102 protein-coding genes (2 of these 102 cut by a window edge) are annotated in these 115,343 nt (G+C 34.4%); 61 read left to right on the plus strand and 41 right to left on the minus strand.

What is annotated here, in order from left to right; translation table 11 throughout:
* The 4 genes from lysS to AC4FQ5_RS01520 all read left to right on the plus strand — a co-directional run.
* Positions 1–1,287, plus strand: the 3' portion of a protein-coding gene (gene lysS, locus AC4FQ5_RS01505; protein WP_491140734.1) for a lysine--tRNA ligase. Its footprint begins 411 nt before the window's first position; the window shows 1,287 of its 1,698 coding nt (coding positions 412–1,698); its start codon lies beyond the left edge, outside the window; it ends in the stop codon at positions 1,285–1,287.
* Positions 1,288–1,306: 19 nt separating this feature from the next.
* On the plus strand, positions 1,307–2,599 hold the full coding sequence (locus AC4FQ5_RS01510; RefSeq protein WP_491140735.1) for an AAA family ATPase: 1,293 nt from the start codon (positions 1,307–1,309) through the stop codon (positions 2,597–2,599).
* On the plus strand, positions 2,596–3,114 hold the full coding sequence (locus tag AC4FQ5_RS01515) for a hypothetical protein (protein WP_491140736.1): 519 nt from the start codon (positions 2,596–2,598) through the stop codon (positions 3,112–3,114). The genes AC4FQ5_RS01510 and AC4FQ5_RS01515 overlap by 4 nt, the downstream gene beginning before the upstream one ends.
* Before the next feature lie 145 nt (positions 3,115–3,259).
* Positions 3,260–4,039, plus strand: coding sequence for an OmpA family protein (locus tag AC4FQ5_RS01520; RefSeq protein ID WP_491140737.1), 780 nt, complete (start codon positions 3,260–3,262; stop codon positions 4,037–4,039).
* Between the two features lies 1 nt (position 4,040).
* Here AC4FQ5_RS01520 and AC4FQ5_RS01525 read toward each other — a convergent pair whose 3' ends face one another.
* Positions 4,041–5,054, minus strand: coding sequence for a cytochrome d ubiquinol oxidase subunit II (locus tag AC4FQ5_RS01525; RefSeq protein WP_491140738.1), 1,014 nt, complete (start codon positions 5,052–5,054; stop codon positions 4,041–4,043).
* Positions 5,051–6,394 (minus strand): cytochrome ubiquinol oxidase subunit I, encoded by a 1,344-nt coding sequence (locus tag AC4FQ5_RS01530; protein ID WP_491140739.1) that lies wholly within the window; start codon positions 6,392–6,394, stop codon positions 5,051–5,053. Before AC4FQ5_RS01530 ends, AC4FQ5_RS01525 begins: the two co-directional genes overlap by 4 nt.
* Positions 6,395–6,622: 228 nt before the next feature.
* Here AC4FQ5_RS01530 and gyrB point away from each other — a divergent pair, with 228 nt between their 5' ends.
* From gyrB to AC4FQ5_RS01555, 5 genes are all read left to right on the plus strand, one after another.
* Positions 6,623–8,557: a DNA topoisomerase (ATP-hydrolyzing) subunit B gene (gene gyrB / locus AC4FQ5_RS01535; protein ID WP_491140740.1), complete on the plus strand. Its 1,935-nt coding sequence runs from the start codon at positions 6,623–6,625 to the stop codon at positions 8,555–8,557.
* 147 nt (positions 8,558–8,704) lie between these two features.
* Complete coding sequence (locus AC4FQ5_RS01540) at positions 8,705–10,597, plus strand: DUF3858 domain-containing protein (RefSeq protein WP_491140741.1); 1,893 nt, start codon at positions 8,705–8,707, stop codon at positions 10,595–10,597.
* A gap of 2 nt (positions 10,598–10,599) precedes the next feature.
* Positions 10,600–12,537, plus strand: a complete 1,938-nt coding sequence (locus AC4FQ5_RS01545) for a DUF3858 domain-containing protein (RefSeq protein ID WP_491140742.1) — start codon at positions 10,600–10,602, stop codon at positions 12,535–12,537.
* Between the two features lie 79 nt (positions 12,538–12,616).
* Positions 12,617–13,444 carry a DUF3298 and DUF4163 domain-containing protein gene (locus AC4FQ5_RS01550; protein WP_491140743.1) on the plus strand — a complete coding sequence of 276 codons (828 nt, stop codon included), beginning with the start codon at positions 12,617–12,619 and terminating at the stop codon, positions 13,442–13,444.
* Between the two features lie 5 nt (positions 13,445–13,449).
* Positions 13,450–14,340 (plus strand): diacylglycerol/lipid kinase family protein, encoded by an 891-nt coding sequence (locus AC4FQ5_RS01555; RefSeq protein ID WP_491140744.1) that lies wholly within the window; start codon positions 13,450–13,452, stop codon positions 14,338–14,340.
* A gap of 280 nt (positions 14,341–14,620) precedes the next feature.
* On the opposite strand, the gene AC4FQ5_RS01560 is transcribed toward AC4FQ5_RS01555, so the two are convergent.
* A complete protein-coding gene (locus AC4FQ5_RS01560) occupies positions 14,621–15,901 on the minus strand; it encodes a dicarboxylate/amino acid:cation symporter (protein ID WP_491140745.1) in 1,281 nt (426 codons plus the stop codon).
* A 201-nt stretch (positions 15,902–16,102) separates the two neighbouring features.
* Positions 16,103–17,788, minus strand: coding sequence for a gamma-glutamyltransferase (gene ggt / locus AC4FQ5_RS01565; protein ID WP_491140746.1), 1,686 nt, complete (start codon positions 17,786–17,788; stop codon positions 16,103–16,105).
* A 157-nt stretch (positions 17,789–17,945) separates the two neighbouring features.
* Here ggt and AC4FQ5_RS01570 point away from each other — a divergent pair, with 157 nt between their 5' ends.
* Positions 17,946–18,911: an NAD-dependent epimerase/dehydratase family protein gene (locus AC4FQ5_RS01570; RefSeq protein WP_491140747.1), complete on the plus strand. Its 966-nt coding sequence runs from the start codon at positions 17,946–17,948 to the stop codon at positions 18,909–18,911.
* An 83-nt stretch (positions 18,912–18,994) separates the two neighbouring features.
* Entirely contained in the window at positions 18,995–19,747 is a 753-nt protein-coding gene (locus AC4FQ5_RS01575; RefSeq protein ID WP_491140748.1) for a polysaccharide deacetylase family protein, read from the plus strand.
* Positions 19,748–19,767: 20 nt separating this feature from the next.
* Here the strand turns inward: AC4FQ5_RS01575 and AC4FQ5_RS01580 are convergent, their stop codons facing one another.
* From AC4FQ5_RS01580 to AC4FQ5_RS01590, 3 genes are all read right to left on the minus strand, one after another.
* A complete protein-coding gene (locus AC4FQ5_RS01580; RefSeq protein WP_491140749.1) occupies positions 19,768–19,950 on the minus strand; it encodes a hypothetical protein in 183 nt (60 codons plus the stop codon).
* Between the two features lie 125 nt (positions 19,951–20,075).
* On the minus strand, positions 20,076–21,281 hold the full coding sequence (locus tag AC4FQ5_RS01585) for a metallophosphoesterase (RefSeq protein WP_491140750.1): 1,206 nt from the start codon (positions 21,279–21,281) through the stop codon (positions 20,076–20,078).
* Between the two features lie 73 nt (positions 21,282–21,354).
* On the minus strand, positions 21,355–22,422 hold the full coding sequence (locus AC4FQ5_RS01590) for a 3-oxoacyl-ACP synthase III family protein (RefSeq protein ID WP_491140751.1): 1,068 nt from the start codon (positions 22,420–22,422) through the stop codon (positions 21,355–21,357).
* 99 nt (positions 22,423–22,521) lie between these two features.
* Here AC4FQ5_RS01590 and AC4FQ5_RS01595 point away from each other — a divergent pair, with 99 nt between their 5' ends.
* The 7 genes from AC4FQ5_RS01595 to AC4FQ5_RS01625 all read left to right on the plus strand — a co-directional run bounded on the left by AC4FQ5_RS01595 (position 22,522) and on the right by AC4FQ5_RS01625 (position 27,547).
* The gene (locus tag AC4FQ5_RS01595) at positions 22,522–23,091 is read left to right on the plus strand and encodes a hypothetical protein (protein WP_491140752.1); all 570 of its coding nucleotides are present in this window, start codon (positions 22,522–22,524) and stop codon (positions 23,089–23,091) included.
* Entirely contained in the window at positions 23,088–23,819 is a 732-nt protein-coding gene (gene ubiE / locus AC4FQ5_RS01600; protein ID WP_491140753.1) for a bifunctional demethylmenaquinone methyltransferase/2-methoxy-6-polyprenyl-1,4-benzoquinol methylase UbiE, read from the plus strand. Before AC4FQ5_RS01595 ends, ubiE begins: the two co-directional genes overlap by 4 nt.
* Positions 23,820–23,822: 3 nt before the next feature.
* Positions 23,823–24,605: a type IX secretion/gliding motility protein PorT/SprT gene (gene porT, locus AC4FQ5_RS01605; RefSeq protein ID WP_491140754.1), complete on the plus strand. Its 783-nt coding sequence runs from the start codon at positions 23,823–23,825 to the stop codon at positions 24,603–24,605.
* Between the two features lie 138 nt (positions 24,606–24,743).
* Positions 24,744–25,046, plus strand: a complete 303-nt coding sequence (locus AC4FQ5_RS01610; protein WP_263001508.1) for a hypothetical protein — start codon at positions 24,744–24,746, stop codon at positions 25,044–25,046.
* The gene (locus tag AC4FQ5_RS01615) at positions 25,046–25,333 is read left to right on the plus strand and encodes a cell division protein ZapA (protein ID WP_229984527.1); all 288 of its coding nucleotides are present in this window, start codon (positions 25,046–25,048) and stop codon (positions 25,331–25,333) included. Before AC4FQ5_RS01610 ends, AC4FQ5_RS01615 begins: the two co-directional genes overlap by 1 nt.
* A 218-nt stretch (positions 25,334–25,551) precedes the next feature.
* On the plus strand, positions 25,552–27,123 hold the full coding sequence (rny, locus tag AC4FQ5_RS01620; protein WP_491140755.1) for a ribonuclease Y: 1,572 nt from the start codon (positions 25,552–25,554) through the stop codon (positions 27,121–27,123).
* Positions 27,124–27,346: 223 nt separating this feature from the next.
* Positions 27,347–27,547 carry a hypothetical protein gene (locus AC4FQ5_RS01625; RefSeq protein ID WP_491140756.1) on the plus strand — a complete coding sequence of 67 codons (201 nt, stop codon included), beginning with the start codon at positions 27,347–27,349 and terminating at the stop codon, positions 27,545–27,547.
* Between the two features lie 301 nt (positions 27,548–27,848).
* On the opposite strand, the gene AC4FQ5_RS01630 is transcribed toward AC4FQ5_RS01625, so the two are convergent.
* Together AC4FQ5_RS01630 and AC4FQ5_RS01635 are read right to left on the minus strand one after the other, a co-directional pair.
* Positions 27,849–28,721: a sugar phosphate isomerase/epimerase family protein gene (locus AC4FQ5_RS01630; RefSeq protein ID WP_491140757.1), complete on the minus strand. Its 873-nt coding sequence runs from the start codon at positions 28,719–28,721 to the stop codon at positions 27,849–27,851.
* A 9-nt stretch (positions 28,722–28,730) separates the two neighbouring features.
* Positions 28,731–29,198 carry an acyl-CoA thioesterase gene (locus tag AC4FQ5_RS01635; protein ID WP_491140758.1) on the minus strand — a complete coding sequence of 156 codons (468 nt, stop codon included), beginning with the start codon at positions 29,196–29,198 and terminating at the stop codon, positions 28,731–28,733.
* A gap of 139 nt (positions 29,199–29,337) precedes the next feature.
* Here AC4FQ5_RS01635 and AC4FQ5_RS01640 point away from each other — a divergent pair, with 139 nt between their 5' ends.
* Entirely contained in the window at positions 29,338–29,694 is a 357-nt protein-coding gene (locus AC4FQ5_RS01640; RefSeq protein WP_491140759.1) for an arsenate reductase family protein, read from the plus strand.
* A 74-nt stretch (positions 29,695–29,768) separates the two neighbouring features.
* On the opposite strand, the gene gcvT is transcribed toward AC4FQ5_RS01640, so the two are convergent.
* From gcvT to idi, 3 genes are read right to left on the minus strand one after another with little or no spacing between them, the layout of a single operon-like run.
* Positions 29,769–30,845: a glycine cleavage system aminomethyltransferase GcvT gene (gcvT, locus tag AC4FQ5_RS01645; protein ID WP_491140760.1), complete on the minus strand. Its 1,077-nt coding sequence runs from the start codon at positions 30,843–30,845 to the stop codon at positions 29,769–29,771.
* An 8-nt stretch (positions 30,846–30,853) separates the two neighbouring features.
* The gene (locus tag AC4FQ5_RS01650; RefSeq protein ID WP_491140761.1) at positions 30,854–31,330 is read right to left on the minus strand and encodes a hypothetical protein; all 477 of its coding nucleotides are present in this window, start codon (positions 31,328–31,330) and stop codon (positions 30,854–30,856) included.
* Between the two features lie 8 nt (positions 31,331–31,338).
* Positions 31,339–31,848 (minus strand): isopentenyl-diphosphate Delta-isomerase, encoded by a 510-nt coding sequence (gene idi, locus AC4FQ5_RS01655; protein ID WP_491140762.1) that lies wholly within the window; start codon positions 31,846–31,848, stop codon positions 31,339–31,341.
* Positions 31,849–32,086: 238 nt separating this feature from the next.
* On the opposite strand from idi, the gene AC4FQ5_RS01660 reads away from it, so the two are divergent.
* On the plus strand, positions 32,087–32,488 hold the full coding sequence (locus AC4FQ5_RS01660) for an LNS2 domain-containing protein (RefSeq protein ID WP_491140763.1): 402 nt from the start codon (positions 32,087–32,089) through the stop codon (positions 32,486–32,488).
* 92 nt (positions 32,489–32,580) lie between these two features.
* Positions 32,581–33,540, plus strand: coding sequence for an NAD(P)-dependent oxidoreductase (locus AC4FQ5_RS01665; protein ID WP_491140764.1), 960 nt, complete (start codon positions 32,581–32,583; stop codon positions 33,538–33,540).
* A gap of 58 nt (positions 33,541–33,598) precedes the next feature.
* On the opposite strand, the gene mscL is transcribed toward AC4FQ5_RS01665, so the two are convergent.
* Complete coding sequence (gene mscL, locus AC4FQ5_RS01670; RefSeq protein WP_491140765.1) at positions 33,599–33,988, minus strand: large conductance mechanosensitive channel protein MscL; 390 nt, start codon at positions 33,986–33,988, stop codon at positions 33,599–33,601.
* A gap of 135 nt (positions 33,989–34,123) precedes the next feature.
* Here mscL and AC4FQ5_RS01675 point away from each other — a divergent pair, with 135 nt between their 5' ends.
* Positions 34,124–35,641, plus strand: coding sequence for an NAD(P)H-hydrate dehydratase (locus tag AC4FQ5_RS01675; protein WP_491140766.1), 1,518 nt, complete (start codon positions 34,124–34,126; stop codon positions 35,639–35,641).
* A gap of 24 nt (positions 35,642–35,665) precedes the next feature.
* Here the strand turns inward: AC4FQ5_RS01675 and lgt are convergent, their stop codons facing one another.
* The 4 genes from lgt to AC4FQ5_RS01695 form a co-directional block, all read right to left on the minus strand.
* The gene (gene lgt / locus AC4FQ5_RS01680; RefSeq protein WP_491140900.1) at positions 35,666–36,535 is read right to left on the minus strand and encodes a prolipoprotein diacylglyceryl transferase; all 870 of its coding nucleotides are present in this window, start codon (positions 36,533–36,535) and stop codon (positions 35,666–35,668) included.
* A gap of 430 nt (positions 36,536–36,965) precedes the next feature.
* On the minus strand, positions 36,966–37,208 hold the full coding sequence (gene yidD, locus AC4FQ5_RS01685; protein WP_491140767.1) for a membrane protein insertion efficiency factor YidD: 243 nt from the start codon (positions 37,206–37,208) through the stop codon (positions 36,966–36,968).
* Positions 37,209–37,419: 211 nt separating this feature from the next.
* Positions 37,420–38,280: a GLPGLI family protein gene (locus AC4FQ5_RS01690; RefSeq protein ID WP_491140768.1), complete on the minus strand. Its 861-nt coding sequence runs from the start codon at positions 38,278–38,280 to the stop codon at positions 37,420–37,422.
* A gap of 67 nt (positions 38,281–38,347) precedes the next feature.
* Positions 38,348–38,653, minus strand: a complete 306-nt coding sequence (locus AC4FQ5_RS01695) for a hypothetical protein (RefSeq protein WP_491140769.1) — start codon at positions 38,651–38,653, stop codon at positions 38,348–38,350.
* 161 nt (positions 38,654–38,814) lie between these two features.
* Between AC4FQ5_RS01695 and AC4FQ5_RS01700 the strand changes: the two genes are divergently transcribed.
* Both AC4FQ5_RS01700 and AC4FQ5_RS01705 read left to right on the plus strand, forming a co-directional pair.
* Positions 38,815–39,174 (plus strand): helix-turn-helix domain-containing protein, encoded by a 360-nt coding sequence (locus AC4FQ5_RS01700; protein WP_491140770.1) that lies wholly within the window; start codon positions 38,815–38,817, stop codon positions 39,172–39,174.
* A gap of 20 nt (positions 39,175–39,194) precedes the next feature.
* Entirely contained in the window at positions 39,195–40,472 is a 1,278-nt protein-coding gene (locus AC4FQ5_RS01705; protein WP_491140771.1) for a replication-associated recombination protein A, read from the plus strand.
* A gap of 51 nt (positions 40,473–40,523) precedes the next feature.
* Here the strand turns inward: AC4FQ5_RS01705 and AC4FQ5_RS01710 are convergent, their stop codons facing one another.
* The 3 genes from AC4FQ5_RS01710 to AC4FQ5_RS01720 all read right to left on the minus strand — a co-directional run bounded on the left by AC4FQ5_RS01710 (position 40,524) and on the right by AC4FQ5_RS01720 (position 43,856).
* Positions 40,524–40,961, minus strand: coding sequence for a hypothetical protein (locus AC4FQ5_RS01710; RefSeq protein WP_491140772.1), 438 nt, complete (start codon positions 40,959–40,961; stop codon positions 40,524–40,526).
* Positions 40,962–41,149: 188 nt separating this feature from the next.
* Positions 41,150–43,360 (minus strand): DUF2339 domain-containing protein, encoded by a 2,211-nt coding sequence (locus AC4FQ5_RS01715; RefSeq protein ID WP_491140773.1) that lies wholly within the window; start codon positions 43,358–43,360, stop codon positions 41,150–41,152.
* Positions 43,361–43,442: 82 nt separating this feature from the next.
* A complete protein-coding gene (locus tag AC4FQ5_RS01720; protein ID WP_491140774.1) occupies positions 43,443–43,856 on the minus strand; it encodes an acyl-CoA thioesterase in 414 nt (137 codons plus the stop codon).
* Between the two features lie 135 nt (positions 43,857–43,991).
* Here AC4FQ5_RS01720 and dnaA point away from each other — a divergent pair, with 135 nt between their 5' ends.
* The 3 genes from dnaA (at position 43,992) to AC4FQ5_RS01735 (ending at position 46,781) form a co-directional block, all read left to right on the plus strand.
* Positions 43,992–45,446, plus strand: a complete 1,455-nt coding sequence (gene dnaA / locus AC4FQ5_RS01725; protein ID WP_050380830.1) for a chromosomal replication initiator protein DnaA — start codon at positions 43,992–43,994, stop codon at positions 45,444–45,446.
* Positions 45,447–45,561: 115 nt separating this feature from the next.
* Complete coding sequence (locus AC4FQ5_RS01730; protein ID WP_491140775.1) at positions 45,562–46,035, plus strand: low molecular weight protein-tyrosine-phosphatase; 474 nt, start codon at positions 45,562–45,564, stop codon at positions 46,033–46,035.
* A gap of 47 nt (positions 46,036–46,082) precedes the next feature.
* A complete protein-coding gene (locus tag AC4FQ5_RS01735) occupies positions 46,083–46,781 on the plus strand; it encodes an SAM-dependent methyltransferase (RefSeq protein WP_491140776.1) in 699 nt (232 codons plus the stop codon).
* 93 nt (positions 46,782–46,874) lie between these two features.
* Here AC4FQ5_RS01735 and AC4FQ5_RS01740 read toward each other — a convergent pair whose 3' ends face one another.
* The gene (locus AC4FQ5_RS01740; protein WP_491140777.1) at positions 46,875–47,252 is read right to left on the minus strand and encodes a GxxExxY protein; all 378 of its coding nucleotides are present in this window, start codon (positions 47,250–47,252) and stop codon (positions 46,875–46,877) included.
* Positions 47,253–47,352: 100 nt separating this feature from the next.
* On the opposite strand from AC4FQ5_RS01740, the gene AC4FQ5_RS01745 reads away from it, so the two are divergent.
* Positions 47,353–47,730, plus strand: coding sequence for a hypothetical protein (locus tag AC4FQ5_RS01745; RefSeq protein WP_300346913.1), 378 nt, complete (start codon positions 47,353–47,355; stop codon positions 47,728–47,730).
* A 67-nt stretch (positions 47,731–47,797) separates the two neighbouring features.
* Here AC4FQ5_RS01745 and AC4FQ5_RS01750 read toward each other — a convergent pair whose 3' ends face one another.
* The gene (locus AC4FQ5_RS01750) at positions 47,798–48,649 is read right to left on the minus strand and encodes a DUF4349 domain-containing protein (RefSeq protein WP_491140778.1); all 852 of its coding nucleotides are present in this window, start codon (positions 48,647–48,649) and stop codon (positions 47,798–47,800) included.
* A gap of 144 nt (positions 48,650–48,793) precedes the next feature.
* On the opposite strand from AC4FQ5_RS01750, the gene AC4FQ5_RS01755 reads away from it, so the two are divergent.
* Positions 48,794–49,861: a DUF2891 domain-containing protein gene (locus tag AC4FQ5_RS01755; protein WP_491140779.1), complete on the plus strand. Its 1,068-nt coding sequence runs from the start codon at positions 48,794–48,796 to the stop codon at positions 49,859–49,861.
* On the opposite strand, the gene AC4FQ5_RS01760 is transcribed toward AC4FQ5_RS01755, so the two are convergent.
* From AC4FQ5_RS01760 to AC4FQ5_RS01775, 4 genes are all read right to left on the minus strand, one after another.
* On the minus strand, positions 49,862–50,335 hold the full coding sequence (locus AC4FQ5_RS01760; RefSeq protein WP_491140780.1) for an Mpo1 family 2-hydroxy fatty acid dioxygenase: 474 nt from the start codon (positions 50,333–50,335) through the stop codon (positions 49,862–49,864).
* A 139-nt stretch (positions 50,336–50,474) separates the two neighbouring features.
* The gene (locus AC4FQ5_RS01765; RefSeq protein WP_491140781.1) at positions 50,475–51,929 is read right to left on the minus strand and encodes a sigma 54-interacting transcriptional regulator; all 1,455 of its coding nucleotides are present in this window, start codon (positions 51,927–51,929) and stop codon (positions 50,475–50,477) included.
* A 4-nt stretch (positions 51,930–51,933) separates the two neighbouring features.
* Complete coding sequence (locus AC4FQ5_RS01770; protein ID WP_491140782.1) at positions 51,934–53,076, minus strand: vWA domain-containing protein; 1,143 nt, start codon at positions 53,074–53,076, stop codon at positions 51,934–51,936.
* Between the two features lie 103 nt (positions 53,077–53,179).
* Positions 53,180–53,941 carry a hypothetical protein gene (locus AC4FQ5_RS01775; RefSeq protein ID WP_491140783.1) on the minus strand — a complete coding sequence of 254 codons (762 nt, stop codon included), beginning with the start codon at positions 53,939–53,941 and terminating at the stop codon, positions 53,180–53,182.
* Between the two features lie 159 nt (positions 53,942–54,100).
* Between AC4FQ5_RS01775 and AC4FQ5_RS01780 the strand changes: the two genes are divergently transcribed.
* Complete coding sequence (locus AC4FQ5_RS01780) at positions 54,101–54,805, plus strand: class I SAM-dependent methyltransferase (RefSeq protein ID WP_491140784.1); 705 nt, start codon at positions 54,101–54,103, stop codon at positions 54,803–54,805.
* Positions 54,806–55,015: 210 nt separating this feature from the next.
* On the opposite strand, the gene metG is transcribed toward AC4FQ5_RS01780, so the two are convergent.
* Positions 55,016–57,049, minus strand: coding sequence for a methionine--tRNA ligase (gene metG / locus AC4FQ5_RS01785; RefSeq protein WP_491140785.1), 2,034 nt, complete (start codon positions 57,047–57,049; stop codon positions 55,016–55,018).
* A gap of 336 nt (positions 57,050–57,385) precedes the next feature.
* Between metG and AC4FQ5_RS01790 the strand changes: the two genes are divergently transcribed.
* From AC4FQ5_RS01790 to pheA, 16 genes are all read left to right on the plus strand, one after another.
* The gene (locus tag AC4FQ5_RS01790; RefSeq protein ID WP_491140786.1) at positions 57,386–60,109 is read left to right on the plus strand and encodes a SusC/RagA family TonB-linked outer membrane protein; all 2,724 of its coding nucleotides are present in this window, start codon (positions 57,386–57,388) and stop codon (positions 60,107–60,109) included.
* A gap of 10 nt (positions 60,110–60,119) precedes the next feature.
* Complete coding sequence (locus tag AC4FQ5_RS01795; RefSeq protein WP_491140787.1) at positions 60,120–61,712, plus strand: RagB/SusD family nutrient uptake outer membrane protein; 1,593 nt, start codon at positions 60,120–60,122, stop codon at positions 61,710–61,712.
* 19 nt (positions 61,713–61,731) lie between these two features.
* The gene (locus tag AC4FQ5_RS01800; protein WP_491140788.1) at positions 61,732–62,838 is read left to right on the plus strand and encodes a SusE domain-containing protein; all 1,107 of its coding nucleotides are present in this window, start codon (positions 61,732–61,734) and stop codon (positions 62,836–62,838) included.
* A gap of 81 nt (positions 62,839–62,919) precedes the next feature.
* A complete protein-coding gene (locus tag AC4FQ5_RS01805) occupies positions 62,920–65,079 on the plus strand; it encodes a glycoside hydrolase family 97 protein (protein WP_491140789.1) in 2,160 nt (719 codons plus the stop codon).
* Positions 65,080–65,322: 243 nt separating this feature from the next.
* Positions 65,323–66,309 (plus strand): bile acid:sodium symporter family protein, encoded by a 987-nt coding sequence (locus AC4FQ5_RS01810; RefSeq protein WP_491140901.1) that lies wholly within the window; start codon positions 65,323–65,325, stop codon positions 66,307–66,309.
* A 104-nt stretch (positions 66,310–66,413) separates the two neighbouring features.
* Complete coding sequence (locus tag AC4FQ5_RS01815) at positions 66,414–68,267, plus strand: glycoside hydrolase family 13 protein (protein ID WP_491140790.1); 1,854 nt, start codon at positions 66,414–66,416, stop codon at positions 68,265–68,267.
* 12 nt (positions 68,268–68,279) lie between these two features.
* Positions 68,280–68,804 (plus strand): nuclear transport factor 2 family protein, encoded by a 525-nt coding sequence (locus AC4FQ5_RS01820; RefSeq protein WP_491140791.1) that lies wholly within the window; start codon positions 68,280–68,282, stop codon positions 68,802–68,804.
* Positions 68,805–68,811: 7 nt separating this feature from the next.
* Positions 68,812–70,197, plus strand: coding sequence for an MFS transporter (locus AC4FQ5_RS01825; RefSeq protein ID WP_491140792.1), 1,386 nt, complete (start codon positions 68,812–68,814; stop codon positions 70,195–70,197).
* Between the two features lie 239 nt (positions 70,198–70,436).
* Positions 70,437–71,165, plus strand: coding sequence for a pirin family protein (locus AC4FQ5_RS01830; RefSeq protein WP_491140793.1), 729 nt, complete (start codon positions 70,437–70,439; stop codon positions 71,163–71,165).
* A gap of 182 nt (positions 71,166–71,347) precedes the next feature.
* Positions 71,348–71,899 carry an NADPH-dependent FMN reductase gene (locus tag AC4FQ5_RS01835; RefSeq protein WP_491140794.1) on the plus strand — a complete coding sequence of 184 codons (552 nt, stop codon included), beginning with the start codon at positions 71,348–71,350 and terminating at the stop codon, positions 71,897–71,899.
* A gap of 251 nt (positions 71,900–72,150) precedes the next feature.
* On the plus strand, positions 72,151–73,143 hold the full coding sequence (gene purM / locus AC4FQ5_RS01840; protein WP_242801999.1) for a phosphoribosylformylglycinamidine cyclo-ligase: 993 nt from the start codon (positions 72,151–72,153) through the stop codon (positions 73,141–73,143).
* A 76-nt stretch (positions 73,144–73,219) separates the two neighbouring features.
* Entirely contained in the window at positions 73,220–73,786 is a 567-nt protein-coding gene (purN, locus tag AC4FQ5_RS01845) for a phosphoribosylglycinamide formyltransferase (RefSeq protein ID WP_491140795.1), read from the plus strand.
* Between the two features lie 415 nt (positions 73,787–74,201).
* Positions 74,202–75,716: a bifunctional phosphoribosylaminoimidazolecarboxamide formyltransferase/IMP cyclohydrolase gene (gene purH / locus AC4FQ5_RS01850; RefSeq protein WP_491140796.1), complete on the plus strand. Its 1,515-nt coding sequence runs from the start codon at positions 74,202–74,204 to the stop codon at positions 75,714–75,716.
* 84 nt (positions 75,717–75,800) lie between these two features.
* Complete coding sequence (gene purD, locus AC4FQ5_RS01855) at positions 75,801–77,039, plus strand: phosphoribosylamine--glycine ligase (protein ID WP_491140797.1); 1,239 nt, start codon at positions 75,801–75,803, stop codon at positions 77,037–77,039.
* Positions 77,040–77,199: 160 nt separating this feature from the next.
* A complete protein-coding gene (gene guaA, locus AC4FQ5_RS01860; RefSeq protein WP_491140798.1) occupies positions 77,200–78,729 on the plus strand; it encodes a glutamine-hydrolyzing GMP synthase in 1,530 nt (509 codons plus the stop codon).
* A gap of 239 nt (positions 78,730–78,968) precedes the next feature.
* A complete protein-coding gene (gene pheA, locus AC4FQ5_RS01865) occupies positions 78,969–79,805 on the plus strand; it encodes a prephenate dehydratase (RefSeq protein ID WP_491140799.1) in 837 nt (278 codons plus the stop codon).
* Positions 79,806–79,872: 67 nt separating this feature from the next.
* Here pheA and AC4FQ5_RS01870 read toward each other — a convergent pair whose 3' ends face one another.
* Entirely contained in the window at positions 79,873–80,937 is a 1,065-nt protein-coding gene (locus AC4FQ5_RS01870; RefSeq protein WP_491140800.1) for a hypothetical protein, read from the minus strand.
* 108 nt (positions 80,938–81,045) lie between these two features.
* Between AC4FQ5_RS01870 and AC4FQ5_RS01875 the strand changes: the two genes are divergently transcribed.
* Positions 81,046–82,689, plus strand: a complete 1,644-nt coding sequence (locus AC4FQ5_RS01875; RefSeq protein ID WP_491140801.1) for an ABC1 kinase family protein — start codon at positions 81,046–81,048, stop codon at positions 82,687–82,689.
* Positions 82,690–82,907: 218 nt separating this feature from the next.
* Positions 82,908–84,260 carry a DEAD/DEAH box helicase gene (locus AC4FQ5_RS01880; RefSeq protein ID WP_300346819.1) on the plus strand — a complete coding sequence of 451 codons (1,353 nt, stop codon included), beginning with the start codon at positions 82,908–82,910 and terminating at the stop codon, positions 84,258–84,260.
* A 114-nt stretch (positions 84,261–84,374) separates the two neighbouring features.
* On the opposite strand, the gene AC4FQ5_RS01885 is transcribed toward AC4FQ5_RS01880, so the two are convergent.
* The 5 genes from AC4FQ5_RS01885 to AC4FQ5_RS01905 all read right to left on the minus strand — a co-directional run bounded on the left by AC4FQ5_RS01885 (position 84,375) and on the right by AC4FQ5_RS01905 (position 88,123).
* Positions 84,375–85,031: a GDSL-type esterase/lipase family protein gene (locus AC4FQ5_RS01885; protein ID WP_491140802.1), complete on the minus strand. Its 657-nt coding sequence runs from the start codon at positions 85,029–85,031 to the stop codon at positions 84,375–84,377.
* A 68-nt stretch (positions 85,032–85,099) separates the two neighbouring features.
* Positions 85,100–85,558, minus strand: coding sequence for a lipocalin-like domain-containing protein (locus AC4FQ5_RS01890; RefSeq protein ID WP_491140803.1), 459 nt, complete (start codon positions 85,556–85,558; stop codon positions 85,100–85,102).
* A 191-nt stretch (positions 85,559–85,749) separates the two neighbouring features.
* Positions 85,750–86,913, minus strand: coding sequence for an iron-containing alcohol dehydrogenase (locus AC4FQ5_RS01895; RefSeq protein WP_491140804.1), 1,164 nt, complete (start codon positions 86,911–86,913; stop codon positions 85,750–85,752).
* A 167-nt stretch (positions 86,914–87,080) separates the two neighbouring features.
* Positions 87,081–87,362 (minus strand): hypothetical protein, encoded by a 282-nt coding sequence (locus AC4FQ5_RS01900; RefSeq protein ID WP_491140805.1) that lies wholly within the window; start codon positions 87,360–87,362, stop codon positions 87,081–87,083.
* A gap of 503 nt (positions 87,363–87,865) precedes the next feature.
* The gene (locus AC4FQ5_RS01905) at positions 87,866–88,123 is read right to left on the minus strand and encodes a hypothetical protein (RefSeq protein ID WP_491140806.1); all 258 of its coding nucleotides are present in this window, start codon (positions 88,121–88,123) and stop codon (positions 87,866–87,868) included.
* Positions 88,124–88,278: 155 nt separating this feature from the next.
* Between AC4FQ5_RS01905 and AC4FQ5_RS01910 the strand changes: the two genes are divergently transcribed.
* Positions 88,279–90,816, plus strand: a complete 2,538-nt coding sequence (locus tag AC4FQ5_RS01910) for a phosphoenolpyruvate carboxylase (RefSeq protein ID WP_491140807.1) — start codon at positions 88,279–88,281, stop codon at positions 90,814–90,816.
* Positions 90,817–90,955: 139 nt separating this feature from the next.
* On the opposite strand, the gene AC4FQ5_RS01915 is transcribed toward AC4FQ5_RS01910, so the two are convergent.
* Positions 90,956–92,560, minus strand: a complete 1,605-nt coding sequence (locus tag AC4FQ5_RS01915) for a S8/S53 family peptidase (protein ID WP_491140808.1) — start codon at positions 92,558–92,560, stop codon at positions 90,956–90,958.
* A gap of 168 nt (positions 92,561–92,728) precedes the next feature.
* On the opposite strand from AC4FQ5_RS01915, the gene AC4FQ5_RS01920 reads away from it, so the two are divergent.
* The 4 genes from AC4FQ5_RS01920 to AC4FQ5_RS01935 are packed head-to-tail and all read left to right on the plus strand — an operon-like array spanning position 92,729 to position 96,579.
* Entirely contained in the window at positions 92,729–93,853 is a 1,125-nt protein-coding gene (locus AC4FQ5_RS01920) for a DegT/DnrJ/EryC1/StrS family aminotransferase (protein ID WP_491140809.1), read from the plus strand.
* Between the two features lie 37 nt (positions 93,854–93,890).
* A complete protein-coding gene (locus tag AC4FQ5_RS01925) occupies positions 93,891–95,045 on the plus strand; it encodes a hypothetical protein (protein ID WP_491140810.1) in 1,155 nt (384 codons plus the stop codon).
* A gap of 54 nt (positions 95,046–95,099) precedes the next feature.
* Positions 95,100–96,122 (plus strand): UDP-glucose 4-epimerase GalE, encoded by a 1,023-nt coding sequence (gene galE, locus AC4FQ5_RS01930; RefSeq protein ID WP_491140811.1) that lies wholly within the window; start codon positions 95,100–95,102, stop codon positions 96,120–96,122.
* A 22-nt stretch (positions 96,123–96,144) separates the two neighbouring features.
* Complete coding sequence (locus AC4FQ5_RS01935; RefSeq protein ID WP_491140812.1) at positions 96,145–96,579, plus strand: adenylyltransferase/cytidyltransferase family protein; 435 nt, start codon at positions 96,145–96,147, stop codon at positions 96,577–96,579.
* A 53-nt stretch (positions 96,580–96,632) separates the two neighbouring features.
* Here AC4FQ5_RS01935 and AC4FQ5_RS01940 read toward each other — a convergent pair whose 3' ends face one another.
* The 5 genes from AC4FQ5_RS01940 to pnuC form a co-directional block, all read right to left on the minus strand.
* The gene (locus AC4FQ5_RS01940) at positions 96,633–99,140 is read right to left on the minus strand and encodes a TonB-dependent receptor domain-containing protein (RefSeq protein ID WP_491140813.1); all 2,508 of its coding nucleotides are present in this window, start codon (positions 99,138–99,140) and stop codon (positions 96,633–96,635) included.
* 166 nt (positions 99,141–99,306) lie between these two features.
* A complete protein-coding gene (gene mltG, locus AC4FQ5_RS01945) occupies positions 99,307–100,332 on the minus strand; it encodes an endolytic transglycosylase MltG (protein ID WP_491140814.1) in 1,026 nt (341 codons plus the stop codon).
* A gap of 34 nt (positions 100,333–100,366) precedes the next feature.
* Entirely contained in the window at positions 100,367–101,134 is a 768-nt protein-coding gene (gene dapF, locus AC4FQ5_RS01950; protein ID WP_491140815.1) for a diaminopimelate epimerase, read from the minus strand.
* A gap of 96 nt (positions 101,135–101,230) precedes the next feature.
* Entirely contained in the window at positions 101,231–101,797 is a 567-nt protein-coding gene (locus AC4FQ5_RS01955) for a hypothetical protein (RefSeq protein ID WP_491140816.1), read from the minus strand.
* Positions 101,794–102,471 (minus strand): nicotinamide riboside transporter PnuC, encoded by a 678-nt coding sequence (gene pnuC / locus AC4FQ5_RS01960; protein ID WP_491140817.1) that lies wholly within the window; start codon positions 102,469–102,471, stop codon positions 101,794–101,796. The genes AC4FQ5_RS01955 and pnuC overlap by 4 nt, the downstream gene beginning before the upstream one ends.
* A gap of 164 nt (positions 102,472–102,635) precedes the next feature.
* Here pnuC and AC4FQ5_RS01965 point away from each other — a divergent pair, with 164 nt between their 5' ends.
* The 4 genes from AC4FQ5_RS01965 to hemN all read left to right on the plus strand — a co-directional run bounded on the left by AC4FQ5_RS01965 (position 102,636) and on the right by hemN (position 107,764).
* Positions 102,636–104,156, plus strand: coding sequence for an APC family permease (locus tag AC4FQ5_RS01965; protein WP_491140818.1), 1,521 nt, complete (start codon positions 102,636–102,638; stop codon positions 104,154–104,156).
* 57 nt (positions 104,157–104,213) lie between these two features.
* Positions 104,214–105,227, plus strand: coding sequence for a WD40/YVTN/BNR-like repeat-containing protein (locus AC4FQ5_RS01970; RefSeq protein WP_491140819.1), 1,014 nt, complete (start codon positions 104,214–104,216; stop codon positions 105,225–105,227).
* Between the two features lie 108 nt (positions 105,228–105,335).
* Positions 105,336–106,232 (plus strand): sialate O-acetylesterase, encoded by an 897-nt coding sequence (locus AC4FQ5_RS01975; RefSeq protein WP_491140820.1) that lies wholly within the window; start codon positions 105,336–105,338, stop codon positions 106,230–106,232.
* A 95-nt stretch (positions 106,233–106,327) separates the two neighbouring features.
* On the plus strand, positions 106,328–107,764 hold the full coding sequence (gene hemN, locus AC4FQ5_RS01980; RefSeq protein ID WP_491140821.1) for an oxygen-independent coproporphyrinogen III oxidase: 1,437 nt from the start codon (positions 106,328–106,330) through the stop codon (positions 107,762–107,764).
* Positions 107,765–107,968: 204 nt separating this feature from the next.
* On the opposite strand, the gene AC4FQ5_RS01985 is transcribed toward hemN, so the two are convergent.
* Positions 107,969–108,349: a winged helix-turn-helix transcriptional regulator gene (locus AC4FQ5_RS01985; RefSeq protein ID WP_491140822.1), complete on the minus strand. Its 381-nt coding sequence runs from the start codon at positions 108,347–108,349 to the stop codon at positions 107,969–107,971.
* 128 nt (positions 108,350–108,477) lie between these two features.
* On the opposite strand from AC4FQ5_RS01985, the gene AC4FQ5_RS01990 reads away from it, so the two are divergent.
* Together AC4FQ5_RS01990 and AC4FQ5_RS01995 are read left to right on the plus strand one after the other, a co-directional pair.
* A complete protein-coding gene (locus AC4FQ5_RS01990) occupies positions 108,478–109,269 on the plus strand; it encodes an SDR family oxidoreductase (protein WP_491140823.1) in 792 nt (263 codons plus the stop codon).
* A gap of 20 nt (positions 109,270–109,289) precedes the next feature.
* On the plus strand, positions 109,290–109,613 hold the full coding sequence (locus AC4FQ5_RS01995; protein ID WP_491140824.1) for a nuclear transport factor 2 family protein: 324 nt from the start codon (positions 109,290–109,292) through the stop codon (positions 109,611–109,613).
* Positions 109,614–109,830: 217 nt separating this feature from the next.
* Here the strand turns inward: AC4FQ5_RS01995 and AC4FQ5_RS02000 are convergent, their stop codons facing one another.
* Positions 109,831–111,192, minus strand: coding sequence for a PQQ-dependent sugar dehydrogenase (locus AC4FQ5_RS02000; RefSeq protein ID WP_491140825.1), 1,362 nt, complete (start codon positions 111,190–111,192; stop codon positions 109,831–109,833).
* Between the two features lie 215 nt (positions 111,193–111,407).
* Between AC4FQ5_RS02000 and secD the strand changes: the two genes are divergently transcribed.
* Positions 111,408–114,317, plus strand: a complete 2,910-nt coding sequence (gene secD / locus AC4FQ5_RS02005; protein ID WP_491140826.1) for a protein translocase subunit SecD — start codon at positions 111,408–111,410, stop codon at positions 114,315–114,317.
* A gap of 127 nt (positions 114,318–114,444) precedes the next feature.
* Positions 114,445–115,343, plus strand: partial view of a TCR/Tet family MFS transporter gene (locus AC4FQ5_RS02010; protein WP_491140827.1) — the 5' portion only. Its footprint extends 319 nt past the window's final position; the window shows 899 of its 1,218 coding nt (coding positions 1–899); the start codon lies at positions 114,445–114,447; the stop codon falls past the right edge of the window.

Below are 115,343 nucleotides of genomic sequence, written 5' to 3' on the forward strand. Positions count from 1 at the left end.
CCGCTTCCACAAGCAAAAACGGATGAAAACGGAGTGGTACATGATGCTTTCAACGATCCTGAAATGAGATACAGACAGCGTTATGTAGATTTAACGGTGAATCCGCAAGTGAAAGAAATTTTCGTAAAAAGAACAAAACTGTTCAATGCAATGAGAACTTTCTTTAATGATGCAGGATATTTTGAAGTTGAAACTCCAATCTTACAGTCAATTCCCGGCGGAGCAGCTGCAAGACCGTTTATCACACATCATAATGCTTTAGATATTCCATTATATTTAAGAATTGCAAACGAATTATATCTGAAAAGACTGATTGTTGGTGGTTTTGACGGTGTTTACGAATTCTCGAAAAACTTCAGAAATGAAGGAATGGACAGAACGCACAACCCGGAATTTACCGCAATGGAAATCTATGTTGCTTACAAAGATTACAACTGGATGATGGATTTCACAGAAAAATTGTTGGAATTCTGTGCAACTTCTGTGAACGGAAATTCTGAATCTACTTTCGGTGAACATACAATCAGCTGGAAAGCCCCTTATCCAAGAGTTTCCATGACGGAGGCAATCCAAAAATATACAGGTTTCGATATTACCGGTAAAACGGAGCAGGAATTATTCGACTTTGCTAAATCTATCGGAATTGACGTTAACGAAACGATGGGTAAAGGAAAATTAATTGATGAAATTTTTGGCGAAAAATGTGAAGGAAACTTCATCCAGCCGACTTTCATTACCGATTATCCGATCGAAATGTCACCTTTAACCAAGAAACACAGAAGCAAAGAAGGTCTGACTGAACGTTTCGAATTAATGGTTTGCGGTAAAGAAATTGCAAATGCTTATTCGGAGTTAAATGACCCTATTGATCAGAGAGAACGTTTTGAAGAGCAATTGAAATTAGCTGAAAAAGGTGATGATGAAGCTACAGGATTTATTGATGAAGACTTCCTGAGAGCTTTAGAATATGGAATGCCACCAACTTCTGGTTTAGGAATCGGAATGGACAGATTGATCATGTTTTTAACAAACAATCCATCAATTCAGGAAGTATTGTTCTTCCCTCAAATGCGACCAGAAAAAACCGTTGCTCAAATTGAATTGGGAGAAGATGAAAAGATTATTCTTGATATCCTAAAATCTGGCGAACAAATCGCTTTAGCTGAAGTGAAAACTTTAAGCAAATTATCCGGTAAAAAATGGGATAAAGCTTCTAAAACTTTGACGAAAGGTAATTTGGTGAAGGTTGAGAAGATTGATGAGAATGTTTTTATGAAATTGGTGTAATTTCATTTATTTTTGTAAAATGCAACAAGCAAGATTAATTGTCAAAAATTTTGGACCATTAAAAGATGTCGAAATAATGGTAACAGATTTTTTATGTCTAATTGGAAAACAAGCTACTGGTAAAAGTACAATAGCAAAACTAATAGCAATTTTTGAAGATGAAAAATTTCTAAATAATAAAAGGTCAGATTTTTTTGATGAATTAAAAAACTACGGAATGTTTGAGTTTTTGACTGAAAAAACAGAAATCTCATATAAGAAAGGAAATTTTAAAAAGGAAATTCTAGGCTTTGATTTTTTGTTCGAACTTAAGGATAAAGGATACAAGAAAGTAAATTTGAGACAGGATGTTCTTGAAGGAATTATTAAAGAATTTAAAAATACGAAAGAAATTAATGAAAAGATAAAGGAATTATTTCATTTGTTAGGTATGGTGTACGCTTTCAAGATGAACAGAAATATTTCTGACAACTATTTATATGATATTTTTATTGATCAACTTGATAATAAAAATAACATTAAGGTTAAAGATTTCGAAGATTTTTTTGAGACATTCGATAAAGAAATAGATGAATATTTTGATGTTAGCTTTCTTCACGATTCTCAGTATATCCCATCGGAGCGAATTTTTTTACATATTATTGCTGAGAATACATTAGGATTAATTAATAATAAAGTTCAAATTCCTTCTCATTTATTAGATATTGGTCAAGAATATGAAAAAGCACTCAATGTTGTAAAAGAAGTTCCTTTAAATCTAATTGACAAAAGTTTTAAATACAAGAGAGAAGGTAAGACTTCATATATTTATCATAGTAATGATGAAAAAATAGATTTACTACAATCTGCTTCCGGGATGCAAAGTGTTATTCCTATTATTTTGTTAATAGAATATGCCAAAACTCTAAAGGAAAATTATCATTTTAATTATGTTATTGAGGAACCAGAGCTTAATATATATCCAGAAACTCAACATCAGCTGATTAAATATTTGGTCAAGAATATTTTTGATTTCAAAGTTAAAAGTTATCAACGAAAAAAAATGGTAATAACCACACATAGTCCTTATGTTTTAGCTTCTATTAATAATTTGTTATTAGCCTTCACAAAAGGACAAGATAAGCCTGCAGGAGTTCAAAAAATTGTTAAAAAAGAATCTTGGATTAATCCTGAAAACTTTAATGCCTATGAACTAAGAAAAGGGAAATCTTACAAGATAATGAATCATAAATTAGGTCAGATAAAATCTAATATGATAGATAATGTCAGTGATGAGTTTTCTAAAGAATTTGACAAATTATTATCTATATGATAGATGTTTTTAAAACTGTATTTCCAGATAAACATTTATGTTATTTAGAAATTTCCGATAAACACAAATTTGCCTATGATGATGAAGTTTCAAAAAAAGGAATTTATGTAGAGGCTGATGAATTGTATCATGTCCACATAGAAAACAACATAAATGAAAATTATTATTTTGTTCAAAATGATAATTGTATAATGCTAAGTGAAAAAAATGGACAATGTGATTTTGTTATTTTTAATTCTAATAAAATACATTTTATAGAAATTAAAGCAACTAAAGATAATAAAGCAAATCATAAAAAGAAAATATATAAACAACTTGAGAACACTTTTAAATATTATAAAGAGTTTTTAGAATGTTTTGAAATAAAAGAGGCTTTGGCTGTTTTTGAAAGTGTAAATCCAAGAGGTTATACTAAACGAAAAATCCCGCAATCAAGTGTTTCTGAAAAAAAGGTTCTTTTTAAATTGAAGTATAATGTTGATTTATTTGAAGGGAATTATGTGAAATTTGAGTAAAATAAAATGTTTATATTGAAGAAATCCTGAAATTATTTTCAGGATTTTTATTTTGCATAAACTATAAATAAATAATTTTCGTTGTTAACAAAAAAACTTAGTGAAAACTTTCATATTCTTATTTCTGTTTTTCATTTCGATTAAAATGAATTCACAAACGGTGAGTTCAATATATTTTAAAAACAACAATTACGAGCTGAGCCAGGAATCTAAAGCAAAGCTTGATAGTTTAGCACAGTTAAAATCAAATCTTACTTTCAAAATTTTTGGAAACTGTGATCCGTCCGGAAATATCGTACTGAATAAAAAATTATCAGAAGCACGGGCAAATACTGTGAATAATTATTTAAAAGATAAAATCGGGAACAATATAAAATTGGGAAGTACTGCAGGTTTGGGAATCGAAAAACAGATCAACAATAATAGTACGGAAGAGTTGCGAAGCAAAAACAGAAGAGTAGATGTTTTTGTTGAAAAATATTTTGCTCCGGGTGAGAAAATTTCACGGAAAATGTTACCAAGCTTTTTGAGTACAAAAGTTGCCCAAATGAAAGTGAAAGATACTTTTTCTCTTCCTGATGTAAATTTTATCGGAGGTCGACATGTCTGGCTTCCAAGCGGAAACTCAAACCTTTTGAGGCTTTTAAAAATATTAAAAGAAAATCCCTCATTAGAAGTGGAACTGCAAGGTCATATTTGTTGTGACTATGATAATTTTGATGGTGAAGATACAGATTTGAAAACCTTCAATTTATCGTGGACGAGAGCAAACGCCATTAAAGAATTTTTAATAAAACAAGGAGTAGAAGCTTCAAGAATTAAAGCCAGCGGATCAGGACATCTCAATCCGGTCGTTTATCCTGAAGTTACAGAAGCAGACCGGATTAAAAACAGAAGGGTAGAATTGGTTTTACTAAAAAAGTAATCTACAATTTTTTGCTCGATGCTTTTGTAAATGAAAACATCAGATAAAATAAAAATGGTAAAATAAATAATGAGCCCAAAATCAAAGCCCAACCCAAAGCTGAGATTGTCTTCGGAGCTGCTATGTGCTTCAATAAAGAAAGATGTTCGCCGTTTCCTAATAAAATAATATCAGGATTGTGCTGATAAGTTGCTGCAACCAAAATCATGATAATCTGAAATCCCGCCAAAGCTCTTACGGGTAAAAGTTTCTTGTTGTGCATGGCTTTTAAAATTAAACCTAAAGCCATCGTAGCAAACGTAATTGACATAACACCTAAAGGTTTTGAAAACACCCATTTTACCAATGGAATATCCGAAAAATAAGCAGTCACAAAAACCAATAGTCCTGTTATTACCACAAAAATCATGGTTTGATGTGATTTTCTGATCATTAAATTGAGTTCCAGTCTGTCGCTGGTTTCTCTTAAAGAAAATATAGAAGCCAAGTAAGCACAAAGTGCTACGACAAAGAATCCGACAGAAATTCCAAACCAGTTGAGCCAACTGAAAATATACAAATCTAAAAATGTTTTCGCATCAGGATTGATAGATTGTGAAACGGTTGCAGCTGCAATTAAGCCTAAGAAAAAAGGTGTTAAAAGACTTGCATAATAAAATATCTGAGTGTAAATGATTTGCCAATCGTCTTTCACTGCATCATAATGCCGGAAAGTAAATGCCGTTCCTCTCGCAATAATTCCTAAAAGCATTAAAACCAACGGAATATGAAGATAAGTCGACATGGTTGTATAAATTTCCGGAAATCCTACAAAGAGAATCACAATTGCAATAATCAGCCACATATGATTGGCTTCCCAGACCGGAGCAATCGATTCGTACATTATTTTTTCTGTGTACTTTCTATTTTTCTTTTTGGTCATTAATTCTACAATTCCTGCTCCGAAATCTGCACCACCCAAAATAACGTACAGACATACAGAAAGCCATAGAAAACCGATTACAACGTAGATCATGATTTTTTGTTTTTAGAGTTAAACTGTGGATCGGTGGTGTCATAAAGTCTCGGAACCATTTGTATCTGTCTTCTCAAAAGAAAAATGATAATCAATGATAATGAAATGAAAATAGCCGTGAAAAAGTAAAATGAATATTGAATTCCGGGCATCGGAGTAACAGCATCTGCGGTTTTCATAATACCGTAAATAATCCAGGGTTGCCGACCGACTTCAGTGACTGTCCAGCCGGCTTCCAGAGCAATGTATCCGAAAGGTGTTGCAAAAAGAAACGTCTTCAACAGCCAGTTTTTTGTCAGCCATTCTTTTTTGAAAAAGAAAGAGTAGAGATACAAACTTCCGATAAAGATCATCACAACTCCGAAAAAAATCATGATCTGAAAAGCATAGTGTACAACGGCTACAGGAGGCCATTCGTCTCTCGGAAAATCATTTAAACCTTTTACTTCAGCATTAAAATCGTTACTCACCAGAAAACTTAAAACTTTTGGAATTTTCAGAGCATATTTTATTTCTCCTTTTTCTTCATCAGGAATTCCACCCAAAACGAATGCAGCACCTTTTTCAGTTTCAAAATGAGCTTCCATTGCGGCTAATTTTATGGGTTGTCTCTCTGCAACAGATTTTGCAGCAACATCACCACTCAACGGAGCGCCAAAAGCACCGACAAGCGCAAAAGCGGCGGCAATTCTGAAAGCTTTGGTATGAAATTCTACATTCTTCTTTCTCATAATTAAAAATGCATGAACTCCCGCAACAGCAAAACCAGTCGCACAAAATGCAGCCACCGTCATATGTAAAGCCTGTGGAAACCACGCCTCATTGAACATTGCTTTTATTGGGTCAATATTTAGATATTCTCCATTTATATAATCAAAACCTGCAGGGGAATTCATCCAGGCATTGGCTGCAACAACAAGAATTCCGGAAGCAAGTCCGCTTAAGCCAACTAAAAATCCGCAAAACCAGTGAAACCATTTATTAAATTTATCCCAACCGTAAAGGAAAAAACCGATAGCAATTGCTTCAATAAAAAATGCCGTTCCCTCAAGAGAAAAAGGCATTCCGAAAATAGGACCTGCGTGTTTCATAAATCCGGGCCAAAGCAATCCCAGCTCAAACGAAAGCATTGTGCCCGAAACGGCTCCGGTTGCAAAAAGAATTGCGACACCTTTGCTCCATGCTTTGGTGAGACCTTTATAAATTTCGTTTCCTGTTTTCAGATATTTCCAGTGTGCAAAAGCCATCAGAAAAGGCATTACCATTCCAACGCAGGCAAATATAATATGAAAGCCTAAAGAGAGTGCCATTTGAGCGCGTGCTGCAATGAAATCATCCATAATATCAATTTTTCACCTTAAAGTTACGGATAAAATTACGTTGACATTATATGATTTAAAACATTACAATTATTTCAAATCGGCATTGTAACTTTATTGTTTTTTGTTGAACAAATCATTCAAATTTTAGGATAAATTCTGATATTTTAAGAGGTAAATTACTTTCATAAGTCGAAAAAAATCACGATATTTGTGGGTCTTTGCATTAAGCAAATATTTCAATTTTATATGAGTCAAAAACAATATACAGCTAGTAGTATCCAGGCATTAGAGGGCATGGAGCACGTTCGATTAAGACCATCTATGTACATTGGTGATGTAGGAGTGAGAGGTCTTCATCATTTGGTTTATGAAGTAGTGGATAACTCAATTGACGAAGCACTTGCGGGTCATTGCGATACGATTTTAGTTACAATACATAAAGGGGAGAGCATTTCTGTAAAAGATAATGGTAGGGGGATTCCTGTAGATTTTCACGAAAAGGAGCAAAAATCAGCTTTGGAGGTTGTAATGACCAAGATCGGGGCGGGTGGAAAATTTGATAAAGATTCTTACAAAGTTTCCGGTGGTCTTCACGGGGTAGGTGTTTCTTGTGTGAATGCACTTTCTACTTTGTTGGTAGCTACAGTAAGCCGTGACGGTAAATTATATCAGCAAAAGTATTCTGAAGGAAAAGCTTTAACAAAAGTTGAAGAAATAGGAACTACAGATGAAAGAGGAACTGAAGTGTTCTTTCAACCGGACGGAACTATTTTCCAGGAATTGGTTTATAACTATGATACTCTTGCTGCAAGATTAAGAGAATTATCTTTCTTAAATAAAGGAATTACAATCACTTTAGTTGACGAAAGAGAACCTAACGAGGACGGATCTTTCGCTTTCGAAGTTTTTCATTCTGAAGGAGGTTTAAAAGAATTCGTTGAATTTATTGACGGAAACCGTGAAGCAATCATGGAAAACGTTATTTTCATGGAAGGTGAAAGAGATGACATTCCTGTAGAAGTTGCGATGCGTTACAACACTTCGTTCAGCGAAAATTTACATTCTTATGTAAATAATATCAATACTCATGAAGGTGGAACTCACTTAGCAGGTTTCAGACGTGCTTTGACGAGAACTTTGAAGAAATATGCAGATGATTTAGGAATTCCTGCTAAAGAAAAAGTAGAAATTACCGGAGACGATTTCCGTGAAGGTTTGACGGCTGTAATTTCTGTAAAAGTAATGGAGCCTCAGTTTGAAGGACAGACTAAAACTAAATTAGGAAACTCTGAAGTTTCCGGTGCGGTTGATAAGATCGTTGGTGAAATGTTGACCAACTTCTTAGAAGAAAATCCGAACGAGGCGAAAATTATTGTTCAGAAAGTTGTTTTAGCTGCAAAAGCGAGACAGGCTGCGAAAAAAGCCCGTGAAATGGTTCAGAGAAAATCTCCGATGGGAGGTTCCGGTTTACCGGGTAAGCTTTCTGACTGTTCATCAAAAGATCCTGCAGAATCTGAATTGTTCTTAGTCGAGGGAGATTCGGCTGGTGGAACTGCAAAGCAGGGTAGAGACAGACATTTCCAGGCAATTCTTCCTTTGAGAGGTAAAATTTTGAATGTTGAGAAATCAATGCTTCATAAAGTGTATGACAATGAAGAGATAAAAAATATTTATACCGCTTTAGGTGTTTCTGTAGGTACAGAAGAAGACAGCAAAGCACTGAATATGGCGAAGTTAAGATACCATAAGGTTGTGATCATGACCGATGCCGATATTGACGGTTCTCACATTTCTACTTTGATTCTTACATTCTTCTTCCGTTTTATGAAAGAAATGATCGAAAACGGATATATTTATATTGCTCAGCCGCCTTTATATCTATTGAAGAAAGGGAATAAAAAAACATATGCTTATAACGAAAAAGAGCGTGAAGAATTTACTTTAGAAATGGCTCCGGACGGAAAAGGTGTTGAAGTTCAGCGTTATAAAGGTCTTGGGGAAATGAATCCTGAGCAGCTTTGGGAAACTACATTAAATCCTGAACACAGAATTCTGAAGCAGGTAACGATTGATAATGCAGTAGAAGCTGACAGTGTTTTCTCAATGTTGATGGGAGATGAGGTTCCGCCAAGAAGAGAGTTTATCGAAAAGAATGCAAAATACGCCAAGATTGATGTTTAATCATCTTCTGAAATAATATTTGAAGACTTCATTTTTAATGGAGTCTTTTTTTTGTGTTTGAAAAAACTAATAAATCTCATATTAATGATAATTATTTAACATTTTATTAAGAATTTTTATATTTTTGGGGAAATTAAAATAACCATGATGAAAATTCTTTGCTTAGGTGCTTTTTCATTAGCATCATTATATTATTCGCAAAGTTATCCGGTCTCAGAAATCAGCGAAAATCTGAAGAAAAATGCAAGTGTAGTCATAAGAAATGAAAGCACAGTTGTTGAAATCAATAAAATTGATGAAATTGTTTACAGAAATCATTCTGTAGTCACGATTTTAAATAAAGATGCAATCAGCTATTCTGTTCCCAGGATTTATTACGAGAAAGGTGATGTTGTCTCAAATGTGAAAGTGACGATATTTGATGAAAAAGGAACCAGAATAAAAAGCTTCTCAAAAAGTGATTTCTCAGATATGGCAGCCAATTCTCAGGGAACTTTTTATTCGGATAACAGAGTGATGGTTTTGCCTTATACCCCGACTTCATTCCCTTATACTTTAGAATTTAGCTATGATCAGAAAGATCAGAATACAATTTTTATCCCTGATTTTACGCCTTTTTATAATTATAATATTTCTTTAGAGAAAAGCAACTTTAAAATTATCAATAAATCAGGAATAAATCTCCGTACAAAAACTTACGAATCCCCTTTTAAATATTCTGCTGTTGAAATTCAGGACAATGGAAACGAAAAATTGTATACTTATCAGAATGTTCCGGCAATTGATAATGCAGAATTGGTTCCCAACCCACAGAAAATTTTACCAAAAGTCAGTTTCTCTTTAGATCAGTTCAATTTGGTTGGAAAAAAAGGAAATATTACTTCCTGGAAAGATTTCGGGCTGTGGTATTACAATAATCTTTTGACTCCGGTTTCTGTGTCGACCCCCCAGATCAAATCTGAAATTGCCGCACTCAATCTTTCAGGAAGCACAGAAGATAAAGTGAAAAAAATATTTCAGTACATGCAGAGCAAAACACGGTATATTTTTGTGGCTCTAGGAATTGGCGGTTGGCAACCAATGATGCCGGATGAAGTTCAGAAAAAAGGTTACGGTGATTGTAAGGGGCTCAGTAATTATATGAAAACTCTTCTTGATGAGGCGGGAATACCATCTTATTATTGTAAAATCAATTCCAACGAGTCACCGATTTCTTTTGATAAAGACTTTCCGAAAATGGGTGGAAATCACATTATTTTAATGGTTCCTACAGAAAAAGGAAATATTTGGTTAGAAAATACGTCGCAGGATATTGCATTCAATCATTTAAGTTATCATACAACAGACCGAAATGTTTTAGCTGTAATGCCGAACGGTATTGAGGTTATGGAAACTCCGAGCTATACATCACAGCAAAATAAAGAGAAACAAATATTGAATATTCAGATCAATCCTGATAAGACAATTTCCGGAAAAGGTAAATTTTCATACACAGGAAATCAATATGATTTTAATTTAAACTACATTTCACTTTCACAAAAAGATAAAAATGAAGCGGTAAAATCCAAATTTTCAAGTTTGAATTTTGAAAATGTTGAAATGAATAATTTCACCAACAATAAAGATCTGGCTTCAATAGATTTTGATTTGAATTTTAAAGCCTCAAATTACTCCAAAATGATGGGCGACAGCTTTATTTTCAGAGCCGTTCCTATTTATTCAACAGGTTTTTATCATCAGGATGAAAACCGTCAGTTGCCATTTGAAAACCGATTTTCTTACGAAGACGATTATGAAATTGTTTTTCAGCTTCCTGCGAATTACATTATTGAAGAAATGCCGCAAAACGGAATTCTGACCTCAGATTTTGGAACTTATATGCTGACTTTTGAGAAAAAACAGGATCAGCTGGTGGTGAAAAGAAGCATCAATATGAAAAAAGGAATTTATTCTAAAGAAAAATATAACGATTATATCAATTTCAGAAAAAAAATAATGAATGCCGATAATTCAAAAATCTTAATATCAAAAAAATCATAAGAATGAAACAAAAATTTTTAATTTTCTGTCTAATCGTGATGAGTTCTTCCGTTTTTGCGCAGAAACATGAGTTCCTGAAAATGCCGAAATTTACAATTGAAGATTTAAAAAAAGCAAAATCAAATATTGATGAAAAAGCTCCGGCAGAAATTCTTTACCGTTCCATACATTATCGTGTAGATCCTTATAACGGACAACTGATAAAAAAATATGCTTACAGAGTAAAAATTTATGACAAAGATAAATCCGAAGCTTGGTTAAATCTGGAAATTTCTTTACGTGAAAATAAGGCCGGAAGCAGAGAAACTCTCAATTCTGTAAAAGCTTATGTTTACAATCTTGAAAATGATAAAATAGAGGAAACCAAAGTTGATAAAAGCTCAAAATTTAAGTCAAAAGAAAATAAATATATGACTGTAAATAAATTTGCATTTCCCAATATAAAAAACGGCTCTGTGATTGAGTATCAGTATGAAGTTATTTCACCTTTTTTGTATGAAATCCCTTTGATTTATATGGAATTGGATACTCCCTCGATGTACTCTGAATATGTGCTAGACGCACCTACCAATATGTCTTATCATATTGATTTTACAGGAAGTTTGAAACCGAAGCATCAAAAAGTAGGTGAGGAGTTTTTGTACGGAGCAGATTCTAAAACGTACAGATTTGCATACGAAAATGTAAAAGCTTTTAAAGAAGAAAAATTTGTAAAAAATAGCGATAATTACAGAACCAAAATTCGTGCAGAGTTGCATTCAACGTTTTTCAATAATGGTCTGAAAACGTATACATCCACTTGGGAGGATATAAGGAAAAATCTTTGGGAAGATGAAGAATTCGGATTGCAATATAAAAGAGACCGATTGGTCAAAGATCTGATCCCAAAGAACATTTCAGAAGAAAAAGATGAACTGAAGAAAGCGAATTCAATTTTTGATTTTGTTAAAAACTCTTACACATGGAACGAAACAGCAGGATTTTATGCAGAAAATGGTGTTAAAGAATTAGCAAAAACGAAAATAGGGAATACTGGCGATCTGAATCTCATGTTGATTAATATGTTGCGGACGGAAAATCTAAAAGCATACCCAATCTTGATTTCTACGGTAAAAAACGGATTTGTCAATCTTACATTTCCAAACATCGGAAACTTCAATTATGTCATTGCGGCGGTAGAAATAGGAAAAAATGTCTACCTTTTTGATGCTACATCAAAGCAATCAAAAGAAGGTATTCTTCCCGGCAGAGTCTGGAATAGTAATGGGCTCCTGCTGAGAGATGATAAAGCTGAAGTAATTTCCCTGAATAACATCAAAACAAGTTATTCTACACATACAACAAAAGCAAAAATAAATCTTGACGGTACGGTAACAGGGCAGTATCAAGATGATGATGAAGGTTTGTTTGCATTAAATGCAAAAGAAAATTTTGACGAAAATCCTGATAAATACAAAAAACAGTACAAAGAAAATTTTTCAGTAGATTTTTCCAATATCAGTTCAAGAGTTTTGGATACAGGAGAATTCAGATCTACCATGAATTTTGAATCGGGCAATTTGATGGATAATCTTGGAAAAAGAAAAATTATCAATCCTCTATTATTTTTACACCAGACAACCAACGATTTTGATCAGCAGGAAGAGAGAAAATATATGATCGATTTTATTTCACCAATTAGTAAAACAAAAATTGTAGAAATAGAAATTCCTGAAGGATATGAGGTTGCAGATTTACCGAAAAGTAAAAAGATTGTGACAGAAGATAAAGAAATAAGCTATTCTTACATTGTAGAAAAGAAAGAAAATAAAATTATCACTGTTTCTAAATTTGAGATTGCAAGTGCAGATTATCCGAAAGAATATTATCCGGCATTCAAACAAATCTGGAAAGTGATTTCTGACAGTGAAAATCAGGTAATGAGTATTATCAAAAAATAGATTGATAAAAATTACACGAAATATTTAAAACCATTCATCTTTTGAATGGTTTTTGCATTGTTAAACAAAATATTAATTTATGAAAAATACCTTTGCTATTCTCACATTGTCTGCAGTATTTGCGGTTACATCCTGTAAAAAAACAGATTCTCAAAATGTACAAAATAACACGGCAGAAGTCAAAGCTCCGGAAAAATTTGTAGTCGATTCTATTAAATTAAGTGATTCTGCAAAGATTAATAATTTACTTTCATTAAAGTATGAAGCTAAAATGTTGGTGTTTCCGGCTCTTAAGGATAAAGTACTTTTAGACAGTATTTATTATGACAAAAAAGGAATTTCAGATTTTTCAAAAAAAGGGTTACAGACATTTTTAGACAAAGATAAAAATGAATACTTTGCTTCCGTTAAAGAAAAAAATAAAGATTGGATTGCAGATATTCAGCATTCTCAAACATGGGAGACAGGCTCTTTCATGAAACTGAAATCACATTCAAACAATTTTTTACAGATTGAGTATATGTATTCTTCTTATGAAGGCGGTGCACACGGGAATTACGGTTTTGCAGAAAGAGTTTTTGATTTAAAAAATAATAAAAGAGTTACTCTGAAAGATATTACAACAATGCCAAAAGCGAGATTAGAAGCACTTTTAACGAAAAACATCAACAACATTCCAAGCGGAACTACCGATTCTCAGGGTGCTGTAAAAAATTCAGATATGCTTTTGCTCGATGCAATCCCTGCCAATGATAATTTTTATTTTGATGATAAAAACCTGTATTTCCATTACAGTCCTTATGAAATTGCAGCTTTTGCGGCTGGAGATATCGTGATTCCCGTATCTTGGGACGACCTGAAAGGAACACTGACTCCGGAATTTAAAGAAAGAATGAAAATTAACTAATATTAATGCTTCCAAATCAGGAAGCATTTTTTACTTTTGTGGCAATGGAAAAAGTAGCTTTTATCATCAATCCTTTTTCGGCAAAAAAGAATTATCAGCCATTCCTCAACGAATTGAAGGAGAAAATCGAAAATCCGTTATATTATATCTCTGAGTCTATTCCGGGAACCGATGAGTTTATTCAGAATCATTTTTCAGATACAGATATTTTTGTGGCAATTGGCGGAGACGGTACGATTTCTACAGTGGCAAAAAACCTGATCAATACAGAGAAAATTCTCGCAATTTTTCCGGCAGGTTCGGGAAATGGTTTTTCAAACGAGACACAGTTCAGCAAAAATTTAGACGAGCTTTTAGAAAAATTAAATCAGAGAAAATCCAGAAAAATAGATACATTTACGGTAAATGGCAGATTATCTATCAATGTTTCAGGAACCGGATTTGACGGAAAAGTGGTAAAAGAATTTGAAAAAACCACTCGTGGGTTCAAAAATTACATCAAAGTTTCGCTCAAGACTTTTTTTAATTACAAACCGATTAAGCTTAAGTTTTTAGACGAAAAATACCAACAACACAATGGAAAATATCTGATGGTTAACATCGCAAACACTCGTCAATTCGGAAACAACGCTTATATCGCTCCGATGGCGAGTAAAAGTGACGGTTTGGTTGATATGGTTTTAGTTAAAAAATTCCCACTAACGTATTCACCACTTTTTGCGTTCAGAATGTTTACCAAAAAACTTAGAGAAGACGATTACATTACCTATTTACCGGTTTCAGAAGTCGAATTTAAAGTAAATACCAAAAACTGGCATCTCGATGGTGAATTCAACAAAATAAAATCACCGATTCACATTAAAGTACAGCCCGCAAGTTTGAATATTTTGATATAGATCATTACATTTGATCTGTCATTCTGATGAATTAAGAATCTATTACCCATTACCAATTACTCATTTTTCAGGAGCTATTTCCCGCTTTCCGTTGCAATCTTTTTTTTCAAAAAAGGATTTCCACTTCAATCGGGGCTAGGATTTTTGTCTTCATTAGAAAATCTTGTCAAAGTAATACGCTAAGTTTGTCATTCCGTAGGAATCTAAACTATGTTTTTATGCGATGTTGAGATTCCTCCGGAATGACAATTCGAGTACAAATTATATCAAAAATGAAAAATTAAACTTCCAGTTTTTTCTCCACCTCATTCGGATGATCCAGACAGTATTGCAATTGATTTTTATCCAACTGTTTTTCCCAGTTTGCAACCACCACAGTTGCCACAGAATTTCCGATAACATTCGTTAAAGCCCGACACTCACTCATGAATTTATCAATTCCTAAAATCAGAGTCATTCCGGCAATCGGAATTTCAGGAACTACTGCGAGAGTTGCAGCCAAAGTTACAAATCCTGCTCCTGTAACTCCTGCTGCACCTTTTGAACTTAACATTGCTACAAGAAGGAGCATCAGTTGTTTCTCAAGTGATAGATCAATATTTAAAGCCTGAGCAATAAATAATGATGCCAATGTCATATAGATATTCGTTCCGTCAAGATTAAAAGAATAACCTGTAGGAACCACCAATCCTACAATGGCTTTAGAACAGCCCGCTTTTTCAAGCTTATCCATAATTCCAGGAAGTGCAGATTCTGATGAGCTTGTTCCCAAAACCAGAAGAAGTTCTTCTTTCAGGTAATACATCAATTTAAATATATTAAAACCATTGTACCATGCAACTGCTCCCAAAACCAAAACAACAAACAGAGCAGAAGTGATGTAAAAAGTTCCCACGAGGAAAATTAAATTCAGAACAGAAGCAAGCCCATACTTTCCTATGGTAAAAGCCATTGCCCCAAAAGCACCAATCGGAGCCAGTTTCATCAGCATATGCACAATTTTGAAAACAGGCGTCGCTAAGTCCTGTAAAAAATCTGTGATTCTTTGGCTTTTTTCCTTAGTTAAAACCAATGCAACACCCATCAAAATAGCCACCAAAAGTACCTGAAGAATATTATCACCCACTAATGGACTGAATAAAGTCTCAGGAATAATATTCATTATAAAACCTGTTAATGTTGTGTCGTGCGCTTTTTGCTGATACTGTGAAACATCGCCTAAAAGACTTGCGGGATCAATATTTAAACCGGATCCGGGATGTAATAGATTTCCCACAATTAATCCGATGATTAAAGCTAACGTAGAAAATGTGAAAAAGTAAATCATTGCTTTTACGGCAATTCTACCGACTTTTTTCAGATCGGTCATGTGAGCTATTCCCAAAGTCAGCGTGATGAAAATCACCGGAGCGATGATCATTTTAACCAGTTTAATGAAACCGTCACCCAAAGGTTTCATTTTTTCACCCAATTCGGGATAAAATTTCCCTAAAAGAATCCCTGCAATGATGGCAACAATTACCTGAAAGTAAAGTTGCTGGTAGATTTTTTTTGCTTTCAAAGAGTATGTATTTAAAGGTGGAAAAGTAAGAAAATTACTTGGAAAATAGGATGGATGGCATGAGAAGTTTCGGCGGGGCTGAAAGCCCCGCCGAAACTAAATTTTTAATTCGTATATCATTCTGACGAAGGAAGAATCTCAGCAACAGAAATAGATTTTTCATTACACTTTCGTTTCATTCTGAATGAAAAGGAATCTTAATCATTCCACCGCAACTGAATCGTCACCACGACCATCTGCAACGGCGTGAATATTTCCGTTATCATCAATAAGAATCATTTCCGTTCTTCCCAATTGCCCCCATCTTTCACCTTTATACCCTAATTTTTCCAAATCTTTTATAGTGATTTCAGGAAAATTTTTCTCGAAAGCAACCATTTCGGGTAACCACTGATGATGAAATTTTGGAGAATTTACAGAAATGTTGGCATTCAGTTTAAAATCCACTACATTTACGATCGACTGATAAACAGAAGTGGGAATCGTAGTTCCTCCGGGAGTTCCGACAATCATATAAGGTTTTCCGTTTTTTAAAACGATTGTAGGAGTCATCGATGACAGCATTCTTTTGTTTGGCTGAATTGAGTTTGCCTCGCCTCCAACGGCTCCAAACATATTCGGAATGCCAGGTTTTACAGAGAAATCATCCATTTCATTGTTTAATAAGAAACCTGCTCCCGAAACGACAACTTTACTTCCGTATAAGCCATTTAAAGTGGTTGTTGCTGCCGCAGCATTTCCTTCTTTATCAATTACTGAAATATGAGTAGTTTCTGTAGATTCTTTGGGTTGTTGAATGATTTTTCCAACTTCCGAACTTGGTGTGGCTTTATTAAAGCTGAAACTTTTCCATCGGTTTTTTAAATATTCATCGGATACTAAATAAGTAGTTTTATCCTGAATAAAATCCGGATCACCCATATATTCGGCTCTGTCTGCAAACGCTCTTCTTTCTGCTTCCACCATAATCTGAACTGCCTGAGTAGAATTCTGCTGATATTTTTCTAAATTTTCAAAACCTGACATTTTAAGCATTTGAGCCAAAAGAATTCCACCGCTTGAAGGTAATGGCATTGATACGATGTGGTTTCCTTTGTAATCAAATTCGAGAGCTTTTCTTTCGGCAACTTTATAATTTTTAAGATCTTCCAGAGTGATGATTCCGTTTCCTTTTTTCATTTCAGTAACCAGAAGTTCAGCCGTTTTACCTTCATAAAATCCTTTTAAGCCTGATTTTTGAATCAATTTTAAAGTTTCTGCCAATTCTTTCTGAACCAGAATATCTCCGGATTTCCAGTTTTCATTTTTTATAAAAGCATTTGAAGTTGTATTGTGTTTCTGAAAATATTTTTTGCTTGAATTTAATAAACCAGCTTCCTGTTCGGTAATGGCAAATCCTTTTTCGGCCAAATCAATTGCGGGTTGAATGATTTGATTCATAGGAAGTTTGCAGTATTTTAAAGTAGCAAAAAAGCCTGCCACACTTCCCGGAATTCCGACGGCTAATCTTCCGTTTTGAGATAAATCTGTATTTGCATTTCCTTTTTTGTCAAGATACATATCTCTTGAAGCCTTTTTTGGAGCTGTTTCGCGATAATCTATGGTGAATTTTTCTCCGTTATTTTTTACTCCTACTAAAAAACCGCCACCACCGATGTTTCCGGCTTGAGGATAAACAACCGCTAAAGAATATTGTGTTGCCACAATTGCATCATAAGCATTTCCGCCCATTTTTAGAATTTTCGCACCCGCTTCACTGGCGAGAGGATGTGCAGAAACCACTACACCTTTGTTTTTTACTTTGACTTCTTTTATAATATTGATGTCAGTATATTGAGCATTGAGAAATGATGAAGCTAATAAGATCGTGAATAACAACTTTTTCATTTTAGTCTGTGTTTTAATTATAAAAGTTATTTTAAATTGCTTTTGATGCTGAAATAAAGTTTTTCATGACAAAAATTATATCCGAATTTACAATTTTGTTTTCTTATAGTAGCCAAAATATCTATTTTTGCTTTTACTCATCTAATAAAAAATAAAAATGGAATCCTTCACGGAAAAAATTCTCATCACAGGAGCTTTGGGGCAGATTGGCACAGAGCTTACCAATAGACTTGTAGAAATTCACGGAGCTGAAAATGTAGTTGCTTCCGGGCTCGACAGATGGCAAAAAGACCTTACTTCTGCAGGATATTATGAAAGAATGGATGTTACCAATACGCAATTGGTGAGACAGGTCATTAAGGATTATGATATCACCACAGTTTATCATTTGGCGTCATTATTGTCAGGAACTTCTGAAAAGCAACCGGTTTTTGCATGGAAACTTAATCTTGAGCCTCTTCTTCATTTTTGTGAAATGGCGAAGGAAGGTTTGCTTAAAAAGATTTTCTGGCCAAGTTCGATTGCTGTATTTGGGAAAGGAATTCCTAAAAATGACGTAGCTCAGGATGTCGTTTTAAATCCGACTACTGTCTACGGAATTTCAAAAATGGCGGGTGAAAAATGGTGCGAATATTATTTTGATAAACATGGAGTTGATGTAAGAAGTATTCGATATCCGGGATTGATCTCTTGGAAAACTCCTGCAGGTGGTGGAACTACAGATTATGCAGTAGAGATTTTTTATGAAGCAGTAGAAGAGGGGAAATATACAAGTTTCATTTCTGAAGATACGGCAATGCCGATGTTGTATATGGATGATGCAATCAATGCAACTTTGAAATTAATGGAAGCTCCGAAAGAGAGTCTGACGGTTCGTTCATCTTACAATTTAGGGGGAATGTCTTTTACACCAAAAGAATTGGCTGCTGAAATTCAGAAAGAAATTCCTGAATTTGAGATCAATTATAAACCTGATTTCAGACAGGCAATTGCAGATTCCTGGCCGTCATCAATTGATGATTCTATCGCAAAAAAAGATTGGAATCTTTCTTATGATTTCGGAATTTCAGAGATGTCTAAAGATATGATCAAGAATTTAAAAGTGAAATTAAATAAAAATTAATTGTCTAAAAATAAATTTAAATAGAATTAATTTTAACTACTGATTATTAATTGATTATAATATTTATCTAAAATTTAATTTAAATGATTTTACTGACCTTTAATATTGTAAATATTGAATCTGAAACCAAAAAAGGTTTTCAGATTTCTGATAATGAAAGGTTGGATATTACCGAATCAAATACGAAATCGGTTCTGAGAATTTTAGATATTCATGAAATTAAAGCGAGCTTTTTTGTTGAAATTTCAATCGTAGAAAAACTCAAAAATCTAATAAAAGCAATTTCTGCTCAAGGGCATGAAATTGCTTTTTACAATAAAAATTCCTCGGCTTCACAGATTGAGGAAGCTAAAAAATCAGCTGAAGATTTTCTTGAAAAGCAGATCAAAGGTATTCGCCAAAAGGAATTTAAAATTGGAGAAAATGATTTGAAATTGATGGGATTCAATTATATTTCAAATATTGATAACGCAGATATTTTGTTTCCTTTTAAACGTTTGAAAAGAGATTGTGATATTACTGAAGAAAATGGGATAAGCATTGTTCCGGAAAGTATTTCGCCATACAGTCAGCTTCCTTATAATGATTTTGTGTTTCAGGTCTTGCCGATGAAATACTATCAGAGTATGGTTTTTGAGACTTTAAAAAATGATGATTTTGTTTTGATTTATCTTGATGTTTGGCAGCTCACAGACGTAAAGAAATACAACTTTAAAGTTCCGTTTTACAGAAGCTTTAATTGCGGGAAAAAAATGGAAGATAAACTGGAAGCTTTCTTGACATGGATTAACGAAAAGGAAATGGCAACTTCGAGAATGAAGGATTATATATTTTGATTCTTTAAAACTTTTTGTTGCTACTTTTCTTCTAAAAATTTTATGATAGCTTCATTCGCTATTCTTTCGATGTCACCTTTTGTATTTCGTTCTTTGTAATGCGAAAGCGCATACTGCTGAATGTTTTTTACTAGAGAATTTAAATAGTCTCTCCCATGATTTTTATATTCATCCAATTCTGACTGATTTAATTGAATAAGCATATTAAAACCAACAAATGAATAACTGCAATTTACATCAATGTAATAGCTGTTTTCATGACTCAGCAAGAACCATGATTTAAATTCAACATCAATTATTTTCATAGAATTTTCTAATCAATGTAGAACTAAGAAAGTTCCAAAAGTGTAATCTCAGGCAAAACTCCAACTCTTCCAGGATAACCTAAAACTCCGAAACCACGGTTCACATAAAGCATTTTTCCTTCGCTTTCATACAGATCTGCCCATTTCGGATAACGATATTGAACCGGTGACCATTTGATGTTTTTCAGATCTAGACCAAACTGCATTCCGTGAGTGTGACCGGAAAGCGTCAAACTAATATCTGCAGGATGTTTTTTAACCACATAATCAAAATGAGTAGGGTCGTGGCTCATTAATATTTTTGCAGCGTTTTGCGGTACGTTTTCCAGGGCTTTATCAATTTTTCCAAATTGTGGAAAAGGTTTTAATCCCCAGTTTTCTACACCTAAAATGTATAATTTTTCTCCATTTCTGTCGATCGCGCGGTTTTCATTCATTAACATGTCAAAGCCCGCCTGTCTTTCGTATTCAATCAATGTCTCAAGATTCACTCTTTTAGCATTAGGAGATTCCCATATTACATAATCACCGTAATCATGATTTCCTAGCACCGCAAATTTACCGTCTTTTGCTTTGATTTTAGAAAAAAGAGGAATAAATGGTTTAAACTCATCAGAAACGTTATTCACCATATCCCCTGTAAATAATACCAGATCAGGATTCTGTTCGTTGATCAACTCAATTGCGTGCTCCAATTTACTCGGATCAGAGAAACTTCCGCTGTGAACATCTGAAATCTGTATAATTTTGTATCCTTTAAAACTATCTGGAAGATTTTTGATTTTTACTTTGACTCTTCTTACTTTGTGTCGGTATTTTCCAAAGGTAATGCCGTCAATAAACAAAGCAGAAAGCACGCCGCCTAAGCCAAGTCCCATAATGCTTAAAAACTTTCTTCTTTCCGGGAAGAAATTTTCAGTTGGTCTTGTTAAGCCCACTAAATATCCTCCCGTCCTGAAAATATCATCAATTAATAAAAATAATACAATGAAAATTTTAGGTAAAATAAAAACTAAAAACAGTGAGATCATGATCTGCGCTCTCATGGTGCTTCTGTCTGATCTTTGAAAATGAGAAACTTCATAAGCAAAGAATCCGTAAACAGCGAGAGATAAAATGCAGTAACCTGCTTTGATCCACGAATTATCTGTTAACGTTCTTATTGCCTGATAAATATAGATTTCAAGAAACAGGAAGATAGCAGCTATAAATAAAAAATTTCTTTGCATAACTGAGTTTTAAAAAAGCACAAAAGAAAAATTCCTTTGTGCTTTTAATATTTTTTTAGATTAATTTTAAGTCTTAAGGAAATTTATAAACGATCGCATTGATGTTCATTCCGGCACCTACCGAAGTCATTACAATGTTCCCTTTATCTTTAAACGTTTGACCATCCATTTTTCCTTTAATTATTAAATCAAACATGGTAGGAATGGTTGCTACAGAAGAATTTCCAAACTCCTGAATCGTCATTGGTGATATTGCATGGTCATAATCTTTCACATCGTAAAGCTTGTGAAGTCTTTCTATCATTGCATAATCCATCTTTGCATTGGCTTGATGAATCAAAATTTTATCAATGTCTTCAATAGAAAGTCCTGCATCATCAATGGTTTCTTTAATAGCAGTAGGAACGTTTTTCAGCGCATATTCGTAGATTTTTCTTCCCATCATTCTGATGTACAGTTTCTGATCGTCAAAATCTTTATTGATAGAAGCGCCGTTTCTCAAATATTCCAATTCAGGACCGTTATCGCAAATAGTGTTGTGAGAAATAATTCCTACATTTTCTTCGTCAGTTGCTTTTACAACAACTGCACCGGCTCCGTCGGCAAAGATCATTTTATTTCTATCGTAAGGATCGGTAACGCGGCTTAAGGTTTCTGAGCCAACTACCAAAATGGTTTTTGCTACACCTGCTTTGATAAGATTGTCTGCCAAAATCATTGCTTCAACCCAGCCTGGGCAACCGAATATCATATCATACGTGATGCATTTTCTGTTTTTGATGCCCAAATGATTCTTTACTCTTCCCGCCATATTCGGCATAAAGCTCGCCGCACCATTGGTTCCTACTTCTCCGAAATTACTTGCATAGATGATATAGTCTAAATCTTCACCGTCAACTTTTGCATCTTCAAGAGCTACTTTTGCAGCTTCGTAACCGATTTTTGAATTTGAAGTGTCGTCTTCAATGTATCTTCTGTTTTCAATTTCTGTAATTTCTACAAATTTTGATATGATTTCTTCTGTTGGCTTGTCTATTTTTTCGCCTTCATCGGTATAGAATTCAGAATTTAGAAAATAATCTCTACCAATAACTCTGTTAGGAATGTAAGATCCAGAACCAATAATGATCGTATTCGGCATTCGTTCAAATAATTTTTAAAGATGCAAAGTTAATAATTAATATTAATAAGAAAGAATTAAAAATATTATTAAATTTGCAAAAATTGTGCTTTACAATCTATGAAAAACAATCCGTCTTTAAAAGGGTTACTTATTGCTGTTGTAGTTTTTATATTTGCTTTCGGAGTTTACTTCTTCTTACTTGCAAAGAAAAATTATTATCTGGTAGATAACCCGACTCCCGATACATATTATTATAAAATCAACAATGGATCTGAAGGGATTATTTCTGCCGGTCAATATGTAAATGTTGACCTTAAAAAGGGAAAAAATTCAATAAAAGTTTTTGATCAGAATAAGAAATTATTATACGATTCTGCCTTTGAAGTGAATAAAATCAGAGGTCTTATAAATATAGCTCATAAGGATTATTATATTAATCGTCAATATTATGGGTACAATCTTAAAAAAGATTCATTACTTTTGGCGTTGGATAAAACGATTATAGACGGGAAACCGTATTTTGGAGGGGCAAAACACTTCAATAAGCTTTATACAGAAGATTTTTACTACAACGTAGATGAAGATTATGACAAACTGATAAAAAATATTGATAAAGTAGAATCCCGTTCAAAGATCTTTAGAAAACAAGATTACCTTAACTATTATAAAGAATATTACAAGTTTTGACAAACGATATCAATAAAGTAACTCCCTACAATTCTGAGGCTACAAAAAAAAGCCAGGTAGAGGATATGTTCGACAATATAGCACCGAAATACGATTTGCTAAACCATGCTTTATCTATGAAAATAGATGTCTTGTGGAGAAATACGCTCGTACGCATGATGAAAGAAGATGCTCCGCAGGAGGTTCTTGATGTGGCTACGGGAACAGGCGATCTGGCAATTGCTGTAGAAAAAGGAACCGGTGCAAAAGTAGTTGGTTTAGATTTATCGCAACAAATGTTAAATGTTGGCGTTATTAAAATAAAAAAACTTAAATTAGACGGCAAAATTTCTATGCAGAAAGGCGATGCAGAAAATTTACCTTTCGAGGACAATAGATTTGATGCTGTTTCCGTTGCATTTGGAGTAAGGAACTTTGAGAACCTTACAAAAGGTTTGGCAGAGCTGAGAAGAGTAGTAAAGGAAAACAAAAGTGTGTATATCCTCGAGTTTTCAAAAGTGGAAGGTTTTTTAGGACCGTTTTATATGTTTTATTTCAAAAATATATTACCAGCAATCGGAAGATTGGTTTCTAAAGACAACAGAGCTTATACTTATCTTCCGGATTCTGTAAATGCTTTTCCTTTTGGAGAAAAAATGAGACAAATACTTTTAGATACAGGATTCAAGAAAGTAGAATATAAAAAATTAAGTTTAGGTATAGCCACAATTTATAAAGCAACAAAATAACCTATGAATAAATTTCTATTAAAAGCTCTGGTTTTAGCATCAGTTAGCATTGCAACTTTTGCAGATGCGCAATTTAGAACTCGTAACAGGATGGATAAGCTGGAAGATTTTGACCAGCAAAAATTCAGCTGGGGGTTCTTTTTAAACGGAAATAGACTAGACTACCGCATTGTTCTTCATCCAAGATACGGGATGAACGGAAACCAGAATCTTGTCACTTCAAAAGAAAGTTACAGTTTCGGTGCAGGTCTTATCACAAAATTCAGATTAAACGATTATTTAGATGTAAGAGTAGAGCCGGGTTTACAGTTTGCACAAAGACAATTGATCTTCAATACTCAGTCTAATGATATTTATCAGAACGGAAACCCTCAAAACCCTCCGTTTACTCCGATTGCATTAACTGAAAAAGACAGAGTGAGAGAAATTAAATCTACTTTGGTAGATGTTCCTGTATTATTGGAACTTCATGGGGAAAGATGGTACAATTCAAGACCGTACATTGCTGCAGGGGTAAATTATATTGTAAATTTACAGTCAAATTCTGATTCAGAAGATGATAACCAACAGCAGGTTTTCAGATCTACAACGCACAATTTTGCATGGTCTGCAGAGATGGGAATTCAGTTTTATTTTAATAAATTTAAACTGACTCCTGCAATCAGAGGAACGTTCTTTATGAACAACGAAATGGTAGCTGATAATGCTACTACGCCGCCATATTGGTCTTCAGCAGTTTCTACTTTACAGACAAGAGCCGTAATGTTTGTATTGAAATTTGAATAATATAATAAAAAATTAATATAGAAAGGAGGTGCTTTGGCATCTCCTTTTTGTTTTTAGTCAAAATATAGAGACTTTTATTTTTGTTAGTCTTTTTATTTTCATATTTTTGCTTTTAGTTAGAATATTTAGAAACCTGAAATGCTTCAAGAATTAGAAAACAATTTTTCAGAACTGGAAAAAAAGATTTTGAACCTTCATAAAAGTCATCAAAATCTTTCTGAAAAGTTATCAGAATTGAATAAAGAGCATGAAGAGCTGAAGATGAAATATGATGAAGAGCGAAAAAAAAATCAGGTATTAGCAGAAGAACAGAAAAATATAAAATTGTATTCGGCAATATCAGGGAATCCTGAACACAACAGACTCATGAAAAGCCACATCAACAGATTGGTGAAAGAAGTAGACTTTTGTATTGCACAGCTTCAAAACAGTGGATTATAATGGAGGTAAGGAGAATAACCATCAATATTGCAGGAAGAGTATATCCGCTGAATGTACCCGCAGCAGAAGAAGAAACTTTGCGAAAAGTGGGGAAGCAGATTGAAAATATGATTAAAGATTTTGAACAGAATTTCGATGTAAGAGACAAGCAGGATGCTTTGGCAATGTGTGCCCTTAAGCTGGGAACCAATGCAGAAGTAGTGTCTATGAACTACGAAAAAAATATAAATTCTACTAACGAAAGATTAGCCAAGATTAATCAGACGTTGAATGAAGTTGGAAAATAAGTTTCCACAAAAACTGCCTACAGTAATTCTAACACATTAAGGTAAACTCAACACTAAACAATTAATGTTCGAAAGCCTTTTCAATGGCGTGCTGCACTACGCAGATTACAGAGAAAAGGAATCAGATCAAATCGTGGAGATCAGGAGTTTACTCTAAATCACTGAATTATTGTAGGTTTTTTTATTTTAAATTTAGACAATTAAAACTCAATATATATATGACAACAACAGCCATTATAATCGGCGTTATTTGTTTAGTAATAGGCGCTGTCTTAGGAATGGTATTTTCTAAAAGCTCTCTGAATGCTAAAGGTAAATTTATTATAGACGATGCTACCAAAAAAGCTGAAAATCTTATAGAAAAAGCTACCGTACAAGCTGAATCGATAAAAAAAGAAAAAAATCTTCAGGCTAAAGAAAAATTTCTTGAATTAAAATCTCAGCATGATGCAGATATTCAGATTCGTGAAAAGAAAATGCAGGAAGCTGAAAAAAGAACCAAAGACAAAGAAAATAAGCTCAATGACGAGCTTAGCAAAGCAGGGAAATTAGAAAAAGATCTTGACAGGCAGATCGCCGATTATGCTAAGAAAACTGAGATTTTAGAGAAAAAACAGCATGACCTTGATTCTGCAACGGCAAAGAAAGTTGAAATGCTTGAAAAAATTTCAAACTATACGGCTGAAGAGGCTAAAGCAGAACTGGTAGAAACCATGAAGGCTGAAGCTAAAACCAGAGCTCAGGCACACGTTCAGAGCATCATGGAAGAAGCTCAGCTGAACGCAAAAAGCGAGGCTAGAAAAATTGTTATTCAGACTATTCAGAGAATTGGTACAGAGCAGGCAATTGAAAATTCAGTTTCTGTATTTAATATCGAATCAGACGAAGTAAAAGGTAGAATTATCGGTAGAGAAGGTAGAAATATCCGTGCTTTGGAAGCGATGACAGGTGTAGAAATCATTGTTGATGATACTCCGGAAGCTATTCTTCTTTCATGTTTTGACCCTGTAAGAAGAGAGATCGCAAGGTTATCATTACACAGATTGGTAACTGACGGTAGAATTCACCCTGCAAGAATCGAAGAGGTGGTAGAGAAAACCAAGAAAATGATTGAAGAAGAGATCATTGAAGTTGGAAAAAGAACTATTATTGATCTGGGAATTCACGGTTTACACCCGGAATTGGTGAAAATTGTCGGTAGAATGAAATACCGCTCGTCTTACGGACAAAACCTATTACAGCACTCAAGAGAAGTGGCAAATATCGCTGCAACGATGGCTGCTGAATTGGGATTAAATGTAAAAATGGCTAAAAGAGCAGGTCTGCTACACGATATTGGTAAAGTTCCTGAGCAGGAATCTGAACTTCCTCACGCTTTGTTAGGAATGCAATGGGCAGAGAAATACGGTGAAAACCCTGAAGTAATCAATGCAATCGGAGCCCACCATGACGAAGTGGAAATGACATCATTGTTATCTCCGATCATTCAGGTTGCCGATGCTATTTCCGGAGCGAGACCGGGAGCAAGACGACAGGTTTTAGAATCATATATCCAGAGATTAAAAGATCTTGAAGCTGCAGCATTAAGTTTTGACGGAGTTTCAAGTGCTTATGCAATTCAGGCGGGTAGAGAACTGAGAGTAATGGTAGAAAGCGGAAAAGTGAACGACGAAATTGCTTCTCAACTTTCTTACGATATTTCTGAGAAAATTCAGAATGAGCTGACTTATCCGGGACAGGTAAGAGTCACTGTAATCAGAGAGACAAGAGCTGTAAATATCGCAAGATAAAATAGTTTAAAAAATAAATAGAAATCCTTTCAAAGAAAATTTGAAAGGATTTTTTTATGGGATCAGACTTAATTCTGGATTTGTAATATTAAATTGATTCATAACATAAATATTGTAATGATATACTAAGAGTTTGTATCCGACGTTATAAATAATATAAAATAAATTAAAAAGTTGTTGTTATAATTGTTAAATTTGAGTTACAACTTAAAACCAAATTATTATGTTAAATGAAATTCTAAAAAATGCTAAGAAATTAAAAAGTGCAGATCTGAAAGAAATTACAGGAGGCGCCGGAAAAATTGGAACTCCTGATTTATCGCTTTGCGGATGCAGCTGTTCAGGTGCGGTTACAGGACCAAAATATTGCCCGACTTACATTGCCTGTCCGCAAGTTTATACTTGCGATGATTTTGCGGTATAAGCAAAGACTTTCATATTTTTTAACCTCAAAACCAAACTACTATGTTAAATGAAATTTTAAAAAACGCTAAAAAATTAAAAAGTGCTGATCTGAAAGATATTGTCGGAGGTGTCGGCAAAATTGGCACTCCGGATCTATCACTGTGCGGTTGCAGCTGTACCGGAGCTGTAACGGGACCTAAATATTGCAGTCAATATATAGGTTGTCCACAAGTGATAACCTGCTAATCATAAAAATTTTTAAAATAGAAAGTCTTCCGGTAAAGGAAGACTTTCGTTTTATATTGTCTTAGGGAAATGTTTTACCGTCTAAAAAATGATGTGTCCTCAATATATTTTTTACTGATTGTAATACTTTCGAAAATATCTTTGTCACTCGAATCCTGCTCAACAAACCAATATTCAAGCCCCGCTTTTTCTTTTGCTTCAAAAATTCTTTTAAAATCAATAATACCATTACCAATTTCTGCGAAATTTTTGGTATCCTTCTGCATATCTTTCACATGCCATAATGGAAATCTTCCGGAATGTTTTTCAAAATAATCTAAAGGGTCAAATCCGGCTTTTGTGATCCAGTATAGATCGAGTTCCATTTTGACTAAATCTGGCGGGGTATTTTCTAAAATGAAATCATAAATAAGTTGGTTGTCGCCTAATTTTTCAAATTCGAAATCATGATTATGATACGCAAACTGAATACCGGAATGCTGTGTGATTTCTGCCGATTTATTCAGTAATTCAGGAAGCTTTATGTAATTTTCAGGTGTTCTTTCTTCAGGAACTAAATAAGAGCAGACCATGTATTTTGAACCGATAAAACTTAAATCTTCAACAGATTTCTCCCAATTATTAATCAAAGTTCCATTCCCGTTATCAATAACGCCGGTTTGATGATGTGAGCTGATGACTTTTAAACCTGTATTGTTTAGTATAGATTGAAATTCAGCTTTAGTTTTCCCAAAAAAAGTTCCATCATATCCGTAGATTTCCAGATCTTTAAAGCCTAATGCCGCCAGTTTTTCTAATGCTTCTTCAAGGTTTTTTGAAATAGCTTCGCGTATTGTGTAAAGTTGTATTGCCAATCGATGATCTTTTTTTAATGAGTTAGAAATTCCGCATGAGTACAATCCGAAAAATCCTAAAGAAGACAGTTTTAAAAAATCAATTCTCTGCATGGTTTAATTTTAAAGAAATGGTTTCATCTCATCTTCAATCTGTGTTCTCAGTTCCATCAGACGTTTGGCGTACATTTCCTGCTGTTTTTCCTCGTTGGTTTCAGGAATCCATTTGGGAACAGGAAGTTTTTTACCGTTTTCATCAACTGCTACAAACACAATAATGCAATGCGTTTTTTTGTCAAAAATGGGCTGTTTCAGGTTTCTGGAGAATACATTGATGGAAATATGCATACTCGACGAGCCGGTATAAATTACCTGAGCTTCCACTTTTACAATTTCTCCGATTTTTATCGGGTCATAGAAACGGATTCCGCCAACATAGACCGTGACCGAATAGTTTCCGCTCCATGTTGTTGCACAGGCATATCCCGCCTGGTCAATCCATTTCATAACGCTTCCACCATGCACATTTCCTCCGTAATTGACATCGGAAGGCTCTGAAATAAATTGAAAAGTAATCGGCTTGTTATCCATTTTTTATAATATTTGACTAAAGATATTTAATTATTTTCAAAAAGTCAGATTAAATTCGTCTTTTAAGGTTTTAAAGTGTTATATTGTCAAAATGTTCAATTTTGAACTTGAATAATAAAAATTATAAATTATAATATAGATGAAAAAAGTATTTTATCTTAATAGTTGCGACACTTGCAGGAAAATTTTAGCAAAATTTGATCTGAGAGATTGGGAGATGCGTGAAATAAAAAAAGAGCCTATTACAAAAGAGGAAGTGGAAGCAATGCACAAGATTACCAATTCTTATGAGGATTTGTTTAGTAAAAAATCTACCCAGATAAAATTGAGAGAACTTGATTTGAAAACAATGGGCGAAGATGATTTCAAAGAATTGCTGCTAGATCATTACACCTTCCTGAAGCGTCCGGTTTTCCTTACAGATACAGAGATTTTTATAGGTAACGATAAGAAAAATATTGAAAATTTAAGAGCCCATTTCAACGGAAATAATTAAAACTCTTATTTCTTTCTTAAAAAGTAAAAACCACAGATCAAATCTGTGGTTTTTTTATTGCTAATAAATTTCTATTAAACGAAAGGCATTTTCACCACTTTCGCAGGAATATTTTTATTTCTTACCTGAATAAAAATTTCTGTTCCCAATTTGAAATGAGGTTTATCTACATAAGCGATTCCCAACCCGATCTTTTTCATTGGAGACTGCGTTCCTGAAGTTACTCTTCCAATCACATTTCCTTCAGCATCAACAACCGGATAATCATGTCTCGGAACACCTTTATCAGTTAATTCAAAACCTACTAATTTTCGGGTAACACCTTCTTCTTTTTGTTTTGCGAAAATTTCTTTAGACACAAAATCTTTATCAAATTTTGTAATCCAGCCTAATCCGGCTTCGATAGGAGAGGTTGTATCATCGATGTCCATTCCGTAAAGACAGAAACCTTTTTCAAGTCTTAAAGTATCTCTCGCAGCCAGTCCGCAAGGAATGATTCCTTCGCTTTCTCCTGCTTTGATAATCTCGTCCCAAAGTTGTTCTGCATTTTCGTTTTTAAAATAAATTTCAAAACCACCGCTTCCGGTATAACCTGTGTTAGAAATAATTACGTCATTTACTCCGGCAACACTTCCGACCGTAAAGTGGTAGTAAGGGATCTCAGATAGGTTGGTCTCCGTTAATTTCTGAAGAATTTCAGTTGCTTTCGGACCCTGGATTGCCAAAAGAGACATTTCGTCTGAAGCATTGGTCATTTTCGCCCCGAAACTGTTGTATTTTGAAATGTGATTCCAGTCTTTTTCGATGTTTGAAGCGTTTACGACAACAAAATATTTATTGTCCTCCATTTTATAAACGATAAGGTCATCAACGATGCCTCCGTTCTCGTTTGGAAGGCAAGAATACTGAGCTTTTTCGTTTTCCAGAACGTCTACATTGTTTGTGGTGACAAATTGCAAAAGATCTTTTGAGCCTTCACCTTCAATGAAAAACTGTCCCATGTGAGATACGTCAAATAATCCCGCTTTTTCTCTTACCGCAAAGTGTTCTTCCGTCACTCCGGAATATTGTACAGGCATATCAAATCCTGCAAAAGGTACAATTTTCGCTCCCAAAGAAACGTGTTTGTCGTACAAGGCTGTTTTCTTCATGTTTATTTTTATTTCTTTATTTTAAAAGTTTCAAAAGCTTCGTTAAAAAGCTTCATATAGTTTCCGTTCCAGTATTTTTGTTGACAATTGATGGTGAGAAGATATATTTTTTTCTCTTTCTGAAGCAGTTTTGTGATCCAGAATATTTTTTCATGCTCATCAAAAAATTCGTAATTGTATTCTGTATATCCCTTTTTACCACTTCCTGTCTTGATTTTCTTTTCTTCATCGGAAGATTTATATAAAGCCAGAATAAATTTTTTGATTTCTTCTTTTGGTAAATTCAAATCATCATATTCTGAAATTGTGATGGCACCAATTTGATTAGTTGGGAAAATATTGACAATTCCGGCATCGTTAGTGGCTTTCCAGGTATCGGGCATTTCAATGGAGTAGTTTTCACTGTCATAAAGTTCTGTGCTTATTTTCTGTGAATAAGACAAAACGCTTATGAAAACTGAAACTATAAATATTATTTTTTTCATCATTATATTTAAAAATGGTGTTTGTATTCTTCCAGAATAATTTTAAACCATTCTGTGAATTTTTCAGGGTTTTCGGATATTTCTTGATCAAGATCTTTCATAGAAATATACCGCACTTCTTTTACTTCATCTTTATTAAGGTTAAACTCAGCATTATAAGATCCTGTAAAAACATAGTCAAGCTCGTGCTCCCAAAGTCCGCCTCCGACATCTGCTTTATAGATGAAATTGAATTTTTCTGAGAGATCAACATCAATTCCCAATTCTTCTTTTACTCTTCGTTTTGCTCCCTCAAGATAATTTTCTCCGTTTCTTGGATGAGAACAAACTGCATTTGTCCATTGGTTAGGAGAGTGATATTTTGCCGAAGCACGCTTCTGCAGAAGCATTTCGCCTTTATTGTTAAATAAAAATACAGAAAATGCACGATGTAACAGACCATTGATATGAGCCTGCTGTTTTTCCATCAAACCCAAAACCTCATCTTCAGGATTTACTAAAACTACGTATTCTTCCATTCCTACAAATTTAAGTTTAAATCATGATTTCGTAAAATAATTGTTTAAAATTTTTAATATTTATGAAACATTGGCTTTTTTTAAAATAAAAAAACGTCTCGATATTTATGAATTATTCAATAGAATAGTATTTTTGATCTGTTTTGAAATATTTTTTATGTTAAAATTTTAGCATAAACTAAGATTAATACAAGTCTTTACCCGATAATGTGTAACTTTGCGCTTTAAAAAATTGAAGATGGAACTAGATTATATTGAGCATATAAGTCCGATATTGAAGGACGGAATCAAAAATTATTTGATTGATATCGACGGAACAATCACTGATGATGTTCCAAATGAAGAACCGGAAAGAATGGTTACCTGTCTGCCTTATCCGGATGCGCTGGAAACTGTCAATAAATGGTATGACGAAGGTCACCAAATTTGTTTTTTTACTTCAAGAACTGAAAATCTGAAACAGATTACCATCGAATGGCTAGACAAACACGGATTCAAATACCACAGTGTATTGTGCGGAAAACCAAGAGGCGGAAATTACCACTGGATCGATAATCATCTGGTACGTGCGACAAGATACAAAGGAAAATTTACTGATTTGGTTGAGAAACAAGTAACCATTGAAGTTTTTAAAGATTAAAAAATGTAATTAAAAGATTTAAAAATTGAAATTTACGTGATGTATATTTTAATTTTTAAATCTTTCAATTTTTAAATAATATTCAGATACATATGAAAGTTTTAGCAAATGACGGCTTAGATCAGTCAGGGATTGATGCATTGACGGAAAAAGGTTTTGAAGTAATTACAAAAAAAGTTCCTCAGGAAGCTTTGGTTGATTATATAAACGAACACAAAATCAGAACAATTCTGGTAAGAAGTGCAACGCAGGTGAGAAAAGATATTATAGACAACTGTCCGTCAATCGAGATCATCGGCAGAGGCGGAGTAGGAATGGATAATATTGATGTGGATTATGCAAGAGGAAAAGGAATTCACGTAATCAATACACCTTCAGCTTCTTCTGAATCTGTTGCTGAATTGGTTTTTGCACATTTATTTTCCGGAGCAAGATTTTTGCAGGATTCTAACAGAAAAATGCCTTTGGTAGGTGATACAGAATTTGCTTCCCTTAAAAAGGCTTATGCAGCCGGGATCGAACTGAAAGGAAAAACCATCGGAATAATCGGGATGGGAAGAATAGGGCAGGAAGTGGCAAAAATAGCTTTAGGTCTTGGTATGCGAGTGATTGCGGCTGATAATATGATCGGAAAAGCTAGTATTAAAGTGACGTTCTACAACAATCAATTCATCAATGTAGATATAGAAACTGAGCCTTTGCAGGAAGTTCTGAAACATTCAGATTTTATTACGCTTCACGTTCCAGCTCAGAAAGACGGTTTTATGATCGGTAAAAATGAGTTTGACATCATGAAAGAGGGTGTAGCCATCGTAAACTGCTCCAGAGGCGGTGTGATTGATGAGGCTGCTCTAGTCGAAGCGTTAGATTCAGGAAAAGTAAAATTTGCAGGTCTTGATGTTTTCATCAACGAACCAACTCCTTCAAAAGAGATTTTAAATCATGCTAAAATTTCAATGACTCCTCACACGGGAGCATCAACTTTAGAAGCTCAGGACAGAATCGGGCTTTCTTTGGCAGAGCAAATCTCAAGCATTCTACAGATTCATTAATAAGAATTTCTTTATAAAACAAACTCGCCACAAATTGATTTGCGGCGAGTTTGTTTTTTTATATGTTATTTTTATTTTTCAGTAAATCTCTGATTTCCATCAATAGTTTTTGATCTTCAGTAGGTCCTGCCGGAGCTTCTACAACGGTGTCTTCTTTTTTGCTCAAACTTGCGATTCCTTTTATTAAAAAGAATAAAACAAGTGCGACAATCAAGAAACTAATAACTGATGATAAGAAATTTCCATATTTTACTCCGTTCCAGGAAAGTTCTGCGATGTTTTTTACGTTTGCTTTTTCCAAGGCAGGGTTCAATAATAGAGGCGTGATGATATCATCTACAAATGATTTTACAATTGCACTGAAAGCCGCACCGATAATGACACCGACTGCAAGATCAACAACGTTGCCCTTAAAAGCAAAATCTTTAAAATCTTTTATAAATCCCATAATTTATATTTTTTAATGTTTAACACAAAAATATAATTTAAAAATAGTAATCTCGGCAAAATTTATCAGATTTTTAAGATGATAATCTAAATTTTTTCAGGCAATAATCATTAATTTTATTGAAAATTGGTTTTAATGAAAATTTTCACAGCAGAAAAGATAAAAGAAACAGATGAGTTTACTATTAAAAATGAGCCTGTATCTTCTATATCATTAATGGAAAGAGCGGCTGCAAAATGTACAGATTGGATTTTACAAAACTGTAAAAACCATATGAAATTTGCGGTCTTTTGCGGTAACGGTAATAATGGAGGAGATGGTTTTGCCATTGCAAGAATACTTTATCAAAAAGGTTGTAACGTTGATGTTTTTATTGATTTTTCAAATGAAATATTTTCAGATGATGCTCAGATCAATCATAAGAGATTAAAAGAATTTTCCGGAATTTCGGTTTTTCATTTCAAAGATGTTGATTCAATTGAGTTTGACCATGAAACTGTGATTATTGATGCTCTTTTCGGAACGGGACTGTCAAGAAAATTAGATGGAATTTACGTGGAGTTAATTGAAAAGCTGAATAAATTGAATCAGGTAAAAATATCGGTCGATGTTCCGTCCGGACTTTTTTCCGATAAGATTTCAGGAGAAGATCAAGCCATTTTCAAAGCAGATTATACGTTGAGTTTTCAATTCTGGAAACGGAGCTTTCTTCACCCTGAAACGGGAAAGTTTACAGGAAAAGTTGTCATTCTAGATATAGATTTAAACAAAGAATATATAGAAAAAACAGATTCTGACTATTTTGTCATTGATGATAAGATGATTACAGAAATTTTTCAGCCAAGAAATGATTTTGCCCATAAAGGAACTTATGGTAAAGCCACGATTGTAGCAGGAAGCTATGGGAAAATGGGTGCAGCAGTTCTTTCCACAAAATCAGCTTTGAAAACAGGATCCGGGCTTACCTTTACGGTTTCACCAAACTGCGGTTACGATATATTACAAACCATTTGTCCGGAGGCAATGTTTATTTCAGGCGGAGAAAAGTATGTAGATAACATTGAAATTCAGAAAGATTCTGTTTACGGAATCGGACCGGGTTTAGGTACAGAATCGCAAACAGAACAAGCTCTTTTACAATTTTTAAAAAAATCTGAAAATCCATTAATGTTAGATGCGGATGCTTTAAATATTATTTCTAAAAGTCAGGATCATATCAATGCAGTTCCAAAAAATTCCGTGATCACACCGCATCCGAAAGAATTTGAAAGACTTTTTGGTTCTACTGAAAATTCTTTTGAAAGGCTGGAACTGGCAAGAAAAAAAGCAAATGAACTGCAAATTTATATTGTTTTAAAAGATCATCACACGCAGATTATTACACCTGAAGGAAGGGTTTTTTACAATATTACAGGAAATGCCGGTCTCGCAAAAGGAGGAAGCGGCGATATTTTAACGGGAATTATCACTTCACTTTTAGCACAAAAATATTCTCAAAAAAATGCCTGCATTTTAGGAGTCTGGCTTCATGGAAAAGCCGCAGATTTTGCTGCTGAAAAATTCTCAAAAGAATCTATGCTTCCCACCGATGTGATTGACGAATTGGGAAATGCATTTTTGTACCTGAATAAAAAAGTCACAACTCAGTTGTGACTTTGATGATATTTTCAATCTTTCTTAAGCAGTTTTTTCCGTTTCAGGATAAGCTTTGTTGTTTTTAGAATAAATCATAATTACCAATCCGGCGATCATAAAAGGTATAGATAAAATCTGTCCGGTATTCAATCCTGCAAACGAAATGAATTCGTCTCCCTGAGGTTCTTTTAAAAATTCTACAGAAAATCTGATTGCCCAAAGAAGGAAAAAAAACAGACCAAATAACCATCCTTGTTGATATTTCTTGTCAGTTTTTCTATACAAAACCCAAAGGATGACAAATAAAGTAACATAACCTGCAGCTTCAAACAACTGTGTAGGATATCGTGGAACAGTTACACCATATTCACTGCTTTGTTGTGGAAATAATAATGCAAAAGGTGAAGTGGGATCGATTGGTTTTCCTATAATTTCAGAGTTGAAAAAGTTACCCATTCTCACAAATGCGCCACCAATAGCCACTACAATTCCTAATCTGTCAAAAACCCACAGCGGATTTTTTTTCACAATTTTATAAGAATAGTAAAGTGTTGTTATAATAACCGCAAGTGTTGCTCCGTGACTGGCAAGACCGGCAAAACCTGTGAATTTTAATCCGTTTTTTGTGCTTATCGGCAAAAATACGCTCCAGAAATCTTCTTTGAATAATTCCGGCTGATAAAAGATAACGTGGCCCAATCTTGCTCCCAGAATAGTTCCGATCAAAGTCCATGTGAAGAATGGTTCCACATATTTTGTATCAACACCATCAATAGAATACATTTTTGTCATCAGGAAATATCCGATTCCAAATGCGAAAATGAACATTAAACTGTAAAAATGTAAAGTGATCGGTCCTAAATGAATTCCCGTTGAAGGATCCCAGATTTTAAAAGGAGTTTCAAGCTCCACATGATCTGATGATTTAATCGGAGTTAAGGATTTCACAGCATATTTTACAGTTTCAATATTTTCTTTAGTAATATTGAGGTTGGTAAGCAATTTAAAATCTTTATCAAAAAACTGATAGCTTCCTTTTTTTAATTTACTTAATACATTTAAGCTATATTCGAAATGCGAAGTTTCTAAATTTGATTTATTTAAAATAACCAAAGTATTAGTGTTGGTCTTAAGATCAGCAAAATTACTCAGGTTTCCCACTTCAGAGTTGGTGTATATTTTGACAGGAATTTCTGCTGAATTTATTTTTAAAGTTCCGTCTGATAAACTATCCTGAATATTTTGTGCAAAAAAACACTGCGTTGTAATTGCAAATATGAAAAGATAAATTCTGAAAAAAATATTGCTCATTTCTATTTTTTATAGTTCGTTTGAATGTTATTTATTTTTTTGGCGGTACAGGATCGTAACCGCTCCCTCCCCATGGATGACACTTTGCAATTCTTTTTACACCAAGCCAAAATCCTTTGAAAATGCCGTGAACCTGAAGAGATTCTACCATATAATGCGAACAGGTCGGCTCATATCGGCAGTTTTTTGGAAGTAATGGCGAGATAAACCATTGGTAAAATCTGATTAAAATTACCAAAGGCGCTGTAATGATTTTATTGAATGTAAGTTTCAAAACAATGCAAAAATAGGCTAAAAATTTGAAAATTAGTTTAAATTTGTTAGAAGTTTCAGAGTGATAAATAGGTGTTTATCGGATTATTTGACGTCTTTGTCGATTTTAAATTTCTATACCGATGCCTAAGCCAAAAAGTTGTACAAATATTTAATTTGTACAACTTTTCTAATGAATAATTGACTATTCTAATATCGCGTAGATTTAGAGTTTATTCTTCTAATTCAATAGGATTATATCCTTTCTTGTCTGCTTGATTTTTCTTTTGTCTTTGTCGCAAAATTTCTCTTTGCTCCGGAGTGATTATTGTACCCATACTTTCTAATGAGCTGATTATATTAGCTTCATCTTTTTCTTTGGCTTCCCGTAATTGCCGTTTTGTAACTAACTTTGGATTTTCATAATGACTTTTATCTATTGTAATAACTTTTCCTTTCATCGCAGAACTTGGCGTAGATTTCACCAATTCAAAATCATAATCTCCTTTTTTATCTGTTATTTTTACAATTAATCCGGGTAGTCCGCCAAATTTATTTGGTCCGTAAGGAAATGGAATTTCAGTTGAGTACCAAGCCGTCCAATTTCTTCCTTTAAAATTTAATTCTGCTTTCTTACAAACCAAAGAATTGATTGTTTTTGTTTCATTGATTAATTTCCAATTATTTATTTTTGGATTGGTATATGATAGTAATGATGTTCCTATTTTATCATAAAATTGAACGGTATCATTTGCTTGAATAATTATAAATTGAGAATTTGTTTTAGGTAATGACTTACCTCTCATATCAATAATGATATTACTAGAGTTACTATTAATAGCCTTCTGGAACTCATTTTTATATATAGAGTCGGATTTCAACTTTTTTTCACTGATGTAAAATGAACGGACATCACTGATTTGAAGTGAAAAAAGCTCCTCATAAGTGTAATCAGGATATAAATTATTAGGTTTGGATTTAAGTAAATATGTAAAACACCCACGTAAGGAATCTTTTTTTGATGGTTGCGAATAAGCTACAGCAAAAAAAAATAAAAATAAAAATTTTAAATTATGTTTTATTATAAAAGTCATAACGTATTTTTTATTAAACTGTCCGAAAATTCAAAGATTTTTCGGACAGTTTTTAGAATTTTATTAGTTAATAATTCCCAGAACTATTAGAAAAAGGAGCATTTGGAGCACAATAATTTGCTTCAATGTTGTTTGCCCACTGTATTAAATCCAATAATGATTTACCTTCCGTTGCACAAGTCTGTGCTATAACTCCACATCCGGAAGTGTATGTAACACATGCACCTTTAGCGGTTTTGTTTTTAATGGTGGTGTTCAAAATAATTTTGCTTTCATTTTGTGAGTTATTTTTATTGTCATTTTTTAAAGTCCCATTTTCGGCACTTACAAAGCCAGTTACTAAAATACCGGCTATTAATACTAATTTTTTCATTTGTTTTAAAATTTAAAGTTAAAATTTTTTTTAAAAACAATTTGTGCACTTATGTTTTATAAAGCAAAGAAAAAGAAGATTATTTTTCTCCGCAATCACTTTCAGTATTTTTATTTTACTTTTAGTGATTTATTTTTTACTTTTGGTAGAAATATTGAACTATGGAAATTGAAAAAATTATTGAAAGAATCTCTCAGCACAGAACAAAAAAAGGATACACCTATGAAAATATGGCACATGAGCTGAACCTTACTCCTGCGGCTTACAGAAAAATAGAAACAGGTGAAACTAAGTTAACTGTCGAGAGACTTTTTAGAATTTCTGACATATTAGATTTGCCAGTTGTAGATTTTTTAGATCTAGAAAAAGATGTTCTAAGCCAACATAACCATGACAATGAAAATGTTTTTCAGCAAAAAGTGAATTTTTATAACGATAATAAAGATATTTATCAAGAGCTTTTAAAATCTAAAGACGAACAAATTGCATTATTAAAAGAAATGGTGAGTTTAAAAAAATAATTCTTAATAATCATAAAACAGTGAGTCAAAATACTCCATTAGCCGAAAGAATGAGACCTAAAAACCTGGATGAAGTTTTGGGGCAGGAGCACCTTACCGGTGAAAAAGGAACCATACGGAAAATGCTGGAGAATGATACTTTGAATTCTCTTATTCTTTGGGGACCTCCCGGAACAGGAAAAACGACTCTGGCAGAAATTATTTCGGAAAAGTCGGGACGTAAGTTTTTTAAACTTTCAGCAGTTTCTTCTGGTGTGAAAGATGTGCGTGATGTGATTGAAGAAGCTAAAAAGCAAAATCTTTTTTCAGGGAAATCGCCGATTCTTTTTATTGATGAAATTCACCGATTCAACAAATCGCAACAGGATTCTCTGCTTCATGCCGTTGAAAAAGGTTGGATCGTTTTAATTGGAGCCACCACAGAAAATCCGAGTTTTGAAGTGGTTTCGGCGTTGCTTTCCAGAAGTCAGGTCTATATTTTAAAAGCTTTGACTCACGAAAAACTGGAAGAGTTAATTGATATCGCACTTGAACGATTTAATAAAGATGAAAAAACCGATTTCAAAATAAAAGAAAAGCAGGCTTTCATTCAATATTCTGGTGGTGACGGAAGAAAACTGATCAATTCTGTGGAGCTGGTTCTCAGTCAGTTCATCAATTCAGATACGAAGGAAATTTCGAATGATGATGTGATGGAAGTTCTTCAGGAGACCATGGCGTTGTATGATAAAAACGGGGAACAGCATTATGATATCATTTCGGCATTCATCAAATCAATGCGAGGAGGCGATCCCAACGGAGCGGTTTATTGGTTGGCAAGAATGATTGCGGGAGGAGAAGATATTAAATTTATCGCCAGAAGAATGTTGATTTTGGCTTCTGAAGATATTGGCTTAGCAAATCCGAACGCTTTGGTAATCGCAAACAGTTGCTTTCAGGCGATCAATGTAATCGGGAATCCTGAAGCAAGAATTTTACTGAGCGAAACTGCGATTTATTTGGCTGTTTCTCCGAAAAGTAATTCGGGATATATGGCAATTAATGATGCCTTAGCTTTTGTGAAAAAGACAGGAAATCTTCCTGTACCGCTACATTTGAGAAATGCCCCGACTAAATTGATGAAAGATCTTGATTACGGAAAAGAATATAAATATGCCCATTCTTACGAAGGCAATTTTGTCGATCAGGACTTTTTACCGGAAGAAATAAGAGATGTGAAATTTTATGAGCCCGGAAATAATGCCACCGAAAAGAAAATTCACGAAGAGCTCAGGAAAAAATGGAATGATAAATATTAAAAAAACGGATATTCAATTTGAGTATCCGTTTCAGTATTTAGAAGTATAAAATTATTTCTTAATTGTAGTGATGACCAAAGCTTTTTTACCGTCTACGGTTTCCACTTTTGTATCTGCAATCATATCTGCAAAGATTTTTGTATCAGGATTTTTAAACTCATAACCTTCAATAAAAACGGAAGCGTCTTGTGGAAGACCGTTTTGAGTATTGTAGCTTCCTAATGTCATAAAATCTAATGTTCCGAAATCTTTTTTGAATTTCACTTCAGCCAAACCATTATCAGCTAAATAATCAAATTTTTTCAGGTTTTGGGGCAGATTTGCTTTTGCCTTAAAAACATTTACGCTCTGAACAAATTCTTTTTTCGCATCAAACATTGCTACAGTACCCACAGCGTCGTTACAGATTGCGAATTTTACGTTTGGATTTTTCTGAGCAAATAATGTTGCCGATGCAAAGATTAATAAAGAGTAGAGAAATTTTTTCATATGTAGATAATTATTATTTTAAAGGTCATATGTAATCGCTGAAACTTGTGTTTCCAAAGCGTGACGATTTCATAATCAAAAATATAAGTGTTAAAAACGTGATAAATATACTTATTTTTTACAAATTGTCAATCAAAAATTGATTTAATTTAAAAAATAATCACAAATAATAGATTTGAAACAGGATCCTAAAGATTTTCTTTTTGAGATTCTTCCTTTTTGTCTACTAAGTTTTTGATTAAATTTTTCAGTCGCTGGAACATAAATGAGCTCAGCAGCAATATAATTCCTAAAATAATAAAGGCAATAATTCTTGACACATTATCCATTTGCCAGACATCGTAAGCATACAGCTTAAAAATCATGAGTCCCAGTAAGCTAAAACCAATTTTATTGAATTCAGGAAGTTCCCTTTTTAATCCGAAATAAATAAACAGACAGGCTAAAACTGCCCAGATTATAGGTAAATATAAAATGTTGAAATAATCTTGAAGCATATAAATTTCTTCCAAATTAACAGCATTTAATAGCAAATATGAGCGATATAATTCAAAACTGAACGCTGAAACAATGACTAAAGAAATGAGCCAATATGACAGGTGATTTTTAGTGCAGTCTGACTTTGGAAATATTTTTAAAGTTAAATAAATGAGCGGAAGAATATAAAGCAGATGAACTGAGAAAAAACCATAATCAATTTTTCCGATGATGATTTCTGTTGCAATCTTCGAAGTGGAAATGTGAATGAAAAGCAACAAAAGAAATATATAAATCATTCCTGTCTGGAAGTCTTTGCTGATGCTGAGTTTCTTGCCGAAAAGAATTAATGTAAATAAATAATAGAGGGTAAAAAGGAAACTGATGGTGAGGATAATTACAAAAATTTCATCTGAAATATGATAAATGATTTCAAACAAAACAGAAAAATAAATAACCGAAATACATAAGATTTTAAAGGCATTTTCATAAAATTCCAGTTCAGATTTTTCTTCGTCAGAATCTTTTTTCAATAAATATAAATTCATAAAGCAGCTTCCAATCACTACAAGACTTGTAATGAAAACCGGATTAAAAATCACATTCAATGATTCTGCATCAAGATATCTGGTCCAGGTCATCATTTGCGAAATGATGACCATCGGAAACAAAATATAAAAAAAAGTTTTGAATATTTTGTGATTGGTTTTCTTCCAAATGTACAGAAGAAGACTTGCTTCGATTGCCCAAATACTTGTAATAAGATGGGTTTTCAATTCAAGCGCAAAAGCCAGCGTGACCAAACTGATTGTAATACTTGTAAAAACTGAATAATTAATGCCGAAATTTTTCTTTTGAAATTCTCTGTACCAACCAATGGCATTGATAATACCAAACGCAACAGGAAATACCGATCCTGGCAGAAAGTGCAATTCGTTAAAGATAAAAACTAAACCTGCAACGCTTGAAAAATTAATCAAGATCAGCATCAAAATATCGAGTTGCTCCAAAAGATTTTTTTTGAAATAATTTTGAAGGGCAAATGCGTAAAAAATTAGATAAGTAATCATGTAGAACGGAATGGCTTTCAATTCAGGATTTTCCATTGTCCAGAAAAACAGATAGATTGAAGTAAATATAAAAGAAATCCAGCCAATACTTTTCCATTGTTTAAGATAAGCAATGATGAGCATTCCTACATTCAAAACGGATAAATATGTAAACAAGAAAAGATAATTGCTTTGTCCGGTACTGATCATCAGTGGTGCAAAAAATCCTCCAAACAAAGAGAAGATAATTAAAATTTCACTTTTGTAGTAGTAAGAAAGTGCAATTGAAACCATCGTAATTAAACAAGTGATCAAAAAACCTGAATTTTGCGAGAAAATATGATATTCGCGAAAGGCAATGGTTGTGGTAAAATACAGTGCGGCAATTCCTCCGCCTGTAATGATTGCTGAGAAAACCGTATAGTTTTTCCTCAGAAAATGTCCGGTTCCTATAATGGCAATCCCAACGATAAATCCGATTCCTGCTCTTGATGTCTCGCCAATCCAGTTTTTATCAATGGCGTATTTTACGAAATATCCGATTCCTAAAACTAAAGTGAAAATACCGATAATGGTGAGTGCATTTTGCTTTAAAAAATCAAAAACAGGAGCAAGCCGGTCTTTCTGAGGTTCAGTTTCTTCAGGATTTTCTGAAGATGTTTTTAAATTTTCAAATTGTATTTCCTGATGAAGATTTTGAGTTGGCTCGGAACTAATCTTTTGTTGTGTCGTTTCTTCCATTGAAGAAACTGTTGCTTTTTTGGATAAATCAGAAATCTGTTTCTCTAAAATATCGATGCGCTTATTGAGTTTGTAGTAAACCAAAATTAGGAGCACGATCAATATAACCATTATTGCAGAAACAGAATTCATAAATCAAATTTGTTATCAAATATATGAATTTGAAAAATAGGGTATAAAAACGGATTGTGTAATTTACCTTAAAGGATTCAATTTAATCTTCTTTCCAGTTTTCTTCGATGAGTTTCATTAAAAAGTCGGGGCATTTGATGACTTTATTGGTCTTGGCATCCAAAAAGAAAAGAGTGGTTCTTGCTTCAGTAATTTTTATTTTTTCCTCATTGTAAATTTCATATTCGAATTCTATTCTCACTCCCGGAATTTTTTTTACAAAAGTGTGAATTTCTAATTTTTGATCGTATAAAGCTGGTTTTAAATACTTAATATTGTAATCGGAAACCGGTAACCAGATTCCAAGCTTTTCGATCTCGTCATATGATATTCCTATGCTTCTGAAAAGTTCGACTCTTCCTAATTCAAAATATGCGGCGTAGTTGCCGTAATATACATATTTCATAGGGTCTGTTTCTGCGTAACGTACTCGTATTGAGTGAGTTGTGTGTATCATGTGGCGGTTTAAATTATACATACAAATATATTTTTTAATAATCAATACCTGCAATATTTTTTTTTAAAATTAAAATATGAGACCTTTGTCTTCCCAGTAAAAACAAGTAACCACAAAATAATCAGGGCATAAAAAATGGATGAAAATTTAATGATGATATGGCAGAAGTGCCTTCAGTTTATGCGAGATAATTTAAACGCGGCTGAAGACAATTCTGATCTTAAAAAACTAGAAAAATCTTTTGACCTACTGTTTGATAAAGTGCAGCCAATTTCATTGGTTGACAATAATCTCACGTTGATGGTTCCGAGTGATTTTTATAAAGAATATATTGAAGATAATTATTTATCGTTGCTTTCTGCTGCCCTGAAGAAAAACATCGGTAAAGGTGTTAAACTCTGGTATTCGGTAATGGAAAATAAGCCGAGCGGCTTAGAAAAACCTGTTACCATGAATATGAAAGGAAAAACGGTTCCTACACCAAAAATGCAGGAAACAATGCCACAGGGTTTTTCATCCAATATTGTTAATCCGTTTGTGGTTCCGGGAATCAAGAAAGTAAATATAGATTCTAATCTGAAAGCTGATTTTTCTTTTGATAATTATGTGGAAGGGGAGAGCAATAAATTTGCTTCTACGGTTGCAAGATCAATTGCAAAAAGACCTGGAGCAACGGCTTTCAACCCATTGTTTTTATACGGAGGTTATGGGGTTGGTAAAACTCACCTCGGACAGGCGGTTGGATTGGAAGTGAAAAGCCAGTTTCCGGATAAAGTGGTACTTTATCTTTCTTCAGAAAAATTTATCCAACAGTTTATTTCGGCTGCGAAAGCGCATAAACAGACAGAATTTGCCAATTTTTACCAAATGGTGGATGTTCTGATTATCGATGATATTCAGTTCCTATCAGGTAAATCTGCAACTCAGGACAGTTTCTTCCATATTTTTGATTATTTACATCAGAACGGAAAACAGATTATCCTTACCTCAGATAAAGCACCTGTAGACATTATGGATATTCAGGACAGAATTGTTTCCCGTTTCAAATGGGGACTTTCTGCAGAGATCAAATCTCCGGATCTGGATACCCGTAAAAGAATTATCGTTGACAAACTAAGCAGAGACGGAATTGTTTTAACAGAAGATATGTTAGACTTCCTTGCTGCAGAAGCAAAAACCAATGTTAGAGAACTAATCGGTGTCATCAATTCTGTGATTGCTTATTCTACAATTTACAAGTCTGATCTTAGTCTTGAACTGTTAAAAGAAACCATCAATAAGATTGCTGCCAATCAGAAAAAGATCATCAATATTCCTTACATTCAGGAAGTTGTATGCGAATATTTCGGCATCAAAAGAGAGCAGCTTTTGTCTAAGACGAGAAAAAGAGAAATCGCTTTACCAAGACAGTTGGCGATGTATTTTGCCAAAGAATTTACCAATGCAACTTTCACAAAAATTGGTGAAGAAATGGGCGGTAAAGATCACTCAACGGTAATGTACGCTTGCGATACGATAAAAGATGTTTCTAAAATCGATAAGGAAGTCAAAAAATACGTAAAAGAATTGACAGAGAAAATCAAGCATTAATCTGTAACCCTACATTCATAGAAAATGGAGAATAATTTTGTTCTCCATTTTTTTATTTAATTTTACCAACTGAAAATATAGTAATACTCAATTTTCAATCTTCAAATTTGATTCAATGAAAATACTCATGGTTTGTCTGGGAAATATCTGTAGAAGTCCGCTTGCTGAGGGGATTTTACGATCTAAACTTCCTGACAGTTTTTTCGTAGATTCTGTAGGGACGATTTCCATGCACGAAGGAGAAACGCCAGATAAAAGAGCGGTAAAGACTGCCGCTAATCATGGCATTGATATTTCAAAGCAAAAATCAAGACCTCTTCATCATTCAGATTTAGATAAATTTGATAAGATCTACTGTATGGATCTGAAAAATCTTGAAGATGTCATTTCGATGACTAAAAATGAAGATCAACGTCAGAAAGTTCATTTATTTTTAGAGGAAGCTGGAAATCATCAGAACTCTGAAGTTCCCGATCCTTATTGGGGAAATATGAATGACTTTGAAAATGTATTTCAATTACTGGATGATGCTTGCAACAAGATTTCTCATCAATTGCAGCAACAGGCAATTACCAATAAAATAGGATAATTTATTTATCTTTAATTATTATTAAATATCAAACAGAATTAAATATAATGCTTTTCTTACTTCCGGCTTACCTTTCAGAAAATACTCCGATCACTCATTTCTCTCCCGTGATTAAAGAATACATCATGCAGACTGATTATTTTTTTGTTGAAAATGAAAAAACAGCAAGAAAGGTCATCAAATTTTTTGCTCCGGAAAAGAAACAATCAGATTTGAAGCTGTTTCTTTTAGATAAATACACCGAAAACGCAGATATCAAAGAAGCGCAGGACAGAATGCTCAATGGTCATGATTTCGGATTACTTTCAGAAGCCGGACTTCCGTGTATTGCCGATCCGGGAAATCTGATCGTAAAATGGTGTCACGAAAAAAATATCAGAGTGATTCCTATTTCCGGACCATCATCGATAATTTTAGCTTTAATTTCAAGCGGATTTAATGGTCAGGAATTTACTTTCAATGGCTATCTTCCGATTGATAAAGGCGAAAAGAAAAAAAGAATCCAATATTTGGAAAGCGAACTTCAGAAAACAGGTTATACTCAGATTTTCATGGAAACACCGTATAGAAACAATGCGCTTTTCGAAGATTTGTCCAAATTTCTTTCATCAAATACTAAACTTTGCATTGCTGCAAACATCAACGATTCAGAACATGAATTTATTAAAACGTTAAGCATCAAAGACTGGCAAAAGCAAAAACCTGAATTACATAAAATTCCTGCGGTGTTTGTTATAGGAAAATAATTTTTTTCTCTCGCAGATTTTGCTGATCATGCAGATTTTAATTTACTATCAAATAAAATCTGCTCAATTTGCTTGATCCGCGAGAGATAATTATTAAAGATTATTCACAACTCTTTTAATTCCATCCAAAATATTGGTTGTATTAAAATTAACTAGCAATCCCAATTTTTTATTAGATAATTTCAAATAGGTATAAAGTTGTTTATAATGAATATCTTCAATTGATTTTACTGACTTTAATTCTAAAATCACCTTGTCTTCCACAAGAATATCAATCCTAAAATTTATATCAAATAATTTATTATCATATTTTACGGGTAGTAATAATTCTGATCTTACTTTAAGACCGTTTTCTTCTAATTCGTAAACTAAAATTTTCTGATAAACAGATTCAAGCAATCCTGGTCCTAAAGAATTGTATACATTAAAAATACATTTTCTTACAATGTAAGATATTTCGTTCTCATCCATTTGTGTTATTTAAATTACTAAGATAGTAATTTAACAGCCGTTAACAACTCTTTAGCATCATTATTGCGAATACAAAGGCATAACATTAAAAAATTAAATTATGTCTGACAAAAAATTAGCAGGACTTTGGATTGATACCCAAAAAGCTGTAGTAGTAAAAAACCACGATGCACAGAACGCTTTTAAGTTTTTCCTTTGCAGTCCGGTGAAAGCGACAATTCAGCATGGGAATTCAAGTGAAAATGCAGGAAATAACGCCGAACAAACAAACAAAGTTAAATTTTTCAAAGAAGTAGAACATCTTTTGACAAATTCTGAAGAAGTCTTAATTACCGGTCCCGGAACCATTCAGGAAGAATTAAAACATTATCTGCACGATACCGCACAATTTAAAGATTTAAAAATCACTTTAGAAACATCTCAGCAAATGTCTGACGAGCAGGTTTTAGAAACTGTGAAATCTCATTTTAATGCTTAAATAAATTTTTATTGCAAATGAAACATCCGAATATCAGAAATATTCGGATGTTTTGTTTTTTTAAAAATTAAATTTTCTTTCTGCTTTTTCTCCATTTCCTCCAAATCAGGATAATTACAGGAATAAGCAACAAAAATGGCCAAAGAGAAATTAAACCAAGAAAGAATGCTACAAAACTGTTCCAGCCTTCAGTTACAGAATCTCCAAAGCGGCTTCCGAAACCTATTTTTGAAGTTGCTGAACTTCTGACTTTTTCTTTGTACAGCATCAATTCCAAAGTACTGTAATTTACTCTGTCATCGATGAAACGAAGTCTTCCTTCAGAAACGTCAATTTCATCCTCAAGTTCCCGAATATTTTCCTGAATTTCCAACATATCTTTGGTGGTTTTTGCACTACGCAGCATGTCACGATATTTTTCAAGATAAATTTTCTTGTTTTCTAATTTTATAGAAACATCTGTGTATTCTTCTGTCACATCATCAGACGAAATATTTTTAGATAAAACAGAACCAACCCCGTTTGAAAACGAATTGATTAATGCATCAAAATTCTGATGTGGAACTCTTATCGTTAAATTTAAATTTTCGGCAGTATCATTATTGTTAAAACGTTCAGATTGAATGTAAGCTTTATTTTTCTTTAGGATTTCGCTTACCTGATTCTGTGCTTTTTTAATTTCACCGACCTGAATTTCCATTTCTCCGTTTTTAATTACTTTTTTTAAAATAATTTTATTTTTTGGAGTTTCGGAATTAGATTCTGACTTATCCGCAACAGGCGCATAAGAAGCAACTGCTGAGTCAACTGCAACATCTTCCATTACAGCCATCGCACTTACAGATTTATCTGCAACAGCTTCAGATTTATTACAATTAAAAAGGATCAAACAGAATAATGGTAAAATTATGTTTTTCATAAATGAATTTTTCATTGTGGTATCAAAAAACGTGCTCAAAGTCTTATTTATTGTAAATTTCTCAAATAATTTTTAATAAATTAAATAATAGAATAATCAACTGTCAATTATTCTGATTAAATTAATAATTAATATTTTTATGGAATGAAAAAAAGCCTCTTAGCATTTGTCTTTTCTCCGTTTATAATCTTTGCTCAGCAATCTCCCAAACTGACGGATGAAATGGCAGTGAAATTATCAGAAAAACCGCTTCATTGCATCAATCAGGAATATCCGAACAAAACAGCACATATCATCAATACTGCAAACGAAGTTCCTTTGAGTCCAAAAGATCTGCACCCAAGTTTTTACGGATGTTTCGATTGGCACAGCTCTGTTCACGGACATTGGATGTTGGTGCGTCTGCTAAAGACAAAACCCGATTTATTGGTTGCTAAAGACATTGAGAATATCTTGGATAACTCATTTAAAAAAGAAAATTTGCAGGTTGAAGCCGACTATTTTACAAAATATCAATTGACGACAACTTTCGAAAGAACGTATGGTTGGGCTTGGTTGATGAAATTAGACGAAGAGTTAATGACCTGGAATCATCCAAAAGCTAAAATCTGGCATGAGAATTTAAAACCGTTAACGGATAAAATTCTTAGTTCGTGGAAAACATATTTACCCAAACAAACTTATCCCAACCGAACTGGAGTACATCCAAATACGGCTTTCGCAATGGTTTTTGCATTAGATTGGGCGAGAGCTTCAAAGGATAAGGATTTTGAAAACCAATTGATGGAAAAGGCTAAATATTTTTATTTAAATAATACAAAAACGCCTGCATATTTGGAACCCGATGGTTCAGATTTTTTCTCACCAAGTTTAGAAATTGCCGATTTGATGCGAAGAGTTCTGCCACAAAAAGAATTTGTACAATGGTTTAATAATTTTTACGAAAAAAGAAGCTTAGAAAATATCAAAAAAATTCCGGTAGTTAGTGATTTAAGTGATTACCAGACCGTACATTTAGTCGGTTTATCTTTCTCAAAAGCATGGTGCATGAAAGGAATTGCCAAATCTCTTCCCAATAATCATCCTGTGAAAAAAGAATTCTTGAAAACCGCTGATGTATTTTTGGCAAACGGTTTACCATTGTTGTTTCAGGGAAATTATGGCGGCGATCATTGGTTGGCAAGTTTTGCCGTATATGCTTTAGAAGATTAATCAATATCTGATTCCAATTTTTTTCAAAATAAAACTTAAAAGCCAGATCGGACCGATCAGTAGAAATTGTAAGTCTTTTAGAAATGAAGGCTTTTTACCTTCAATTTTATGTCCCAGAAATTGCAAAATCCATGTAATTACAAAAACTCCAAGATAAACCATCCACGATTTTCTTCCAAAATGAATATTGACTGCATACGCAAAATGTTCCATTAAAAGCATTGCGAAAATCATGATGAATCCAATCAAAAGAGACAGCCTGAGATAAAACAGAGTAACAAGTGCAATTGCAATTAAACTGACCAAACTGATGCATCCAAAATATGAAGCACAAAAATGTGGTGATGGAATGAGTGAAATGAACCCTAAAATCGTCCAGAAAATCAACGGAACACAAATCCAGTGAATCATTTTGTTGGTTGAATTTCTATGGCTTTCGGCATATTCTGCAAAAAGTAAATCGATCTTTCTCATAACTTTGAATTTGGTCTGCTAAAATAACAAATTTTTGCAATCAGAATATTTTAAAGATATAATAAATAAAAAAGGAAACATAAATTACTCAACTATTTGAGAATTTATGCTTCCAATCTATAATTAAAATTTTAAATTTTTAGTTTCTGAACAACTGCCTAACATCCGCAGAATCGAATGTATATGTCGCAGAATTTTCAGATTTGTCCAATTTTTTGCTGATCGTCAACGCCCATAAAACTAACTCTTTGCAGAAATTTTTGTCCTCATTACTCAATTCTGAAGCATTTTCTTCAATTACAGTTGTTAAAGGAGTAATACTTTCAAGTTTCTTGTAAAATTCTTCGTCGGTATCCGTATAATTCAGCTCAAGCTGGTTTTTATTAAACCATTTGATTAAATCTGTGTAAGGTGTTTTGATGCCTTCTTTTTCAAGTTTAGAAATACGTGGGAAAATACTTTCAAATTGTACCATCACTGCTTTATCGATCAATATTTTCGCAACGTAATCTGCACCTTCCTGTTCGCCTTCATATACCAACTCAATTTTTCCGGTAATCGACGGAATAATCGAAATAAAATCAAGCAGACGAACAGTTGTTTTTTCTGCACCGTTTTCAATTAAACGAAGTTTTGCTGCAGCTACCAAATTTTCCATCGCACTGATGGTTAATCGTGCACTTACCCCACTTTTTGCATCCACATATTCACTGTCACGGGCTGCAAAAGCGACTTCTTCCAAAAGATTTTTTGCCAGATCAGGAATTTGTATCTGTGCTTTATCTTCTGCTGAAACCTGAGCTTCCTGTTCGGTAATTTGTTTGGCTAATGCAATTGTTTTCGGGTAATGCGTGAAAATCTGTGACCCGATTCTATCTTTCAAAGGTGTAACGATACTGCCACGGTTGGTATAATCTTCAGGATTTGCAGTAAACACAAACTGAATATCCAACGGCATTCTTAACTGAAATCCACGAATCTGAATATCGCCCTCCTGTAAAATATTAAACAGAGAAACCTGAATTCTTGCCTGTAAATCAGGAAGTTCATTCAAAACAAAAATCGAACGGTTGGCTCTTGGAATCATTCCATAATGCAAAACACGCTCGTCTGAGTAAGGAAGTTTTAAAGTTGCAGCTTTGATAGGATCAATGTCACCAATGAGATCGGCAACATTCACATCAGGAGTCGCCAGCTTTTCAAAGAAACGGTTCGAACGGTGAACCCACGAAATCGGAGTTTCATCACCCAATTCTGCAACAAGATCTCGCGAAAATTTTGAGATCGGCTGAAAAGGACTGTCGTTGATCTCAGAGCCTTTTACAATTGGCATATATTCGTCTAAAAGATTCACCATGCTTCTTGCGATACGGGTTTTTGCCTGTCCGCGCAGCCCTAATAAATTGATATGATGACCTGCCAAAATTGCCTTCTTCAATTGCGGAACTACAGAATCTTCATAACCCCAAAGTCCCTCGAAAACCGGTTCTTTAGCTTTAATTTTCGCAATTAAATTTGCCTGAATTTCCTGACTGATCGTTTTATCGGTATATCCTGATTTCTTTAATTCTTTAAATGTAATATCGTTTTTCATTATTTTAAATTCTCTTTATTCTATTTTTTTCGTAATCTTCAAAAATCATTTGTCCCAAACCTGAAAGTCCCGTCAGAAAAGCCTTTCCTTTATTTTGTGCAGTGAAAGCATTCACAAACTGTCGCAGATAAGGATCCTGTGCAATCATAAATGTGGTAATCGGGATTTTCAGTTTTCTTGCCTGTGCTGCTTTATTAAGACATTCGGTTACGATTCTCTGATCAAGCCCGACACTGTTCATGTAATATTCTCCGTTAGGAAGTTCCAGACAGCTGGGTTTTCCGTCGGTGATCATAAAAATCTGCTTGTTGGTATTTCTTTTTCTGCGAAGAATATCCATTGCCAACTCCAATCCCGCAACGGTGTTGGTGTGATACGGACCCACCTGCAAATAGGGAAGGTCTTTAATTTTGATTGGCCACGCTTCGTTTCCGAACACAATAATATCAATAGAATCTTTTGGATATTTTCTTTTGATCAGTTCAACCAAAGCCATGGCGACTTTTTTAGCGGGTGTGATCCGGTCTTCACCGTACAAAATCATCGAGTGGCTGATGTCGATCATCAAAACCGTACTCATCTGAGCTTTATGCTTGGTTTCTTCAACGATGAGGTCGTCTTCGGTCATTCGAAGGTCGGTAATTCCGTTGTTAATTTGAGCGTTTTTCAGACTCTCGGTCATGTTGACCGTCGATAAATCATCACCATATTGGAAGTTTCGGTTTTCGCCATCACGCTCGTCACCAACTCCGGATTTGTTGGTTCGGTGATTTCCGATGCCACTTTTTTTAAGCTTGCCGAAAATTTGGTCTAAGGCATATTCACGCAAAGCTGCTTCCAGTTTGGCGGTGAGAATATTTTTGCCTTTTCCTTTTCCGGTATTCCCGTCTTCGGAATCGTCTTCTTTTTTGATATAGCCTCGCTTTATGAGATCTTCTTCAAAATCTGCAAGCGTATATTCGTCGGTGAAAATATCGTATTCTTTATCGAGCATATCGAGCCACTCAAAAGCTTCCTCAATATCTCCGGAAGTGTGGGTCAGCAAGTCTTTGAACACATCAAAAACTCGGTCAAAATGCGATATTTCTTCCGGAACGTGTTTGCTGAATGTAAAACCCTGTTGAAAATTAAATTGTTTATCTGTCATGAGATGAATCTCGTTTTTATAAAAGACAAGTTAGGGAAATTTTGTAGGAATGGAATGGGTTAAAAATAGAAAATGTGGATGATGGTTATTTATAATTATTGATTTACGATTCTTTAAAAGGAGAAAATACTTTTGTTTTAATATTATAGATATTATAAGCAACTAAAGCTTTGTTTCTTGTTCTTTTATCATTTGATATAAATGCTTCACAAAAACTTGCGAAATACGCGTGATTTGAATCCCATAAACGAGCGTAATTAGATTTCTCATTAAATTTGTCTTTCCAATAACCAATCATATCTAATAATTCAAAAACACCACCAAACCTATTATGCATACCAAATGATTTTCCATCAGGGTGTAATTCTACACTTTTTTCAATAATTTCTAAAAATGAAAAACCTTGTAATACGTCTAATTTTTTGTTTATATGTTGTATGACATCACTTGGTTGATAATTATTAATTTCCATTAAATTAATTCCAATGTACTCTCTAAAGATTTCTTTTTGACTTTCACTTACGGTATTTATCATTAATTTCATTGAATCTCTCGCAAAAGGAATTTGATTAATTGTTTCATATACAACTTTAGGAGATTCTAACTGTTCATAAACTATGTTGCTTGTAAGTTCATGAAATAAATATTTATTTTTCGTTATTTCCTCAATTGTTTGAAACCTTTTTGTTAGACGATTTGTTAATTCTTCTTTATTATCGGCAGTAATTTCATTAAGTTCATGGATATGAGCAGCAGAATAATAAATATCAGTAATTTCTTCTCCTAAATTTTGACTTAATTCATTAATGTCAATTTTTTCCTGTTCAATATCGATTATTACGTTATTGTCTAAATAAACTTTCATATGTTATATTTTTTCAAAGCTAAATAACTTTTTAATATTTGCATATAAAATTATATTGTGATGATGTTTCATAAGCTCCTTTTTTAATATAGTAATTAGACATTTCAAATAATAAATTATACTTTCAAAACCTCTATCTTTGCATCAATACAAGGCAGCATGAAAGATTTAATGGGACGTGCAATCTGGGATTATTTTCATAACGAAAATCCTGAAGATCTGCAGACTGAAACTTCAATTTCCGAACTCGATGAGCTTCCGGTAGACTATCTTTTCAGAGATTTTGAAGAGATGAATAAAATCGAAAAGAAGGCTTCGAAATTATCTCATGGAAAAATTCTCGATATCGGAGCTGGAGCCGGTTCGCATTCATTGTATCTTCAAAATGAAAGAAATTTAGATGTTACGGCTTTAGATATTTCTCCTAAATCCATTGAGGTTTGCCTGTTGAGAGGAATTCAGAAAGCAGTTGCTCAAAATATGCTTGAATTTTCGGGAGAAACTTTCGATACCATTCTTCTGTTAATGAACGGGACCGGGATTTTTCAAAGCCTGAAAGTAATTGATATTTATCTCAAAAAACTTTATTCATTATTAAATAAAAACGGACAAATTCTAATCGACAGTACAGATATTCTGTATATGTTTGATGCAGATGAAGACGGTGGAGTTTATATTCCGGCAGAAGGTTATTATGGTGAACTTGATTATATCGTTCATTACAAAGGCGAATCTGAAGATCCGATCAAATGGCTGTATCTTGATTTTAATACATTGAAAAACGCTTCGGAGAATAATGGTTTTAAAATTGAAATGGTAATGCAGGATGGAGATTCTTATTTGGCGAGATTGATTAAGAAATAGCTATCATTGTAAAGTATAGTAGCAAAGTAATCTCATCAATATCTGACCGCTCAGTTTGTCATTCCATAGAAATCGAGACTCATTTTGTAGAGATTGAGGTGTAAATTCTTGTTTAGATTCCTACGGAATGACAAAGTTTGTGGAAATAAAAGCTAAATAAAAAAGACGCATAAATCATGCGTCTTTTTTTATTTAAATATGAATGAAATATTATCCAATTTCGATTCCGTTTTCAACAGTTTCATCAGGGGTTACAAAAGATAATTTTCCGTCAGCTTTTGTCGTCAATAACAACATTCCCTGAGATTCAATACCTCTGATTTTTCTTGGAGCAAGATTTAATAAAATCATTACCTGTTTTCCAATTACTTCTTCCGGAGTGAAGCTTTCTGCAATCCCTGAAACCACTGTTCTTACATCTACACCTGTGTCTACCTTAAGTTTCAAAAGTTTATCAGCTTTTTCTACTTTTTCAGCTTCTAATATGGTAGCCGTTCTTAGATCGATTTTCGTAAAATCATCAAAAGTGATTTCTTCTTTCATAGGATTTGCGTTAGGGTTTGTCTTTTTATTATTTTGTTTTGTATTTTCTAGTTTTTGAATCTGAGCTTCAATGACATCGTCTTCTATTTTTGAGAAGAGAAGAGATGATTCATTGATTTTATGACCCGTTTCAATTAAAACAGATTTTGTTTCAACATCACTCCAATTTGATTTTTGAACATTGAACATAGTCAATAGTTTCTCAGAACTGAAAGGCATAAACGGCTCACACAATTGAGCTAAAGCAACAGCGATCTGAGCTCCGACAAATAAAGACTGTGCAGCTTTCTCGGGATTATCTTTAATTGTTTTCCAAGGTTCTTCTGCCTGAAGATATTGGTTTCCGAAACGTGCAAGATTCATTAAAGCTGTAAGAGAATTTCTGAATTCATAATTTTCTAAGAATCCTGAGATTTCTTTTGCAGATTTATTAATTTCTTTTAATTCAGGCGAATTTACATCTCCTTGAGGAATTACTCCATCATAATATTTGTGAACTAACACCGCAACTCTATTGATGAAGTTTCCGAAAATTCCAACTAATTCAGAATTATTTTTCGTCTGGAAATCTTTCCAGGTGAAATTATTATCCTTCGTTTCCGGAGCGGAAGACAATAAAGCATATCTTAAAACATCTTGCTGTCCCGGGAAATCTTCAACATATTCATGCGCCCAAACTGCCCAGTTTCTTGAAGTTGAAATTTTATCGTTTTCAAGGTTCAGAAATTCAAAAGCAGGAACATTTTTTGGCATGATGTAATCTCCGTGAGCCTTCATCATGGCAGGGAAAATAATACAGTGAAATACGATATTATCTTTTCCGATAAAATGAACTAGATCGCTTTCCTCACTTTGCCAGTAATCTTTCCAGTCTTTTCCGTTTTTCTCCGCCCATTCTTTGGTGAAAGAAATATATCCGATTGGTGCATCAAACCAAACGTAAAGCACTTTTCCTTCTGCATTAGGAAGCGGAACGGGAACGCCCCAGTTCAGGTCTCTGGTCATGGCGCGAGGTTTTAAGCCATCATTTAACCACGATTTTACCTGTCCGTAAACGTTGGGTTTCCAGTCGTCTTTATGACCTTCAATAATCCATTCGTTTAAGAAATCTTCGTATTCATTTAAAGGTAAATACCAGTTTTTTGTTTCTTTTAAAATAGGAACATTTCCGCTCAGCATCGATTTCGGATTGATCAATTCTGACGGAGAAAGGGTAGAACCACATCTCTCACACTGATCTCCGTAAGCGTTTTCGTTACCGCAATTCGGACAGGTACCTACAATATATCTGTCAGCCAAAAATTCATTTGCCTGCTCATCAAAATATTGTTCAGAAACTTCTTCCGTAAATTTTCCTTTATCATGAAGGGTTCTGAAGAAATCCTGACTTGTCTGATAATGCTTTTTAGAAGTCGTTCTGGAATATTCATCAAAAGAAATTCCCAAATCCGAAAAAGACTTTTTAATGACCTCATGGTACTGGTCTACAATATGTTGCGGAGTAACACCTTCTTTTTTTGCTCGTATGGTAATAGGAATTCCGTGTTCATCTGATCCACAGATAAAAGCAACCTCTTTTCCCGATCTTCTCTGAAATCTCGCATAAACATCTGCAGGAATGTAAACTCCCGCCAAATGCCCAATATGAACCGGTCCGTTTGCATATGGCAATGCCGCCGTAATCATTTTTCTGTTTGACATTTATAGTATAGTTTTAAGATTGCAAAGATAAAGATAATTTGCCAAAAATACTTTCATCTCACTTTCAGTCTCTAAAACATCATAGGTAAGCAAATAATCGAATAAATAGTTAAACATGTGTTTAATTATTTATATTATGTTAACTATATGTTATGTAATGAATAATTTAGTGTAAATAATTGTAATTCAGTTTACTAAATAAAAATATTCGTTTAATTTACAAAATATTAACTTAATATTATATAATTTTATGATAATTGTAATTTTTTTTTAAATTGCAAGACTGCTTTGGCGGTTTATTATCAAGCAAAAAGAAACTATATAAAAATAATATTTGTGAAAAATTTTACAACGGTATTAAAAATTGCACCTGCATTCTTATTGGCAAGTTCCATGATGCACGCGCAGATCAAAGATTCTACAACTAAGGAGAAAGCAATTGAGGAAGTTGTATTGATCGGGTATGGAAAGCAGAAAAAGACTGATTTGACGGGATCTGTTACGGCTATTTCGGCTAAAGATTTTAATGAAGGAAGTATAAATTCTCCAGAGCAACTTATACAAGGTAAAACATCGGGAATCCAAATTACAACAAATGGTGGTGCGCCGGGTTCGGGCTCAACTATTAGAATTCGTGGTGGTGCATCATTAAATGCTCTAAATGATCCTTTAATTGTAATCGATGGTGTTCCAGTAGACACGAATGGTATTAGTGGGGCAGCAAATCCTTTGGCCTTGGTGAATCCTAATGATATTGAGAGTTTTAGTGTCCTAAAAGATGCGTCAGCAGCAGCAATTTACGGAAGCCGCGCATCAAATGGGGTAATAATCATTACAACGAAAAGAGGAACATCCGGAAAATTTAAAGCCACATACACTACCACTACATCAATTTACAAAAAAATGGGTAATATTGATATGTTGTCAGCGGATGATTTTCGTAAAGTTGTAAAGGAAAAGGCTACAGCACCTTATCAATCTTTGTTGGGAGATTCTAATACGAATTGGCAAAATCAGATTTATCAAACAGCAATCGGTGTGGATAATACAGTTGCCTTATCTGGAGGTATTAAAGGTTTGCCTTATCGTTTATCTTTAGGATATTTAAATCAGGAGGGTATTATTAAAACAAATACTATTGAGAGAACAACGGGTTCATTAAATTTAAATCCTAAATTTTTTAATAAACACTTGGATATCAGCTTTAATTTAAAAGGAACTTATGTTGAAAACAGATTCAAAGATGATGGCGCAATTGGTTCTGCTGTTGTTTTTGATCCCACACAATCTGTTTATGACTCTTCTTTTGGAGAGTTTGGCGGCTATTGGGAATGGCTTGATTCACAAACGGCTAAACCAAATACCAATGGTACAAAAAATCCGGTATCTATGCTGAATCAGAAGCGTGATTTATCTTATGTGAAAAGGTTGCTAGGAAATGTGCAATTTGATTATAAATTTCATTTTTTACCGGATCTTAGGGCAAATTTAAACTTAGGCTACGATTACAGTGACTCTAATGGAAATACTACCGTATTACCTAGTGCCGCTATTGCATATTACAATAAAGGTACTTATAGAAGTTATTCTCAGGAGAAGAAGAATAAATTATTAGATTTTTACTTTAATTATCTGAAAACTATAGAATCTATTAAATCAACAATAGATCTTACTGCAGGATATTCTTATCAAGATTGGCAAAGATCTGAGCCATTTGCTCCAACGTACAGAGGAGATGGAACTTTAGATCCTGCTACAGGAAATGATTTTTTCACTCAGAATACAATAATCTCCTATTTTGGAAGATTAAATTATACATTTAATAACAAATATTTACTTACTGCGTCACTAAGACGAGATGCTTCTTCAAGATTCAGTGAGGATAACAGAGTTGGATATTTCCCATCTGTGGCTTTGGCTTGGAGGATTGATCAAGAAAATTTTTTAAAAGACTCTAAAACTATTTCTACTTTAAAATTGAGGGCAGGATGGGGAGAAACAGGACAACAAGAAATAAGCAATAACGATTATCCTTACCTCGCAAGATATATATTATCAAATAGTGGAGCACAGTATCAATTGGGTGATAGTTTTTATAATACTTTGAGAGCACAGGGGTATGATAAAAATATTAAATGGGAAACTACAACTACGAAAAATTTAGGTTTAGACTTTGGTTTTTTGAATGATATTATAAGCGGAACTCTTGATGTTTATGAAAAAGAATCACGAGATTTGATTAGTTTCGTCCCAGTTCCAGCTTTGTCAAATCTTACCAACTATCTGCTCACGAATGTAGGAAATATGAGAAATAGAGGTATAGAAGCAAACATAAACGTTAAAGCGGTAAACACAGAGAATTTTAAGTGGGAATTTAATGCTAATGCAACACATTTTAGATCTGAAGTAACTAATTTAAATTCTAACCAGCTTCTTATAAATTCAATTGGAGGAGCTACTGGAACAACTATTCAAGTTCATACTGAGGGCTATCAGCCAAATTCTTTCTATGTTTATCAGCAAGTTTATGATAATTACGGAAAACCAATTGAAGGTGTTTATGTTGACAGAAACGCTGATGGTATAATAAATACTGATGATTTATACAGGTATAAATCTCCGGCACCAGACGTTTTATTAGGGTTCTCTTCTAAATTGAATTACAAGAATTGGGATTTAGGATTTACAATGAGAGCAAGTTTTGGAAATTATGTATATAATAATGTAGCCTCTCAATATGGCACAGAGCAAGCGATTGGACTTAACAATTATTTGCAGAACATTCATACAAGCTATTTTGATACAGGGTTTAAACGTACACAACTTTTATCAGATTACTATGTTGAGAATGCATCATTCATGAGAATGGATAATATCAATGTTGGATACAACTTTCCTAGATTCATAAAAGATTCTAAGTTGAGAATTTTTGGATCTGTTCAGAATGCATTTATTATAACAAAGTATAGCGGTTTAGATCCGGAAGTTTTTAATGGTATAGATAATAATTTATATCAGAGACCACGAGTTTATTCATTAGGATTTAATTTTCAATTTTAATTAAAAAATCATGACATTTAAATATTTCAACAAAACTATATTTGCAGCAAGTCTTATATCCGTAGTATTTCTTACATCATGTGAAGACGATCTTGATAGAATGCCGGAAACAGAAGTTACATCTGCATCAGTGTACGCAGATTTTAATAATTATAAAGGTGTTTTAGCTAAGATATATTCTGGTTTGGCAATGAGCGGTCAGAATGGAGGAGATGGTGATCCCGACATCAGTGGAATTGACGGGGGTACATCCAATTACATAAGACAATATTTTCAGTTGCAGGAATTAACAACAGATGAAGCTGTAATTGCTTGGGGTGATGGTTCTTTGCCAGATCTTCACAGTATGACTTGGTCGGCAAGTAACGAATTTATTGCTGCGCTTTATTATAGAATATACTATCAGGTTGGTCTTGCAAATGAATTTATCAGAGAAACTACAGATGAAAAATTAGCTTCAAGAAACATAACAGGCTCAAATGCTGAGGATGCAAGAATGTTTAGAAATGAGGCTCGTTTTATGAGAGCTCTTAGCTATTCTCATGCTATTGATCTTTTTGGAAGTGGTCCTTTTGCAACAGAAACTAGTGAAGTAGGAACTACACCGCCACCTAGAATTGAGCGTAAAGATCTTTTCAATTATGTAGAATCAGAATTGAAAAGCTTGGAAGGATTACTAAAAAATCCAAAAACTAATGAATACGGACGTGCCGATAAAGCTGCTGTATGGATGTTATTATCAAAACTTTATTTAAATGCAGAAGTTTACACAGGGCAAGCCAGATATTCTGATGCTAGAATTTATGCAGAAAAGGTAATCAATGCCGGATATTCATTAAAGACAAATTATGGAGATTTATTCTTGGCAGATAACAATTTAGATAATAATGAAACAATTTTTTCTGTAAACTATGATGGAACACACACAAGAACATTTGGTGGAACAACCTACATTATTCATGCTAGTACGGGGGGATCTATGAATCCTGCTAGTTTAGGTATAAACAGTGGTTGGGGTGGCTTGAGAAGTACTAAAAATATTGCAGCATTATTTCCTGCTACGGATGGATCAGTAGATAAAAGAGGTAATTTCCATACAGCTGGACAAAATTTAGAAATTAATAATGTAGCTACGTTTACTGATGGCTATCCAATTGTAAAATTTAAAAATGTCAAGAGAAATGGGCAGCCAGGTTCAGATACAGCCGGAGATTTTGTAGATACAGATTTTCCTTTGTTCAGGCTTGCCGAAGCATATTTGATCTATGCTGAGGCGGTTTTACGCGGCGGTGGCGGAAGTAATGCTACTGCGGTGCAATACATTAATCTATTGAGACAAAGGGCGTATGGTAATATATCGGGAAATGTAACATCAATTAACCTTGATTTTATTTTAGACGAAAGAGCAAGAGAGCTATCTTGGGAAGCTGTCAGAAGAACTGATCTTATCAGGTTCAACAAATTTACATCAGGAAGCTACTTATGGCCATTCAAAGGGGGTGTGAAAGATGGGAAAGCTGTTGAGGATTTTAGAAAACTTTATCCAATTCCGGCTAGTGATTTAAATGCAAATCCAAACTTAATTCAAAACCCAGGCTACTAATTATTTAATTTTATTTATAATGAAACATATATTTAAAGTATTAACAATCACTATCATCAGTTTTTTCATAATTTCATGTGAAAAAGATGAGGATCAGGCAATTTTAGGTGATGGTACAACTCCATCTTTATCAGCTGATGCAACAACTTTAGTTCTATTAAAAGATAATGAAGCGAATAAGGCTGTAAAGTTTGATTGGATAAATCCTGTTTTCAAATCTGAAGTGGCTCTTAGTAATGCTTTAGAATTTGCTAAAGTAGGTGCAAACTTTCAAGGTGCAAAATCTCAGGATATAACAGCTAAAAAAATGACGGTTACATACAATGTTGCAGATTTTAACAAAATAATGTTAGATGCAGGTTTTATACCGGGAGTAGCTACTCAGATTGAAGTGAGAATGAAATCATCAATAGGTACTACTAAGCTTTATTCTAACGTTGTTAAAATGACTGTAACTCCTTATTTAACAGAATTTCCGTCATTCTATATTGTGGGTGATGCATCAGCAGTGGGCTGGAACGCAGGAACTGCGCAAATGCTTTACAAGAAAGATAATTTATCAACAATATATACTTATCTTGAAAATGGGAAAAATTTTAGATTCTTGGGTCAACAAGATTGGAACCCGGTAAATTACAGCTTAGATGTTGCAGGAATGAATGCAGGTAATAAATATTTCAAAACTTGGTCTACAAATTTGGTGCCTGCTACACCTGAAAATATTCAGTTTACGGGTACGACAGGAATGTACAAAATGGTAATTGATGCAGATGCAACACAAAAAACAATTGTTGTTTCTCCTTCTTCCATTAGTACTTGGAACCCTGCAAATTTATATTTAGTGGGTACTGTTAATGGATGGAATTCTGCAACAGCAATTCCAATGACTAACTTAGGAAATGGAAAGTTTGAATATACAGTAGCTTTACCGGCAGCTTCTGAATTTAAATTCTTGGGACAGCAAAGTTGGGGAGATTTAGATTGGGGTAATATTTCAGCAGACGGAAATACGGGATATTTAGGTCCAAAAGGAAGCAATGGAAATATTAAATTTGATGGTACAGGAGGAAATTATAAAATTTCTGTTGATGTCAAATTAGGAATTTATAAAATTCAGCCATTATAAGAAATTTAGTCTGAATTTATACAGCAAACTGTTGCTTTACAGCAACAGTTTTTTTATTTTTAAAGTTTATAATAATCTAACATGAAGAAAATGACTATCGGGGCATTTTTGCTCTCAATGATGTTTGGAGTTGCTAACGCACAATCTTTAAAATCGCCGGACGGAAAATTCGAAATGGATTTCCAGTTGAAGCAGGGCGTTCCTTATTACAATCTTAAATATAACGGTAAAACCGTAGTTGAAGATTCAAAACTGGGATTGAGAATTTTTAAAGATTCTTCAATAAAATTTGCTTCAGAAATTGCAAAACCGGAAGATGCGAAATTCGATTTAAACAGCGGATTTACAAAAACTGCTGAAAAAACTGATTCAAAGAATGAAACCTGGCAACCGGTTTTAGGTGAAAAGAAAAATTATATCAACCATTACAACGAATTGGCAGTTACGCTTAATCAGGCGAGTACTGACAGAAGCATCCTTGTGAAATTCAGATTGTTTAATGACGGATTAGGATTCAGATATGAGTTTCCTCAACAGAAAAATCTGAACTATTTTGTGATCCGCGAAGAAGATTCTGAAATCGATTTTCCTTCAGACATGAAAGCTTGGTGGATGGTTGCCGATTACGATTCTCAGGAATACCAGTACCAGGAAACCAAAATTTCAGAAATTCCGGGAAGGTGGTCAAAAGCAGCGGATGCCAATGCTTCACAGACTCTCATCAAAAATGCAGTTCAGTCTCCGTTGATGTTGAAAGTGGAAGGAAAAGAACCTTTATACATCAACGTTGCAGAAGCAGCAGTTTTAGATTATCCGGCTTCTCACCTTGAAGTGGATGCTCAGAATTTCAAATTCAAAACCCATCTTACTGCTGACAGACAAGGCGCAAAAGGATATATGCAGACTCCGATGGTAACACCCTGGAGAACCATTATTGTTGCTCCGAAAGCAGAAGAGGTGATGGCTTCAAAAATGATTTTCAATCTTAACGAACCTACAAAATATACCGACACTTCTTACATTCACCCTACAAAATATATGGGTGTTTGGTGGGAAATGATCATTGGTAAATCTCAGTGGGCTTACGGACAGCCAGAATCAAATGTACGTTTAGGTCAGACAGATTTTTCAAAACTGACACCAAACGGAAATCATGGTGCCAATAACACCAAAGTAAAAGATTATATCGATTTTGCTTCTGAAAACGGTTTTCAGGGACTTCTGATTGAGGGCTGGAATGTTGGCTGGGAAGATTGGTTCGGTCGTTCAAAAGAATATGTCTTTGATTTCATTACGCCTTACCCGGATTTTGATATTAAAATGTTGAACGAATATGCTCATTCTAAAGGAATTAAGCTAATCATGCACCACGAAACTTCAGGTTCTGCAACAAACTATGAAAGATGGGCTGATAAAGCTTTCCAGTTGATGAACAAATATGGTTATGATGCTGTGAAAACAGGATATGTTGGTGATGTTATTCCAAGAGGGGAACATCATTATTCACAATGGATGATCAATCATTATTACAGAATCGCAGAAAAGGCGAATGAGTACAAAGTGATGGTAAATTCTCACGAATCAGTTCGTCCGACAGGTGAAAGCCGTACTTATCCAAATTATATTTCTGCTGAGGCCGCTCGTGGAACAGAATACGAAGCATTTGGAGGAAACAATCCTGATCACCAGACAATTCTTCCGTTTACAAGATGGATGGGAGGTTCTATGGATTACACTCCGGGAATCTTCCAGACCAAATTAGATTACTATTTTCCTGGTGACAAACGTTTTGTCAAAACTACTTTAGCAAAGCAGTTAGGATTGTATGTGACGATGTATATGCCACTTCAGATGGCTGCAGATTTACCTGAAAACTACAAAAAGCACATGGATGCTTTCCAGTTTATCAAAGATGTAGCAGCAGATTGGGACGATACCAAAATTTTATCGGCTGAGCCGGGAGATTATGTTGTGACAGCCAGAAAAGCAAAAGGAACAGAAAACTGGTTCGTTGGTGGAATTACCGACGAAAACAAACGTGAGTACACTGTAGATTTCTCGTTTTTAGACAAAGGCAAAAAGTACGAAGCGACAATCTACGAAGACGGAAAAGATGCAGATTACATTGACAATCCTCAAAGCTATAATATCTATAAAAAGCAGATTACTAGCAAATCAAAAATTCCTTTCAAAATGGTGAGAAGTGGTGGTTTTGCCATCTCTATCAAGCCTGTGAAATAAAAATTCCCCTTTTTTGAAGGGGTAGATTTTGAGCATAGCAGAAAAGACGGGTAGTTTTAAACTTTTTTTAGGAGCTATTTCCCGCTCTCCGCTATATCTTTTGTTCCGCTCCGCTACACAAAAGGATGCCGCTGCGATCGGGGCTAGGAGAGTCTATATTATACAAACTTTGTCAGGGGTTAAAAACTCTGACAAAGTTTTTTTTTGTAAATTGAATTTTTAAAATTCTTACCGATGAAGTTGATGACGACGATATTCAGCAAGCAGAATGTTTTTCTACTCCTGTTGATCGTAATGGTCTTGATGGCAAAATTAGCTCCCTTTCACGAATCTTATAATCAGTACTTTAATCTCTCAGGTTTTATCGATTGGGGAATAGCCGGGATTTTTCTCCTTTACGGACTGAAATTAAACTTAAAAGAGGTTGTAAAAGACGTTTCCAATTGGAAATTGCATCTTTTGATACAGTCAGGAACGTTTATTATTTTTCCGTTATTAGTTTTGATATTTTATCCTTTTGTGAAAAATTCGGAATATTATAATATTTGGCTTTCGATATTTTTTCTGGCAAGTCTTCCTTCAACGGTTTCATCTTCTGTGGTCATGGTTTCCATTGCAAAAGGAAATGTGACTTCGGCAATTTTCAATGCGTCCATCTCAGGATTAATCGGAATTATCATGACACCGCTTTTGATGAGTTTTTTCCTGAATTCAAACTCAGAAACCGGAAATCAAAGTCAAATTATTCAGCAGCTTTTAATCAAAGTTTTACTTCCGATTGTTTTGGGAGTTTTATTAAATCCGTTTCTGAAAAAATGGGTGACCAAATATTCGAATATTATCGCAGAATTCGACAGGTTGATTATTCTTTTAATCGTTTACGAAAGCTTTTCAACGGCATTTATAGAAAATGTTTTTGTTTCTGTTCCGTCAATCGTTTTTCTTGTTTTGGCTTTCAGTGTTGTGTTTCTATTTTTTACCGTCTATCATATTTTGAAATTCATTTCAACAAAATTAAAATTTAAACCAAAAGATATCATTACCACAACATTTTGCGGTTCAAAAAAATCTCTCGTTCACGGAAGTCTTTTTCTGTTGGTTTTAGGAATTCCAGACGATCAGAAAGTACTTTTTCTCCTTCCGGTAATGATTTATCACAGTTTTCAGTTATTTTATGTGAGTTGGCTTGCCAATAAAATTGCAAAAAAAATGATTGATATTGAAGCCTGAAAAATATATTTGATTATCTTTAAATTTAAGAATTTTATTTTCAGAAATAATTATTATAAAACGTTTTGATGTGTATTGATAATTGCACACTAATTTAAAGAAAAATGAAAAAAATATACACGATTTTTGCTTTGTCAGCAGCGTCGATAGCCTTTGCTCAAATTCAGAAAGTAGAACCCGCCTTTTGGTGGAAAGGAATGAAAAATCCTGAACTTCAGATCCTGGTTTACGGAAAAGACATAGCGAAAGGTGAAGTGGAACTTTCAGACGGAGTTCAGATAAAAGATATTCAGAAAGTTGAAAATCCCAATTACGTTTTTGTAACGGTCAATACAAACGAAATCAATGTTCCGAAATTTAAAATCAATATCAAAAACGGTAAAAAAAATATTGGTTCTTACACTTACGAACTGAAACAGAGAGATCCGAATTCTGCAAACAGAGAATCTTTTACCTCAAAAGACGTGATGTATCTGATCATGCCTGATCGTTTTGCAAATGGCGACGAGAAAAACGATTCAAAACCGGATTTAACTGAAAAAGCAAACAGAACGCTTCCAAACGGACGTCACGGTGGAGACTTGAGGGGAATTATCAACAATCTTGATTATATTCAAAATTTAGGTGCAACTTCAGTTTGGTTGACTCCTGTGAATGAAGATAACGAAAAAGTGTATTCCTATCATGGGTACGCACAGACAGATTTATATAAAATCGACGGTCGCTACGGAACCAACGAAGAGTATAAAGAACTTTCCCAAAAACTGAATAAAAGAAATATGAAACTGGTGATGGACTATGTCACCAATCACTGGGGAATTTCTCACTGGCTTATCAAAGATTTGCCAACAAAAGACTGGATCCATTTATTTAATGATGAAAAAAACGGGTTTAAACGTTCCAACTATAAAACGACCACTCAGTTTGATACGAATGCATCTGAAATTGATAAACAAGTTGCTTTGGATGGATGGTTTGATACCACAATGCCCGATATCAATCAGAAAAATCCCTTAGTTTTAAAATATTTAACCCAAAATGCAATTTGGTGGATCGAATATGCAGAGTTGGGCGGTTTTCGTGTAGACACTTATCCCTACAACGATAAAGAAGCGATGGCGAAATGGGCAAAGGCAATCACCGATGAATATCCAAAATTTAATATCGTAGGAGAAACGTGGCTGAATACTGCAGGTCATATTTCAGCTTGGCAGAAAGATTCAAAGACTGGTGAAGCGGCAAATTATAACTCTAATCTTCCTTCTGTGATGGATTTTATGCTGTACGATGAACTTCCGAAAGCTATTAAAGAAAAAGAGGGCTGGAATAATGGAATGAACAGGATCTATAATAGTTTTACCAATGATTTTCTTTATCCGGACATTAATAACGTGATGGTTTTCTTTGAAAATCACGACACAGAAAGATGGAATGAGATTTTTAATAATGATCCTAAAGCTTATAAATTAGGTTTAACCTTAATCTCAACGGTTCGAGGAATTCCGCAAATTTATTACGGGTCAGAAGTGGGAATGAGAGGTGATAAAAATAAAGGAGGCGACGCAGATATTCGCAGAGATTTTCCGGGTGGCTGGAAATCTGATCAGCAAAATGCTCTAAATCCTTCAACTCAAGCGCCTGAGCAAAAAGAATTTTATCAATTTACCCAGAAATTATTAAACTGGAGAAAAGGAAAAGATGTTATTCATACCGGAAAAACTAAAAATTTCGTTCCTCAAAATAATGTTTTTGTATACTTTAGATATAACGAAAAAGAAAGTGTAATGGTGGTTTTAAATAATAATGAAAAGGAGGAAACTTTAGATTTAAAACATTTCGCAGAATCTTTAAACGATGTTTCAAAAGGAAAAGAGGTAATTTCTGATAAAGAAATTTCGTTGCAAAACAGCTTAGTGGTACCTGCAAAAACTTCGATGATTATTGAGCTACAGAAATAACTAACTATAAATATGAAAAAAATATCAATTGTTTTTACACTGATTCTTTTTTTGCTCGGCTTTACGGAAGTTTCAGCTCAGTCGAAATTTGAAAAGGAAAAAAAAGAAATCGGCACAATGCTCGATGCTTTCAATGTCGCTGCTGCAAAAGCAGATTACAAAACTTATTTCGATTTTTTCGCTGAAGAATCTACTTTCATCGGAACAGATGCAACCGAAGTCTGGAACAAAAAAGAATTTATGATTTGGGCAAAACCTCATTTCGATAAAAAGAAAACCTGGAATTTCACGTCATTAAAAAGAAATATCTATTTCAGTAAAGATGGAAAACTGGCTTGGTTTGATGAATTATTGGATACTCAGATGAAAATCTGCCGTGGTTCGGGAGTTGTAGAAAAGATAAACGGAACTTGGAAAGTAAAACAATATGTGCTTTCTGTAACAGTTCCTAATGAGGTTGTAGATAAAGTGGTTGTGGAGAAAACTCCAATAGAAGATACATTGATTGAGCAATTAAAAACAAAAAAAAATAAATAAAAACACAATGTCTAAAAAAGTAAAACCAAATCTTTCCATGCCTCAAATTATTAATATGAGTATGGGATTTTTGGGAATTCAGATGGCTTTTGGGCTTCAAAACGGTAATGCAAGCCGTATTCTTGGGAATTTTGGTGCAGATGTACATGAGTTGTCATGGTTTTGGCTTGTTGCACCAATTACTGGTTTGATTGTTCAGCCAATCATCGGTCACATGGGCGACAATACGTGGAGTCCGCTTGGAAGGAGAAAACCTTATTTCCTGATTGGTGCGATTCTCTGCGCAATCGGATTGGTTTTACTTCCCAATGCAGCTTCGGCAACGCAAATGATGGCTGCAAATGTTCTGCTTTTGGCAGTTATTTTTCTGGCCATGATGGATGCATCAATCAACGTTGCAATGGAGCCCTTTCGTGCTTTAGTCGGCGATATGCTTCCAAAACATCAGGGAACTTTAGGATTTTCGGTACAGACAATTCTGATTGGAATTGGTGCGGTAATCGGATCTTATTTGCCGGACTGGCTGACCAAATTGGGTATTTCAAATGTAGCTAAAGAAGGTTTTGTTGCCGATAATGTGATTTATGCGTTTTATTGCGGAGCGGGAATTCTTTTATTGACAATTATTTATACAATCGTTACTACAAAAGAATACTCTCCGAAAGAATTTGCCGAGTTCGAAGGCGGAAAAGAAATTGTAGAAAAGCCGTCAAAATTTACAGATATTTTTAGCGACTTTGCTAAGATTCCTATGTTGATGAAGAAGCTTGGAATCGTTCAGTTTTTCTCTTGGTTTGCATTATTTACCATGTGGGTTTTTACAACAAGCGCATTAGCAACCCATCATTTCGGACTTTCTCCGGAAGATACACACTCCGTTGATTTCAACAAAGCCGGTGATCTTACCGGTAAACTATTCGGAATGTACAATCTTTGGGCAATTCCTTTTGCCTTTTTATTAACCCCTATTGCAAAATGGATAGGTAAAAAACAGACTCATGCTTTGGCACTTTTTTGTGGAGGATTGGGCTTAATTTCAATGTATTTTATTAAAGATACATCACTGCTTTGGGTTTCAATGATAGGACTTGGTTTTGCTTGGGCAAGTATTTTAGCAATGCCTTATGCAATGCTGATTGATGCAATTCCACAAAGAAAAATGGGGGTTTTTATGGGGATTTTCAATTTTTTCATTGTGATTCCTCAAATCATCAACGGACTTTTTGGAGGCCCGATTGTAAAAGGCGCTTTCGGAAATTACGCGATGGGCTATATTGTCGTCGGTGGAATCTGTATGCTTTTAGCGTCAATTCTTACCTTGATTTTCATTAAAACCGACGATTCAAATCCAAAGAAATTGAAGAAGAAATACAACAAGTTCATTTTTAATTAAATCAAACTTAAATAACAATTAGGAGCGGACTTTAGTCCGCTTTCTTATTTAAAATACAAAAGGTTTAGCCAAAACTCACTATTCAAAATTAAATCCTAAGATTTAAAATAACTTAGTGGAAACTTGACCATCCACAATTGACATTTCACCATATAAGTCCTTTCTTACCTTACATCAACATTTTGCTGTGACACTCGACGTACATTTGTACTATAAATAATCAAAAAAATATCTACAATATGAAAACAGTATATCACAAAGCAGATTCTAGAGGTCACGCAGATCATGGTTGGTTAAATTCTTATCATACATTCAGTTTTGCAGGCTATCAGAACAGAGAAAGATCAAACTTCGGAGTGTTAAGAGTTTTGAATGACGACACCGTTTCACAAGGAATGGGTTTCGGAACGCATCCTCACAAAAACATGGAAATCATCTCAATTCCGTTGGAAGGAAATTTAGAACATAAAGATTCTATGGGAACGACTGCCGTTATCAGAAAAGGAGAAATTCAGGTAATGAGTGCCGGAACTGGTGTAATGCACAGCGAATACAATCAGAATAAAGAAGAAGCAGTAAAATTCTTACAAATCTGGGTTTTTCCGAGAGAAGAAAATGTAGAGCCAAGATATGATCAGAAAAGTATTAAAGAAGGTGAAAAAATAAATGGGTTTCAACAAATTTTATCACCTGATAAAAACGATGACGGCGTTTGGATTCATCAGGATGCGTGGTTCAATTTGGCCAACTTCACCAAAGGAAATGGCAAAAATTACACCATCAACAAAAATGGAAACGGCGTTTATGCTTTTGTATTAAAAGGAAGCGCAAAAGTTGGTGACAGAATTTTAAACGAAAAAGACGGATTAGGAATCTGGGATACTCAAAGCTTTAACATCGAAGCTGTAGAAGACACCGAAATCCTTTTAATGGAAGTTCCAATGGATTTACCTGAATATCTAAAATAAAAAGTAATATTTTCGCAACACAAAATTCCCCTCCATTGGAGGGTGGCGAAAATTCAAAATGAATTTTTGACGGTGTGGTTTAAAACACTACAATAAAATAAAACACCTCAACAACAAGCCCCAAAGGGGCGACATAAAAAAGCATAGGGCAAAGCCCTATGAAATAAACAGATAATTATACAATGAAAATCCTAGCCATAGCAGGAAGCAATTCCGACACATCAATCAACAAGCAATTAGTCACTTACGCAGCAACATTATTTGAGAATGCAGAAGTGGAAGTCGTAGATATGAACGATTTTGAAATGCCAATTTATAAGCACCAAAGAGAAGTAGAAAGCGGAGTTCCCCGGGAAGCAATGGATTTTGCTACAAAAATCGACAATGCAGATGTACTTCTGGTATCGCTTTCTGAGCATAACGGAACCTATTCAACAGCTTTTAAAAATGTTTTCGACTGGACTTCAAGAATCAAGCAAAGAGCAGTCTGGAACGAAAAGCCAATGTTACTGATGGCGACAGCCCCTGGTGGAAGAGGTGGTTTAGGCGTTTTGGAAGCTGCCGAAAAGCGTTTTCCTTTACATGGAGGAAATATTGTAGATACTTTTACGCTTCCTTTCTTTAATGATAACTTTGATAAAGAAACTCAGAAAATTTCTAATGAAGAAAAAGACAGTGAGTTACGTGAAAAAGTAAGTAAGATTTCTGCGTTGGAAACAATCTTGGAAAAATAGCATTTGAATATTAACTTAAAATTAATATCTTTGCAAAAAGAAAAAAGAATGAAGATTCAGTCCACTTTCAAAGAATGTTTTTCAATTAATGGAAAAACTGTGGACTCTGAAACTCTCAGATAAAACATCAGCCGATAATCTACCAAGATTGTCGGCTTTTTATTTTCTTTAAATCAAACTGAAAGTTAATATAAAAAGATAAAGATGTCAGTCTGGAATCTGAAATCTAGCATCTAAAAATCTAAATAATAATGAGCAATACGTACAAATCTGCAGGTGTAGACAAAGAAGAAGGTTACAAAACCGTTGATAAAATCAAAAAAGCGGTGGGTGAAACTCACAATTCCAATGTATTGAATCATTTGGGAAGCTTCGGAGCTTTTTACGAAATCGGAGGGTACAAAAACCCGGTTTTGGTTTCAGGAACTGATGGAGTAGGAACGAAACTGAAAGTTGCTTTAGACTCAAAAAGATATGATTCTATCGGTGTAGACTGTTTCGCAATGTGTGCCAACGATATCCTTTGCCACGGTGCAAAACCTTTGTTTTTCCTTGATTATTTGGCTTGCGGAAAATTGGATTCTGAAATCGCTGCTGAAATCGTTTTAGGAATGGTAAAAGCTTGTAAAGACAACAACTGCGCATTGATTGGTGGTGAAACTGCCGAAATGCCGGGAATGTATCAGCCGGGAGATTACGATGTAGCAGGATTTTGTGTAGGAATTGTTGAAAAAGACCAGATCATTGATGGTTCAAAAATCAAAACCGGAGATAAAATCATCGCTTTACCAAGTTCAGGATTCCATTCAAACGGATTTTCTCTAGTAAGGAAAATTTTCCCTAATTTCGAAGAAGAATTTGAGGGAAAACCTTTGTATGAAACACTTTTGGTTCCTACAAGATTATATTTTAAAGATATTCACAGCGTAATCGAAGAAGTAGAAGTTTCAGGAATTGCTCACATTACAGGAGGCGGTCTGTACGAAAATATTCCAAGAATTATCGGTGACGGTTTGTGTGCTTCAATTGATGCATCAAAAATTCAGATTCCAAGCGTAATGCTGGAGTTGGAAAAAAGAGGAAACATCGCTCGTGAAGAAATGTTCGGAACCTTCAATATGGGGGTCGGAATGATCGTAGTTGTAGATCCGGAACATGCTGAAAAAGTGCTTCACCTTTTAGACGATGCTTACGAAATCGGAGAAATCACGGAAGGAGCTGAAAAAATCGATTTGAAATTCTAAAAAGACATCAGATTTTAGATATCAGACGACAGACTTTTAATCTGAATCTAGTATCTGAAATCTATTATCTAAATTAATGAAAAACTTAGTTATACTCGTTTCAGGTTCAGGAACCAATCTTCAGAGAATTATTGATACCATCGAAAGCGGAGAAATCCAAAATGCGAAAGTATCTTTAGTTGTTGCCGATAGAGAATGTTACGGACTCGAAAGAGCAAAAAAACACAACATTGAAACAGTGTTGATTCCGAGAGGAAAAAATTTCAGCAGCGAATTGGGTAAAATCATTCCTGAAAATACAGATTTAATTGTATTGGCAGGGTTTTTATCGATCCTCAAACCGGAATTTGTAGAAAGTTGGGAAGGAAAAATCATCAATATTCACCCGGCTTTACTTCCAAAATACGGCGGAAAAGGAATGTGGGGACATCATGTTCACAACGCTGTCATTGAAGCTAAAGAAAAAGAAAGCGGAGCAACCGTACATTTTGTAACCGTAGGAATCGACGAAGGAGAAGCAATCCTCCAAAAATCATTCGAAGTTACAGAAAACGACACTCCCGAAACGTTGGCAGAAAAAGTTCATAAAATTGAATATGAAATTTTCCCTATAGCAATAAACAAAGTATTAGGGAACAATTAGAAGCTAATATAGAGATATAAAAATTCCCTTCCTTTGGAGGGTGGTAAAAATTCAAAGAATATTTGCCGGGGTGGTTTAAAACATCAACCTTATCTGAGTAAAACGCTTTTATAAATGAAAGTATTCAGTAAAAAATAAAAAACATTCAGTTTGTCATTCCGTAGGAATCTAAACAAAGCAAATGCATTTAGATAAAACTAATGTTACCTTAAAAATAAAAGACACGCTTAGATTGATTAAAGAATATTTCGAAAAAGTAAAAAATCTAAGTAAAAGTAAGATCGGAGGTGAAAGAACCGGTCTACAGTTTGAAATAACTGTAAAAAGTAAAAAGTGAAAAGCCCCGAAAGGGCAAGTAAAATGAGGGAAAACCGCAATTTTTTTGCGGTTTGAACTTAAAAAAATTAAAAAATCTATGAGCAAGAGAGTTTTGATCAGTGTTTCTGACAAAAGCGGATTAACAGAATTCGCACAGTTTTTAGAATCCCAGAATTATGAATTGATTTCTACAGGAGGGACGTTCAAACATTTGAAAGACGCTGGTTTAAATCCAATCCAGATCGATGAGGTTACCGATTTTCCTGAAATGCTTGACGGAAGAGTGAAAACTTTACACCCGAAAGTTCACGGTGGTTTATTGGCAGTTCGTTCAAACGAAGAGCACATGAAAACCGTTCAGGAGCACAGTATCGGTTTGATCGACATGGTAATTGTGAATTTGTATCCGTTTTTTGAAAATGTAAACAAAGACATTTCATTACACGAAAAAGTAGAATTCATAGACATCGGAGGTCCTTCCATGCTTCGTTCGGCTGCTAAAAATTTCGATTCTGTAACGGTAATTACTGACGTTGAAGATTACGAAAAAGTAAAAATCGAAATGGAACAAAACGGTGACACGTTCATCGAAACCCGTAAAAAATTAGCCGGAAAAGTATTTAATCTGACTTCAGCTTACGATGCTGCCATCTCAAGAATGCTTTTAGAAGAAGATTATCCGACTTATTTAAGTGCTTCGTACAAGAAAGTTTCAGACCTAAGATACGGTGAAAACCCACATCAAACTGCTGCATATTACGTTTCAACATTTGAAAACGGTGCGATGAAAGATTTTGAACAGTTGGGAGGTAAAGAATTATCATTCAACAACCTTCGTGATATGGATCTTTGTTGGAAAGTGGTTACTGAATTTAAAGACGAAATGGCTTGTTGCGCCGTAAAACATTCTACACCTTGTGGAGTGGCAATCGGAACTTCAGCTTTAGAAACATATAAGAAAACTTTTGAATGTGACCCTGTTTCAATCTTCGGTGGAATTGTAGCTGCAAACTTTAAAATCGACGCTGCAACGGCTGAAGAATTAAACAAAACATTCCTTGAAATCGTGATGGCTCCTGAATTTGATGAGGATGCTCTGGAAGTTTTAAGAAAAAAGAAAAATTTAAGAATTATAAAAATCGTTAATCCGGTTTCAGATAAGCAAACCTGGGTAAAAGTTGATGGTGGAATTTTGGTTCAGGACAACGACAGTATTTTCTCAGATGATATTAAAGTGGTAACTGAAACTCAACCGACAGAAGAGCAGAAAAAAGCATTATTGTTCTCTCAAAGAGTTGTAAAATATGTAAAATCAAACGCAATTGTTGTTTCAAATGGTATTCAGGCTTTCGGAATCGGCGGTGGACAAGTGAACAGAATCTGGGCAACTCAACAGGCAATTGAAAGAGCAAAAGAAAAATTCACAGGAGAATTAGTTTTGGCTTCTGATGCATTTTTCCCTTTCCGTGACGTGGTAGATTTCTGCGCTCAGGAAGGTATTACAGCGATTATTCAACCTGGAGGAAGTGTGAAAGATCAGGAAAGTATCGATGCTGCCAATGAACACAAAATCCCAATGATGTTCACGGGTGTAAGACATTTCTTTCATTAAAATTGAATTAAAATAGTAATTTGAGATTGTATTTATAGCATTCAAAATTATATATTTGTAAACTAGACTAGAAATAAATAAAGTATGAGAATATTAATCATAGGTGAAGGTGGAAGAGAATCTGCACTGGCAGCGAAACTTCAAAAGGACAACAGAGTTACTAAAATGTTTTTTGCTAACGGTAATGCATCTACTGATGCAATCGGGCAAAATGTTCATATGTCGGAGATCAAAGAATTGAGAGATTTTGCGATAAAAGAAAAGGTAGATCTTACAATTGTTGGTCCTGAAGCTCCTTTGGTTGCTGGTTTGAAGGATGAATTTAAGAAACATGATCTTAAAGTTTTTGGTCCGAACCAGAAAGTAGCAAGTCTTGAAGGAAGTAAGGCTTTCTCTAAGAAATTTATGCAGACCTATGATATCAAAACAGCAAAAGCTGTGGTATTTGATTCATATAACGAAGCAAAAGCATACGTACAGACTCAGGATTATCCGTTGGTAATTAAGGCAAGTGGTTTAGCAGGTGGAAAAGGTGTTGTTATTTGTGACACAATTGAAGAAGCTGAAGCTACCATTCATGATTTTATGATCCGCAGAATTTACGGGGATGCTGGAATTCGTTTGGTTATTGAAGAATTTTTACAAGGTTTTGAAGCATCAATTATTGCATTCTCAAACGGTGAAAAAATATTTCCTTGTATTGCTGCTAAAGATTATAAGAAAGTAGGAAACGGTGATAAAGGTCCAAATACTGGTGGGATGGGTTCTGTAGCACCAAGTCCGGAATTTACAGCAGAGCATACCGCAGATTTTGAAAAAAATATTCTGGAACCAACGTTGAAAGGTCTTAAGGCGGAAGGTTTCAGTTTTAAAGGAATCATTTTCTTCGGATTGATGGTGACTAAAAACGGAACTTACTTATTAGAATACAACATGAGATTCGGAGATCCTGAAACTCAGGTTTTGATGGCTTTAATGGAAAACAATCTGTTGGATGTGATCAATGATTGCATGAGCGGAAAAGATTTAAATCTTAAATTCAAAGACGAAAAAGCGGTTTGTCTGGTAATGTGTTCGGGAGGTTATCCCGGAAACATTGAAACCGGTTTTGAAATCACGGGAATAGAAAAAGCAAAACACAGCCAGGTGTTGTGTGCAGGAGCTGTCAAAAAAGGGGATAAAATAGTTTCTAACGGGGGTAGAGTGATGAATGTAGTGGCTACAGGAGCTACTTATGATGAAGCCAGAAAAAAAGTTTACGAAGACGCAGCTCACGTACATTTCGATTACAGTTTCTACAGAGAAGACATCGGGAAATTTTAAATAAATCACGAGAAAAGATTTGGATTAATTTCCAAGTCTTTTTTTGTAAAACATTCAATATTAGAAAAGCTAGATGTCAGATACTAGATTTCATTTGTTAGACTAAAATGTCTGACGTCTGATGTCTAAAATCTGAGATCTTTTAAAAATTTATTCAAAAATGAACAACGGTATTATCATATTAGATTTCGGATCTCAATACAATCAGCTTATCGGAAGAAGAATCCGTGAGATGGGGGTGTACTCTGAAATTTTACCTTTCAATACACCATTAGAAACAATCTTAGAGAAACAGCCAAAAGGAATTATCCTTTCAGGTGGTCCAAGTTCTGTGAATGCAGAAAATGCTCATTTGGTTGAAAAAGAATTATACGAGCAGGGAATTCCTGTCTTGGGAATCTGCTATGGAATGCAGCTTACCGCTCATCTTTTAGGTGGAACGGTACATAAAGGTGTAAAAGGAGAATACGGAAAAGCACATTTAGATATTGTAAAAGAAAGTTCTTTATTAAAAGGGGTTACTCAGAATTCAGTAGTTTGGATGAGCCACTTTGACGAGGTTGGAATGCTGCCTCCGGGTTTTGATTTAAACGCAAAATCGGGTGTAATCGCTTCAATTTCTAATGAAGAAAAGAAAATATACTGCGTACAGTTCCACCCGGAAGTTTCTCATACAGAAGAAGGCGGGAAAATGTTGGAGAATTTTGTTTTCGCAATCTGTAACTCAGAGAAAAACTGGAAACTGACCAATTATATTGAAAAAACAGTAGAAGAAATCAAAGAAAGAGTAGGAGACAACAAGGTAATTCTTGGTCTTTCAGGAGGTGTAGATTCTTCTGTTGCTGCGGTTTTGATTCACAAAGCAATTGGAGATCAGTTGCAATGTATCTTTGTAGACACTGGGCTTTTAAGAAAAGATGAAGACGTAAAAGTAATGAAAAATTACGGTGAGCATTTTAATATGAATATTAAATTGGTTGACGCTTCAGAAAGATTCTTATCAAAATTGGCAGGCGTTGATGATCCTGAACAAAAAAGAAAGATCATCGGAAACGAATTTATTCACGTTTTCGATGAGGAATCTCATAAAATTGAAGGAGCGAAATTCTTAGCTCAGGGTACAATTTATCCGGACGTGATCGAAAGCCAGTCTGTAAACGGACCTTCAGCAGTAATTAAGTCTCACCATAACGTTGGCGGACTTCCTGAAGAAATGGAGTTTGAGCTTCTTGAGCCGTTAAGAGAACTGTTTAAAGACGAAGTAAGAAAAGTAGGTGAAGAATTGGGTATTCCTCATCATTTGGTACACAGACACCCTTTCCCTGGTCCAGGTTTGGGAATCAGAATTTTGGGTGCTGTAGATGCTGAAAAAGTAAAAATCCTTCAGGAAGCTGATGATATTTTCATCGAAGAATTGTACAAAAACGATTTGTATGAGAAAGTTTCTCAGGCATTTGTGGTTTTACTTCCGGTAAAATCTGTCGGAGTTATGGGTGATGAAAGAACGTATGAATACACCGCTGTAGTTCGTTCGGCAAACACCATCGACTTTATGACAGCAACGTGGAGCAGACTTCCTTACGAGTTTTTAGATACTGTGTCAAGCAGAATTATCAACGAGGTAAGAGGAATCAACAGAGTAGCTTACGATATTTCAAGCAAACCACCTGCAACAATTGAGTGGGAGTAATCTTGATTTAAATTAAATATAAACCAGCTTTTCAAGGCTGGTTTTTTTGGTTTCAACCCGAAAGCTTTACTTGAACTTGCGAAGCAATGCAAAAATTTCTTCATTAAAAAGCAAAACCATTCTTCATTATAGATTCGTGCATTTGTGGCAATAGAAACTTTTTGTTTGAAAGTACATTAATATTAGTTTTTACGTAGTCCAATGTCATCAATTCAGTCAATATTTTCTACATTTGTTCAATGAAGATAGCATACCTCGGTCCACAGGCGAGTTTCACGCAGTTGGCAGCATCACAGATTTTCCCGAATGAAGAATTGGTTCCACAATCGAGTATTTTAGATTGCTTCAATGCGGTGAAAAATAATACAGTCGATAAAGCCGTAGTTCCTTTGGAAAATTCAATTGAAGGAACAGTTTCTATGACGCTCGATTATCTCTATGATTTTGAGGTATTTATTGAAACTGAATTGGTAATGCCGATCGCTCATCACTTGATGATTCATCCGGATAATGAAGTTTTTGAGAAAGTCATTTCCCATCCGCAGGCTTTAGCGCAGACTTTTCATTTCAGATATGATCATTTTAAAGATATTCCGTCACAGGATTTTAGTTCTACAGCAGCTTCTGCAAAATTAGTTTCTGAAAATCCGAACGAAAAATGGGCTGCAATTGCCAATCGATATTCCGCGAAATTGTATGGTTTAAAAATTATTCATGAAAATATTCAGGATTTTGAACAGAACCACACCAAGTTTATTGTGATTTCAAAAAAGAAAGAAAGTTTGAAACTTGAATTACCACAAACTTCAGAAAAAACTTCTCTCATCATTACACTTCCTGAAGATCACGCAGGAGGTCTTCATCAGGTGCTTTCCGTATTTGCATGGCGAAGAATGAATCTCTCAAAAATAGAAAGCCGAACGTTAAAAACAGGTTTGGGAAATTATTTTTTCTTCATCAATGTTGCCAGTGAATGGCACAATGTTTTGTCTCAAAACGCCATCGATGAGATTATTTCTTTAGGTTCTAATGTGAAATTTTTAGGACATTATGATGAGTATGTTTTTGTGGAGTAATTTTGATGGATACAAAAATTCTTAAACGATGATCATTATCTTATTAGACAATAGACTTATACTAATATTAATAAAACTCATCAATATCCGCCATCAAAAATTCATAATTCCATACTTTATTAATGAATTCTTTCATTTTTAATATTCTTTCCTCTGTAATTTCTAAAGGCTGATCACTAATTTTATAAACTTGAAGTTCATTATTGAAAATATATACAATAATACCTTCTTTTTTTAAAGTTGCTAATTTTATCTTAATGTCTTTATCAAAAAACTTGAAAGTATTACTGGTGGTATTATATAACGAATCTTTAATTTGAAGATCTAATATTCCAAATTTATCTTCATATTCAATCACTAAATATTTATCCAACAAAAGATGTAGCATCGGCGATTTCTCCTTTCCAATATTGATTTCTCGCAATGGCTTTTTTTGATCATAAATATTATAAATACAAACAGTCATTTTCTCGTAGTCGTCATTAGCAACGAAAATGTATTCATCGCCTAAGCTGTTTATTTCGATATAAGCGTTTTCAATTTCATCTCTATGACAATACAGACCACTTTCGCAGACAATTTTCAAAGAATCTTTTTTTAAATCTAATAAATGTAAATACATTCTATTTTCATATGCATTACATAAACCAAATAATAAATTATTAGTTTTTTCGATAGTAAAGTTTCGATTATAATGACCAATACTTTCCAATTCATATTTTTTCAAAGTCCTATCTTTAGTATTAAAAAGTCCTAAAGACCGATTGGAAGAAGGCTCATAAATCTCAAGAAGAATTTCATTTTTATTATAATATTTTGAACTTATTACTCCGTCAATATTTGATAAGCAGATTAGATTTCCATTTAGATTATGAATTGCAATTTTTTCAAAGTAACAGATAACTAGCTCTTGTGTATCAATATTGAATTTTAGATCGGTGACAATATTAAAATTAATTTGAGGTATTTCAATTTTGAAAAGTAAAGATTTAGTTTTGCCGCCAAAAACATCTATCATATTTTGTGAATGAAATCCTTGTTTTTTGTAATAAACATAAATTTGATTATTTTCTTCATTACAGTAAACGAAATATACTTGATCGTTTTCGAAATTTTTAATTTTGTTTGTCATTAGATCTTAAAAAAGAATTTTTAAATTTAAATAATTTATTTTCCAAAATCTATTTTCAATAGGAATAATTTTTGAACTTACTTTGCAATTCAACTCATCCTCAAAATTATGTTTGACAAACAGCAGCGAAAGCTGAAAAGATCTGCCCGATTAATCTCCGTATTAAGCAAATACGGTTTTAAAGACATGATTGCCAGAATGGGCAAGAAACCGGAAGATAATTCTGACCAATCTGACGAAATCATTTCCAAAGGAACGGTATACGAAAGAATCCGGCTTGTTTTGGAAGAACTGGGACCTACGTTTGTGAAACTTGGACAAACTTTCAGCAATCGTGAAGATCTGCTTCCACCGGAATTGATTCAGGAATTGCAGAAACTTCAGGACAGAGTAGAAGTGATCGACATGAATGTTGAGGAAATCCTGGAAAACGAATTTAACATCGTTGTCAATGAGCATTTCTCAGAAATTGTCACAAAACCTTTAGCAACAGCTTCCATTGCTCAGGTTTACAAAGCGACCTTAATAACAGGCGAAGAAGTTATTTTAAAGATTAAAAAACCGGATGTTCTAAGTGTCATTGAAGATGATCTACTTCTCATAAAAGATTTGGTAAAGCTGATTTCAACTTATTCTGAAATTGGTTCAAAATTAAATTTAAAACAGGCAATCGCAACTTTCGAAAAGTCTTTACTGGAAGAAGTTTCACTGGTTAATGAAAGGAATAATATCAAACAGTTTGCTTTAAATTTTAAAAACAATAAAGAAACTTACGTTCCGATTGTTTATGACGAATTTTCTAACAATAATGTCCTTTGCATGGAGTTTATTGACGGAATTAAAGTAACTGACAAAGTTGAACTTTTAAATAATAATATTGATCCTGTTTTGGTTTCCGAAGTTGGTTTAAGGCTTTTTGTGTCTCAGATATTAGATTACGGTTTCTTTCATGCAGATCCGCACGCGGGAAATATTTTGGTGAAAAAAGATGGAAAAGTGGTTTTCATCGATTTCGGTGCAGTTGGGAAAATTCAACCGAATGATAAAGATATTCTTGAAAGTCTGATTGTGGCTTTTGTCGCTAAAAACTCCCACAAGATCGTAAGATATCTTAAGAAAATGGCAGTCAGTTACGAAATTCCTGATGAAAGAAGATTTGAAAATGATGTTGATGAAGTTCTGAATTTTGTTCACAGTACTTCGCTGAAAGACATCGATCCGCATATCATCATTAATAAGATGAAAGATGTTTTAAAGGATAATCAGCTCTACATGCCTGATTATTTTTATCTTTTATTTAAAGGAATCGGTCTGATTGAAGGAGTCGGAAGAACAATCAATCCCGATTTGGATGTTGTAAAAAGTTTACATCCTTACACAAAGAAAATTCTTTCCAGAAAGATCAGTCCGAAAAAGCTTCTCAAAACCGGGATGGAAAAAATGATGAGCTTCACCGATAACGTAGATGAAATTCCGAAAGAACTCCGCTCTGTTTTGCAGAAACTGGATGACAATAAATTTACCATTTCGAGTGAAATTAAAAACATTGAGAAGACCAACAATCTGATCAAATCAAGTATTATCAATTTAATTTTAGCAATGATCTTGGGAGCTAATATTATTGCAACGGCGATTGTTTTTGTTTCAGAATCCGGACCGAGAATAGGGGAGATGTCTTTGGTTGCTGTCTTAGGATTTGTGTTTTCAGTATTGTTGGTGATTATTCTTTTATTGAGAATTACAAGGAAATAGGACTTATATACAATTTTATAGTTAATTTGCCAGCTAGTTTTTCATTCCGGAGGAATCCCAACACAGAATTTTTTTTAGTTGCTTATATTCCTACTGAATGATAAACATTCTGTTAATTCTTGACGTAAAAAATAAACATAAAAATTACTATAATTTATCCTATATCCTTCAAATTTGTGCAATAATCCACAACCAAATTAATTGCCTATCTTTGCAAAATGGAAAAACTCACTTTTGCAGATTTTGACCTTCCGGTTAAAGTTCTTGATGTTTTAGCTGATTTAAATTTATTTGAGCCTACTCCAATTCAGGAGAAGAGTATCGGTCCGATCCTTTCGGGACGAGATGTGATGGGAATTGCACAGACGGGAACAGGAAAAACGTTAGCTTATCTTTTACCGGTTTTAAAGACCTGGAAATATAATAAAAACGGAAATCCTACCGTTGTTGTCTTGGTTCCTACAAGAGAATTGGTGGTTCAGGTAACAGAAATCGTAGAAAAACTGACAGAAAATATCACTGCAAGAGTCATCGGAATTTACGGTGGGAAAAACATCAATACGCAAAAGCTTTTATTTAATGATGGTTGTGATATTCTAGTCGGAACTCCCGGTAGAATCATGGATTTGGCAATTGATAATGCAATTTCCCTGAGAGAAGTTCAGAAACTGATCATTGATGAGTTTGACGAAATGCTGAATTTAGGTTTCAGACCTCAGTTGACACATATTTTCGAAATGATGAGAGAGAAAAGACAAAATATTCTTTTTTCTGCAACCATGACAGAAGCTGTTGACGAAATGCTGGATCAGTATTTTGCAGGTCCTATTGAAATTTCATTAGCAAAATCGGGGACTCCGCTTGAGAAAATCGAGCAGACTGCTTACAAAGTTGAAAATTTCAACACCAAAATCAATTTGCTTGAACATTTACTGAAGAGCAATGAAGATATGTCCAAAGTTTTGATTTTTGCTAATAATAAAAAGCACTCAGATTTATTGTTTACAAAGATCAATGAACTTTTCCCGGATCAGTTTGACGTGATTCACTCCAACAAATCTCAAAACTACAGACTGAAAGCAATGAAGCGTTTTGAGAATGAAGAAATCAGAGGTCTGATAACGACTGACGTTATGGCAAGAGGTCTTGATATTTCAGATATTACCCACGTTATCAACTTTGAAACTCCTGAAGTTCCGGAACAGTATATTCACAGAATCGGTAGAACAGGTAGAGCAGATAAAGATGGTAAAGCCATTACTTTTGTGGCGAAAAAAGAAGAAACTTTGGTTCTTGACATCGAATTACTGATGGATAAAGAATTAAGATATATTGACTTCCCGACCGAAGTGAAAATTAATCCTAAAAAGATTGCTTCTGAAGAAGATTTGATTATTATGAAAAATCCGGCTCAGGTTAAACTTTTTGATGGTGGAGGTGCTTTTCACGAAAAGAAAGATAAAAACAAAAAAGAAAACTGGGGAGGACCTTCAAAAAGAAAAGCTCCCAAAAAATTCGGAGCCAACAGAGCGCAACAGAAATCGATATCTAAGTCGAAGAGAAAGAAATAACAAAAACGATTCCAAATTTGGAATCGTTTTTTGTTTGAATCGTTAAAATTTGAGAGTTTTAAATCTTCTGAGCTTTCTTGTAAATAGGCAAATTTTTAGTGGAATTGTTATGCATTATTTCATATAAGGATTCATAACATTTGTCCAAAGTCTGTAACCTTCCGGAGTCATGTGGAGCATATCTTCTACAAAAAGGTCTTTTCTTACGTTTCCGTTTGCATCATTCATTGTTTTGGTGATATCAATAAACTCAGCATTTTTTTCCTTCTTCATGAATTTTGCAATTTTCTTATTGGCTACTTTCATTTGAGGCCAAAGTTTTTCCCGGCTCGGAGAATATTTTATCGAGATGTAATCAACCTCAATATTCGGAAACTTTTCACGTATTTTTCTGTAAAATGTTTTGAATCTGTCAACGACAGCATCAGCTTTTAATTTGGCATCGTCGGCAAAATCATTTTCACCGCAATAAACAATAATTTGCTTTGGTTGATAAGGATTAAGCAAGTCTTCGGAATAATAATTTAGATCTGTCAGTCTTGAACCCCCGAATCCCCTGTTGATAATCATTTTGCCCGGAAAATATTCTGAAACGTCCTGCCATTTTGTAAAAGATGAACTTCCTACTAATAAAATAGTATTTTTGGGTGGGGCAGATTCCTGATCTAATGTTTTGAAATTCTGAATGTCCTGCCAAAACATCGGCTTTTTTTCCTGTGAAAAAATAAAGGTAAAGGCAAGCAATAGAAACACTGCAAAAATCTTCTTCATTGTTCTCTAAATTTTGTGGAAATAAATATAAGAAAAAAACTCCCGAAATTTTCGGGAGTTAAGTGGTTTTATCTTTTATAACTTCTGTAAACAAAGTCAATCTTCTGATCTCCGTTGTAGTCTATACTGTCAAACATTTCCATCAACCTCAGTTCGCTGTTGCTGAGTATATCGACCCTGTAAGGTCTTTCATTATCATTGTCATATTTGATCACTAAAATCTTTTTTTCGGCATCATACGTATAAGTTCCTTCTGTTTTTGCACTTGTACAGGTAGCTCCTATTCCGGTAACTGCAGTGTATGCAGCATAATAATCTATCCTGAATTCCGTTGTGCTTTTTGCGCTGCATCCCGTAGGTACTACAGTATTAAGTACCGTTTTATTGTCTGCTCCGGAAATTACTTCTTCTTTTGTTTCTTTCCATTCACCTTTTAGCATGTCCATTTCAAAACCTTCGACATCATCATCTTCACATGAACTAAGCGCTAAGGCTGAAAAGGCAAATAAAAGTAGGTATTTTTTCATTTTCACATATTTAAGATGCTAAAATATAAATAAATTTCAAATATTTATAATGAAATCCAGCTTTTTTAAACTAATGTTTATAAAAAATATAATTTTTCAGGTTAAAGCAGTGACTACGGAAGTCTGAAAACTTAAGGTTTATACATTTCAAAGATCCCAAGACTTCTAACTTCTATTTAAATATTCAGGATTTAATAGCTCATTTCAACAATTTTATAAGCATCCTGCGGAGTCAGTTTTTTATATTCTCCTAAACCGACCCAGTTTCTTTCTGTAAAGGCTTTTTCGACACGTTCAGCAGTGTTTTGAAAGTCATTAGTATAATCTGAAAGCCTGGTCTGAATTTCAAGGCTGTGAAAAAACTCTTCAAGCTTTTTAATGGCAGCTTCAGCTTTCTCTTCCGTGCTTCCCTCAGTAATTTTCCAGACTCTTTCAGCATATTGAGCCAGTTTTTCTTTCTTGGTTTCAAAATTATAACGGTAGTGTGAAGGTGCAATGACGGCGAGTGTTCTTGCATGATCAATTCCGTAGTAAGCGGTTAACTCATGACCCATTGCGTGAACTGCCCAGTCTGTGATGACCCCTTTTTGAATCAGTCCGTTAAGAGCCATGGTGCAGCACCACATAAAGTTTCCTGCAGCGTCATAGTTAAAATCTTCAGACATTACCTTTGGTGCTGTTTCCTGTAAGCTAATCAAGATGCTTTCTGCAATTCTTTCCTGAAGATCTGCCGATGATGGAGCAGTCATATATTGTTCTAAAACATGAGTATATGCATCAGCAATTCCGTTGGCAATTTGTTTTTTTGGAATAGACCTGATTACTTCAGGATCTAAAACAGAAAACTGAGGAAATAATCCGGGACCACCCGAAGATAATTTTTCATTGGTTTCTCTTCTCGAAATGACATATCCGGAATTCATTTCAGAACCTGTTGCCGGTAAAGTAAGAATGGTTCCGAAAGGCATCCCTTCACCTTCCAGAGTTCTTACCGGTTTTGTCAGGATTTCCCATGGCTCACCATTGTAATTGGCTGCAGCAGAAAGGAATTTTACACCATCAATTACAGAACCTCCGCCAACTGCGAGAAGATAATTAATGTTATTTTCTTTAATGAAACTTAAAGCTTTCAGTAAAACCTCATATTCAGGATTGGCGGGAACTCCTCCAAATTCTTCAAGATCACGATCTTTCAGTGCAGTCTTTACCTGGTCGTAAACGCCATTGCTTTTGATGCTGCCACCTCCATAAATCATTAAAATTTTTGCACCCTTTGGAATTTCTTTTGAAATTTTGGCAATTTCACCTTTTCCGAAAAGTATTTTTGTTGGATTTTTTAACTCGAAATTAAGCATTGTTCTAAATTTATTTTAGACCAAATTTACGCATTGATTATCAAAATTCCAGTTAATGAAAGTTTAAAATTTAGATGATCGAATTTTATTTAAACTATTGACTTCTGTAAAAGTTTTAATTTTGTTTTGTCCATAGTTAAAGCCTCTGTAAATATTGACTCTGATGCTTATTTATTATCCTCTATTTTTTTCTGCATGACAATGTAAGCTGTTCTTGCTTTAATTTCGGCTTTTACTTTTTTCAGATTAATAAATGAGTAAATGTAGATGGGAAAAAAAAGCAAAGGAAAAAAAGTATAGAGACTAAAGTCATTTTCAATTGTTATATAAGCAGCAATTCCAACGAAGATGCAAAATGAAATGATATGGAATTTTATGATTGAAAGGTGTTTTTTTTCAGTATTTTTTAGTTCTTGCAGGGTTTGGTCCGAAAGTATTTTCTTTTGCATTTATGTGATAATTAAAAATCGAAGTTAAAAAAAAGTTTGAGTATCAGTCAATAAAAATCTCTTATTAATGAATAATAATTATTTGATGTAATCTTATATAGTTGAAAATAAACGTTTTATAATAATTTGTATTTGAAGGATCTTTTAATAATTCAAGTATTGTGGATTTTTATTGTTCTTTAAAAAAATTAAAAAAGAAATAAAATTCAGCATTTTAAGATTTTTTGATCCTTAGAAATTAATTATATACTGCGTCTGCTAAACTTGAAAAGTTTACAAACTCCTTTTTCCCGGAAGGTTTTCACCTTGGGAATCAACAGGTTCAAGAGTAATTTTCTGGGGTTATAAAAGTTTTTTAGAAGAAATAAGAAACTGACTGATGGGAAAAAAGCATAAGATTTTCTTAAACATATTAATATCTGTTTTGAATTTGGTAAAACAAAAATATAAAAAATCCTGATAAAAAAAGAATGAAATTCCCGTATTGCAGAAAAAAAGAAGGTTTATTCCTTTAAATGTATCAGTCTGGATCTGATTTCTTCGCGGATATTCTTTAATTTAAAAAATGCAGACAAAACAGAATAGCTGAAAAATACAGGAGAAAAAGTAAAAAATCCTATTCCCTTTTCAGAAGTGATAAAGATAGAAATACAGATGATAAAAATCATCACAATTGAATTTCTTATAAAATCTCTCTGTGTCTTTTTTTCGTTGTGATACAATTCATCAATGCTTTGCTTTTTTAGTGGTTTCTCGTTCATAATAGGTGATTGTATGCCATTAATTATATAAAAATAAGCTTAATTATTTTAAACAACGTATTTAGCATCAAAATGTTTTGTTAAATAAATCAAATTTCACAGTTTTTTAAACTCAATCACTCGCTATTAAATTTAAAATCTATTACATTTGTTGTATGAGACACGACGAGCGCGCAGAAAAATTCAGGCAGATTGTAGAAAATAAATTTCAGATCTACAATTCATTATTTATGAGCCTGCCTTATGATAAAATGACCAATATTGGGATGCTTCTTCCTTTTTTATATGAAGAAAGCAAAGAAGGTTATCAGGCAGGGAAAACTCCGGAACAGATTGTTGAAGAATTTTTTACAAATCATACCGATTTGCAGACAGAAGAACAAAAACTCGAACTGCTTTTTAAAATTATTCAATATATTGAAAGACAGGTGGTTTTGTTTGACAGTATAGAAGATGCAGCTTTTCCGAATTTGCATTCTGAAAGCGATAGCGGAACGGTAACCAATCTCTTTGAACGTTCTTTGCAGGATCATAAATTAGAAAAAGTCCGCGAAAAATTAAGAGATTTCACCGTGAAAGTTGTTTTTACAGCGCATCCTACACAGTTTTATCCAAGTTCGGTGCAGAGAATCTTGCATGATCTGAGAAAATCGATTACCGATGATTCTATTACCAATATCGATATGCTTTTGCAGCAATTGGGGAAAACTCCTTTTGTAAATAAAGAAAAACCGACTCCGATTGATGAAGCTCTGAGCATTATTCATTACCTGAGATATGTTTATTATGATACAATCGGCGAACTTTTCACCAAGATCAAAAAAACTTTCGGCAACGGACATTTTCATTTGCATGAAGATTTGATTCAGCTTGGTTTCTGGCCGGGAGGTGACAGAGACGGCAATCCTTTCGTTACGGCAGATGTTACGAAAAGAGTTTCTGAAGAGCTTCGTTCCGCAATTTTAAAATCCTATTACGGAAATTTAAAAGATGTAAGAAGAAGGCTAAGCTTCAGAGGAGTTTCTGAAGTTTTTGCACAGCTGAGCACTGAATTGTATTCCGCCATTTTCAGAAATGAAAGAATTACTGCTGAAGATATTCTCAAAAGACTGGATGAAGCTGAAAAAATATTGGTTGAGCAGCACAATTCGCTGTTTCTTGATCTGCTTCAAAATTTCAAGGATCGCGTGAAAATCTTCGGAACTCACTTTGCGACTCTGGATATCAGACAAGACAGCAGAATTCATCAGCAGGTAATTGATGATGTTTACCAGGCAAAATTTGGTAAAAATGGTGAAGTCACTAATGATGAGAAATTTAATCAATTGATACAGCTGTCAGAAAAAATAGATGCTGATCAGTTTGAAGATATTGTAAAAGATACATTAATCAATGTCGCTCAGGTGAAAGATATCCAATTAGCCAACGGAAACCGTGGGATGAACCGATATATTATTTCCAATTCTGATGCAGTGAAAGACGTGATGAATGTATATGCATTTTTTAAAATTTCAGGTTACAAAGACGAGGAAATCAACATGGATATCGTTCCGCTTTTTGAAACGATGGAAGGTCTTGATAATGCAGAAAGCGTGATGACCGAATTATATCAAAATCAAATCTATCAAAAACATTTAGAACGAAGAGGAAATCAGCAGACCATTATGCTTGGTTTCTCAGACGGAACGAAAGACGGAGGTTATCTGAAAGCCAATTGGGAAATTTATAAAGCGAAAGAAGTTCTTACCAAATTGTCAGAAGAAAATGGAATTAAAGTGGTCTTTTTTGACGGGCGAGGAGGTCCGCCTGCAAGAGGAGGCGGAAAAACCCATGATTTCTATGCTTCTCAGGGAAAAACGATTGCCAATAATAAAATTGAATTGACGATTCAGGGACAAACCATCACAAGTATTTTCGGGAATAAAGAACAGGCAAAATTCAATTTTGAACAGCTTCTGACTGCCGGTGTTGAAAATGATGTATTTAAAAATTCCAAAAAAGATTTAACGGAAAAAGAAAGAGCTCTAATTATTGAATTGGCGAATATCAGTTACAGAAAATATTCAGATCTAAAAGCGCATCCGATGTTCGTACCGTATCTTCAGGAGATGAGTACGCTCGAATATTACGGAAAAACCAATATCGGAAGTCGTCCTTCAAAACGTGGTGGAGGAAATGAACTTAAATTTGAAGATTTGAGAGCGATTCCTTTTGTAGGATCCTGGTCACAATTGAAACAGAATGTTCCCGGATTCTTTGGTTTTGGTTTTGCGATGCAGCAGATGAAAGAAGAGGGAAGGTTTGATGAAGTGAGAGAATTGTACAAAGGATCGGATTTCTTTAAAACTTTGGTGTTGAACTCAATGATGAGTATGAACAAATCTTATTTCCCATTGACCTATTATATAAAAGACAATCCTAAATTCGGCGAATTCTGGAATGTACTTTTCAGCGAATACAATCTTTCAAAAGACATTATGCTTGAGCTGACAGGTTTTAAAATGCTGCAGGAAGAAGATCCATTATCAAGAAAATCGGTAAAAATTCGTGAGAAAATTGTACTTCCTCTATTAAGCATTCAGCAATATGCTTTAATGAAAATTCAAAAGGGAGAGGGCAATAAAGCTGCGTATGAAAAATTGGTGACCAGATCGCTTTTTGGGAATATTAATGCGAGTAGAAATTCAGCTTAAAAGTTAATATATTAAACTTAATCGAAATCTTTGTCATTCCATAGGAATCTAACTAAAGAATTAAAAAAATACTGTCGAGATTCCTGCGGAATGACAAACATGATAAAACAAAGCCTTCTAATTTGGAAGGCTTCTTTATTTATTCTTTCAAAAATTTCTCATAATAAACTTTATCTTTTACCTGAATTTTCAGATAATAAGTTCCATTAGAAAAATCCTGTACGTTGATGGATTTCTGATTTTTTGTTTTTAAAACTGATCTGCCCAAATTGTCATACACTTCAAGAGATACAACTTCACCCTCAGTCGCAACATTCAAAATCGTTTTTACAGGATTTGGAAATATTGAAATTTTCTCTCTTTTTACTAATTCCGAAGTATTCAAAACAGAATTATATAAGTTTCCGAAATTTAATATTCCGTAGCCCATTTGGTTATTTGTATTTGGATATAAAGATGCGGTCTGTCTCAATTTGGTTTTCATTAAATCTCGGCTCATTGTAGGAAAAGCCTGTATCAAACAAGCAACACCTCCTGCAGCAATCGGCGTTGCAATTGAAGTTCCGGAAACTACTGTTGTAGAATTATCGTTTACAGTTGTAGATGCAGTTCCTCTTGCACTTGCGTCCGGTTTGATAACTCCTACGGAATTAGGCCCGAAAGACGAAAATCCGGATGCTGATCCTGCAGAATCTACAGATCCTATCGTGAAAACCTGCGCATTATCTCCCGGAGTTGTAATATAATGCCATGCTTGTTCTCCTGAATTTCCAGCTGCAATTAGAACAAAAATTCCTTTGCTTACTGCAATCTGGCTTGCTCTTCCAATGAAAGAAGTTGTTCCGTTCATATTGGCGTACGTGTAGCTGTATTTCGGATCGTCAAAAATATTATACCCTAAAGATGTTGTAATGATGTCAACCCCCTTTCTGTCAGCTTCTTCGGCGGCTTCGATCCAATATAGTTCTTCTTCGGGAACTTCCACGGCGGCATTTTCACTTCTATATAAATAAAAATCTGCATCAGGAGCAGAACCTACAAATGTGTTTTGAATGTATCCTCCGATAGCTCCTAAAACCACGGTTCCGTGCGCATTCAAAGTAGTATCATAGATATTGGTTGATTTTGTGACAAAATCATAACCGCCTTTAATTCTGTTATTTGTCCATAATCTTGAGAATGCTGAACCTGTATTGACGGTAGGAAAACCAGTGTCAATAACAGCAATTGTAACACCCGTTCCGGTGAATCCTGCAAGATGAAGCGGTCTTAAATTGATTTGATCAATTTGCTCAGAACCTGAACCATAATTGAAAACTGTTAAATTCTTTTGAGCTAGTTCAAAACTTTCCCACTTATTGACAGTCTGGGTTTTTAAAACAAGAGAAGAATTTTTTGCAAAGCTTTCTACTGACTGCACGAAAGGCTGGGCTTTAATGATATTTACCTGAGCCTGATTAGCAGTTACCGCAACTCCGTTCAGCCATTTAGAAGAATCAGTAATCGTAAACCCTAAATTTTGAAGATTTTGAATAAATGACTGTTCGATCGGTGCATCCTGATCATTCAGAGGAATACCCAAAGCAGTTCTTCTGTTGAGTGCTTTTTGGGTCAGTTCAGATAAAGGATTTGCATAAAATGCGGCTTTGTTGGGCTTGTCATTAAAGTATACAAAAACCAATTCGCTTTGAGCCTTAATAAAACCACAACCTGCTATAAAACAAAATAATAAAAGTCTTTTCATCTATTTATTTTGTATAAAGATAAAACAATTTCAATAAAATTTTTGAAAGGATTTTAAAATCCTTATTTTTACGAAAATATTTGTTTGTGAAATCGCTGTTCAGCACTTTGTGTAAAATAACATCAAAGTAAAGCGGTTACATTTAACTTAGAAAAATAAAATTGACGTATGAAAAAAATACAGATGGTTGACTTGCAGAGTCAGTATTATAAAATAAAAAATGATGTTGATAATGCGGTTTTAAATGTGATGGATTCCGCAGCTTTTATCAATGGTCCTGAAGTGAAATCTTTTCAGAATGAGCTGGAAAATTATTTGGCTGTAAAGCACGTAATTCCCTGTGCCAACGGAACAGATGCATTACAGATTGCCTTAATGGCTTTAGATTTACAGGAAGGGGATGAGATAATCACGGCTGATTTTACTTTTGCAGCAACTGTTGAGGTGATTCATTTGCTTAAATTGAAATCTGTTTTGGTAGATGTAGATTACGATACGTTTACAATCTCGACTGAGCAAGTCAGAAAAGCAATTACTCCCAAAACTAAAGCAATTATTCCGGTACATATTTTCGGACAGTGTGCGAATATGGAAGAGATTTTAAAGATTGCTGAAGAACACAATTTATTTGTGATCGAAGATGATGCACAGGCAATTGGTTCTCAATTTACATTTTCAGACGGAAGTATAAGACATGCAGGAACAATGTCTACAGTGGGAACGACTTCTTTCTTTCCATCTAAAAATCTAGGTTGTTATGGCGATGGTGGAGCAATTTTTACCAATAATGATGACTTAGCATATAAAATAAGAGGAATTGTCAATCATGGAATGTACGAAAGATATTATCATGATGAGGTTGGGGTAAATTCCAGATTGGATAGTATTCAGGCAGCAATTTTAAGAAAAAAGCTACCTAATCTTGATTCTTACAACGATGCAAGAAGAAAAGCTGCAGATTATTATGATGAAGCTTTTGCCGGAAATGAAAATATTTTAACTCCGAAAAGAGCAGAATATTCTACTCATGTGTTTCATCAATATACTCTAAGGATTCTAAATGGAAAGCGCAATGAATTGCAAAAATTCTTGACTGAAAAAGAAATTCCTGCAATGATCTATTATCCGGTAGCTTTAAGAAAACAAAAAGCCTATTATCAGGAAAGTGATGATGCCGATTTTGTGAATACAGATAAGCTTTTGGATCAGGTGATTTCTCTACCCATGCATACAGAATTGGATGAGGAGCAGTTGAAGTATATTGCTGATGTTGTGTTGGAGTTTATGGGATGAAAAATGTCCTAAAAAACGCAATGAAACAGATATCAATATGAATGCTATTGAAAAAATAAAAAGTCTTGATATATTGATTAATTATTATTCGAGTTATCAATATAATTTACTACAAAATTATAAAAATCAACTACAAATTTACATAGGCTTAGAAGATCAACCATTAAGTTACTCTCAAAGTATTCTACCACATGATTTGCATCAACATCCTTTGTATGAACCAATTATTGAAGAAGGAGAGCATTTGAATAATGAATTGATAGAGCTGTCTTTAGAACAAAGTGAATTTATAGAAAAGATGTTGAAATGGGAAAATGATGTTACTATATCTGACTCTTTTATAGAAGAAGAGTCAGAAAGACTGAATAGAAAATATAAAAAAGCTAAATTCAATATTAAGCAAATTGAAGAAAAAACTAAAATTCATAATTTTATTTTTAAAATTAAAATGCCTAAAAATAAAGAAAGGGTAAGTGAAATTAAGAAAACTTTGAATTCAGATTTTTATAATAGTATTGATAGTTTACCAAAAGAAGAGTTCAGAAAACAATTCTTAAATGCTTTGGAGAAAGTTGTACCTATTTATCAAAATGTATTATCAAATTATAAAGATACAAAACCATTAAAAGAACTAATAAAAATTAGTACCCACAGGGAAATATTAATTTCTACAAAAAAATACTCTTATATTAATGAAAATGGCATAAGTGATTTTTTGCATCTTTGGAATGTCAAAAAAGATAATGGAGAAGAAATAAATGGTAAAATATGGAAAAAGGCAAAAAAAGATAATTTAATATTTTATATTAACAAAGACGGATATTGTGATACTAATATAGTTGATCAACAGGAAAATGATATTCTTATTTTTGAAGATGCATTAATATTTGAAAACTTAAAAGTAATGCCAAACTATCTATTGTTATTACTAAATTTAGAATGTTATCAATACTTATCTCATTTCTATTATCATCAAGAGAATAATCGAGATGCTATTTTAGATTTTCATGTACCCATTCCTAATAAAGATGTTCAGACCTATTTTTCCGAAGCAATGGATAGATATTTTTTTTATAAAAGTAAATATAATGAACTTCTGGAAATTTTAAAAGAAGCCAAAAATATTCTAAAATTGCATGGTGAAGATGTTGCTAATTATTTTTTAGACCTAAAAATTGAAGGCATAATGTAATAATGATTTTTAGAAACCAAAACTTTCGTACCAAGTAATAAAAAACAAAATTAAATGGCAATACTTGTAACAGGCGGACTTGGATACATCGGTTCTCACACGGTGGTAGAACTGATTAATAATAACTTCGAGGTTGTTATTGTAGATGACTTATCCAATTCGGAAAAATTTATTTTAAATAATATCGAGGAAATCACAGGTAAGCGACCTATTTTTTATCCTTTCGATTTAAAAAGAAAAGAACTTCTCAATCAGGTTTTTGATGCACACAATATCGAAGGCTGTATAAATTTTGCAGCATTCAAAGCGGTTGGTGAAAGTCAGGAAAAACCAATTGATTATTATGAGAATAATTTATTTTCTTTAATCAATATTCTTCAGGAATTTAAAGCAAGAAAAATTTCAAACTTTATTTTCAGTTCGTCTTGTACAGTGTATGGACAAGCTGAAGAAATGCCAATCGATGAAAATACTCCGCTAAAAATGCCGGAAAGCGTTTACGGAAAAACAAAACAGATGGGAGAGGAGATTCTGAAAGACTTTGCTCAGGCTTATCAAAGTAAAATCTGTCTTTTGAGATATTTTAATCCAATAGGAGCGCATCCATCATCGTTGTTAGGGGAGTTGCCAATCGGAGTTCCGAATAATCTGGTTCCTTATGTGATGCAGACAGCCGCAGGAATTCGTGAAAAGTTAAGCGTTTGGGGAAATGATTATCCTACAGAAGACGGAACAGCAATCCGTGATTATATTTATGTAGTGGATTTGGCGAAAGCTCACGTTGCTGCTTTAAAAAGCTTAATCAGTAAAAATACAGAAGAAACTGTAATCGATATTTACAATCTTGGAACAGGGAAAGGTTCGTCAGTTCTGGAAGTGGTGAAAGCTTTTGAATCGGCTAATGATGTTTCGGTTCCTTACAAAATTTGTGACAGAAGAGAAGGGGATATTACCGTTGCTTATGCCAATGCTGACAAAGCAGAAAAAGAACTTAACTGGAAATCAGAAACCTCTCTGGAAGAAGCGTTAAAAACTGTCTGGGAATGGCAGAAATATTTAAATTCAAGAAAAAATTAATTTAAACATAAATATATTAAAGATGAAAACCGAAAGAATAGGTATCACATTTTCGTCATTTGATTTGCTACATGCAGGTCATATCAAGATGTTAGAAGAGGCTAAAACGGTATGTGATTACCTGATTGTAGGGTTGCAGATTGATCCTTCTCACGACAGACCTACCAAAAACAGACCTACACAAACCATTGTTGAAAGATATATTCAGCTGAAAGCTGTAAATGCGGTGGATGAAATCATCCCATATTATACAGAAGAAGATCTTGAAGATATTTTAAAATCTTTTGTAATCGATGTCAGAATTATCGGTGATGACTACATGGACAGAGATTTCACCGGAAAAAAATACTGCGAAGAAAAAGGCATTGAAATTTTTTACAACAAAAGAGATCACCGTTTTTCATCCAGCGATTTAAGGAAAAGAATCTACGAAGCCGAGATGGCAAAACTAAAATAAAAAAAGTCCCGAAAATTAAATTTTCGGGACTTTTTTATGATGATTAAATTCAATTACATCGGACCTTGTTGGTCGTCTCCTGTAGCATTTGAATTGACGTCTTTCTTTCTCTTCGGCTGCTCGATTTTTTCACCTTGCTTGAATCTATAAGTCAGTGAAACTGCAAACTGTCTTGGCTGCCATTGCATGTAAGAATCTCTGCTAAATTCTGATGTATTCGTAGTACTTCTCATTGCACGCGTATTGAAAATATCCTGAATGTTGAAACTCACTGTTCCGTTACCATCCCAAATTGTTTTTGAAGCACCAAAATTTAAAGCATACATATCATTTCTGGTCTGGTTTTCTGTTTTCTGGGCACCTCTGTAGAATCCTTGCAGCTGGAAACTGAATGTCTTATCAACTTTAAAAGTTGAAGTAAGTCTTGCTCTTGTGGAGAAACCTGTACCTTCGAAAGATAAAGGTTTACCCAATAATTCCGGAGCATTAGAAATTCCTGTCGTTTTGTAACCAAATAAATCAACATTTCCTAAGAATTTCAGCCATTTCGTAGCATCCCAGTTGAAATTTAGATCTAAACCGTAGCGGTCATCAGTTCCCAGATTAATGGGTTTTGTATGAAAAGCTCCTGCAAGATCAGAATATACCAACATTTTTACATCATCTGTAGTATGTCTGAAGTAAAGTGTCGGGTTAATGGTAAATTTTCCTTTTGAAATACTATATCCAAATTCGTAAGAATCTACATAAGATGGATTTAAATCAATATTTCCGTCAAAGATATTTTGATTATCGGTGTAACTCGGATTTGGAATCAAAAAGAATGATCTCGGTCTGTCAATTCTTCTTGAATAGTTAACCAAAAACTGATTGTCTTTCGCAATTTCGTAGCTTAAGAATACGGATGGGAAAAGATTATTGTAGGTCTTCTTACTGTTAATATTATCTGTGTAATAATCTAAATTTGAATATTTTATATCAACCTGAGAATATTCATTTCTAAGCCCTAACTGATACCCTAGTTTACCAATTTTGCTCTTAAACTGTAAATATCCTGCATTGAATATTTCTCTGTAGTAGGCATTGTAGGTAAAGTTGTTCAGGAAATGAAACTGCTGATTGTTGACAGTTCTTTCCAAAACATCATTATCATAGATGTTTTGATTAATATCTAATCTGTAACCGGCTTCAATTTTTGAGTTTTCACCAAGAGGAAGCTCATAATCAGCTTTACCAACTAATGTTTTATTTTTAGTAGTCTGGTTGATTACATTTTGCAATTGAAAAATATTGTCTTGAGTCTGGTTCACATCAGTATCATTATAAGATCTGTTACTTTGTAAGCTTGCAGACAATGAGAGATTTTGTCCTTTGTCATCAAATTTGTGATCTAAACCTAAATCTGCCTGAAACGCAAGGTTGTCATTAGAACCGGTATTCATTCTGTTAACAAACGAGTTTGAATTTTTTAGAAAACGGTAATCATAAGTGACATTACCAATGTTTTCACTTTCAAAAGTTCTAACAGTTGCTGAAGCATTCACCGATGTTTTATCTGAAATATCATAAACGATACCTGAAGATGCATTATAGTTGCTGTTGTTGCTGTTTGTAATTGATTCCTGACCTGTGAAAGTTCTGTCGTCGTCTAAAACAGCATTGAAAAACGTTGCATTGTTTCTGTTTGTATTTTTAGACTCACGATAACCGCCGCCGCCGTTTAAAAACCATGTAAGATTTCCTTTTCTCCAGCTAAGATTTGTATTTAAATTGGTTTGAGGCAAATATCCTAAAGTTCCTATTATACTTCCGTTAAAGCCGGTTTTTTTAGATTTCTTTAAGATAATATTTAAAATACCTGCTGTTCCGCTTGCCTCAAATTTTGAGGAAGGGTTGGTAATAACCTCAATTCTTTCAATTTGATCTGCAGGAATACTCTGTAATGCATTGGCTCCGTCATCAATTCCCAGAAGGGCAGAAGGTTTTCCATTAATTAAAAAACGAACGTTTGAGCTTCCTCTCATCGATACCGTTCCGTCTGTATCTACAGAAACTGAAGGTACATTTGAAAGAACATCCTGAAGATTTCCACCTTTACTTACAATATCCTGAGACGGGTCATAAGTTCTTTTGTCAAGCTCAACTTTATAAGGTTTTGTAGCAACAGTAATTGTAACGCCCTGAATATCCTGAGTTTTTAAATTTGTTGCAGAAGCTTCGGCTTCGATAGACAAAGCTCCCAGACTACCGGCTGCAGAAATCTGTCTGTTGATTATACTTTTCTTGTAATCGATTGCTTCAATTGAGATGTCATAGTTTCCGGGAGTCAGCTCAAGTTGGTACTGACCTTTTTCATCTGTTAAAGTTGCATCGCTGAAAAGCTTATTTGCTTTATTGCTAAAGGTAACAGAAGCATAAGGTACAGGCTGATTGCTTTTATCTACAATAGTCCCCGTAACGCCTATTTTTTCCTGCCCGAAAGCAAAGGCTGCTGCAGATAATACAAAAGTAAGCCCTAAAGTTTTCTTTGTAAAAATGCTGATTATTTCCGTCTGATTCATAAGGTATTCTTTAAATGAAATCATGAAAAATACATTTATAATTATGAAATTATTAAACGCTGAATTTTCAGGTTTTCAAGATTCGTTTATTATTTTTAATAGATTGGTCGCTTTTGAGAGCGAAATGTTAATTATTTAATTGTTAAATAAAAGTTAAATATATTTATCATTTGATATTTTTAGAATTGAGCCAGTCTTGGTATGCTTTTGCATTGATTACATGCTCTTCTGCACTGGCTGTAAATTTGTGATAACCCATTCTCGCAGGATCGGCACACATAAAAATATACTCATTGTTTTCTGCATCCAAAACTGCTTCTACAGAGTTCTTATCAACCACGCAGATTGGTCCCGGGGGAATTCCTGTATTTGCATACGTATTGTATGGAGACGGAGTTTTCAAATGCTTAAACATAACTCTTTTAATAGATTCTTTAAAGTTGTTTTGCTTATTCATCGCATAGATTACAGTAGGATCAGACTGTAATTTCATTCCTTTTCTGTAACGGTTTAAATATAAACCTGCTATGGTTTTCATTTCGTCGGGTTTTCCTCCCGATTCTTTATAAACGATGGATGCCAAAGCATAAATCTGATCTCTTGTCAAGCCGGATTTCTGTTCTTTTGCTTTTCTGTCGGCAGTCCAGAATTCGTTGTACTGATCTTCAAATTTCTTGAAAAATTCTTTCGGAGTTACCGTCCAGAAGAAATTATAAGTGTCAATGAAAAAATACTTTTTCAAATCTTCCGCATTGGTGTAGCCTTTTTCAGAAGCAATTTTGTTTAAATCATCTACAAATCTCAATGAATCCAATTCAGTTTTCTTTGAAACTTTACCGACCATCTGATAAATATCTCCGAAATCGCCAATTCTGAAAGAGTTTTCAGTCTGATTTCCTGCTTTGATCATATTCACCAAGCTTGTATTGCTCGCACCTTTTTTAAAATGGTAACGTCCTGGCTTGAAAAATTGATCCATCTCTTTATCTTTGGCAACATCTGTAAAAGACTCTTTGTTGTCAACATAAGGTGCAATAGAATCTAAAATCTGCTTAAACTCTGCACCATGAGGAATAAGAACGTAACCATCTTTCTGCACGTTGTTTCCGTAATATTTTTTATAAAATTTAAAACCAAAAAATCCTGCCACAGCAAGAATAAGGAGTACGATAATGAGAATAGCTTTTTTCATTATTGATCAGTTGATTAAAAGTTTTTTGTTTGATTTAAATAAGATCTATCTTACCTCTGAACACCTGTTTTGCCGGACCTTCAAGCCAAATTTCACGGAAAGAATCTCCGTTTTTTTCGGCATATACTTTGAGATCGCCACCCAACGTTTTAACTTTTATGGAAGTTAGATTGCTTTTTTGAAGAAAAGTTAAAGCAGAAGCAGTAACTCCTGTTCCGCAACTGAAAGTTTCGTCCTCAACGCCTCGTTCATAGGTTCTTACGAAAATTTCATCATCAGAAATATTTTCAACAAAATTTACATTGATGCCATTTTTACTGTAATTTTCAGAATTTCTGATGCTGTTTCCTTCTGCAAAGACATTGAAATTAGCAATATCTTCTACATATTTTACGTAATGTGGTGAACCGGTATTTAAAACTGAATCATTTCCGTCATTATTAATGCTGTCAACATCGATCATTTTTAATTTTACGATTTCGTTGTGAATTTCCGCTTCGTGTTCACCATCGATGGCTATGAAGGTGCATTTGTTTTCAAAGATATCAAGAAAAAAAGCAAAGGCCACGAGACATCTTCCGCCGTTTCCGCACATTGTGCTTTCTCCGCCGTCAGAATTGTAGTATACCATTTTAAAATCGTACTTATCATCGTTTTCGAGCAAAATCAGACCGTCTGCACCGATTCCAAATCGTCTGTCGCACAATCTTTCAATGATTTTTTTATCTTTTGGAAACTGCAGATCACGGTTGTCGATCATTACAAAGTCGTTTCCTGTTCCCTGGTATTTATAAAATTCCATACTTTATCTGTCTAAAAAATTAACGTGCAAAATTACTATAATAAAAACGAAAAAACGAACAGTGGTGGCTGTCCGTTGACTTATTTAGAATGATTACTATCTGAATCCTCCGTTAGACCTTGTTGGATTATTCTGTTGGGGAGTTTGAGGAGTCGCAGGAGTGGAAGGTGCAGTGTTTCTTGTACTGTTGGTACCATTTCGGAAACCGCTGTTGCTGTTTGACCTCGGAGCGGTTTGTTGTTGCTGTCTTTGGCTGCTGTTACTTCCTGAATTTCTAAAACCCCTGTTACCGCTATTATTCCGGTTGCTGTTGTTATTGTTTCTTGGGTTTGTGTAATTTCCGTTATTGTTATTGGGTGTATCTCTGAAACTAGGAGCAGGTCTGTTTGAAGGGCTTCTTTTTTCTACATACACTTTTGTTCTATTATTTCCATAATAATAAGGTACACCATTGTCATAGTAGTATCTCATGTCATTTCTATAGTAATATCCGTCATTACCATAATATCCTCCTGTGTTATAGTAACCTTGAGGTGCGTAATAATATCCATTATCATAATACGGATCTCCATAGGTGTCTGCATATCCGTTATTATACGACATACAAGAAGTTAAACTTGCTGCTACGACTAGTGTGAATGCTATTTTTATTAAATTTCTCATGACTTTACTGTATTTTTCTCTTTAAAACTTTTTTTCCAGTTGACGTATCCCATGATCGCCATTATGGTAAATACCAAATATTGAACCGAAGTGATTCCGAGCTCTTTATAAATTAACATAGGAATACAAACTAAATCTCCTAAGATCCAGAAAATCCAGCTCTCGATGCGGCGTTTCGCCATGAGCCACATTCCTACGAGAAAAGTTGAGGTGACAATTACATCAAGCCAGTTTGCCCAATCCAGATGATGTAATCCCAGATCTGCGCCATCGAATGAAAAATGATTGTCAATGTATGGTTTGTAATAATAGATGACAGTTACCATTATTACACTGAGCATAAAAAGTGTGATAGCAAAGATCCATTCTTTTCTCGTTGCCCAGGTTACATCTACATGAATGTGATCTTCAGTGTTTTTTGACCACAAAATCCAGCCATAAATACTCATTGCAGTATAATAAACATTGATCATACAGTCACCAAGCAATCCGAAATTGAAAAGAATATAAACGTAAATTAATGTAGAAATTATTCCTGTAGGATAAAGCCAGATATTTTTTTTAATGGAAAGGTAAACGCTTAGGATTCCGAAAATAGTTCCCGTAGCTTCCAGCAGAATCTGTAAATAAGTGTAAGATTCGTACGGTTTTATAAAAAGATCATATAAATTCATGTCATCAAAAATAATGAAAATATCAGTCGCCCTGAAATGTTTTAAAACAGGTGTAAATCAGTTTTTTATATTTTAAAATTTAAATTTAATATCGAAAGTTTATTAATAAATGTTAAGATCTATAAATTTTTTATATTTTCGTAAATCTTTAATAAATAAAAAATATGTCTAAAATTTGGACCAAAAAGCCCATGAGTGCTTTTGAGGACGATATGAAAAGTAGCCAATTGAAAAGGGTACTCGGTAAATGGAGTCTTACAGCCATCGGGATCGGAGCGATCATCGGAGGTGGAATTTTTGTGTTAACAGGAACTGGTGCATATTATCATGCAGGGCCTGCATTGGCACTTTCTTTTGTAATTGCCGGGATCGCTTGTGTTTTTGCGGCCTTGTGTTATTCAGAATTTGCATCTATTTTACCTGTAGAAGGTTCTGCTTATGCTTATGCATACGGAACTGTAGGAGAAATTTTTGCGTGGATTATCGGTTGGGGGCTTATCCTCGAATATGCGATGGGATCTATGACGGTCGCCGTATCATGGTCAGGATATTTTAATAAACTTCTCAAGATGTTCCATATCGAACTTCCGGATTATCTTACTTCTGATCCTGCAAGTTACACAGGAGAAGGATTTTCAATGAATTTGCCTGCTTTTCTAATTGTTTTATTTGTGATTTCTATCCTTATTAAAGGAACGAAAGAAGCAGCTAAAGCGAACAACCTGATTGTAATTATGAAAGTTTCAGCAGTATTATTTGTAATTATTGCCGGAGTATTTTTTATCAATACAGAAAACTGGGATCCATTTATTCCGGTACCTGAAATGGTTAAAGAAGGCGAAAATATGAAAGAAGCTTACGGTATTCAGGGAATTGTTTCCGGAGCAGCAGCAATTTTCTTTGCTTATGTAGGTTTTGATGCAGTTTCTACTCAGGCAGGAGAAGCGATCAATCCTAAAAAAGACGTACCGTTTGCGATCATCGTATCACTTTTGGTTTGTACAGTTTTATACATTTTGGTTTCATTAGTTCTTACAGGGATGATGCATTATTCAGATTTTAATCCTCAGGGAAAATATCCTGATGCGATCAAAGCTCCTGTAGCGTATGCTTTTGAAATTGCCGGTCAAGGTTGGGCAGGTTATATTATTACAATTGCTGCAACAGTAGGTTTGGTGTCCGTATTGATGGTAATGATCATGGGGCAGTCTAGAATCTTTTTGGGAATGTCTAAAGACGGTCTTATTCCTAAAATGTTCAGCGATTTGCATCCTTTGAAAAAAACACCTGCAAAAAGTTTGATGCTTTTAGGGATTTTAATTGCAACCGTTGCGGCATTCACGCCGATTAGTAAATTAGCGGATATGACGAGCTTCGGGACTTTGTTTGCCTTTACAATGGTTTGTGTTGCCGTCTGGATCCTGAGAAAAAAAGAACCTCAGTTACAGAGAAATTTCAAAGTTCCTGCTTTGCCGGTTATTGCAACTCTAGGAATCTGTATTAATCTTTATCTGATCTGGAATCTTAGCCACGAAGCAAAATATCTATCTATTGCGTGGTTGGCTTTGGGGGTACTGATCTATTTTACATACAGTCTTAGAAACAGTAAATTACATAAAGTTGGTTATGGTGAAACGTTCAAAGCTGAGCAGGAGCCTTTACAAAAACCGGACTTAGATTTGTAAAAATATAAACTTATAAAAACCACAGAATTTTCTGTGGTTTTTTTATTTTTGTTAACTATGAAAAAACTACTGCCACTTTTATTTTCACTTTTTGGATTTTTAATATTTTCCCAAAAGGTTAGTTTTGAAACTTTATTGAATGATAAAATAAGCATTCGCGCCCTTGAAATTTACGACAATAAAGTTTGGTACAGCGGAACAGATTCAAAATTCGGATATGTCGATTCAAAAAATCCAGAAAATAAGAAGCAGATTATACTGTCCGAGAAGAAACTTCAGTTCAGAACTTTGGCACAGGATAAAAATTCATTTTATGCAATTAATATTGAAAGTCCTTCGCAGTTTTTCAAAGTTGACAAAAAGAGCCTGAAGTTTAATGTAGTTTATCAGGATACTGCAAAAACTGCTTTTTATGACGCCCTGTATTTCAATAAAAATAAATTTTATGCTTTTTCAGATCCGGCAAAAGATTTAAAACTAAAGCTGCTGCAATTCAGTATGAAAAATGGAAAGTTTGAAATCAAAAACTATTCACATTTAAAATTGAATGTTGGTGAGGCAGCTTTTGCAGCAAGCAATACCAATATTTCCGCAGGACAAAACTATCTTTGGATTGGAACAGGAGGAAATACTTCAAGAATTTTAAGGTTAAATCTTAAAAATGACAAATTAGAAGCGTTTAGTACTCCTTTCGTCCAAGGAATATCTTCACAAGGGATTTATTCAATTGATTTTTCTGATGATAAATTTGGGATTGCAGTCGGTGGAGATTATACCAAACAAGAAGCCAACATCAATAATATCGCAACGACAATTGACGGCGGGAAAACATGGCAGATTCAGGCTTCCGGAAAAAATGCAGGATATACAACTTGCGTAAAGATAAAATCAAATTCTAAAGGGAAAGAGATTATCGCAGTTGGAGATCAGCACATCAGTTACTCATCAGATTTCGGGAAAACATGGAAGAAAATCTCTGACGAAAAAGGACTTTTTGTCTGCGAATGGATTGATGACAAAACGTTAGTTTTTGCAGGAAAAGACAGAATTATAAAAATGAAAATAGATTGATATTTAAATGAAATTTAAGTTGGTTTATTTTTTATTCTAATGTTTCTGATAGACGATATCGTTTATTTAACTGATTTTTTCAAATTACCTTTGAACAAAATTTCTCCAATGAAAAATCTGAAAATATTTTTTTTACTCTTAGTTCCTGCTTTATTTTACACACAAAAAATAAGGATTTTTATTCTTGCCGGACAGTCAAATATGAATGGTTTCGGATATAATAAAGATCTTCCGAATGATTTAAAATCTTTTAAAGACGTTTATATATTTCAGGGAAACTCAGTTCCGGATGGTGATCTGAATGGCGGTACTGGAAAATGGGACGTTTTAAAGCCAGGAAACGGAACCGGTTTCAAATCAGACGGCAAAACAAATACGCTTTCAGACAGATTTGGTCTGGAGCTTTCTTTTGCTAAAAGAATGAAAGAACTTTTCCCGAATGATAAAATTGCTTTAATCAAATATGCGAGAGAAGGAACTTCTATTGACAGCATTGCAGCAGCAAATTTCGGATGTTGGGATGCTGATTTTAATGGCAAAAATGGGATTAATCAATATGATAATTTTCTGAAAACAGTGAAAAATGCTTTGTCTGAAACCGATATTGACGGAAACGGGAAAAAAGACGAAATCATTCCATCAGGAATTTTGTGGATGCAGGGTGAAGGTGACGCAAGTTACGATGAAGAAATTGCCAGCAGATATTACGCTCATTTGAAGATTTTAATGAATCAGATGCGCGCAGCTTTACTTACGGATGATCTTCCTGTTGTGATCGGGAAAATTTCAGATTCGGGAAAGAATGAAAAAGGAAAAGTTTGGCCAACTGGTGAACTGGTACAATACGCTCAGGAAAAATTTGTAAAAACAGATAAAAACGCTGCAATCGTCCGTGCAACCAAAAAATACAATTACGGAAATGATCCTTGGCATTATGACAGTGCGGGTTATATTGATTTAGGAAAAAACTTTGCTGACGAAGTATTTAGATTGATTATAAAATAAGAACTAATATATTTCATGCTCAAAAAGTCATCCGTAATGGTTAATTTTGCATGATAAAAATCTCACAAGGATTTAATCTTTTTTAAAATTTCAGAATGAATTCGTTAATCGATAAATATAATATTCCCGGACCTCGTTACACGTCTTATCCCACCGTTCCTTATTGGGACGAAAGCACTTTTTCACCAGAAAAGTGGAAAGAAAGTGTGATAAGATCTTTCAATGAAAGCAATTCGGAAGAAGGGATTTCAATTTATATTCACCTGCCTTTCTGTGAGGCTTTATGTACGTTTTGCGCTTGTCATAAACGTATTACCAAACAGCACAGCGTAGAAATTCCTTATCTTGAAAGTGTTTTAAAAGAATGGAAATTATATTTAGAACTGTTTGAAAATAATAGTATAAAAGGAAGCTTGGGAAATGAAGATGAAAGTTCACAACTCTCAGATTCTCAAACCCTCAAACCCTCCAACAAGCCTAAGCTCAAGGAACTTCATCTTGGTGGCGGAACTCCCACTTTTTTCTCTCCTCAGAATTTAAAAATATTATTGGAAGGGATTTTTTCAACGGTTGAAATCGCTGAGCATCCCGAGTTTTCATTTGAAGGTCACCCGAATAATACAGCAAGACAACATCTTCAGACTCTGTATGATTTAGGTTTCCGAAGAGCAAGTTTTGGGGTTCAGGATTATGATCCGAAAGTACAGAAAGCGATCAACAGAATTCAGCCTTTCGAAAAAGTAAAAGAAGTCACAGAAATCGCCCGTGAAATCGGTTATACAGGGATCAGTCATGATTTGGTGTTCGGACTTCCGCATCAAAGTTGGGAAGCAATGGAGCATACGATCCGCAAAACAATGGAATTAAAACCAGACCGTTTGGCATTTTATTCTTATGCTCACGTTCCGTGGGTAAAAGGAGTAGGGCAAAGAGGTTTTGACGAAAATGATCTTCCGAGTGGCGAAGAAAAGCGACGTTTGTATGAAGATGGCAAAAGACTTTTAGAAAATTTAGGATATATTGAGGTGGGAATGGATCATTTTTCTCTGGAGCATGATGATCTGTATCAATCTTTAATTCAGAAAAAACTTCACCGTAATTTCATGGGATATACTTCAAGCAATACTCAGTTGATGGTTGGTTTGGGGATGTCTGCCATCTCAGATTCATGGTATGCTTTTGCGCAGAATGTGAAAACGGTAGAAGAGTATCAGAAAATTGTTGAAGAGGGCGTAATTCCTGTGGTAAAAGGGCATATTCTGAATGAAGAAGACTTGATTGTAAGAAGACACATTTTAAATTTAATGTGTCAGCTTGAAACTACTTTTGATATTCAAAATTCTTTTCCTGAACTTGAAAATGCTTTCGAAATGTTAAAGGAAATGGAAAAAGATGAATTGGTGAAAATTCATGATAACCAAATAAAAATTACCGAAAAGGGTAGAGCATTCACGAGAAACGTTGCCATGGTTTTTGATCTCCGAATGATGAGAAATAAACCGGAGACAAGAATTTTCTCAATGACGATATAATGAAAAAGCGGTATAAATCTTAAAATCAGAACATACCTGCATCTGCAATGAATAATTATTTAACTATAAAGGAGATGAAGTTTTGTCTCAAAAATATTTATTAGTTTAAATAATCAGATGAAAGTATATGAGTTGACAAAAAAACATAATTAGGAAAAATAAAAATATATTTGACCTGATTAAATTTAGTTACGCAGATTTTTTTTAATCTTCCTTTGTGTCGGCAGATCCCTGAATTTTCTTAATAATCAACATTCGCAATCGATCCTCATGCTGATCTGCCCATTGACCTAAAACTCCTACTACAGGAATGAGACTCTCACCGAACTCTGTAAGTGAATATTCTACTTTTGGCGGAACGACAGGATAGATAATTTTTGAAACAAGTTCGTGTTCCTCCAATTCTTTCAGCTGAATATTTAAAACCCTTCGTGAGGCATCCGGTATTTTGCGCTGCAATTCACTCGGTCTTTTATGCCCTTGGTGGATAAACCAAAGCAAGCGTATCTTCCATTTTCCGTAAAGTACTTCACCGATCAGATCAAGACCGCAATTCAGGTTAGGTATTATTTTTCTCTCATACATATTGCAAAATTAAACGTATGTTCCGATTGATACAATAGGGGAATAATTTTTCCCTATATGAATCGTATTTCCGTACTTGTGGAAACTGTTTTTATGCCCCAATTTTGTCCTACAAATAATCTTAAAAAATGGAACAATTTAATTTCAACAATGAGTTATCAGGCAAGATTGCCTTGGTAACGGGCGGAACAAAAGGAGCAGGAAGAGCAATTGCAGAAAGGCTTTTGCAGGCTGGTGCAACAGTTATTATTACTGCAAGGAATGCGCCGGAAGAGGAAAACGAGAAGTTGCATTTCATCTCCGCTGATTTAAGTACGGTAGAGGGATCACAAAAGGTGGTGAATGAGGTGCTATCAACTTATGGAAGGCTGGATATTCTTGTAAACAACCTTGGATCTTCATCGACGCCTGCAGGTGGATTTTCTGTATTAACTGATGTAGATTGGATTTCAACCCTGCAGGCTAATTTGCTTGCCCCGGTGCGGCTGGACAGAGGATTTTTACCACAGATGGTTGACAGGAAAAGCGGTGTGATCATTCACATAGCTTCAATACAGGGTAAACTCCCTTTGTACGATTCAACTTTACCTTATGCAGCTGCAAAAGCAGGATTGAGAAACTACAGTAAAAGTTTATCGAATGAAGTTACGCCGAAGGGTGTTCGTGTGCTGACTGTTTCGCCAGGCTGGATCAATACCACAGCATCGGAAGCCTGGCTTGGCGAGATTGCAAGAAACGCGAATAGTACTGTAGAAGAAGCGCAACAAAGTGTAATGGATGCACTGGGTGGAATACCATTCGGACGACCGGCAGAACCCAGAGAAGTTGCAGAATTTGTCGGCTTTCTAGTTTCGCCAAGAGCAAACTATCTCACAGGGACAGAATTTGTAATTGACGGTGGAACTGTACCCACTATTTAATAACCTCAAAATAAAAAACAATGAATTTACCGACAGTAATATCAGATTTAGTACAAGCGCAAAACAATTTTGACAGTGTTGCTTACGCAAACTGTTTTTCCGAAACGGCAGTCGTTTTTGATGAAGGCAAAACACACAATGGAAGAAAAGAAATAGAACATTGGATTGCAGATGCCAATGAGCGATATAAGGCTACAATGGAGCCTATCAGCTTTAGTGAAAAAGGAACGGAAAGTATCTTAAAAGTAAATGTTTCAGGGAATTTTGATGGAAGTCCTATTATATTGGTTTATCATTTGGAAATAACTGATGAATTGATACAGTCATTGAAAATTACAGGATAATCGGGAACGGCTAATTTAGCCGTTCTTTTTTATTTAAAAAGATCTTTTGAATCCAGAGTTGAATAGCGTGAATAAGTTGTCTGGCAAAGTTTCTAAAATCATAAGACTGCGCTCAATATCTAAATGATATCTTATCAATTGCGAGAGACGCTAGCCGAGTAATTATCAATTAAAAGACCATTGAATCAACGATCTTTTAAAATGATAATTATAATATTTATTTGATAATCAGCTTCTGACTGTACTCTTTCAAATCTCCTGATTTGATGTTGAGATAATAAACTCCGGGTGTGATTCCGGTAACGTCGAGACTGTTTTCGCTATCCAGTTTCACATCAGTCATAACAATTTTACCTTCTGTACTTATCAATTCTACTTTAGCATCAGCAGATCGTAATCCTTCTACGAAAACTTTTTCGTGAGCAGGGTTAGGATAAATTCTTATTTGATTCAAATTATTTCCCTGCGTTCCTAAACTTGCTGTCGTGATCTTATAGATTTTACCGTTATTGACCGCTGCAACATATAATTCTTTTTGAAAATCTTCTCCAAAAGTTGAAAAATTATTTCCTGAGAAAGCAGTTGTCCAGGTAATAACATTGCCTGCATCTAAAGTTCCGATCTGTTGCGAACAATAATCCGCAAAGAAATATCTTCCCTGAAGACTTGGTGAGGCAGTTCCACGATACACATAACCACCTGTAATCGAACATTTCCCGCCTGAATGATCATACACTGCAATTGGAAAAGTCATTGTGGCGGAAGCTGCACAGCCAGTTGTATTGTAAGTGTTGTTGCCTTCGTAACAGCGCCATCCGTAATTGAGTGCTGGAGTTGCAATTGGCATTTTGTTGATCTCCTCAATTACACCCTGTCCGACATCTGCAATCATTGCATTTCCTGTCGTCTGATCGAATGAAAATTTCCATGCATTTCTGAGTCCATAAGACCAAACCTCATCTGCGCCATCCACTCCGACAAAGGGATTTCCGGCAGGAATGTTGTATGGTCCTGTAGAATTGACGTCAATTCGCAACATTTTTCCCAACAACGAATTTTTGTTTTGTCCGTTATTATTAGGATCACCACCGCTGCCACCATCACCCGTTACGATCCATAGATTTCCGTCGGGAGCAAAGTGAATGCTGCCTCCATTATGATTATCAAATGGTTTTGGAATGTTGAGAATAATTTTTTCACTGGTATCATTCGCAACATTCGGATTGGTTGTACTTACAGAATATCTCGCCACGACAATATTTCCGGCAGTATTGTTATAATACACAAAGAAATAACCGTTGGTCGAATATTGCGGATGAAAGGCCAATCCGAGAAGTCCTCTTTCTCCGCCATAGGTTATTTTTGAACTGATGTTCAGAAAATCAGCTGCATTGATGGTTCCATTGGGCTGAATGATTTTAATAATTCCATTCTGTTGTACAACAAATAACCGGCTGTCGTTGGCATTCGTGATTTCTACAGGTGCAGTAAGACCTGTTGCAAATTCTTGCAATACAAAACTTTGAGAGTAAAATAGTAAGGAAGAAAATAATGAAACTGAAAGTAGTGATTTTTTCATAATATTTTGATATTTAGTGTATTATGTTTAATGAAAATTTCATACCAAATGGCAATTGAAAAATTCATCAAAATCATAATTAAAAATTAGTAAATCTTTAATTGAATGCAGAATACCGATATATCTGAAAATAAACGATTTCTGTTCTTAAAAATTCATAAAATATCAAGAAAATCATTATATTTGCCGACTTAATTTAACGTAGTTATAACAAAATGCAAGGAAAAGGACTTATTACAATTGTTGCTATTGTACTAGGGTTAATTTGCTTAAATGAGCTATTACCAACATGGTACGCCAGCAAAATTGAAAAGCAGGCAACTGCTATTGCAGGAGACAATCCGGAAAAGTATCAGAAAGAAATCGCAAGACTTTCTAAGGATACACTGAATCTAGGTTTTACGGAACTTTATTACACCAAAGCGAAAGACAAGGAAATGAAACTTGGTCTTGACCTTAAGGGTGGGATCAATGTTCTTTTGGAGATCAATCAGAGAGATCTTGTGAATGATTTAACCAATTATTCTACAAACCCAATTCTGATCGAAGCTTTAAACAAAACAGATGAAGTTCAGAAAAATTCAACAAAATCTTACATTGACAATTTCTTTGTTGAGTTTGATGCTGTAAACAAAGCAAAAGGAGCTAATCTAAAACTTGCAGATCCTGAGATTTTCGGTAATACGAATCTTTCTGAGATCAAATTCAACACGACAGATGAGCAGGTTCAGAGTATCATCAAAAGAAGAATAGACCTTTCTGTAGGTACTGCTTTTGAAGTAATCAGAACCAGAATTGATAAAATGGGAGCAGTTCAGCCGAATGTTCAGAGAGTTCCGGGTACCGCAAGAATTTCTGTTGAAATGCCGGGAATGAAAGACATTGATAAGGTTAAAAAAATGCTTCAGACTTCTGCGAAACTTCAGTTTTGGGAAGTACAGCAAATTCCTGAAGTAGCTTCTTACTTCCAGACTCTTACAACTGCTGTTTCTACGAAAGGAGATTCTATTGGAGTTGCAAAGAATATTAATTTCATGAATCTTCTTCAGTTAGATAAATTGAGAACGAATGGTGTTGCCAGCGTAAAATTATCTGACACAGCGAAGGTTAATAAAATATTAAACAGCAAAATCGCTAAATCATTACGTCCTGCAAACATTAAGTATACCCAGTTTATGTGGGGGTACAAACCGGAATCTACTGATACAAACAGTTTGGTATTGTATGCCGTAAAAGGAAACATCAACCAAAAAGCCCCGGTAGACGGTGCGGTTGAGACTGCAAGTATCGGTTACGATGAACTCAGCAGAGTAGTTGTAGATATGCAGATGGATTCTAAAGGTGCGAAAGACTGGAAAACTTTAACGGAGAAAAACGTTGGAAAACCGGTTGCAGTAACTTTGGATAACAGAGTATACACAGCGCCAAATGTTGTGGGTGCTATTCCAAACGGTAGAACTCAAATCTCTGGTAACTTCTCTCAGGAAGAAGCTAAAGAATTGGTTGACGTTTTGGGAGCTGGTAAATTACCGGCAGGTGCAAAAGTTGTACAGGCTACTCAGGTAGGACCTTCATTAGGGCAGGAGTCTATTGATGCAGGAATGCTTTCATTCGGTATTGCATTCTTAATCATTATTGCATATATCATTTTCTATTACGGAGGAGCGGGAGTTTACGCTGTAATCGCAATGATTATCAACTTATTCTACATTTTCGGAATTATGGATTCCGCAGATGCTACACTTACGCTTCCCGGTATTGCAGGTATCGTTCTTACAATGGCGATGGCAGTAGATACGAACGTAATCATTTACGAAAGGACAAAAGAAGAATTATTCGCAGGAAAAAGCATTCTTGAAGCGTACAAAGATGGTTTCAAACATGCATTAAGTGCGATTGTTGATGGTCACTTAACGACGTTATTGACTGCAGGTGTACTGTTCTTGTTCGGAACAGGTCCTATCAAAGGATTTGCTCTGACTTTAGGAATTGGTATCTTAATGACATTCTTTACTTCTGTATTGCTTTCAAGAGTGATGATTTTCAGCAGATTGAATAAAGGAAAACACCTTTCTGTCTGGACTGCTCCTACTAAAAACTTATTCAGAAATACTTGGATTGATTTTATCGGAAAGAGAAAGTATGCTTATATCATTTCTGCTATTTTAACGGTTGTATGTATTGCATCTATTGCAATCAACGGATTCAAATACGGAATTGACTTTACTGGTGGTAGAAACTACGTCGTGAGATTTGATAAAGACGTAAATGCAGAAAACATTGAGCAGAATTTAATTAAAATATTTGCCACTGAAGATGGTAAAAACTCTTCTGTTGAAGCTAAAACTTTTGGCAGTGAAAATCAGTTGAAGATCTCTACAGATTATTTGATCGATGATGAATCTTTAAAAGCTGACCAGACTGTTGAGCAGAAATTATATGAAGGTTTAAAATCAAGCTTACCCGCTAATACCACTCTGGAAGATTTCAAAGCTGCTGATAAAGGCGAGACAGGAATTGTTTCTTCTGAAAAGGTAGGACCTACCGTTGCAGATGATATCAAAACTCACGGTATGTTAGCTGTTGCCGCTGCCTTAGCCGGGATCTTTATCTATATTTTGGTTAGATTTAGAAAATGGCAATTCTCATTGGGTGCTGTTGCAGCATTGTTCCATGATGCGGTTATTATTTTGGGAGCTTATTCATTGCTTCACAAATTCATGCCTTTCAATATGGAGATCAATCAGGATTTTGTTGCTGCGATCTTGACGGTTTTGGGATATTCTATTAACGATACCGTAATTATCTTCGACAGAATCAGAGAGTATTTAAGAGAGAAAAAATCTCTTACCTTGGCAGGATTATTTGACGATTCTATTTCAAGTACATTAGGTAGAACGTTCAACACTTCATTCACAACGATTCTTGTAATCTTGGCTATTTTCATCTTTGGTGGAGATAACCTGAGAGGATTTATGTTTGCAATGTTGATCGGTATTGGTTTTGGGACCTATTCGTCTATATTCATTGCTTCGGCGATTGCTTATGACTTCCTTAAAACAGGAAAAGAAGAAGGTGTTCACGGAAAGTCATCTTCTGATAAAGAAGTTCTTGCTTCAAAATAATTTAAACTACAATAAACGAAAAAGCCTTTCATTAGAAAGGCTTTTTTCGTTTTCCGGATATTATACTTTTTTAATAGAGAAAATTTAGAATCATTATTTTTAGAGATTTGATTACTTTTGCAGGGCTATGGAAAAATCAAAGAAAAAAGCTGCGATGAGCTTTATTTTCATCACTTTACTGATCGACATTACAGGTTGGGGAATTATCATTCCGGTAGTTCCGGCATTGATTAAAGAGTTGATTCATGCTGATATCAGTGAAGCTGCAAAATATGGAGGTTGGCTTGGTTTTGCTTATGCTTTTACTCAATTTCTATTTTCTCCGATTGTAGGAAATCTGAGTGATAAATTCGGACGAAGACCTATTATTCTGATTTCATTGTTCGGGTTTGCCATTGATTATATTCTTTTAGCATTATCACCAACGATTATCTGGCTTTTTGCAGGGAGAATCATCGCAGGAATTACCGGAGCAAGTGTAACAACAGCAAGTGCATACATTGCAGATATTTCTACGGATGAAGACCGGGCTAAAAACTTCGGGTTAATTGGTGCTGCTTTCGGGCTTGGATTTATTATTGGTCCTGTGATCGGTGGTATTCTAGGGCATTACGGTGCGAGAGTTCCGTTTTATGCTGCGGCGGTTTTGTGTTTATTGAATTTCTTGTATGGATATTTTATTCTTCCTGAAAGTTTAGATAAAGATAAAAGAAGAGAATTTAGTTGGAAACGCGCAAATCCGGTTGGTTCATTTAAATTTTTAGGGAAGCATCCTGAAATTTCAGGTTTGATTGTTGCCTTGATTTTAATCTATATTGCAGGTCATGCCGTGCAGAGTAACTGGAGTTTCTTTACTATGTATGAATTTGACTGGACGGAAAGAATGGTCGGGATTTCTCTCGGAGTAGTCGGACTGTTAGTTGGTTTGGTACAGGGAGTTTTAATTCGCTGGACAACTCCTAAATTAGGCGAACAGAAAAGTATTTATTATGGTTTAGCCCTTTATGCTTTCGGAATGCTTCTTTT

It is taken from the genome of Chryseobacterium sp. DT-167 (genome assembly GCF_058310155.1).

Excerpts from the sequence above, each read along its gene's own strand:
- AC4FQ5_RS01735 (WP_491140776.1), top strand. The coding sequence starts at position 46,083 with ATGCTTTTCTTACTTCCGGCTTACCTTTCAGAAAATACTCCGATCACT.
- AC4FQ5_RS01775 (WP_491140783.1), bottom strand. The coding sequence starts at position 53,941 with ATGAAAGTTTATTTAGACAATAACGTAATAATCGATATTGAACAGGAA.
- AC4FQ5_RS01520 (WP_491140737.1), top strand. The coding sequence starts at position 3,260 with ATGAATTCACAAACGGTGAGTTCAATATATTTTAAAAACAACAATTAC.
- AC4FQ5_RS01935 (WP_491140812.1), top strand. The coding sequence starts at position 96,145 with ATGAAAACCGAAAGAATAGGTATCACATTTTCGTCATTTGATTTGCTA.
- AC4FQ5_RS01770 (WP_491140782.1), bottom strand. The coding sequence starts at position 53,076 with ATGACAGATAAACAATTTAATTTTCAACAGGGTTTTACATTCAGCAAA.
- AC4FQ5_RS01910 (WP_491140807.1), top strand. The coding sequence starts at position 88,279 with ATGAGACACGACGAGCGCGCAGAAAAATTCAGGCAGATTGTAGAAAAT.
- AC4FQ5_RS01665 (WP_491140764.1), top strand. The coding sequence starts at position 32,581 with ATGAAAGTTTTAGCAAATGACGGCTTAGATCAGTCAGGGATTGATGCA.
- AC4FQ5_RS01640 (WP_491140759.1), top strand. The coding sequence starts at position 29,338 with ATGAAAAAAGTATTTTATCTTAATAGTTGCGACACTTGCAGGAAAATT.
- AC4FQ5_RS01545 (WP_491140742.1), top strand. The coding sequence starts at position 10,600 with ATGAAACAAAAATTTTTAATTTTCTGTCTAATCGTGATGAGTTCTTCC.
- AC4FQ5_RS01610 (WP_263001508.1), top strand. The coding sequence starts at position 24,744 with ATGCTTCAAGAATTAGAAAACAATTTTTCAGAACTGGAAAAAAAGATT.
- AC4FQ5_RS01555 (WP_491140744.1), top strand. The coding sequence starts at position 13,450 with ATGCTTCCAAATCAGGAAGCATTTTTTACTTTTGTGGCAATGGAAAAA.
- dnaA (WP_050380830.1), top strand. The coding sequence starts at position 43,992 with ATGGATGAAAATTTAATGATGATATGGCAGAAGTGCCTTCAGTTTATG.
- AC4FQ5_RS01590 (WP_491140751.1), bottom strand. The coding sequence starts at position 22,422 with ATGCCGAATACGATCATTATTGGTTCTGGATCTTACATTCCTAACAGA.
- AC4FQ5_RS01990 (WP_491140823.1), top strand. The coding sequence starts at position 108,478 with ATGGAACAATTTAATTTCAACAATGAGTTATCAGGCAAGATTGCCTTG.
- AC4FQ5_RS01695 (WP_491140769.1), bottom strand. The coding sequence starts at position 38,653 with ATGAAAAAATTAGTATTAATAGCCGGTATTTTAGTAACTGGCTTTGTA.
- purM (WP_242801999.1), top strand. The coding sequence starts at position 72,151 with ATGAGCAATACGTACAAATCTGCAGGTGTAGACAAAGAAGAAGGTTAC.
- AC4FQ5_RS01740 (WP_491140777.1), bottom strand. The coding sequence starts at position 47,252 with ATGGATGAGAACGAAATATCTTACATTGTAAGAAAATGTATTTTTAAT.
- pnuC (WP_491140817.1), bottom strand. The coding sequence starts at position 102,471 with ATGAATTTATATGATCTTTTTATAAAACCGTACGAATCTTACACTTAT.
- AC4FQ5_RS02000 (WP_491140825.1), bottom strand. The coding sequence starts at position 111,192 with ATGAAAAAATCACTACTTTCAGTTTCATTATTTTCTTCCTTACTATTT.
- mscL (WP_491140765.1), bottom strand. The coding sequence starts at position 33,988 with ATGGGATTTATAAAAGATTTTAAAGATTTTGCTTTTAAGGGCAACGTT.
- AC4FQ5_RS01810 (WP_491140901.1), top strand. The coding sequence starts at position 65,323 with ATGACGACGATATTCAGCAAGCAGAATGTTTTTCTACTCCTGTTGATC.
- AC4FQ5_RS01780 (WP_491140784.1), top strand. The coding sequence starts at position 54,101 with ATGAAAGATTTAATGGGACGTGCAATCTGGGATTATTTTCATAACGAA.
- AC4FQ5_RS01870 (WP_491140800.1), bottom strand. The coding sequence starts at position 80,937 with ATGACAAACAAAATTAAAAATTTCGAAAACGATCAAGTATATTTCGTT.
- gyrB (WP_491140740.1), top strand. The coding sequence starts at position 6,623 with ATGAGTCAAAAACAATATACAGCTAGTAGTATCCAGGCATTAGAGGGC.
- AC4FQ5_RS01940 (WP_491140813.1), bottom strand. The coding sequence starts at position 99,140 with ATGAATCAGACGGAAATAATCAGCATTTTTACAAAGAAAACTTTAGGG.
- AC4FQ5_RS01570 (WP_491140747.1), top strand. The coding sequence starts at position 17,946 with ATGGAATCCTTCACGGAAAAAATTCTCATCACAGGAGCTTTGGGGCAG.
- AC4FQ5_RS01890 (WP_491140803.1), bottom strand. The coding sequence starts at position 85,558 with ATGAAAAAATACCTACTTTTATTTGCCTTTTCAGCCTTAGCGCTTAGT.
- AC4FQ5_RS01515 (WP_491140736.1), top strand. The coding sequence starts at position 2,596 with ATGATAGATGTTTTTAAAACTGTATTTCCAGATAAACATTTATGTTAT.
- galE (WP_491140811.1), top strand. The coding sequence starts at position 95,100 with ATGGCAATACTTGTAACAGGCGGACTTGGATACATCGGTTCTCACACG.
- rny (WP_491140755.1), top strand. The coding sequence starts at position 25,552 with ATGACAACAACAGCCATTATAATCGGCGTTATTTGTTTAGTAATAGGC.
- AC4FQ5_RS01595 (WP_491140752.1), top strand. The coding sequence starts at position 22,522 with ATGAAAAACAATCCGTCTTTAAAAGGGTTACTTATTGCTGTTGTAGTT.
- AC4FQ5_RS01650 (WP_491140761.1), bottom strand. The coding sequence starts at position 31,330 with ATGAAAAAAATAATATTTATAGTTTCAGTTTTCATAAGCGTTTTGTCT.
- AC4FQ5_RS01995 (WP_491140824.1), top strand. The coding sequence starts at position 109,290 with ATGAATTTACCGACAGTAATATCAGATTTAGTACAAGCGCAAAACAAT.
- AC4FQ5_RS01920 (WP_491140809.1), top strand. The coding sequence starts at position 92,729 with ATGAAAAAAATACAGATGGTTGACTTGCAGAGTCAGTATTATAAAATA.
- purD (WP_491140797.1), top strand. The coding sequence starts at position 75,801 with ATGAGAATATTAATCATAGGTGAAGGTGGAAGAGAATCTGCACTGGCA.
- AC4FQ5_RS01805 (WP_491140789.1), top strand. The coding sequence starts at position 62,920 with ATGAAGAAAATGACTATCGGGGCATTTTTGCTCTCAATGATGTTTGGA.
- AC4FQ5_RS01615 (WP_229984527.1), top strand. The coding sequence starts at position 25,046 with ATGGAGGTAAGGAGAATAACCATCAATATTGCAGGAAGAGTATATCCG.
- AC4FQ5_RS01635 (WP_491140758.1), bottom strand. The coding sequence starts at position 29,198 with ATGGATAACAAGCCGATTACTTTTCAATTTATTTCAGAGCCTTCCGAT.
- AC4FQ5_RS01815 (WP_491140790.1), top strand. The coding sequence starts at position 66,414 with ATGAAAAAAATATACACGATTTTTGCTTTGTCAGCAGCGTCGATAGCC.
- AC4FQ5_RS01745 (WP_300346913.1), top strand. The coding sequence starts at position 47,353 with ATGTCTGACAAAAAATTAGCAGGACTTTGGATTGATACCCAAAAAGCT.
- AC4FQ5_RS01895 (WP_491140804.1), bottom strand. The coding sequence starts at position 86,913 with ATGCTTAATTTCGAGTTAAAAAATCCAACAAAAATACTTTTCGGAAAA.
- AC4FQ5_RS01820 (WP_491140791.1), top strand. The coding sequence starts at position 68,280 with ATGAAAAAAATATCAATTGTTTTTACACTGATTCTTTTTTTGCTCGGC.
- AC4FQ5_RS01525 (WP_491140738.1), bottom strand. The coding sequence starts at position 5,054 with ATGATCTACGTTGTAATCGGTTTTCTATGGCTTTCTGTATGTCTGTAC.
- AC4FQ5_RS01885 (WP_491140802.1), bottom strand. The coding sequence starts at position 85,031 with ATGAAGAAGATTTTTGCAGTGTTTCTATTGCTTGCCTTTACCTTTATT.
- AC4FQ5_RS01825 (WP_491140792.1), top strand. The coding sequence starts at position 68,812 with ATGTCTAAAAAAGTAAAACCAAATCTTTCCATGCCTCAAATTATTAAT.
- AC4FQ5_RS01700 (WP_491140770.1), top strand. The coding sequence starts at position 38,815 with ATGGAAATTGAAAAAATTATTGAAAGAATCTCTCAGCACAGAACAAAA.
- AC4FQ5_RS01900 (WP_491140805.1), bottom strand. The coding sequence starts at position 87,362 with ATGCAAAAGAAAATACTTTCGGACCAAACCCTGCAAGAACTAAAAAAT.
- AC4FQ5_RS01830 (WP_491140793.1), top strand. The coding sequence starts at position 70,437 with ATGAAAACAGTATATCACAAAGCAGATTCTAGAGGTCACGCAGATCAT.
- AC4FQ5_RS01625 (WP_491140756.1), top strand. The coding sequence starts at position 27,347 with ATGTTAAATGAAATTCTAAAAAATGCTAAGAAATTAAAAAGTGCAGAT.
- AC4FQ5_RS01550 (WP_491140743.1), top strand. The coding sequence starts at position 12,617 with ATGAAAAATACCTTTGCTATTCTCACATTGTCTGCAGTATTTGCGGTT.
- AC4FQ5_RS01955 (WP_491140816.1), bottom strand. The coding sequence starts at position 101,797 with ATGAGAAATTTAATAAAAATAGCATTCACACTAGTCGTAGCAGCAAGT.
- purH (WP_491140796.1), top strand. The coding sequence starts at position 74,202 with ATGAGCAAGAGAGTTTTGATCAGTGTTTCTGACAAAAGCGGATTAACA.
- AC4FQ5_RS01875 (WP_491140801.1), top strand. The coding sequence starts at position 81,046 with ATGTTTGACAAACAGCAGCGAAAGCTGAAAAGATCTGCCCGATTAATC.
- AC4FQ5_RS01675 (WP_491140766.1), top strand. The coding sequence starts at position 34,124 with ATGAAAATTTTCACAGCAGAAAAGATAAAAGAAACAGATGAGTTTACT.
- metG (WP_491140785.1), bottom strand. The coding sequence starts at position 57,049 with ATGTCAAACAGAAAAATGATTACGGCGGCATTGCCATATGCAAACGGA.
- AC4FQ5_RS01795 (WP_491140787.1), top strand. The coding sequence starts at position 60,120 with ATGACATTTAAATATTTCAACAAAACTATATTTGCAGCAAGTCTTATA.
- AC4FQ5_RS01975 (WP_491140820.1), top strand. The coding sequence starts at position 105,336 with ATGAAAAATCTGAAAATATTTTTTTTACTCTTAGTTCCTGCTTTATTT.
- AC4FQ5_RS01720 (WP_491140774.1), bottom strand. The coding sequence starts at position 43,856 with ATGATACACACAACTCACTCAATACGAGTACGTTACGCAGAAACAGAC.
- mltG (WP_491140814.1), bottom strand. The coding sequence starts at position 100,332 with ATGAAAAAAGCTATTCTCATTATCGTACTCCTTATTCTTGCTGTGGCA.
- ggt (WP_491140746.1), bottom strand. The coding sequence starts at position 17,788 with ATGAAAAAGTTGTTATTCACGATCTTATTAGCTTCATCATTTCTCAAT.
- purN (WP_491140795.1), top strand. The coding sequence starts at position 73,220 with ATGAAAAACTTAGTTATACTCGTTTCAGGTTCAGGAACCAATCTTCAG.
- guaA (WP_491140798.1), top strand. The coding sequence starts at position 77,200 with ATGAACAACGGTATTATCATATTAGATTTCGGATCTCAATACAATCAG.
- AC4FQ5_RS01905 (WP_491140806.1), bottom strand. The coding sequence starts at position 88,123 with ATGAACGAGAAACCACTAAAAAAGCAAAGCATTGATGAATTGTATCAC.
- AC4FQ5_RS01575 (WP_491140748.1), top strand. The coding sequence starts at position 18,995 with ATGATTTTACTGACCTTTAATATTGTAAATATTGAATCTGAAACCAAA.
- AC4FQ5_RS01925 (WP_491140810.1), top strand. The coding sequence starts at position 93,891 with ATGAATGCTATTGAAAAAATAAAAAGTCTTGATATATTGATTAATTAT.
- AC4FQ5_RS01715 (WP_491140773.1), bottom strand. The coding sequence starts at position 43,360 with ATGAATTCTGTTTCTGCAATAATGGTTATATTGATCGTGCTCCTAATT.
- secD (WP_491140826.1), top strand. The coding sequence starts at position 111,408 with ATGCAAGGAAAAGGACTTATTACAATTGTTGCTATTGTACTAGGGTTA.
- AC4FQ5_RS01880 (WP_300346819.1), top strand. The coding sequence starts at position 82,908 with ATGGAAAAACTCACTTTTGCAGATTTTGACCTTCCGGTTAAAGTTCTT.
- dapF (WP_491140815.1), bottom strand. The coding sequence starts at position 101,134 with ATGGAATTTTATAAATACCAGGGAACAGGAAACGACTTTGTAATGATC.
- AC4FQ5_RS01965 (WP_491140818.1), top strand. The coding sequence starts at position 102,636 with ATGTCTAAAATTTGGACCAAAAAGCCCATGAGTGCTTTTGAGGACGAT.
- AC4FQ5_RS01540 (WP_491140741.1), top strand. The coding sequence starts at position 8,705 with ATGAAAATTCTTTGCTTAGGTGCTTTTTCATTAGCATCATTATATTAT.
- AC4FQ5_RS01765 (WP_491140781.1), bottom strand. The coding sequence starts at position 51,929 with ATGAAAAACGATATTACATTTAAAGAATTAAAGAAATCAGGATATACC.
- AC4FQ5_RS01580 (WP_491140749.1), bottom strand. The coding sequence starts at position 19,950 with ATGCTTATTCAATTAAATCAGTCAGAATTGGATGAATATAAAAATCAT.
- AC4FQ5_RS01710 (WP_491140772.1), bottom strand. The coding sequence starts at position 40,961 with ATGAAAAAATTTCTCTACTCTTTATTAATCTTTGCATCGGCAACATTA.
- AC4FQ5_RS01510 (WP_491140735.1), top strand. The coding sequence starts at position 1,307 with ATGCAACAAGCAAGATTAATTGTCAAAAATTTTGGACCATTAAAAGAT.
- pheA (WP_491140799.1), top strand. The coding sequence starts at position 78,969 with ATGAAGATAGCATACCTCGGTCCACAGGCGAGTTTCACGCAGTTGGCA.
- AC4FQ5_RS01660 (WP_491140763.1), top strand. The coding sequence starts at position 32,087 with ATGGAACTAGATTATATTGAGCATATAAGTCCGATATTGAAGGACGGA.
- AC4FQ5_RS01970 (WP_491140819.1), top strand. The coding sequence starts at position 104,214 with ATGAAAAAACTACTGCCACTTTTATTTTCACTTTTTGGATTTTTAATA.
- AC4FQ5_RS01985 (WP_491140822.1), bottom strand. The coding sequence starts at position 108,349 with ATGTATGAGAGAAAAATAATACCTAACCTGAATTGCGGTCTTGATCTG.
- AC4FQ5_RS01800 (WP_491140788.1), top strand. The coding sequence starts at position 61,732 with ATGAAACATATATTTAAAGTATTAACAATCACTATCATCAGTTTTTTC.
- gcvT (WP_491140760.1), bottom strand. The coding sequence starts at position 30,845 with ATGAAGAAAACAGCCTTGTACGACAAACACGTTTCTTTGGGAGCGAAA.
- AC4FQ5_RS01750 (WP_491140778.1), bottom strand. The coding sequence starts at position 48,649 with ATGAAAAACATAATTTTACCATTATTCTGTTTGATCCTTTTTAATTGT.
- porT (WP_491140754.1), top strand. The coding sequence starts at position 23,823 with ATGAATAAATTTCTATTAAAAGCTCTGGTTTTAGCATCAGTTAGCATT.
- AC4FQ5_RS01530 (WP_491140739.1), bottom strand. The coding sequence starts at position 6,394 with ATGGATGATTTCATTGCAGCACGCGCTCAAATGGCACTCTCTTTAGGC.
- AC4FQ5_RS01630 (WP_491140757.1), bottom strand. The coding sequence starts at position 28,721 with ATGCAGAGAATTGATTTTTTAAAACTGTCTTCTTTAGGATTTTTCGGA.
- idi (WP_491140762.1), bottom strand. The coding sequence starts at position 31,848 with ATGGAAGAATACGTAGTTTTAGTAAATCCTGAAGATGAGGTTTTGGGT.
- AC4FQ5_RS01760 (WP_491140780.1), bottom strand. The coding sequence starts at position 50,335 with ATGAGAAAGATCGATTTACTTTTTGCAGAATATGCCGAAAGCCATAGA.
- AC4FQ5_RS01585 (WP_491140750.1), bottom strand. The coding sequence starts at position 21,281 with ATGCAAAGAAATTTTTTATTTATAGCTGCTATCTTCCTGTTTCTTGAA.
- AC4FQ5_RS01690 (WP_491140768.1), bottom strand. The coding sequence starts at position 38,280 with ATGACTTTTATAATAAAACATAATTTAAAATTTTTATTTTTATTTTTT.
- AC4FQ5_RS01835 (WP_491140794.1), top strand. The coding sequence starts at position 71,348 with ATGAAAATCCTAGCCATAGCAGGAAGCAATTCCGACACATCAATCAAC.
- AC4FQ5_RS01915 (WP_491140808.1), bottom strand. The coding sequence starts at position 92,560 with ATGAAAAGACTTTTATTATTTTGTTTTATAGCAGGTTGTGGTTTTATT.
- AC4FQ5_RS01730 (WP_491140775.1), top strand. The coding sequence starts at position 45,562 with ATGAAAATACTCATGGTTTGTCTGGGAAATATCTGTAGAAGTCCGCTT.
- hemN (WP_491140821.1), top strand. The coding sequence starts at position 106,328 with ATGAATTCGTTAATCGATAAATATAATATTCCCGGACCTCGTTACACG.
- AC4FQ5_RS01755 (WP_491140779.1), top strand. The coding sequence starts at position 48,794 with ATGAAAAAAAGCCTCTTAGCATTTGTCTTTTCTCCGTTTATAATCTTT.